General features: G+C 65.1%; 80 protein-coding genes, 3 tRNA genes and 1 riboswitch (1 of these 84 cut by a window edge). Of the genes, 46 read left to right on the top strand and 37 right to left on the bottom strand.

Annotated elements, in window-relative coordinates; genetic code table 11:
• Nucleotides 1-251: 251 nt before the first annotated feature.
• The 3 genes from QQM37_RS06330 (at nt 252) to QQM37_RS06320 (ending at nt 4,032) form a co-directional block, all read left to right on the top strand.
• Nucleotides 252-1,475 carry a S53 family peptidase gene (locus tag QQM37_RS06330; RefSeq protein WP_285725743.1) on the top strand — a complete coding sequence of 408 codons (1,224 nt, stop codon included), beginning with the start codon at nt 252-254 and terminating at the stop codon, nt 1,473-1,475.
• Between the two features lie 274 nt (nt 1,476-1,749).
• Nucleotides 1,750-2,973, top strand: a complete 1,224-nt coding sequence (locus tag QQM37_RS06325; protein WP_285725742.1) for a S53 family peptidase — start codon at nt 1,750-1,752, stop codon at nt 2,971-2,973.
• A 105-nt stretch (nt 2,974-3,078) separates the two neighbouring features.
• Nucleotides 3,079-4,032, top strand: a complete 954-nt coding sequence (locus tag QQM37_RS06320; RefSeq protein WP_285725741.1) for a hypothetical protein — start codon at nt 3,079-3,081, stop codon at nt 4,030-4,032.
• A gap of 29 nt (nt 4,033-4,061) precedes the next feature.
• On the opposite strand, the gene QQM37_RS06315 is transcribed toward QQM37_RS06320, so the two are convergent.
• Nucleotides 4,062-4,763 (bottom strand): phosphatase PAP2 family protein, encoded by a 702-nt coding sequence (locus tag QQM37_RS06315; protein WP_285725739.1) that lies wholly within the window; start codon nt 4,761-4,763, stop codon nt 4,062-4,064.
• Nucleotides 4,760-5,923, bottom strand: a complete 1,164-nt coding sequence (locus tag QQM37_RS06310) for a glycoside hydrolase family 76 protein (protein ID WP_285725738.1) — start codon at nt 5,921-5,923, stop codon at nt 4,760-4,762. Before QQM37_RS06310 ends, QQM37_RS06315 begins: the two co-directional genes overlap by 4 nt.
• A 164-nt stretch (nt 5,924-6,087) precedes the next feature.
• Between QQM37_RS06310 and QQM37_RS06305 the strand changes: the two genes are divergently transcribed.
• From QQM37_RS06305 to QQM37_RS06285, 5 genes are read left to right on the top strand one after another with little or no spacing between them, the layout of a single operon-like run.
• On the top strand, nt 6,088-6,879 hold the full coding sequence (locus QQM37_RS06305) for an SDR family NAD(P)-dependent oxidoreductase (protein ID WP_285725761.1): 792 nt from the start codon (nt 6,088-6,090) through the stop codon (nt 6,877-6,879).
• Complete coding sequence (locus QQM37_RS06300) at nt 6,876-8,042, top strand: acyl-CoA dehydrogenase family protein (protein ID WP_285725737.1); 1,167 nt, start codon at nt 6,876-6,878, stop codon at nt 8,040-8,042. The genes QQM37_RS06305 and QQM37_RS06300 overlap by 4 nt, the downstream gene beginning before the upstream one ends.
• A gap of 50 nt (nt 8,043-8,092) precedes the next feature.
• Nucleotides 8,093-8,674, top strand: a complete 582-nt coding sequence (locus QQM37_RS06295) for an SRPBCC domain-containing protein (protein ID WP_285725736.1) — start codon at nt 8,093-8,095, stop codon at nt 8,672-8,674.
• 33 nt (nt 8,675-8,707) lie between these two features.
• Entirely contained in the window at nt 8,708-9,676 is a 969-nt protein-coding gene (locus tag QQM37_RS06290; protein ID WP_285725735.1) for a bile acid:sodium symporter family protein, read from the top strand.
• A 47-nt stretch (nt 9,677-9,723) separates the two neighbouring features.
• A complete protein-coding gene (locus QQM37_RS06285; protein ID WP_285725734.1) occupies nt 9,724-10,032 on the top strand; it encodes a hypothetical protein in 309 nt (102 codons plus the stop codon).
• Here QQM37_RS06285 and QQM37_RS06280 read toward each other — a convergent pair.
• The 8 genes from QQM37_RS06280 to QQM37_RS06245 all read right to left on the bottom strand — a co-directional run bounded on the left by QQM37_RS06280 (nt 10,020) and on the right by QQM37_RS06245 (nt 22,404).
• Nucleotides 10,020-10,973 carry a pseudouridine synthase gene (locus QQM37_RS06280; RefSeq protein ID WP_285725760.1) on the bottom strand — a complete coding sequence of 318 codons (954 nt, stop codon included), beginning with the start codon at nt 10,971-10,973 and terminating at the stop codon, nt 10,020-10,022. The genes QQM37_RS06285 and QQM37_RS06280 overlap by 13 nt on opposite strands.
• Nucleotides 10,974-10,986: 13 nt before the next feature.
• Complete coding sequence (locus QQM37_RS06275) at nt 10,987-11,841, bottom strand: DNA-formamidopyrimidine glycosylase family protein (protein ID WP_285725732.1); 855 nt, start codon at nt 11,839-11,841, stop codon at nt 10,987-10,989.
• Nucleotides 11,834-16,648 carry an ATP-dependent helicase gene (locus QQM37_RS06270; protein WP_285725731.1) on the bottom strand — a complete coding sequence of 1,605 codons (4,815 nt, stop codon included), beginning with the start codon at nt 16,646-16,648 and terminating at the stop codon, nt 11,834-11,836. The genes QQM37_RS06275 and QQM37_RS06270 overlap by 8 nt, the downstream gene beginning before the upstream one ends.
• 76 nt (nt 16,649-16,724) lie before the next feature.
• Nucleotides 16,725-18,035 (bottom strand): ATP-binding protein, encoded by a 1,311-nt coding sequence (locus QQM37_RS06265; protein ID WP_285725730.1) that lies wholly within the window; start codon nt 18,033-18,035, stop codon nt 16,725-16,727.
• A 107-nt stretch (nt 18,036-18,142) separates the two neighbouring features.
• Nucleotides 18,143-19,063, bottom strand: coding sequence for a hypothetical protein (locus QQM37_RS06260; protein ID WP_285725729.1), 921 nt, complete (start codon nt 19,061-19,063; stop codon nt 18,143-18,145).
• Between the two features lie 3 nt (nt 19,064-19,066).
• A complete protein-coding gene (locus tag QQM37_RS06255) occupies nt 19,067-19,765 on the bottom strand; it encodes a DUF6318 family protein (protein ID WP_285725728.1) in 699 nt (232 codons plus the stop codon).
• A 318-nt stretch (nt 19,766-20,083) separates the two neighbouring features.
• Nucleotides 20,084-20,782, bottom strand: a complete 699-nt coding sequence (locus tag QQM37_RS06250; protein WP_285725727.1) for an L-ribulose-5-phosphate 4-epimerase — start codon at nt 20,780-20,782, stop codon at nt 20,084-20,086.
• Nucleotides 20,779-22,404, bottom strand: coding sequence for an FGGY-family carbohydrate kinase (locus tag QQM37_RS06245; protein ID WP_285725725.1), 1,626 nt, complete (start codon nt 22,402-22,404; stop codon nt 20,779-20,781). Before QQM37_RS06245 ends, QQM37_RS06250 begins: the two co-directional genes overlap by 4 nt.
• Nucleotides 22,405-22,602: 198 nt before the next feature.
• On the opposite strand from QQM37_RS06245, the gene QQM37_RS06240 reads away from it, so the two are divergent.
• From QQM37_RS06240 to QQM37_RS06215, 6 genes are all read left to right on the top strand, one after another.
• Nucleotides 22,603-24,027 carry an MFS transporter gene (locus QQM37_RS06240; RefSeq protein WP_285725724.1) on the top strand — a complete coding sequence of 475 codons (1,425 nt, stop codon included), beginning with the start codon at nt 22,603-22,605 and terminating at the stop codon, nt 24,025-24,027.
• Nucleotides 24,027-24,944: a sugar phosphate isomerase/epimerase family protein gene (locus QQM37_RS06235; protein WP_285725723.1), complete on the top strand. Its 918-nt coding sequence runs from the start codon at nt 24,027-24,029 to the stop codon at nt 24,942-24,944. Before QQM37_RS06240 ends, QQM37_RS06235 begins: the two co-directional genes overlap by 1 nt.
• Nucleotides 24,945-25,017: 73 nt before the next feature.
• On the top strand, nt 25,018-25,779 hold the full coding sequence (locus QQM37_RS06230) for a TIM barrel protein (RefSeq protein WP_285725722.1): 762 nt from the start codon (nt 25,018-25,020) through the stop codon (nt 25,777-25,779).
• Nucleotides 25,780-25,835: 56 nt separating this feature from the next.
• Complete coding sequence (locus QQM37_RS06225) at nt 25,836-26,882, top strand: zinc-dependent alcohol dehydrogenase (RefSeq protein WP_285725721.1); 1,047 nt, start codon at nt 25,836-25,838, stop codon at nt 26,880-26,882.
• A 93-nt stretch (nt 26,883-26,975) separates the two neighbouring features.
• Complete coding sequence (locus QQM37_RS06220) at nt 26,976-27,656, top strand: GntR family transcriptional regulator (protein ID WP_285725720.1); 681 nt, start codon at nt 26,976-26,978, stop codon at nt 27,654-27,656.
• 172 nt (nt 27,657-27,828) lie between these two features.
• On the top strand, nt 27,829-28,389 hold the full coding sequence (locus tag QQM37_RS06215; protein WP_285725719.1) for a hypothetical protein: 561 nt from the start codon (nt 27,829-27,831) through the stop codon (nt 28,387-28,389).
• On the opposite strand, the gene QQM37_RS06210 is transcribed toward QQM37_RS06215, so the two are convergent.
• A complete protein-coding gene (locus QQM37_RS06210) occupies nt 28,348-28,998 on the bottom strand; it encodes a DUF4232 domain-containing protein (RefSeq protein WP_285725718.1) in 651 nt (216 codons plus the stop codon). The genes QQM37_RS06215 and QQM37_RS06210 overlap by 42 nt on opposite strands.
• A 172-nt stretch (nt 28,999-29,170) precedes the next feature.
• Between QQM37_RS06210 and QQM37_RS06205 the strand changes: the two genes are divergently transcribed.
• The 5 genes from QQM37_RS06205 (at nt 29,171) to QQM37_RS06185 (ending at nt 37,347) form a co-directional block, all read left to right on the top strand.
• Nucleotides 29,171-30,298: a Fic family protein gene (locus QQM37_RS06205; protein ID WP_285725716.1), complete on the top strand. Its 1,128-nt coding sequence runs from the start codon at nt 29,171-29,173 to the stop codon at nt 30,296-30,298.
• A 140-nt stretch (nt 30,299-30,438) separates the two neighbouring features.
• The gene (lepB, locus tag QQM37_RS06200) at nt 30,439-31,242 is read left to right on the top strand and encodes a signal peptidase I (protein ID WP_285725715.1); all 804 of its coding nucleotides are present in this window, start codon (nt 30,439-30,441) and stop codon (nt 31,240-31,242) included.
• A gap of 115 nt (nt 31,243-31,357) precedes the next feature.
• Complete coding sequence (locus QQM37_RS06195) at nt 31,358-32,242, top strand: hypothetical protein (RefSeq protein ID WP_285725714.1); 885 nt, start codon at nt 31,358-31,360, stop codon at nt 32,240-32,242.
• Nucleotides 32,242-33,813 carry a DNA polymerase Y family protein gene (locus QQM37_RS06190; protein WP_285725713.1) on the top strand — a complete coding sequence of 524 codons (1,572 nt, stop codon included), beginning with the start codon at nt 32,242-32,244 and terminating at the stop codon, nt 33,811-33,813. Before QQM37_RS06195 ends, QQM37_RS06190 begins: the two co-directional genes overlap by 1 nt.
• Before the next feature lie 78 nt (nt 33,814-33,891).
• Nucleotides 33,892-37,347 (top strand): error-prone DNA polymerase, encoded by a 3,456-nt coding sequence (locus QQM37_RS06185; RefSeq protein WP_285725712.1) that lies wholly within the window; start codon nt 33,892-33,894, stop codon nt 37,345-37,347.
• Nucleotides 37,348-37,358: 11 nt separating this feature from the next.
• Here the strand turns inward: QQM37_RS06185 and QQM37_RS06180 are convergent, their stop codons facing one another.
• A complete protein-coding gene (locus QQM37_RS06180) occupies nt 37,359-38,219 on the bottom strand; it encodes a hypothetical protein (RefSeq protein WP_285725711.1) in 861 nt (286 codons plus the stop codon).
• Nucleotides 38,220-38,360: 141 nt separating this feature from the next.
• On the opposite strand from QQM37_RS06180, the gene QQM37_RS06175 reads away from it, so the two are divergent.
• From QQM37_RS06175 to QQM37_RS06160, 4 genes are all read left to right on the top strand, one after another.
• Entirely contained in the window at nt 38,361-40,031 is a 1,671-nt protein-coding gene (locus tag QQM37_RS06175) for a sigma-70 family RNA polymerase sigma factor (RefSeq protein ID WP_285725710.1), read from the top strand.
• Nucleotides 40,021-42,297 (top strand): DUF7507 domain-containing protein, encoded by a 2,277-nt coding sequence (locus tag QQM37_RS06170; protein WP_285725708.1) that lies wholly within the window; start codon nt 40,021-40,023, stop codon nt 42,295-42,297. Before QQM37_RS06175 ends, QQM37_RS06170 begins: the two co-directional genes overlap by 11 nt.
• A gap of 286 nt (nt 42,298-42,583) precedes the next feature.
• On the top strand, nt 42,584-42,823 hold the full coding sequence (locus QQM37_RS06165) for a hypothetical protein (RefSeq protein ID WP_285725707.1): 240 nt from the start codon (nt 42,584-42,586) through the stop codon (nt 42,821-42,823).
• Entirely contained in the window at nt 42,820-45,066 is a 2,247-nt protein-coding gene (locus tag QQM37_RS06160) for a glycoside hydrolase family 3 C-terminal domain-containing protein (RefSeq protein WP_285725706.1), read from the top strand. The genes QQM37_RS06165 and QQM37_RS06160 overlap by 4 nt, the downstream gene beginning before the upstream one ends.
• On the opposite strand, the gene QQM37_RS06155 is transcribed toward QQM37_RS06160, so the two are convergent.
• The 4 genes from QQM37_RS06155 to QQM37_RS06145 are packed head-to-tail and all read right to left on the bottom strand — an operon-like array spanning nt 45,041 to nt 46,840.
• Nucleotides 45,041-45,562, bottom strand: coding sequence for an AAA family ATPase (locus tag QQM37_RS06155; protein WP_285725705.1), 522 nt, complete (start codon nt 45,560-45,562; stop codon nt 45,041-45,043). The two genes, QQM37_RS06160 and QQM37_RS06155, sit on opposite strands and share 26 nt — an antisense overlap.
• 33 nt (nt 45,563-45,595) lie before the next feature.
• A complete protein-coding gene (locus QQM37_RS06150) occupies nt 45,596-46,024 on the bottom strand; it encodes a hypothetical protein (protein WP_285725704.1) in 429 nt (142 codons plus the stop codon).
• Nucleotides 45,949-46,332, bottom strand: coding sequence for an AFG1/ZapE family ATPase (gene zapE / locus QQM37_RS14505; protein ID WP_420030128.1), 384 nt, complete (start codon nt 46,330-46,332; stop codon nt 45,949-45,951). The genes QQM37_RS06150 and zapE overlap by 76 nt, the downstream gene beginning before the upstream one ends.
• Before the next feature lie 46 nt (nt 46,333-46,378).
• Nucleotides 46,379-46,840, bottom strand: a complete 462-nt coding sequence (locus QQM37_RS06145; RefSeq protein ID WP_285725703.1) for a DUF2306 domain-containing protein — start codon at nt 46,838-46,840, stop codon at nt 46,379-46,381.
• Nucleotides 46,841-47,329: 489 nt separating this feature from the next.
• Here QQM37_RS06145 and QQM37_RS06140 point away from each other — a divergent pair, with 489 nt between their 5' ends.
• From QQM37_RS06140 to QQM37_RS06130, 3 genes are all read left to right on the top strand, one after another.
• The gene (locus tag QQM37_RS06140; RefSeq protein ID WP_420030125.1) at nt 47,330-47,509 is read left to right on the top strand and encodes a helix-turn-helix transcriptional regulator; all 180 of its coding nucleotides are present in this window, start codon (nt 47,330-47,332) and stop codon (nt 47,507-47,509) included.
• A complete protein-coding gene (locus QQM37_RS06135) occupies nt 47,502-48,698 on the top strand; it encodes a type II toxin-antitoxin system HipA family toxin (protein ID WP_285725701.1) in 1,197 nt (398 codons plus the stop codon). Before QQM37_RS06140 ends, QQM37_RS06135 begins: the two co-directional genes overlap by 8 nt.
• Nucleotides 48,699-49,143: 445 nt before the next feature.
• Nucleotides 49,144-49,311: a hypothetical protein gene (locus QQM37_RS06130; RefSeq protein WP_285725699.1), complete on the top strand. Its 168-nt coding sequence runs from the start codon at nt 49,144-49,146 to the stop codon at nt 49,309-49,311.
• Here the strand turns inward: QQM37_RS06130 and QQM37_RS06125 are convergent.
• Nucleotides 49,296-51,092, bottom strand: a complete 1,797-nt coding sequence (locus tag QQM37_RS06125; RefSeq protein ID WP_285725698.1) for a DUF5635 domain-containing protein — start codon at nt 51,090-51,092, stop codon at nt 49,296-49,298. The genes QQM37_RS06130 and QQM37_RS06125 overlap by 16 nt on opposite strands.
• Nucleotides 51,093-51,416: 324 nt before the next feature.
• Here QQM37_RS06125 and QQM37_RS06120 point away from each other — a divergent pair, with 324 nt between their 5' ends.
• The 3 genes from QQM37_RS06120 (at nt 51,417) to QQM37_RS06110 (ending at nt 54,355) form a co-directional block, all read left to right on the top strand.
• Nucleotides 51,417-51,815 carry a hypothetical protein gene (locus QQM37_RS06120; protein WP_285725697.1) on the top strand — a complete coding sequence of 133 codons (399 nt, stop codon included), beginning with the start codon at nt 51,417-51,419 and terminating at the stop codon, nt 51,813-51,815.
• A 219-nt stretch (nt 51,816-52,034) separates the two neighbouring features.
• Nucleotides 52,035-53,120, top strand: a complete 1,086-nt coding sequence (locus tag QQM37_RS06115) for a hypothetical protein (RefSeq protein ID WP_285725696.1) — start codon at nt 52,035-52,037, stop codon at nt 53,118-53,120.
• A 149-nt stretch (nt 53,121-53,269) separates the two neighbouring features.
• Nucleotides 53,270-54,355, top strand: a complete 1,086-nt coding sequence (locus QQM37_RS06110) for a hypothetical protein (RefSeq protein ID WP_285725695.1) — start codon at nt 53,270-53,272, stop codon at nt 54,353-54,355.
• Between the two features lie 176 nt (nt 54,356-54,531).
• Here the strand turns inward: QQM37_RS06110 and QQM37_RS06105 are convergent.
• Nucleotides 54,532-54,621, bottom strand: a tRNA-Ser gene (locus QQM37_RS06105).
• A gap of 70 nt (nt 54,622-54,691) precedes the next feature.
• Between QQM37_RS06105 and QQM37_RS06100 the strand changes: the two genes are divergently transcribed.
• On the top strand, nt 54,692-55,864 hold the full coding sequence (locus QQM37_RS06100; RefSeq protein WP_285725694.1) for a DNA glycosylase AlkZ-like family protein: 1,173 nt from the start codon (nt 54,692-54,694) through the stop codon (nt 55,862-55,864).
• Here QQM37_RS06100 and tadA read toward each other — a convergent pair whose 3' ends face one another.
• Nucleotides 55,865-56,296, bottom strand: coding sequence for a tRNA adenosine(34) deaminase TadA (gene tadA / locus QQM37_RS06095; RefSeq protein WP_285725759.1), 432 nt, complete (start codon nt 56,294-56,296; stop codon nt 55,865-55,867).
• Nucleotides 56,297-56,402: 106 nt separating this feature from the next.
• Between tadA and upp the strand changes: the two genes are divergently transcribed.
• Nucleotides 56,403-57,038, top strand: a complete 636-nt coding sequence (upp, locus tag QQM37_RS06090) for a uracil phosphoribosyltransferase (protein WP_285725693.1) — start codon at nt 56,403-56,405, stop codon at nt 57,036-57,038.
• A gap of 84 nt (nt 57,039-57,122) precedes the next feature.
• Nucleotides 57,123-57,902 carry a hypothetical protein gene (locus QQM37_RS06085; RefSeq protein ID WP_285725691.1) on the top strand — a complete coding sequence of 260 codons (780 nt, stop codon included), beginning with the start codon at nt 57,123-57,125 and terminating at the stop codon, nt 57,900-57,902.
• Nucleotides 57,903-57,991: 89 nt separating this feature from the next.
• Here QQM37_RS06085 and QQM37_RS06080 read toward each other — a convergent pair whose 3' ends face one another.
• Complete coding sequence (locus tag QQM37_RS06080) at nt 57,992-58,765, bottom strand: aggregation-promoting factor C-terminal-like domain-containing protein (protein ID WP_285725690.1); 774 nt, start codon at nt 58,763-58,765, stop codon at nt 57,992-57,994.
• Nucleotides 58,766-58,769: 4 nt separating this feature from the next.
• Nucleotides 58,770-58,914, bottom strand: a riboswitch (cyclic di-AMP (ydaO/yuaA leader).
• A gap of 145 nt (nt 58,915-59,059) precedes the next feature.
• Here QQM37_RS06080 and QQM37_RS06075 point away from each other — a divergent pair.
• Nucleotides 59,060-59,515 carry a MarR family winged helix-turn-helix transcriptional regulator gene (locus QQM37_RS06075; protein WP_337250239.1) on the top strand — a complete coding sequence of 152 codons (456 nt, stop codon included), beginning with the start codon at nt 59,060-59,062 and terminating at the stop codon, nt 59,513-59,515.
• Nucleotides 59,516-59,523: 8 nt separating this feature from the next.
• Complete coding sequence (locus QQM37_RS06070) at nt 59,524-60,813, top strand: MFS transporter (RefSeq protein WP_285725689.1); 1,290 nt, start codon at nt 59,524-59,526, stop codon at nt 60,811-60,813.
• Here QQM37_RS06070 and QQM37_RS06065 read toward each other — a convergent pair.
• Entirely contained in the window at nt 60,766-62,262 is a 1,497-nt protein-coding gene (locus tag QQM37_RS06065; protein ID WP_337250240.1) for a sensor histidine kinase, read from the bottom strand. The genes QQM37_RS06070 and QQM37_RS06065 overlap by 48 nt on opposite strands.
• A gap of 37 nt (nt 62,263-62,299) precedes the next feature.
• A complete protein-coding gene (locus tag QQM37_RS06060; RefSeq protein ID WP_285725688.1) occupies nt 62,300-63,043 on the bottom strand; it encodes a response regulator transcription factor in 744 nt (247 codons plus the stop codon).
• A gap of 639 nt (nt 63,044-63,682) precedes the next feature.
• On the opposite strand from QQM37_RS06060, the gene QQM37_RS06055 reads away from it, so the two are divergent.
• A complete protein-coding gene (locus QQM37_RS06055; RefSeq protein WP_285725687.1) occupies nt 63,683-64,519 on the top strand; it encodes a winged helix-turn-helix domain-containing protein in 837 nt (278 codons plus the stop codon).
• Nucleotides 64,520-64,556: 37 nt separating this feature from the next.
• Nucleotides 64,557-65,087, top strand: a complete 531-nt coding sequence (locus QQM37_RS06050) for a SixA phosphatase family protein (protein ID WP_285725686.1) — start codon at nt 64,557-64,559, stop codon at nt 65,085-65,087.
• Here the strand turns inward: QQM37_RS06050 and QQM37_RS06045 are convergent.
• Both QQM37_RS06045 and QQM37_RS06040 read right to left on the bottom strand, forming a co-directional pair.
• A complete protein-coding gene (locus QQM37_RS06045; protein ID WP_285725685.1) occupies nt 65,084-66,046 on the bottom strand; it encodes a hypothetical protein in 963 nt (320 codons plus the stop codon). The two genes, QQM37_RS06050 and QQM37_RS06045, sit on opposite strands and share 4 nt — an antisense overlap.
• An 81-nt stretch (nt 66,047-66,127) precedes the next feature.
• Nucleotides 66,128-67,030 (bottom strand): LysR family transcriptional regulator, encoded by a 903-nt coding sequence (locus tag QQM37_RS06040; protein ID WP_285725684.1) that lies wholly within the window; start codon nt 67,028-67,030, stop codon nt 66,128-66,130.
• Between the two features lie 73 nt (nt 67,031-67,103).
• Here QQM37_RS06040 and QQM37_RS06035 point away from each other — a divergent pair, with 73 nt between their 5' ends.
• Nucleotides 67,104-68,051, top strand: coding sequence for an EamA family transporter (locus QQM37_RS06035; RefSeq protein ID WP_285725683.1), 948 nt, complete (start codon nt 67,104-67,106; stop codon nt 68,049-68,051).
• Here QQM37_RS06035 and QQM37_RS06030 read toward each other — a convergent pair.
• The 5 genes from QQM37_RS06030 to QQM37_RS06010 all read right to left on the bottom strand — a co-directional run bounded on the left by QQM37_RS06030 (nt 68,041) and on the right by QQM37_RS06010 (nt 74,093).
• Nucleotides 68,041-68,643, bottom strand: a complete 603-nt coding sequence (locus QQM37_RS06030; protein ID WP_285725682.1) for a TetR/AcrR family transcriptional regulator — start codon at nt 68,641-68,643, stop codon at nt 68,041-68,043. The two genes, QQM37_RS06035 and QQM37_RS06030, sit on opposite strands and share 11 nt — an antisense overlap.
• Nucleotides 68,640-70,676 (bottom strand): YhgE/Pip domain-containing protein, encoded by a 2,037-nt coding sequence (locus QQM37_RS06025; RefSeq protein ID WP_285725680.1) that lies wholly within the window; start codon nt 70,674-70,676, stop codon nt 68,640-68,642. The genes QQM37_RS06030 and QQM37_RS06025 overlap by 4 nt, the downstream gene beginning before the upstream one ends.
• Entirely contained in the window at nt 70,673-71,407 is a 735-nt protein-coding gene (locus tag QQM37_RS06020; RefSeq protein WP_285725679.1) for a P-loop NTPase family protein, read from the bottom strand. Before QQM37_RS06020 ends, QQM37_RS06025 begins: the two co-directional genes overlap by 4 nt.
• Before the next feature lie 271 nt (nt 71,408-71,678).
• On the bottom strand, nt 71,679-72,422 hold the full coding sequence (locus tag QQM37_RS06015) for a copper resistance CopC family protein (RefSeq protein ID WP_285725678.1): 744 nt from the start codon (nt 72,420-72,422) through the stop codon (nt 71,679-71,681).
• A gap of 174 nt (nt 72,423-72,596) precedes the next feature.
• Nucleotides 72,597-74,093: a dihydrolipoyl dehydrogenase family protein gene (locus QQM37_RS06010; protein WP_285725677.1), complete on the bottom strand. Its 1,497-nt coding sequence runs from the start codon at nt 74,091-74,093 to the stop codon at nt 72,597-72,599.
• Between the two features lie 127 nt (nt 74,094-74,220).
• Here QQM37_RS06010 and QQM37_RS06005 point away from each other — a divergent pair, with 127 nt between their 5' ends.
• Nucleotides 74,221-77,340 (top strand): glycoside hydrolase family 2 TIM barrel-domain containing protein, encoded by a 3,120-nt coding sequence (locus tag QQM37_RS06005; RefSeq protein WP_285725676.1) that lies wholly within the window; start codon nt 74,221-74,223, stop codon nt 77,338-77,340.
• Nucleotides 77,341-77,469: 129 nt separating this feature from the next.
• Nucleotides 77,470-79,041 (top strand): long-chain-fatty-acid--CoA ligase, encoded by a 1,572-nt coding sequence (locus QQM37_RS06000; RefSeq protein WP_285725675.1) that lies wholly within the window; start codon nt 77,470-77,472, stop codon nt 79,039-79,041.
• Nucleotides 79,042-79,044: 3 nt separating this feature from the next.
• On the opposite strand, the gene QQM37_RS05995 is transcribed toward QQM37_RS06000, so the two are convergent.
• Nucleotides 79,045-82,068: an NEW3 domain-containing protein gene (locus QQM37_RS05995; protein ID WP_285725674.1), complete on the bottom strand. Its 3,024-nt coding sequence runs from the start codon at nt 82,066-82,068 to the stop codon at nt 79,045-79,047.
• A 393-nt stretch (nt 82,069-82,461) separates the two neighbouring features.
• On the opposite strand from QQM37_RS05995, the gene QQM37_RS05990 reads away from it, so the two are divergent.
• Nucleotides 82,462-84,204: a hypothetical protein gene (locus tag QQM37_RS05990; protein WP_285725673.1), complete on the top strand. Its 1,743-nt coding sequence runs from the start codon at nt 82,462-82,464 to the stop codon at nt 84,202-84,204.
• 352 nt (nt 84,205-84,556) lie between these two features.
• Here QQM37_RS05990 and QQM37_RS05985 read toward each other — a convergent pair.
• Nucleotides 84,557-84,629 (bottom strand) — tRNA-Arg (locus QQM37_RS05985).
• Between the two features lie 311 nt (nt 84,630-84,940).
• On the opposite strand from QQM37_RS05985, the gene QQM37_RS05980 reads away from it, so the two are divergent.
• On the top strand, nt 84,941-86,791 hold the full coding sequence (locus QQM37_RS05980) for a phosphoenolpyruvate carboxykinase (GTP) (protein WP_285725755.1): 1,851 nt from the start codon (nt 84,941-84,943) through the stop codon (nt 86,789-86,791).
• On the opposite strand, the gene QQM37_RS05975 is transcribed toward QQM37_RS05980, so the two are convergent.
• Nucleotides 86,788-88,218, bottom strand: a complete 1,431-nt coding sequence (locus QQM37_RS05975) for a phosphomannomutase/phosphoglucomutase (RefSeq protein ID WP_285725754.1) — start codon at nt 88,216-88,218, stop codon at nt 86,788-86,790. The two genes, QQM37_RS05980 and QQM37_RS05975, sit on opposite strands and share 4 nt — an antisense overlap.
• 133 nt (nt 88,219-88,351) lie before the next feature.
• Between QQM37_RS05975 and QQM37_RS05970 the strand changes: the two genes are divergently transcribed.
• Nucleotides 88,352-90,544, top strand: coding sequence for a RecQ family ATP-dependent DNA helicase (locus QQM37_RS05970; protein ID WP_420030127.1), 2,193 nt, complete (start codon nt 88,352-88,354; stop codon nt 90,542-90,544).
• On the opposite strand, the gene QQM37_RS05965 is transcribed toward QQM37_RS05970, so the two are convergent.
• The 4 genes from QQM37_RS05965 to QQM37_RS05950 all read right to left on the bottom strand — a co-directional run bounded on the left by QQM37_RS05965 (nt 90,488) and on the right by QQM37_RS05950 (nt 93,565).
• Nucleotides 90,488-92,146 (bottom strand): sensor histidine kinase, encoded by a 1,659-nt coding sequence (locus QQM37_RS05965; protein WP_285725671.1) that lies wholly within the window; start codon nt 92,144-92,146, stop codon nt 90,488-90,490. The two genes, QQM37_RS05970 and QQM37_RS05965, sit on opposite strands and share 57 nt — an antisense overlap.
• Complete coding sequence (locus QQM37_RS05960) at nt 92,143-92,904, bottom strand: response regulator transcription factor (RefSeq protein WP_285725670.1); 762 nt, start codon at nt 92,902-92,904, stop codon at nt 92,143-92,145. Before QQM37_RS05960 ends, QQM37_RS05965 begins: the two co-directional genes overlap by 4 nt.
• 116 nt (nt 92,905-93,020) lie before the next feature.
• Nucleotides 93,021-93,224 (bottom strand): hypothetical protein, encoded by a 204-nt coding sequence (locus tag QQM37_RS05955; protein ID WP_285725669.1) that lies wholly within the window; start codon nt 93,222-93,224, stop codon nt 93,021-93,023.
• Nucleotides 93,225-93,477: 253 nt separating this feature from the next.
• A tRNA-Ser gene (locus QQM37_RS05950) sits at nt 93,478-93,565 on the bottom strand.
• 65 nt (nt 93,566-93,630) lie between these two features.
• Here QQM37_RS05950 and QQM37_RS05945 point away from each other — a divergent pair.
• From QQM37_RS05945 to QQM37_RS05930, 4 genes are all read left to right on the top strand, one after another.
• Nucleotides 93,631-94,626, top strand: coding sequence for an NAD(P)H-quinone oxidoreductase (locus QQM37_RS05945; RefSeq protein ID WP_285725668.1), 996 nt, complete (start codon nt 93,631-93,633; stop codon nt 94,624-94,626).
• 18 nt (nt 94,627-94,644) lie between these two features.
• A complete protein-coding gene (locus QQM37_RS05940; RefSeq protein ID WP_285725667.1) occupies nt 94,645-95,403 on the top strand; it encodes an SDR family NAD(P)-dependent oxidoreductase in 759 nt (252 codons plus the stop codon).
• Nucleotides 95,404-95,706, top strand: a complete 303-nt coding sequence (locus QQM37_RS05935) for a GNAT family N-acetyltransferase (RefSeq protein WP_285725666.1) — start codon at nt 95,404-95,406, stop codon at nt 95,704-95,706. It abuts the gene before it with no gap.
• Between the two features lie 157 nt (nt 95,707-95,863).
• A complete protein-coding gene (locus QQM37_RS05930; protein WP_285725665.1) occupies nt 95,864-96,052 on the top strand; it encodes a hypothetical protein in 189 nt (62 codons plus the stop codon).
• A gap of 101 nt (nt 96,053-96,153) precedes the next feature.
• Here the strand turns inward: QQM37_RS05930 and QQM37_RS05925 are convergent, their stop codons facing one another.
• A protein-coding gene (locus QQM37_RS05925; protein ID WP_285725664.1) for a glycoside hydrolase family 35 protein crosses the window boundary here: on the bottom strand, nt 96,154-96,391 show its 3' end. Its footprint extends 1,535 nt past the window's final position; the window shows 238 of its 1,773 coding nt (coding positions 1,536-1,773); its start codon lies beyond the right edge, outside the window; the stop codon is at nt 96,154-96,156.

Here is a 96,391-nt window from a genome sequence, read left to right as displayed (position 1 = left end):
CGCTGCTCCTGAAGGTCTCGGCGGCGGACCCTGCCCGGTAATACCGAGGTCAGCTGCAGCTCCTGCGGCGGGTTTCACCAGTAACTCAAAGTACTGGGGGAATATGTCATTTTATGACGTTGCCGCTCGGAGGCTGCTCTCTGTTGCAGGACTTCCTGCGGTTATGCTCCGTGGAGGGGAATGAGAGTTGGCTCACAGTGTCATGACGGAATGAAGTTCAACCGTTGGACTGAACCAAGGAGTCAATTTCCGTGAAACGATCATTTCTGGCCGCAACAGGATCGGCCCTTCTGGCCGGCGCCTTCCTGCTGGCCGCAGCAGCGCCCAGCACGGCAGCACCCGGCAACTCAGATCCCCACGGCCAGGCCAAAGGCCACGCTGTGCGGATCTGTAGTGAACCGAAAGCCGGCGAGGCCGCCTGTCAGTCCTACAAAGCCGCCGACGAGCAGGGGGTGCCGCTGGCGGGATCCACGCCTCCCGCCAGCGCCCTGACTCCGGCCGGCCTGCAGGGCGCCTACAAGCTGACCGGGCTGAAGTCCGGTGGCCGCACGGTCGCCATCGTGGATGCCTATGGCTACCCGAATCTGGAGCGGGATCTGAACGTTTTCCGCAACCAGTTTGGGCTCCCCGCCTGCACGTCAGCGAGCGGCTGCCTGACCGTGGTCAATCAGAATGGTGGCTCCTCGCTGCCGGCCTTCAACGCCAGTTGGGCCGGTGAGCAGGCGCTGGACGTCGACGCCGTCTCCGCCTCCTGCCCTGACTGCAGGATCGTGGTGGTCCAGGCCAACAGCACCTCGCTGGCTGACCTGGGAACGGGTGTTCAGACCGCCGCTCAGCTGCCCGGCGTCGTGGCCATTTCCAACAGCTATGGTGGCGGTGACGCCTCGGATTCCAGCTACGGCCAGTACTACAATGTCCCGGGCATCGCGGTGACTGCGAGCACCGGTGACAATGGCTACCGCGGGGCCTCCTACCCGGCATCGTCCAGCTACGTGACCGCCGTGGGTGGCACCTCCCTGATCAAGGCCTCCACGAGCCGCGGCTGGAGCGAATCCGCCTGGAGCGGTGCCGGCTCAGGCTGCTCCGGCTACAACGCGGCCCTGCCCGCTGCTGCTGGATTCAACACGGGGTGTGCCAAGCGTGCCATGAGTGATGTCTCTGCGGCGGCCGATCCCAATAATGGTGGCCTGGCGGTGTACTACCCGACCAGCAGCAGCGCTTCGGCCTGGGGGCAGATCGGTGGGACCAGCGAATCCGCGCCCATCATCGCATCGGTCTATGCACTCAGTGGGAACACCGGTTCCGCAGCCAACGGTACCTATGCCAACAGCCTGCCCTACCGGAACACCTCCGGCCTGTTCGATGTGACCTCCGGCAACAATGGCTCCTGCCCGACGCAGCAGTGGTGCACGGCGGGCACTGGCTGGGATGGGCCGACCGGCCTGGGCACACCGAACGGGGTGTCTTCTTTCTAGGACGTGCCCAGTTTTCTAAGACGCACTCAGTGCTGTCACCAGGTCCCGGTTCACCAGGGGCTCAAGCGGGATCTGCTCTCTGGTCCCGGTTCACGGGGGGATGAACCGGGACCTGGTGACGGCCTCCGGGGGACGATTGCCGGGCTGACTTCTGAGGCCGCGGTCTTCCGTGGCAGTCTCTGCTCCGTTATGCTCCGCTGTGGGGAGAGTTAGCTCGCACTTTCATGACCGCATGAATCGGAACCATCGAACTGACGCAAGGAGTTGACCTTCCATGAAGCGATCCATTCCGGCCGCCGCGGCATCCACCATTCTGCTGGGTGCCTTCCTGCTGGGCTCGGCGGCGCCGGGCAACGCAGCCCCCGGCAACTCAGATCCGCACGGCCTCGCCAAGGGCCACGCCGTGCGCGTGTGCAACGATCCACAGGCCGGTGATGCGTCCTGCCATTCCTACAAGGCCACCGACGATAAAGGTACGCCGTTGGCAGGCTCCACGCCTCCTGCCAGCGCCCTGACGCCGGCCGGCCTGCAGGGCGCCTACAAGCTGACCGGGCTGAAGTCCGGTGGCCGCACGGTCGCCATCGTGGATGCCTATGGCTACCCCAACCTGGAGCGGGATCTGAACGTCTTCCGCAGTCAGTTCGGAATCCCAGCCTGCACCAAGGCCAACGGCTGCCTCAAGGTGGTCAATCAGACCGGTGGCTCCTCACTGCCAGCCTTCAACCTGGGTTGGGCCGGCGAGCAGGCGCTGGATGTGGACACCGTCTCCGCAGCCTGCCCCGACTGCCGAATCGTGGTAGTTCAGACCAAGAGTGCTTCCTTCGTGGATCTGGGAACCGGCGTTCAGACCGCCGCCAAACTGCCCGGCGTTGTGGCCATCTCCAACAGCTATGGTGGCGGTGACGCCTCGGACTCCAGCTACGGCCAGTACTACAACTTCCCCGGCATCGCGGTGACTGCGAGCACCGGTGACAATGGCTACCGCGGGGCCTCCTACCCGGCATCGTCCAGCTACGTGACCGCCGTGGGTGGCACCTCCCTGATCAAGGCCTCCACGAGCCGCGGCTGGAGCGAATCCGCCTGGAGCGGTGCCGGCTCGGGTTGCTCCACGGTCAATGCCGCCCTGCCCGCTGCTGCCGGGTTCAACACGGGGTGTGCCAAGCGTGCCATGAGTGATGTCTCCGCCGCCGCAGACCCCAATAACGGTGGTCTGGCGGTGTACTACCCGACCAGCGCCACCGATTCCACCTGGGGGCAGATCGGTGGGACCAGTGAATCCGCGCCCATCATCGCATCGGTCTATGCACTCAGTGGGAACACCGGTTCCGCAGCCAACGGTACCTATGCCAACAGCCTGCCCTACCGGAACACCTCCGGCCTGTTCGATGTGACCTCCGGCAACAATGGCTCCTGCCCGACGCAGCAGTGGTGCACTGCCGGGGCTGGCTGGGATGGGCCGACCGGCCTGGGCACACCGAACGGAGTCTCCTCCTTCTGATCCTGCTGTCCTCCTCATTAACCTCTCTGTCATGTTGCGCCCTCGTCGCCGGAAGTACCGGCGACGAGGGCTCAACATGTGTGCAGACGTGATAGTCATGAGTCCATGACTGAACGTACGCACCCTCAACGCCGGGCGACCATCCCCGTGGAGCCCGGTGACGGGAGCAGGCCGCCGCTGGCGCTGCTGCTCGACGTCGACGGCCCCATCGCCAGCCCGGTGACCCGCTCCGTCCAGGACGGCGTCATCGCCGAGTTGCTCTGGCTCGCCACGAGGGGCGCGCCCGTGCTGTTCAACACCGGCCGCTCCGCCGCCTTCATCACGGAGCAGGTGGTGACCCCCATGCTGGAGGCCGGGATTCCCGAGGGGCTGGAGTTCCTGGCGATCTGCGAGAAGGGCGCCACCTGGTTCACCTTTGGCGCCGCAGGTTCGTCCCCCGTCCAGGTGGACGAACGCTTTGTGCCGCCGGCCAGCTATGCGGCCGCGATCCGGGAGCTCGTGGAACGCAAGTACGCTGCCTGGATGTTCTTCGATGAGACCAAGCAGGCCATGGTCTCCGTGGAACAGAACCTGGGGACTCCCAGCGAGGTCTACCTGGCCCAGCAGCCCCTGTTCGACGCGGACGCCCTCGCTCTTATGCCCGCACACGGCATGGACGGGCACATCCGCTCCGCTGCTCCCGAGCAGTCCAGCGGGATCAAGGACCCCCAGGCGAGCCACTTCCTGATCGATCCGACGATCATTTCCACCGACATCGAGCACGCCCGGCTGGGCAAGGACCTGGGTGCCTGGCGGGCTCTGAGCTGGCTCCAGGAGCGGGGACTGGAACCCGAGCAGTGGCGCACTGTGGGCGATTCCGGGACCGACTATGCCATGGCTGACTGGCTCGAATCCCAGGGCCATGCCGTGGCGCACGTGGACGTCCGGCCCGCCGAGGAGTTGCCCGAGAAGCCGTACCAGATCCTCACCTCGGTGCATGTGGGGCTGGGCAGCGATGTGATCAACGACGAGTCAGGCCTGGCCTTCCTGCGGGCCTGGCATGAACGCCTGGAGGGCTGAGGCCGGCCTGGCTTCAGCTGTGGCGTCCGTCAGGTGCGGGCACCGAAGCGCCTGCTCGCCAGGGTGTCCACCACCATGACCAGTCCCAGAATGACCCAGGCCAGGCAAACCGATGCCGTGACATCGGTCAGCCAGTGATAGCCCAGATAGAGCCGACTGGTGGCAACGGCCAGAATGCCCAGCACGATGCCGCCGAACCACAACAGCCGATGCCGACGACGGCGACTGAGCACCAGATAGCCCAGGACCATCAGGAAAACGGCCGTGCTGAGCGTATGGCCGGAGGGGAAGGCGAAGGAGTAGTCCGGGGCAAGGAGCATCTGGTCCACGGGAGGTCGCGACCGGCCCACCAGATGTTTGATGGTGCTGGAGGTACTGACCGCCACCAGCATGGCCCCGACCAGGAGTCCCGGACGCCAGAAACGGCGGGCCAGTAGCGCCCAGAGCGTCGCGACAGCGGCCACGATGATGATCATGGCCACCGGCGAGGACGCTGTGGTGATAATCCGGAAGACGACCGTGGCGACGGGGGTCCGGATCCCCTGGAACCACTGCAGCAACGGCTGGTCCAGCAATGCCGGGCCGGTTCCGTGCTGGATGGCATCATCCAGCCAGCTGAAACCTGCCACGCCGATCAGGGCGAGCACGATGGCGGGCAGCACCCCCGTCTGCCACCAGCCTCCGGGTTCGGAGGAGCCTGGCACAGCGTCCTGGATTCGGGGCCCGTTCACGCGGGTATCTCGGTCGTCGTTGCTCCGGGTGCTGGCTCCTCGGAGTGGGCCAGCTGATGGGCACTTTCGAAGGCCATCCAGGCCTGGAGTTGCGTGGAAAGCTGCACCGGCGTCCCTGCCGGATAGGCGATGGCGGCCGGCTGGCCAAGGTCCAGCGTGAACAGATCCTCGGCGGAGCGGCTGGCCCACAGGGCTTCCGCCGTACGGAACACCAGGTCCCGGGCAGCCTCCCGACCCGCCTCCGGCAGGCCGGAATGCCGGGCTGCCACCGAGAGATAGCGCAGCAGAATGCCGGTGAACAGTCCACGGTCGTCATCGCCGTGCAGTCGCAGAACGCCATCATGCGCCAGCTGGTGGGAAACGCCGTCGATCAGCCGGACTGCCTGGTTGATGGAGGGCGATTCCGGGCGCGAACCGGCCTCCGCCAGCAGTGCTGCCAGCACCGGCCCCTGGTTGTAACTCCACACGGTCTCTTCCCGCTCGGGGCGGGTGCCTGCCTGGCCGGGGATGCTGCGCAGATGGATGCCGTCCACATACACGCCGCGCTCAGCATCCCAGAGGTTCGCCTCAAGCCAGTCGAGCACGGCCTGCGCCCGGTCGTGATCGCCGGTCCGGGCAAAGTACAGCGCGGCCGGGCCATTGACCGCCGTGTTTTTGTAGTCGCGTTTCCTGGACCAGAACAAGCCGCCGCCCAATTCCGGGGTGAGTGCCGAGCGCAATTGGCGGACCAGCGTCCGCCCCGCCAGCCGGGCGCCGGCCCATGAGCGGCCCTGCTCCTGGTGGGAGAGTTGTTCGGCGCGGCCCACGGCCAGGGCAAGCCAGGCCATATCGTCGTAATAGCTGTTCACCAGAATCGAAAAATTTCGCAGTCTGATGCCGCGCAGCAGTGCCCGGGCCCGGTGCAGATCCACCGGCTCGGACCGCACTGCCCGGCGCCACTGGGCATCCACCAGACACTCCAGATAGTGTGCCTGCCACCAGTAATGCCATTCGCCGCGGGGCCCGGCCTTCTGGGCGCGCTCCTCGAGGGGACCGCTGATCACCGCAACCCGGCCCAGCCAGGTACCCGGCAGGCCCAGCACGCGGTGCCCGAAGCGCCGGTTCACCGCTTGTTCCGCGATGGCGGCCCTGCCCGCCCAGACCTCCGCTGCTGAATCCATCAATCCACCGTACCCGCTGGCGGGCCCCTGACGTCGGAGCGCATTTCAGTTAGGATTCATTAACAGAATGCTCTGAGCGCGTAGAGCGCGCGTAGGGCAGAGGACAGTGTTGTCCCAGGGCGCCTTGTCTCTGGATACCTTCAGGAGGAACAGTGGATCTGAAAATGCTTGGCAGCGGGCAGGCGGTCGCCCTGGTCACCGGGGGTGCCTCCGGTCTGGGCGCCGCCACGGCGCGCCGCCTGCATGGCCTGGAGGTCGGCATCGTTCTGGTGGACCTTCCCGGATCGCAGGGTGTGGCGGTGGCCGAGGAACTGAACGCGATCCGGCCCGGCAGTGCGGTGTTTGCCCCGGCCGATGTCTGTGATGAGGCACAGGTGCAGGCCGCCGTCGATGCTGCTGCCGGGCTGGGAACACTGCGGATCGTGGTCAACTGCGCCGGAGTGGGGACGCCCGGCAAGGTCCTGGGGCGCGATGGCGTGTTGCCACTAGAGGCGTTCAGCAGGGTGGTGCAGATCAATCTGGTCGGTACCTTCAACGTGATCCGGCTCAGTGCTGCGGCGATGGCGGCGAGCGAGCCGGTGGTGGGGGAGTACGAGACTGCTGAGCGTGGCGTCATCGTCAATACCGCCTCCGTGGCCGCCTTTGACGGGCAGATCGGCCAGCCCGCCTACTCGGCGTCGAAAGGCGGGGTGGCAGCGATGACACTGCCGATTGCCCGCGAGCTGGCGCGCTCGCTGATCCGGGTGGTAACCATTGCGCCGGGCATTTTTGAGACGCCCATGATGGCGGGGCTGCCGCAGGCCGCGCAGGATTCGCTGGCGCAGCAGGTGCCGCATCCGTCCAGACTGGGCAAGGCCGGGGAATACGCCGCACTGGTGGAGCATATTGTGGCCAACGCGATGCTCAATGGGGAGACCATCCGGCTGGACGGCGCCATCCGGATGCAACCCAAATGAGTTCTCTTGGCGCCTCGCTTCCGGACGCCGATTTTTACCAGTGTGAAGCCTCACTGAACCGTTTTGAACAGCAGAAGCTGGCCACCCTGAGGGAGTTTCTGGCGGCGGAGGTGGCGCCGTACTGCGTGCAGTGGTGGAACGATGGCGAGTTTCCGGCCCATATACTGCCGGCACTGGCGAAGCTGGGGCTCAGCACCGCCATCCAGCAGGGCTACAGTCCGCTGTTTGCCGGGCTGGTCATCGCAGAGATCACCCGGGTGGACACCTCCCTGGCCACGTTCTTTCTGGTCCACCACGACCTTTTTGTCGAATCCCTCTACCAGTTCGGCACCGAAGAGCAGCGCGAACGGTACCTGGCCGATGCGCTGGCTTTGCGCACCACGGGAGCCTTTGCCCTCACGGAACCGGATCACGGCTCCGATGTGGCTGGCGGCATGACGACGACGGCCCGGCGTGAGGGGGAGAGCTGGGTGATCAACGGTGCCAAGCGATGGATCGGTAATGGGACGTTCTGCGATCACATGGTGCTCTGGGCCCGTGACGCCGAGGAGCCGGGGAAGGTGCGCGGGTTCATTCTGGACGCCACATTGCCTGGCGTGAGCAGGAGCAAAATCGAGAATAAGATTGCGCTCCGCACCGTGCAGAACGCGCATATTCTCCTCAACGACGTCCGGGTTCCGGAAGCAGACCGTTTTGTTGGGGTGAATTCCTTCCAGGACACGAATGTGCTGCTCCAGAGATCCCGCGCCATGGTGGCCTGGCAGGCGGTGGGGGCCCAGCTGGGTGCCTATGACTGTGCACGGAATTATGCACTCAGCCGCCTGCAATTTGGCCGCCCGTTGGCCTCATTCCAGCTGATCCAGGCTCAGCTGGTGACCATGCTCGGCAACCTGACGGCATCGTTGGCCATGATGAAGCAACTCACCTCGCAGCCCGCCACGACGATGGATCAGGTGGCTCTGGCCAAGGCCTTCACCACCAGCCGGATGCGGGAGACCGTGGCGCTGGGCAGGTCCATCCTGGGCGGGAACGGCATCGTGACCGATTATGGGATGGCCAAATGTTTTGCTGACGCCGAGGCGATTTTCACCTATGAAGGAAGCCACGAGATCAATACGCTTATTGTGGGGCGGTCGATCACAGGGCTTTCAGCGATTGTCTGACGCCCGGCCGGTGGCACCCCGCTGGAGTACGACTCGCTGGAGGAGGAATCATGAGTGCGGACTACCTGGGCACGATGGAACTGCAGGGCGATGAGGGATTCACCCTGACCTACCGACGGACCTACCCGCAGGACGAAAGCGTGCTGTGGCGGGCCCTCACTGACCCGGAGTACACCAGAAAGTGGTGGGCGGAATCCCGCGGAGAGCTTCAGCCGGGGGACGCCTGGGATTTGCGCTGGTTGAACACTCCGCCCGGAGAGCCTCCGCTGGACTGGTGGGTTGGCACCGTGCTGGAAGTGGTCCCCGGGCGGGTCTTTGAAATCGACAACAGCGTGCACGGCGTCCTGCGCTGGGAATTGCGTAGCGGCGAGATTGGCCTGGCCGGTCCATCCGGGCCCGGGGAGTCCAGCACCGAACTGACCCTGAAGGTCGCTCATGGGCCGGCGGGGGGTCCGTCGGAGAGCCTGGAGGCGCGGCTCAATACCGCGGCGGGCTGGCATATCCACCTCGATCACCTGGACGCCGTGCTCCGCGGCGGGACCGTGGACTGGGACCGTTGGTACAAACTTCATTACCCCGCCTGGCAGCAGATCCGCGCCGAGTACGCCGCACAGGAGGCTGTCTCCGGGTGACGACCTCTCCCAACTGTGTGGCAGCATGGGTGGATGCCCACGGCAACAGCTCCTCTGGATAACCCTGCCCTCGCGGCCGAGGCGAAGTTCGCCCGGCTCGCCGTCACCGTCTTCCCTCTTCTGGTCCTCGCGGCCGGGGCGGCGGGTTTTCTGGCGCCCGATGTTTTCAAGCCGCTCTCGCTCAGCGTCCCGTATCTGCTGGGTGTCATCATGTTCTGCATGGGCCTGACCCTGACCCCACCGGATTTCGCCTCGGTGGTGCGTCGTCCCTGGGCAGTGCTGCTCGGCATTGTGGCTCACTACGTGATCATGCCGGGCGCGGGCTGGGCCATCGCCATGCTCCTGCACCTTCCGCCGGAGCTGGCCGTGGGTGTCATTCTGGTCGGTTGCGCCCCTTCGGGTACGGCATCCAATGTCATGGCGTTCCTGGCCAAGGGCGATGTCGCCCTGTCCGTCGCGGTGGCGTCGGTCTCCACACTGATTGCGCCCCTGGTGACCCCGGCGCTGACGCTCCTGCTGGCGGGTTCATTCCTCACCATCGATGCCGGTGGCATGGTGCTGGACATCGTCAAGACGGTGCTTCTGCCGGTGATCGCAGGGCTGGTGGTCCGGCTGTTCCTGAAGAGGGTTGTAGCGAAGATGCTGCCCATCCTGCCGTGGGCCTCGGCTCTGGTCATCTCCCTGATCGTCGCCATCGTGGTGGCAGGCAGTGCCAGCAAGCTGGTGGCCGCGGGCGGCATCGTGTTCCTCGCCGTGGTGCTACACAACGGCTTCGGCCTGGGTCTGGGATACCTGGCGGGCAAAGTGGGACGGTTGGACAGTCGGGCCCGACGCGCCCTGGCCTTTGAGGTGGGGATGCAGAATTCCGGTCTGGCGGCCACCCTGGCGAGCGCGCACTTCAGCCCGCTCGCCGCCCTGCCCTCCGCCGTATTCTCGGTCTGGCACAACATCTCCGGCGCCCTGGTGGCAGCCTGGCTGGCGCGCAGGCCGATCAAGGACTGAGCGCCATCGTCCGTCCCTCCCGCTAGGGTTTCACTTAGGCTGGAGGGGTGCCTTCCTTTCGTGCGGTTCTGCAAATCACGGGTCTGCGGGCGGGCAATCCGCCGGAAGCGGTGATGGATACCGCCGTCCTGACCATGGGATCGGTGCATCTGGTGGAGGCGAGTTCGCTTGACGTTGTCCGCGGGGTGCCCACCATCACGGTCCGGTTCCTGGTGGAGGCCACCTCGGAGCGGGAAGAGGATAACGAGGCGCTCACCGCCAGCGCCATGCTCCGCCAGGGCGTTGAGCAGGTCGCGACCACCGGCAGGCTGAGCACCCTGCGCCGTCGTGCGGGAAAGTGGATCTACCTGGGCTGAGGGTCCCCGGACGCTGGCCGCACTTCGCTCAGTTCCAGGGCGCTGCGATGCTCCACGGATCGCCCCGAGATCGGGTCGACGAATTCCAGGCTGCGGGCCAGCAGCTGCAGCGGTCTGGTGTAGTCGTCCGGTGCTTCGGGGTGCAACACCGGATAGAACGGATCATGGACGATGCCGATCCCCAGCGAAGCGAGATGCACACGCAGCTGGTGGGTCTTCCCGGTGTGCGGTGACAGACGGTACAGTCCGCGTTGCGTGTTGCCGCGCTGACCGGCATCGTGCTCCCAGCTGCGCAGCAGCTCAATCCGGGTTTCCGCATTCGCGGCCCCGGGCAGTTCCTGGGTGAGCAGGTAGCTGCGCGATTTGTGCAGACGGCTGCGCACGGTCCCTGGCAGTGCCAGATCGGTCCGTACCGCGGCCACTGCCTCATAAATTTTGCGTACCTGGCGACGTTCAAACAGCAGCTGGTATGCACCGCGAGTCTGCGGATTGGCCGCGAACAGCAGCACGCCGGCGGTCATCCGGTCCAGCCGGTGGATCGGCACTAAGTCTGGCAGGTCCAGCAGCAGACGCAGGCGGACCAGCGCCGACTCGGCCACATAACGGCCGCCGGGTGTGGTGGGGAGAAAGTGCGGTTTGTCCACTACTACCAGGTGCTCATCCTGGTGCAGCACCGCCAGCTCCACGGGGAGTCGATCTTCCACCGGCAGTTCCCGGTAGTACCAGAGGAAGGTGTGCTCGCCCAGCCGGGTGTGTTCGGTCAGCGGGACGCCACCTACGCCCTGGACCTCACCGCGACGGAACCGCTCGGCGATGCCCTCCGGGTCCACGTGGCCGAATCGATCCAGAACATACTCCAGAGCGGTGGCCCAGGGCCCCTCGGCAGGCAGCCGTAACCGCGTCGCATTGACGCCGTTACGTACCGGGAGCGGGGATTCCATCACCCCTGAGACTTTACCGGGCTGGCGTCTCCCGGGATTTCCGGCCCAGGAGGTCCAGCGCAGGCTGGCAACTCGGGCAGAAGTAGATCACCCGTCCTTCCCATTCACCGCTCTGAATCAGATGACCACAGCGCAGACAGGGCTCACGATGCCGACCATAGACCCAGCTGCCAGCCCGGCCGCCGCCGGTAGTATTGCGGTGGATCCGGGACTTGTTCGCCTCCAGCAGGCGGTGCGCCTGGTCGATCACGCGGGGCAGATCCGGCACCAGAGCGATCGGCGTTTCTGGATGGACCCGGGCCAGAAAACAGAGCTCATTGCGGTAAATGTTGCCGATGCCGGCCAGGTTCCGCTGGTCCAGCAGCGCCGATCCCAGTGCGCGGGCCGGGTCCGAGCACAGGCGTCGAAGGGCTTCGGCTGCATCCCAGTCCGGACCCAGCAGATCCGGACCCAGAAAAGCCAGCGCGCGGCGAGCTTCCTCAGGGCTGAGCAGCTCCAGGATGCCCAGAGAGAAGCCAACGGCCACCGCCTGTGCGCTCTTCAGGATCACCCGGGCCGTGTGCGCGGGCCGCCGCCATCGTTCGCCGGGACGGTACAGCTGCCAGCTGCCCTCCATTTTCAGGTGGGAATGGATGACCAGCGCAGTGTCCTTCCCAGAGTCATCCGTAGAGTCATCCGGGGAACCATCCGGGGCGCGGAGAGCGAGCAGCAGATGCTTGCCCCGCGAGGTGGACGATTCGACCCGGAAGCCGCGCAGGTCAACCGTGGCGAAGGCTGGCACCCTGATGTCGCTGCCCGTGAGCACCGAGCCGGTCAACGTAGCTCCGATTTGCTGCGCTTGCCGCCAGACGGTGTCCCCTTCAGGCACGAATCCGCACTCCGCGCGGCGTGGAATAGGCACCCGCCGCCAGCAGGGCTGCGGCCAGCGGCGTCTCCAGGATGCCCTCGCCATTGACTCTTTCCACTGCCAGTTTGTCCACGGCGGAGCGTTGTACCAGGTGCACCAGGGAACGTGCTGCGGCCTCCAGGCTCGGCAGATCCGCGGTGAAGCAGAGCAGCGTCTTCCCGCCACGCTCCACATAGAGCACCAGCTCGCCATCGACCAGAACGACCAAGGCCCCGGCCTTCCGCCCCGGCCGGTGACCGGCTTCCAGTGCGGGCCAGGCCAGGGCGGCCCCATAGGGGTTGGCCGGATCGGTGGCAGCGAGGGTCAGCGCCTCGCGAGGTTGTGCAGGCGCGCCCTGGGGTGCTGAGTCCGCAGCGTCATCCCGTGCCGAGAAATCCTTGGCAAAACTGCGTAGCCTGTCCACCGTGGCCGGAACGGCAAACTGCGCGGCGCCGAGCTTTTCAATGAAGTAGCCCCGACGGCACTTACCCTGCTCCTCCAGGCGGGAGAGCACCTTGTAGAACAGGGCGAAGCCACCGGGCTGGCCCTCGGCCACCACCGACCCCCGGGTCACCACGCCGTAGCGGTCCAACAACAGCTCCGCCATGGCATGAGCGCGCACCGTCGGGTCCAGCTCGGGTACGCTCAGCGCACTCCACCGCCCGGTCAGCATCGCGTTCGCGGGCGTGACCGGCGCCCGGGCAGCAGCCAGACCGGCATACCGTCCCCCGGGAAGGCCAACGGGAAGGGACGACCGTCGCGAAGGCCGTAGGCGCGGCGCCTGCGGCCGCTGTCGATGCGCGGTGTGCCCGCCACCGAGCATCGCGCGCACCGGGGCAAAGGTGTCGTTGCCCACTCGTCCTGCCCAGACCAGCTCCCAGAGCGCCTGGCTGAGCGTGGCCTCATCCGGCAGATCACCGGGTAGGCCGGACCCCTGCCGACCCTCTGACCCCTGTCGCCCCAGTGCTTCCCGCAGCTGATGGAAGAAATAGGCACCGCCGGCTTCCAGGACGGTCAACAGCACGATGCCGATTCTGCCCGGCTCAAAGTCGGGGTCCGGGCGGAGGGTGAGGGCTGCGGAGTCCGCCAGATGGAGCGAAACCCAGCCATCGTTGCCGGGCAGTGCCCCGGCGCCGGACCAGAGGATCTCGCCGGAGGACATGAGCTCGTCCAGAACCGCCGGTGTGTAGTCGCGGACGCGGCTGGCCAGCACCAGCTGTTCCAGTGCCGAGGCCGGGACCGGTACCCCGGCCAGCTGGTCCACCACCGTCAGCACACCTTCGGCACCGCGAAGGGTGGCGCCATTCGTGGAACCGTGCGCACCGGATCCGGGGAAGGAGACATGTTGCCAGCTTGGCAGGAAGCGCGCGTAGTCCGCCCGGTCCACCGGTTCCACCTCGGAGCGCAGTGCCGCCAGGGAGCGCTGCCGGATGCGGCGCAGCACCTGGGCATCGCACCATTCCAGGCCATCGGCGGCATCCGGCCGATACTCACCCTGCACCACCCGGCCATCCGCTGCCAGCCGTTCCAGCGCAGAGAGCACGACGGCGACGCCCAGCCCCAGCGCGCCGGCCACATCCGCAGGGACAAAGGGGCCGTGGGTCCGGGCAAACCGGGAGACCAGATCGCCCAGCGGATCCGCCACCGGTTCAATGAAGGCCAGCGGGAGCCCCATCGGCAGCGGCGTGCCGAGGGCATCGCGGAGCCGGGCGGCATCCTCCACTGCGGCGTAACACCGCACCCCGGCGATGTTCACAGCGAAGGCACGATGATCCCGGACCAGGGCCTCCAGCAGGGCCGCGGTGTCGCCATCGGCGGGCTGGTCAGTCTCCCCGGCGGCATCGAGCCGTTGACTCACGGCCGCCACCGTCAACGGACCCAGCTGACGCAGCAGGTCGGCAACCCCTTCGAGGCCCCTGGCCCGGCGATCCGGAGCAGTTCGCTGCAACTGTGCCTCGGTCTGAGCGATGACCTCCGGATCAAGCAGTTCACGCAGCTCCGCCCGGCCCAGGAGCTCATTGAGCAGAGTGGGGTCCAGCGAGAGGGCCGCTGCCCGGCGCTCGGCCAGCGGAGAATCCCCCTCATAGAGGAAGCTGGCCACATAGCCAAACAGAAGCGACCTGGCGAAAGGCGAGGGCTGTGTGGTGGTGATCTCGGTCATCCGCACCTCCCGCCGGGCCAACGAGGCGGCCAGGTCCTTGAGCGCGGGCAGGTCGTAGACGTCCTGCAGGCATTCGCGAACGGTCTCCAGAATGATCGGGAAACTCGGGTACTTTTTGGCGACATCCAGCAGCTGCGATGACCGCTGCCGTTGCTGCCACAAGGGGGAACGTTTCGCGGGGTTCTGCCGGGGCAAAAGCAGCGCCCGGGCTGCGCACTCCCGGAATCTCGCAGCAAACAGCGCCGAACCGCCCACCTGGGTGGTGACGATCTGCTCCAGCTCCTCGGCGTCAAAGAGGAACAAATCGGCGCCGGGAGGCTCATCGTCCATCATCGGCACCCGCAGCACGATGCCGTCATCGGCAGCCATGGCAGAGCCGTCCAGCCCGTACCGCTCTTGCAGTCGCGCCCCGACGGCCAGCGCCCAGGGTGCGTGCACCGGCATGCCGAAGGGGCTGTGCAGCACCACCCGCCAGTCGCCGAGTTCGTCCTGGAACCGTTCCACCAGAAGGGTGCGATCATCGGGCACGATGCCGGTCGCCTGCTGCTGTTCGCTCAGGTACCCCAGCAGGTTGCCCGCCGCGTAGTCGTCCAGGCCGGTGGCCGTGCACCGTGCCAGGGCGTCCTCCCGGGCGGCACTACTGACCTCCCGGACGAAGGCCCCCATTGCCCGGCCGAGTTCAACCGGCCTGCCGAGCGAGTCGCCTTTCCAGAAGGGGAGCTTGCCCGGTTGGCCGAAGGCGGGGGAGACCAGCACCCGGTCATGCGTGATGTCCTCGATGCGCCAGCTGGTGGCGCCCAGGGCAAAGACGTCCCCCACACGGGATTCGTAGACCATTTCCTCGTCGAGTTCACCGACCCGGCGAGAATTCTTCCCCTCCTCGGCGCCGACCAGGTAGACCCCGAAAAGCCCACGGTCCGGGATGGTGCCGCCGGAGGTGACCGCAAGGCGCTGTGCGCCGGGGCGGCCGGTCAGCGTCCCGGCGTTGCGATCCCAGATGATCCGGGGCCGCAGCTCGGCGAATTCATCGCTGGGGTACCGGCCAGCCAGCAGATCCAGCGTGGCGTCGTAGGCGGAGCGGGGGAGGGAGCTGAACGGGGCAGACCGGCGGAGCGTGCTGAACCAGTCCTCCACGCCGATGGTGCCCAGGGCGGCGGCCGCCACGGTCTGCTGGGCCAGGATGTCCAAAGGGTTGGCCGGGATGGACAGCGGCTCGATCTGTCCGGCCAGCATGCGCTCCACGGTGACTGTCGAATGCACCAGATCCGCACGGTGCTTGGGGAACAGGACGCCCTGGGATACCTCGCCCACCTGGTGCCCGGCCCGGCCGACGCGTTGCAGGCCGCTGGCCACCGAGGGCGGGGATTCCACCTGGATCACCAGATCCACCAGCCCCATATCGATGCCCAGTTCCAGACTGGAGGTGGCTACGACGCAGCGCAGCCGCCCTGATTTCAGATCGTCCTCAATGAGCGCCCGCTGCTCTTTGGACACCGAGCCGTGGTGCGCCTTGGCCAGCACCGGTTCCGCACCGGAGGTGGCACCGGCCTGCGCCATCATCTCGGCGGGAAGCCGGGTGGGAGCTCGGGTGTCCGGTGCGCTGGTCTTCGGCTCGGCATCAGGAGAACCGTCAGCCGCGGCATCGAGGCGCTCCAGATAGATCTCGTTGAGCCTGCCAGTGAGCCGCTCAGCCAGCCTGCGCGAATTGGCGAAGACGATGGTGGAGCGGTTCGCCACCACCAGATCGACAATCTTCTCCTCCACATGCGGCCAGATCGAGGCATTCGGCTGCAGTCCGGAGGCTGGTCCCAGATCGTGGGCAGCTGCGGCGGAGGCCAGATCTGACATGTCCTCTACCGGCACGGTGACCTGCAGGTCCCAGGTTTTCTTCGCGGGCGGCGCCACGATCCGGCAAGGCGCCTCCCCACAGAGAAAGCGGGCCACCGTTTCCAGGGGTTCCACGGTGGCGGACAGCCCAATGCGCTGCACTGGCGGGTTCCCGGCCTCCCGTACCAACTCATCGAGCCGCTCCAGGGAGACCGCCAGGTGCGCGCCGCGCTTGGTCCCGGCCACGGCATGCACCTCATCCACGATGACGGTGTGCACCGAGGCCAGGGTCCGGCGTGCCTGCGAGGTCAGCATCAGGAACAGGGATTCCGGGGTGGTGATCAGGATGTCCGGAGGATGGCTGAGCAGGCGACGCCGTTCCCCGGCCGGGGTGTCACCGCTGCGTACTCCGACGCTCACTAGCGGGGTAGGCAGGCCCAGGAGGTCGGCGCTGTGCTGCAAACCGATGAGTGGCGCCCGCAGGTTCCGCTCCACATCCACGCCCAGAGCCTTCAGCGGGGAGATATAGAGCACCCTGGTGCCGCGTTGAGGTTCCCCTGAAGGTATGGCGCCTTCGGCTGAGGCGGCATCGGCCGCGAATTTTCCAGAGATCAGAGCGTCGAGGGACCACAGGAAGGCGGCGAGGGTTTTGCCCGAGCCGGTGGGTGCGACCACCAGGGCATGAGCGTCGGAGGAGATGGCTTCCCAGGCTTCGGTCTGGACCGGGGTCGGAGTTGCGAAGGCACCCTCAAACCACGCCCGGGTGGGGGCGCTGAAGAGATCGAGGGCGTTCGGGGCCATGGCTCCATCATGACGCACCGCACCGACAGGAACTGCGCGGCGTGCTTCCAGCACACCCGCGAGTACCGACTTCCCTCTACACCCGGCCCAACACGTCGATGTCCTCGAGGAAGGCCTGGTGAACCTCATCGCTGACCGTGGTACGCGTTTCGGCGATCGCCTCCAGGTAGTCCTGGGTGAGTGGCCCCTTGCGCTCGCCTGTTCCCTCGCCGCTCTGGCTGCCTGAGGCATCGGCATCGTACACGGCTTTTTCCAGGGCGCGCTGGGAGGCGCTGCGGGCCGCGTACTCAATATCCGCGGGGGAGAAGCCCTCGGTGCGCTCCACGAGTAGCCCGACCTCCACCGAATCCAGCACGGAAGCAGGGATGAAGCGCTGCCACATGGCTTCGCGGGCATGGGCATCGGGCAGGCCGATCGGAATGACGTAGTCGAAACGTCCATGCCGCAGGAAAGCGGTGTCCAGGGCGCGGATGAAGTTGGTCGCGCAGACCAGCAGACGCCCGGGCTGTTCGCGGAAGGCCGGAATGATCTTCAGCAGCTCATTCGTGACGCCCTGCAACGGCGACGGCGGTTCGCCGGAGCGTTGCGAGGCGATCTCCTCCACCTCATCGATGAACACCACAGCGTGCTCTAGCTCCGCAATCTCCAGGAACGTCTCGCGCAGCGCCCCGGCAAGCCCCTGGGGATTCGCGGCCAGCCGGGAGGGGAAGACCTCCACGAAGGGCCATTCCAGACGGGAGGCGATGGCCTTGGCGAAGGTGGTTTTGCCGGTCCCGGGTGGCCCGAAGAGCACGACGGCGCGCGGCGGCACCACTCCGTATTCATCGGCAAGGTCGGCCTGGGCCAACGGCAGGACGAGCCTGCGTTCCAGAAGTTCCTTCTCACGCCGCATCCCGGCCACGTTTTCCCAGAGATTGCGGGGCAGGATCCGGCCGCCCAGCTCACTGAGCGGTTCCAGTTCCGCGCGTTGCACCGGAATGGTCCGTTCAAAGTAGCGCAGGTTCTTTTTGACCACGAAGCCACGGCTCAGAAAGGCCTCCACCCGGGTTTCAGATTCCGGCATGAGCGCCGAGAGCTTGTTGAGGCCGTGGGGCGCCATCCGCTTCTCCACGGCGGCCAGCAGCGAGGTGCCGATGCCGCGGCCGCGGAACTCGGGAAGGGTGGCCAGGAAGACAATCCAGCCTTGCTCATGGGCGGCACGTCCGACGGCGGCACCCACCACTTGCTCGCCCAGAACCGCCACGACGGCATGGTCCTTTTCGCAGGAGGCCAGCACCTCGGAAAGCGCATACACCGGCCCGATATTGTCCGCCTTGAGTGACTCCCAGAGATTCAGAATGCTGTCCATGTCCGAGGAATGGAAGTCTCTGATGCGCCAGCTGCTCATGTCCCGCTCCTTGCGTCCTGCACTGTCGTGGGTCAGATCGGTTACCTATTGTGAGCATAGGGGAACCGGCGGCGGCTGGGAATGGGGGCGGGGTTGAGGTGCCGGGGTTAGGTTCCGGGGCAGCCCCAGGATGTGGGGTTTTGGGTGCAGGTGTCCTGGACTTGTCGGATGACGGCTTTCCAGACCATGAGGGTTACCTGGTTTGTGGTGACTTTGCCTTGCCATGGGATGGTTAGGGTGGGTCCGCCGTTGACGGTGTAGGTTCCGGTGAACGTCGTGGACACACTGGCTGTGTAGTCGAGGGGGTCCTGATAACCATGACTGGGCGGCGTGGGGGTATGACCGATGTAGTCATCCTTCAACGCATATCCGGGGGTGGCCTGGGGCCCCGGGGGGGGTCCGTCGCCGGAGGGGAAGGTGTAGGCGACCGGGGGTGCATCAATGTGGACTTTCTGGCCCAGAAGGGTCAGGTCAAAGGACTGTTTTGTTGAGGTGACGGTGAAGTTGGTGTCCCAGCCTTTGATGGTGTGTGGGCCGGGTTGGGATGTGAGCACGCCGCCGTTGATGGGTTGTTTGGCGAACTCTGCCTGGATCTGGGCTGCGATCTGTTCCAGGATGTCGACGGGTTTCTGATCGTAGACGCAGGTCGGGGTACCGACCTTCTGCCAATCAGGAGGCGTGACCATGGCCAAAGTCCTCAACCACTGCACATAAGTGCCGTTGGTTCCTGCTGTGCAGTTTGATTTCAGTTGTGATTGGCAGAACGCATTCGTGTCACCGCTGTTCTGGGTGTCTGCCTGACAGAGAACTTCGAAGCGATAGCTGTGACCGGGCGATGGGGCGATCACGTCAGAACCGGTCCAGACATCTGAGCCGTCAACCGCGATCTTGAGATAAGTCTCAATACCGCCATTTCCGCTGTTCCACTGAGGGCCGTCACCCCCGTCGGCATGAGCGGGAAGGCCCAGAGCCAGAGTCAAAATAACGAGCGAAAAGAGGACTGCCAGCGATCGGCGCACGGAACCCATGAGTCACGCAATCTTTCCAACATTGGCGACTCTCCAGACGCCATTGTCGAACTTTGCCTCCAGGACGTCCCCGTTTGCGTTCTCTGCCTTAATCTGATCACCCGGGACCCCTCCCTGACGAACGTACTGACCACCTTCGACGTTGTACTGAATGACCACCTGATAGAGACCTTGTGGTGTCGGCTTGAACGTTGCCTGCATAGTCGTGACCACCATTCGGCCACCCATAATCCAGGTCCCTTTCGCCTGGTTATCGATGAGGGCAGCGAAGTAGACATTGCACCGGCTGCACGATTGATCTGTCACTGTTTGAACGATGGTTGGATCATTCGTTTCCTGCATGTAGTTGAAAATGTCGTACCAGTACCTGGCGAAGGCATCCAGGCCCTTCTCGGAGAACTCATCTGCCAGTGCAGGTTTCACGGGCTTCGGCACGTTCTGTGCTGGGCCGTTGAGATCGGCTGGCTTGTACGGTGCGGCGGCTGCCGTGGTGGTTGGTGTCGCGGAAGTTGAAACAGACGCAGATGAGGGCGTTGGTGCGGAAGAAGACCCTGCAGGATCCGAACCACCAGAACACCCGGCCAGCAACCCCAGGGCCAGCACCAAGGCCACACCGGCTCCCGCGCGCTGCCAGGACCCGGTCGTCATCGAACGCTGCTTCATCACACTGTGCTTCGCCATACGCTGCTGTATCCCTGCCATCGGGGCCACCTTCCGGGTTAGCCCATTGGATGGTCAACTGAGCTGAGTCCACCCTACGGTTCCATCAGGGCAAAATGACAGCCCTCGCACAGAAATGTGGATAAGTTTCCCCGACATCCCCGTGAAGCTGTCACCAGGTCCCGGTTCATTGACCCTCGAGGCGGGATCTGCTGTCTGGTCCCGGTTCACCAGGGCCCGAGGTGGGACCTGGTAACAGCCACCCGCACTCGACCCGCCATCGAGCGTCCAGTACCGCACAGTCGCCGCGCGAAACATGGTGCGGGAGCGCTCCCTGGGCGTCAGGGGCGTAGGGCGTGACTATCCGAGCGAGCCGGCCGGCGCCTGACCGTAGACATTCTGGTATCGGTCGAACAGGCTGTCGATGGACTCGTCGGCAATCGGCAGCGGCGTTCCGAGTTGCCTGGCGATGTGTACGGTTCGCGCGACGTCCTCGCACATGACCGCGGCTTTCACGGCATCCTGGGCATCCTTGCCGATGGTGAACACGCCATGGTTCTGCATGAGCACGGCGCGTGAGCGGTGTCCGGTGAGCGTCTGGACGATGCCGCGGCCGATCGATTCGTTGCCGATGATAGCGAACGGCCCCAGCGGAATCTCCCCGCCAAACTCATCCGCCATCGCGGTGATGACGCACGGAATGGCCTCGCCGCGCGCCGCCCACGCGGTTGCATAGGTCGAGTGAGTGTGGACGATGCCGTTCACCTCAGGCATCTGACGGTAGACGTAAGCGTGCGCCGCTGTGTCCGAGGAAGGCCCGTGCAGGTTGCCCCAGCCCTCTGCCGGGAGACCGTCGAGGGTGCAGACGACGTGATCCTGGGCCGTGAGGGCGTCGTAGGAGACTCCCGAGGGCTTGATGACGAACAGATCGGCGCCGGGCACGCGTTCAGAGACGTTCCCGCCAGTCCAGACGACGAGCCCATAACGGACCAGTTCGGTGTGGAGGCGGGTAACCCGCTCACGGGTGGCCTGGACGCTGGTGGTGAGGTCGATGGTCATGGGCGGAGCTCTTTCTTCTGCTGGATAGGGGGAACGGTTGCGGCGACCGACTGAAGGTTCAGCCCGCTTCGGTGCCGTGCAGCGAACCTCTGGAAGCCTGCGATCTCGTCGGCACTGGCTTCGACCGTGGTCAGCCCTCCGCCTCCGGTGGTGGCCCCCGTCAGGAACGTGGCGAGAGTCTCTCTGGCGCCCGATGCCGAGAATGCGGCCAGTGCTGCGATCCCCCAGGCGCCTCCTTCAGCGGCAGTCGCGGAGACCGCCACCGGGACGCCGAGCGCGGCGGCGAGGAGTCGCTGGGCAGGTCCGCTGGTGCGGAACAGTCCGCCGTGCGCGAGCATCCGGTCGATGCCAGCGCCCTCCTGGGCCAGTACGTTCATACCGGAGCCCAGGGCCGCAAAGGCTGCGAAAAGCTCGGCCCGCATGAGGTTTCCAAGGGTGAACCGGGTTGCTGCTCCCCGCACCAGGAGAGGGGTTCCAGTCTCAACGCCCACGATGGGCTCGGCGGCCAGGAAATTGTAGGCAAGCAGGCCACCCGCGTCCGGGTCGGCGCGGAGTGCTTCCTCGAGCAGCACCGCGTAGACCTCGTCGGGGCTCAGGGGATACCCGGACGATTCAGAGAATCTGCCGAAGATGCGCGCCCAGGTGGCGATTTCGCTGGCCCCGTTGTTGCAGTGCACCATAGCCACCGGATCGCCAGCGGGGGTGGTGACCAGATCGATCTCGGGATGCGCGCTGAGCAGCGGGCGCTCGAGTACCACCATGCCAAAGATGCTGGTGCCGACACTGACGTTTCCGGTGCGCGGCGCGACGGCACCGGTCGCCACCATTCCGGTGCCGGCATCGCCTTCTGGCGGGCAGAGCGGAATACCGCTTTCCAGCGTGCCACCCGGGTCAAGAAAACGTGCTCCGGCAGGGGTGAGCGATCCAGCGAGCGCGCCGGCCGGCAGAACCTCGGGGAGCAGGCGGTGCAGCTGCAGATGAGATCCTTGATCTTCAAGCAGGCGCTGTGTGGTGGCCATCCGATGACCGTCGTAGCTTCCTGTCGAGGAGTCGATCGGGAACATGCCGGAGGCGTCGCCGACGCCCAGCACGTTCCTGCCAGTGAGCTGCTGGTGCACCCATCCGGCGAGCGTGGTGATTGAGGCGATCCTGGAAACGTGCGGCTCCTCGTCGAGGACGGCCTGGTACAGGTGAGCGATCGACCACCGCAAAGGGACCATGAAGTCCAGGGCCGCGCTGAGGGCGCTCGCCGCTTCTGTTGTGGAGGTATTCCGCCAGGTGCGGAAGGGGACAAGCAGGGCACCTTCGGCATCGAGAGCAAGGTAGCCGTGCATCATGGCGGAGACTCCGATGGCGGCGAAGCGGCGCGGTGTCACACCGTAGCGCTGCGCCACGTCCCGGATGAGGGCGGCGTAGCTTGATTGCAGGCCCTCGCGGATCGCTTCGAGGGAATAGGTCCAGTGGCCGCCATCGAGGGTGCTTTCCCATTCATGGCTGCCGGCGGCGAGCGGGGTCAGATCCTGGCTGATCAGGCAGGTCTTGATGCGCGTGGATCCGAGCTCGATGCCGAGGATGGCCTGCCCAGATGAAATTTCCAGTTGTCGATGTTCCTCAGCGAACATGGGGGCGCCTTCCGTTGGGATGCCTCTGGTGATCCTAACTCTATAGGATCAATTCAAGCAAAAGATGCTCGATGGCGCTGAAGTGGTACTTAGCGTGAGATGTCTCTCAATTATTCGAGTTCTTGACAGTGAACTCTATAGGATTTACCGTAGGGGTATTCGAGTGTCTCACCCCAAAAAAATCAACGGAGATTTGTTATGCCAACATCCCATGAGACTGATCCCCCCAAGGCTCCACGCAGCGCAGTGCGTCGCGTCGTCATCGCAACTTCCATCGGCACCGTCATCGAGTACTTTGATTTCGCCCTCTACGGTGCAGCTACTGCCCTGGTCTTCGGCCCGCTGTTCTTTCCGAACGCGGATCCGGTCATCAGCACCATGGCATCCTTCGGTGTCTTCGCCGCAGCGTTCATCGTGCGCCCCATCGGCGGCATCATCGCCTCCAACATCGGGGACAGGATTGGCCGCAAACCGATTCTGATCGCCACCATCACCTTGATGGGGCTTGCCACCGTCCTCACCGGCCTTCTCCCCACCTATGAAACGATTGGTGCCTGGGCGCCGATTCTGTTGATTCTGACCCGGATCCTCCAGGGGCTCGGCGCCGGCGCAGAGTACGCCGGAGCCGCCACCGCGGTCAGTGAGTATGCACCGCGCAAGCATCTGGCCTTCCTGACCAGTTTCGGCCAGGCAGCTCAGGGCATCGCCCTGGCATCAGCCACCGGGCTCTTCGCGCTCCTCGCGCTCCTGCCCAAAGAGGTGCTCCATGCCTGGGCATGGCGCATCCCGTTCCTGGCCAGCGCCGTGATCTTCGTCATCGCGATCTACATCCGTCGGCATATCGAGGAGACACCCGAGTTCGAGCAGGGACGGAACATCGAGGCTGCCGCGGAGAAAGCCGACAAGAAAGTATCCCGGGTGCCGGTGCTGCTGGCCCTCCGCCAGGTTCCCGGGCGCGTGCTGGCCGGCCTTCTGTGCGGCTCAGGCATCAATGTGGCCGGTTATCTGATCAACACGTTCTCCATCAGCTATGTGGTCAATACGCTCAAGCTGTCCCCCGTGATCGGAACCGTGGCAGTGGTCTGCGGCACCGGCCTCGCGTTCTTCACCATTCCCTTGTTCGGCTTCGTCGCTGACCGCATCGGGGTAGCGAAGGTGTACGTCGGATCCGCCATTGCCATGGCCGCCTACGTCTTCGCACTCTTTGCGCTCCTCCAGACCAGGGAACCAGGGCTGGTCATCCTGGCCGTCACCCTCGGCTACGGCGTCGTCCAGGCCGGTGCGCTCGCCTGCCAGGCAGCGTTCATGACCGATCTGTTCCCGACTCACTACCGCTTCTCCGGCATCGCCATCGGCCGCGAGCTCAACGTGGCCATTCTGGGTGGCACCACCCCGCTCATCGCCACCGCCCTCGTTGCCAGCAGTGGTGGCTCGCCGGTGCTCGTCATCGCGTTCGTCATCGCCGTTCAGGTGCTGACCGTGATCGGTGTGATCTGGGGAACCGTGTTGCGTGGACGGAAGACGCATGAGGAGCTCACAGCAGAGACCTACAGCATCCCGGTGATCACCGTGGACCTGGCCAACCAGCACGCGGTTGGAAACTCGAAAGGAAGCAAGAACTAATGCCTGAAGCAAAGTCCTGGCCGATTGCGGCCAATCTTGGACAGATCGGCAATCGCGCCAAGGACGGCGGGCATGCCAAGGATGCGCCAGCTTCGGAGTGGGCCACGACGCTTAAGGCAGTCCGCAAGCTCGGGGTGGAAGAGATCGATCCGACCGATATGTGGGTTCCGCTTGCGGAGCTTTCGGAAGCGCGGTTGGCTGAATTCTCCCGGGTGCTCGACGACACGGGGGTGTCGATTCCCTCGATCTCCCTGACCCGGCATTCGATCATCAATCCCGGGCAGGGCGAGTTCAATCTGGCCAAGGCGCACCGCACCCTCGACCTCGCGCCCGAGCTCGGCGTGAGCGTAGTGAATCTCGGGTTTATGGAGGCGCTGGCAGCCAGGCAGCAGTCTGCGCTCTGGTTCTGGCTCGAGGACGGACACCACGACGACGAGGCGCTGCGTCCGCTCGCGCTCGAGCGGGTGCGTGAACTGGCCGACCATGCTCAGCAGAACGGTGTTCAGCTGAGCATGGAGATGTATGAGGACACCTTCCTCGGCACCGCCGATGACGCCGTCGCCTTCCTCCGGGATCTTGACCACGATGCCGTCGGCCTCAACCCCGACATTGGGAACTTCGTGCGCCTGCACCGCGAGATCGAGGACGTCACCACGATGTTTGAGAAGGTGCTGCCGCTCTCCAACTTCTGGCACATCAAGAACTACTCGCGGGATTTCGATCCGCGAACGGGTGCGTACTCGACGGTGCCCCTGCCCCTGAAGTACGGCTTCATCAATTACCGCGCGGTCATTGGACGTGCTCTGGAGCTGGGCTTCGACGGCCCCTTCTGCTGCGAGCACTACGGTGCCGATTCTCTCGGAGTTGTCGCGGAGAACGTGACGTATGTGCGCGAGGTTCTGGACTACTGGGCCTGAGCGGATGCTTCCGCTGCCACGCGGAGATCAACCCCCATCTGATGAGCACCTGAAGGACAACGAAGGAGGACCCATGACCTATGCCGCCAATCTGTCAACGATGTACGGCTACCTGCCGCTGACTGGGCGAGCCGCTGCCGCCAGTGCGGACGGCTACATGCGGGTGGAGTCCTGGTGGGACTTTGACAGTGCCACGCCGCCGCAGCAGGAACTGGACGGATTCGCCGAGTCGCTGGAGTGGGCCGGCGTCGAGCTGATTGCGCTCAACTCCCATGGCGGGGATCGTGCTGCCGGCGAGCGGGGACTTGCCTCACTGCCCGACCGGGAAGAGGAATTCGCGGCGAGCATTGCAGCGATTGCGGCGATGGCGCAGCGCGTGGGCGTGAAGAAATTCAACGTCGCTGCGGGCAACCTGGACCAGCGTTTCTCCCGCGAGGAGCAGCTGAGCGTGGCCGGGCGCAGGTACCGGTACGCTGCCGATCTGGTGGCAGGCTTCGGCGGAACGATCCTCATCGAACCACTCAGCGTGGCGGGAAATCCGGACTACCCGTTCCGGAACGGCTACGACATCGCCGAGTTCATCGATCGTGAAGCAGAGGGCCGCACGAATATCGGCCTCCTGTTCGACACCTTCCACCTCACCAATAACGGTGTTGACCTCAACGCCACCTGGCAAACCCTCCTGCCGTACACGAAGCACCTGCAGCTTGCGGATGCTCCCGGGCGGGGCGCGCCAGGAACGGGGAGCATCGACTTCCCGGGCTTCCTCGCGGCGGTCGAATCCTCCGACTACCAAGGCGAGATTAGCCTCGAATATCTTCCAGCCACCGATTGAGCAGCAGCTCTTCGACGTACCACTCTCTATACCCATATTTACCGACAGGAACACTCATGCGCGCAATCATCAAAACCGAACCGGCCGCGGGAGCCACCTACGTCACCGACTTCCCGGAGCCGACCGTCGGTGACAACGACATTCTGATGGAGGTCAAGGCGGCCTCAGTATGCGGCTCGGACCGTGAATTCTTCGAATGGGGAGAGACGGCTCAGGGATTCCCGATGGAATTCCCCCGCGTGCTCGGCCACGAGAGCGCCGGCGTCGTCATCGCCGTCGGCCCAGCAGTCACCCGGGTCAAGGTCGGCGACCGCATCGCACTGGACTCCCACGCAGCCTGTGGCACCTGCTACATGTGCAACACCGGACGTCCCAGCAACTGCATGGACATGAAGCTGCTGGCCAACGACATCGACGGCGTTTTCGCGGAGCGGGTTGCCGTTCCGGAGAGCCTGGCCTTCAAGATCCCGGATTCGATGTCCTTCGAAACCGCCACGCTCCTGGAGCCTTCCGGTGTGGCCTGGCACGCCATCCAGCGCAGTGGGAAGGACATCGCAGCCAACGCCGTGCTCGTCTCCGGTTGCGGTCCGATCGGCCTGCTCATCGTGAAATTTGCCCTGATGCTCGGCGCGACCGAGGTCATCGCCATCGAGCCCAATGAATACCGTCGGGGCCTGGCAGCGGACCTCGGCGCGACGACCTTCGCACCCGGTCCCGAGGTGCTGGAGTACATCGAAAAGAAGCACGCCCACCGTGGTGGAGTCGACGTCGCATTCGAAGTCTCCGGTGTCGCTGCGGCCTACCCGACGCTCTTCGACGCGGTGCGCCGCAACGGGCAGGTCGTCTCCGTCGGTCACGCCGGCAAGCCGATCTCGCTCAACATTTCGCAGTACATCAACAAGAAGGAGATCACTCTTCACGGCATCTACGGCCGGGCGCTGTGGGAGACCTGGGAGGAACTCTCCGCCCTGATCGAGGCCGGTCGGGTGGAGCTGGACTGGCTGATCACCCACCGGATGCCGCTCGGCGAACTGGGTCCGGTCATCGAGCTGCTCAGCGGCGAGGCGAACAAGGTGATTCTCTACCCCGGAAAGACTGCCTGAATGGTCACAGACTCATGACATGATGGGCTGGCGTCGTCATCGCGTCAGCCCATCATCATGCCTGGATGGGGACCCGGAAACCTTGAGGAGCAGATGTTGGGCAAGCGTGAGGTTCTCCGTGGCGAAGTGCAGTCGATGATCGTTGATCGGCTCACCGCGGGCTTGTGGGAGCCGGGGCAGCGTCTGAGCATTGAAGCGCTGGCTCGCGACCTTGATGTCTCGCCCACTCCGGTGCGTGAAGCCCTGGCGTCGATCGAACGCTTCGGCCCCATCGAATATCACGCGAACCGTGGGTACATCGTCGCGCCGCCCCTGACCTCCGAGCAGCTCGGAGAGATCATCGATGCCCGCCAGGTGATTGAGAGTGCTGCGCTCAGCCGGGCGTTTGTCCAGTGGCCCAGCTTCGTCGATGAACTGCGCGAACGCCATGCGGAGCATGCTGAGACTGTCGCGGCGCTGCGCAACGAGCAGAGCGTTGATTTTTCTCTCGTGCAGAAACACTTCGCGGCCGATGCCGAGTTCCACGGGACATTCTTCCGGTACGCAGGCAATCGGTATCTCGATGGCATGCGGAACATGCTTGGCTGGGACGTGCACCGGACGCGTCAGACCTGGGCGGAGGGGCCGGAGCACGTCGATTCGGAGGATGCGCTCCGGGAACACGCAAAAATCCTCGCCTGTGTGGAGGACCGCAACCACGATGGCGCCTTGCGCGCGCTGCACGACCATCTGGAGAGCGTCCGCCAGCGGGCCGGCGGTACGCACTGGGCGTAGGGTCTGCCCCGGCTGCCACCCCGCCCGCCATCGAGCGTCCAGTACCGCACAGTCGCCGCGCGAATCACTGTGCGCAAGTGCTCATTGAGTGCGAGGGGGCCTGGACCTACCGTGTAGGTCCCGCCCAGATCTCGCACGCTCGATCCGGGGCCCTGGACCTACACTTAGGCTCGTGGGTGAGTATGTGGGCCGGGAGGGCAATAACTGGGTGCCTGTGGCTGCGCTCGCCGCGCTCATCGCCGTCGGCGCCCCGGTGGCGGTCGTTGCGGCCGATGACGTTCAGTTCCGTGCGGTCTATTACTCGCTGGCGTCGGTGGGCCTGGGCCTGGTGTGCTGGTGGTGGTTTGCCCGGCATCGTCCGGTGGTCCGAGCCAGCGCTCCGTCCTACATCTCTCTGGCCTGTGTGGTGGAATTCGCAATTTTCCTGGGTGCCTCGGTCGCGGTCCTGCACGGGCTGGGTGCATGGGCGGTGCTGGGTGCGGCCCTGCTCAGCTACGGCGTGGTCGAGCGGGCCCGCCTGCTGATGACGCTCGGGGTGGCCACCGTTCTGTGCGCCGTCGCCGCCGTCGTGGTGGATTTGCTTGCCGTGACGGTGGCTCTGCAGTTGGTCAATGCCGTGTTCTGCGCCCTGGCCGCGCGCAGACTACGCTCCGCACTCAACCCGTCACGGCGCCCGAAGCAGCTGCAAGCTTCACGACGCGGCAAAAGCTCCGATTTCCAGCAGCACCATTGAACTTTCCGTGCATGCCGTAAGTGGCTGGGCGATGTACAGCGAATCCGTGGCACTGGGCGGGTAGACCCGCAGGCCGTCGGCCGGAGTCTGAGTGCAGTTCTGGTAGTTGCCGGCCTGGGTGTACCGCAGCACCGCATTGGCGCTTGCCCCCGGAACCATGGTGATCGGACCTGCCGAGGGACGGCTGGCATCGCGGTCCGCGGGTGCGCCCAACTGGGTGCCGTTGCCCTTGCCGACCAGGGAGACTCCGGGGTATCCGTCGAGCACACACATGGTCGATGACGTATTGGTCAGCGTCAGCGTGTAGTAGACGCTGCCAGCGGCACCACTGCCGTCATGGAGGGTGCCCTTGAGCGCTGCAGCGGTGCACGGTAGGCCCACTGCAGGGCCGCTGGGACCCGCAGCGGCCGATGTCGAAGGGCTGGCGGCCGCCGAAGAGGAGGTTCCGGGTGTGCTGCTGGCGGAAGCGGACGTTGTCTGGCCAGAACTCTGCGCGGGAGCCGGACTTGCCCCGCAGGAGGTCATGAGCAATGCCACACCACCCAGCGCTGCCACGACGGAGACGAGTGGAAGGGCGGATGGACGGTCTGTTGCACGACGGAATGCCATGGACCCAGCGTGGCGCGCCTGGGGCCGCACGTCAAACATGACCGCCGCGAGGCGGTGTTGCGTGGTGGCCACGATGGGGACAACCATGTACAAGGTTTTTCAACATCGGATCAATAGTTAAAGTTTTGGTCAAAATGTTTACATGATTGTCCACAGTCGATAGGGTCTTTCCATGTCTGAACTGTGGCGTCCTGAGGCTCCCTATAATGATCTGCCAGCGCTTCCGCCGATGAAATCGGTGGAGACCACGGCCGTCCTTAAGCTGACGATCGAGGCAAGGGCTTCTTTGGCGGCGATGAATCAGGCAGCTCAGTCCATGACGAATCCCACCGTCCTCATCAATGCCATCCCTCTGCTGGAAGCCCAGGCCAGCTCCGAGATTGAGAATATTGTGACCACTGCTGACGAGCTCTTCAGGTATGCGCACACCGAGGCGGCGTCGGCCACTCCTGCAGCCCGTGAGGCATTAAGGTACCGGACGGCCCTGAACGAGGGGTTCAGGCTGGTGAAGGAGCGCGGAAGCGTGACCACCAATATCGCCCGTGAAGTGTGCTCGATCATCAAGATGCACGGGATGGATCTTCGAACAGGATCAGGAGCCTATATTGGTGACCCCGTGACGAGGAGGGCGGTATATACGCCACCCGAAGGCCGGCAGATCATTGATCAGAAGCTGGTCGATTGGGAACTGTTCGTGAACTCGGCACAGGGCCTGGACCCTTTGGTGAAGATGGCGCTGGCTCACTATCAGTTTGAGGCAATCCACCCCTTCGCGGATGGTAATGGGCGCACCGGACGTGTTCTCAATGTCCTGGTGTTGGTCGCCGCAGGCCTTCTCAGCCTCCCTGTCCTCTACCTGTCCAAGTACATCATCGCCCATAAGAATGAGTACTATCAGGCACTCCGCGCGGTGACCTCCGACGAATCGTGGGTTGAGTGGACCGAGTACATGCTGGAGGGTGTCAGGCAAACGGCCAAGTCGACACTGCTGAAGATCGACAAAGCCAACCGATTGCAGGCTGCTGTCAAGGACAAGGTTGCCTCGTTGCCGGGAGGCGGACACGTGGGTCTCCCGGACGTTCTTTTCGAGCAACCCTATTGCCGCATCACCAACGTCATCGAGCAGCGCGGGGTTTCCCGGCCGACCGCCACCAAGTGGCTCAAGGGGCTTGAGGCGGCTGGAGTTCTCTCGGCGCATTCGGCTGGCCGTGAGCTGCTGTTCGTGAACGACAGGTTCATGGAACTGCTGGTGCAGGACGAAGACATCACCCAGGAAAGAGCGACGCCGGTGCTCTTTTAGCAGCCTGAACGCAGACTCGGTGCTTCACGGCTTAACGGCCGTCGACTGCTGTGAACTGTGCACAGAAGGACCGTTGTAATTGACATCCCGGCGCTGGCCCCGTTTGCTGTTCAGAGTGGTGTCCGGTGAAAGGGTGGTCCATGGACCAGAGTGTGTGGCGACGTTTGCGCGGTCGGAGCGACCGCCGGAACCCGACTGGAGGTTCTGCGTCAGACGGTTCCGCCTCTGGTGATTCTGCGTCCAGGAGTGGTGAACACGCTGCTCATGGGGAACACGCTGCCAGTAAGCCGCCGCAGAACGCGGCGTGGCGCTGGGCCAAGGAGATCGTCATCGTCGTGGTGATCGCCCTGGCGCTCTCTCTGGTGGTCAAAACGTTCTTCTTCCGGGCCTTCTTCATTCCCTCTTCCTCGATGGAGAACACGCTACTGATCAATGACCGGGTTTTCGTCAACCTGATTGGGCCGAGCTTCACGGGGTACCAGCGCGGCGACATCGTGGTCTTCAAGGACACTCAGGGCTGGCTCCCGGCGGAGCAGCAACATGCCTCGAACCCCGCGGAGAATGTCCTGGTGTTCCTGGGGCTCGCTCCGGATCCTTCTCAGGAGTATCTGGTCAAGCGGGTGATCGGCCTGCCGGGGGATCATGTGCAGTGCTGTGACCCGCAGGGTCGGGTGATCATCAATGGGCAGCCGGTGGATGAGCCGTACGCTTTGCCCGGCGGAGCGCTGCCCTTTGATGTGGTGGTCCCGGCCGATGAATTCTGGGTTATGGGGGACAACCGGCCGAACTCGGCGGATTCGCGACTGCACCCGAATGCCCCCTTGAAGGGCTTCATTGCCCGCAAGGATGTGGTGGGTGTGGCCTCGGTGATCGCCTGGCCGCTCGATCGGATTCGTGGGCTCAATAACGGCGTCCTGTCTCAGGTTCCCGGCCCCAAGCCCTGATTTTCCTCTCCTGCAGGCTCTGACCGGGCTGAGTCACGCATACTGTCGGGGATATATGTTCTAGTGGTCATACTCACCAGTTGACTTAATAGAACATATATTCGAGTATGGATCCATGGGCCGCATAGCACATGGAATCGAAGACATCGGCGCGACACGCCGTGATTCCAGTCGCTCCCTGAGGTCTTCTCTCAAGCATTCTCTGCAGTCGCCCCCTCAGTCTCTGAAGGAGGCTGCAGCAGACAGTTCGGCGCGAGGGAACGCTCAGGAACGACGGGCTGAGGTCCACCGGTTACGCAGCAGGATTCTCCTGGCGCAGGATGCCTCCCTGGGCTCCCGGGTTCTGGAGACCTTTCCTGGTCTGGGCAGACTGCTCCCGGGCGGTGGGGTCCAGCACGGTGGAAGCTATGCCGCGCTGAACTCCACTGCACTGGCCATGGCGTTAGCGGCAGGCCCATCAGCGGCGGGGCTCTGGTGCGCGGTGATCGGCGTTCCCGGCTTTGGCGTGGAAGCCGCTGCTCAGCGGGGCATCTCGCTGGACCGCCTGGTTCTGGTGCCCTCGCCGGGCGATCAGTGGCTGAGCGTCACCGCCGCATTGGTTGACGTGATGGGACTGGTGTTGGTGCATGCTCCGGAACGGGCCACCGAACAGCAGACCTCCCGTCTGATGGCCAGACTCCGGCAGCGCCATACCGTGCTGGTTTCCCTGGGTGCCTGGCCCGCTGTTGATGCGACGCTTCGTGTGACGGAAAACCGTTGGGAGGGGCTGGGTGCCGGGTACGGCCAGCTGAGCGGGCGCAGCATCCAGGTGGAGTCCCGATGGCGTAACGGCAGAAGTCTGCGCGGACAGCTCCGGCTGGACGGTTCACCCTCCCCGGGACGGACAACCCACATCCGCTCGGTGCCGGAGCTTTCAGCGCAGGATCTGCCAGCCCGGGATCTTTTTGACCAGAGCCCGATGGCCCAGGACCTGATGGAGCAGCAGGCGGTGGGCAGCTGATGACGACCGAGCGAGTCATGGTGTTGTGGTGTCCGGACTGGCCCATCGTTGCCGCTCAGACGGAGTATGACGTCCCCTCGGATCTTCCGGTGGCGCTGATCCACCGGGGGATGGTGTTCGCCTGTTCCGGCAAAGCCCGGGAGCACGGTGTCCGGCGGGGCCTGCGGCAGCGGGAGGCGCAGTCTCGCTGCCCCAGCCTGCAGATCTTTCCCTACGACCCAGCGGTGGACGAGCGGGGGTTTGAACCCGTGATCGCTGCGGTGGAGCAGGTCATCCCCGGAGTCCAGACGATTCGGCCCGGCACGTGTGTGGTGCGGGCGCAGGGGCCCGCAAGGTACTTTGGCGGCGAACGGGAAGCCGCCCATATGCTCCTGCACAGTGCCGAAGAGCTCAGCGGCTCCATCGCCCGAGTGGGGGTGGCCGACGGGATTTTTGCCGCAGAACAGGCTGCCCGGCTGGCCCAGGATATCCGGATCATCGCACCGGAGGCCTCGCCGGCGTTCCTGGCCAGTCTGAGGCTGGATGTTCTCCAGCAGCCCGAACTGACGCTGGTCCTGGAGCAATTGGGATTGAGAACTCTCGGAGATTTTGCCGCACTGGAGCAGATCAGTGTGCGGGAGCGGTTCGGGGCCGATGGCGCGCAGGCGCATCTGCTGGCTCGTGGACTGGACAGGCGCCCCGTGCTGCCGCGAGCCCCCGTCACACCTTTCGATGTGACGGTCGACTTCGAACCGTCAGTGGAGCGCGTGGATCAGCTGGCCTTTGCCGTCAAAACCTCTGCCGAGCGATTCATCGACCAGCTCTCCCGTGAAGGAAAAGTCTGCACAGCGCTACGGGTTCACCTGGCAGACGACTCGTATCAACACCAGGAAAAGGTGTGGAAGCATCCTCGCTTCTTCGATGCCGAGGATGTGCTTGATCGGATTCGCTGGCAGATCCAGGGGGCGGGAATATCGGAAGGTGAGGTGGAAGGAAGTCAGCAGCTGTGCGCCGGCATCGTACGGGTGCGGATCATCCCGGAAACGGTCGATGACGTAGCGCACCATGCCCGTGGGCTCTGGGGCAACGGGCCCCGGGAACATATCCACCATGGACTGGCCCGGGTGCAGAGCATGCTGGGCCATACAGCGGTGCTCACCGCGGCCCTGACCGGAGGGCGTCTGCTGGCTCGCCGCCGGGCGCTGATTCCCTGGGGCGACTCCGGCCCGGCCTCGGAGAGCGAGATGAAGAGGCTGCATGAGCGCCCCTGGCCAGGAGCGCTCAGCGGCCCCGCACCGGCGACCGTCTTCGCCGAGCCGGTGCCGGTCCAGCTCCTGGATCAGCACCGGCGTTCGGTGGAGGTCGATGACCGGATGGAACTCTCCGGGGTGCCGCAGATCTTCAACCCGGATTCCACGCCGGGAGGGCAGCGAACAGTGGAAAAGTGGGCTGGTCCCTGGCCAGTAGAGGAGCGCTGGTGGGAAAAGGGCAGCGGCCGGGTGCATCGCTTCCAGATTGTCGATGGATCCGGCGAAGCCTGGGTCCTGATGACCCGCAATGGCGCCTGGTACGCCGAGGCACACGATGACTAGGCCTCTCATGATGGCTGGATCCCACGAGCCACGATTCGAGGAATCCGGCCGAGCGACCGAGCATCTGGGAGGACACTAATGGGCTGGTACAACCCGCAGATGCCTTGGGGAGAGCTGGAACGCACGCTCTCCGGCAGGCCACCGCACAGGCCCAGCGTGGAGGCCTCAGAATCGCCGCGCAGCCGGAAACGACCCCGCAGCGAGCCCAAGCCGATCAGGCCTCCCGAGGGGCCTGTGGTGCCCTATGCGGAATTGCATGTGCATTCTCATTTCAGCTTCCTGGACGGGGCTTCTTCACCGGCTGAGCTGGTGGAGGAAGCCGTCACCCTGGGGCTGACCGGACTGGCACTCAGCGACCACGACGGGCTGTACGGGGCCGCCCAGTTTGCCGAGGTGGCAGAGAACTATCAGGACCATCTGCTGACCATCTATGGTGCGGAGCTGTCCCTGGGGCTGAGTAAACCCCAGGGGGGTGAAGCAGACCCGGAGGGAGATCATCTGCTCCTGTTGGCCCGGGGCGTCGAGGGGTACCACCGGCTCTCTGCTGCGATCACCGCGGGGCAGCTGGCGAAGGGCGCCGAGAAGGGGCGCCCGGTCTATGCGGTGGAGGACCTCGCGCAGCGCGCGGACGGCCATTGGGTGGTGTTGACCGGTTGCCGGAAGGGCCTGGTCCGCCGTGCGCTCGCAGAAGGCCTGGCAGCGGGCGATGCCGGTCGGGCGGCCCGGGTGCAGCTGTTCCGGCTGGTGGAGCTTTTTGGCGAGGGGAATGTCGTCGTGGAACTTTACGATCACGGCAATCCCCAGGACAGCACACATAATGACCACCTGGCCGCTGCGGCTGCGGAGCTGGGACTGCCGGTCATCGCGAGTAATAACGTTCACTACGCCTCACCGTCGAAGCACCGGCTGGCCGCCGCGATGGCCGCAGTCCGGGCGCGCCGCTCGGTGGCCGAGCTGGACGGTTGGCTGCCTGCAGGTCCCGGGGCTTTCCTGCGCAGTGGTGCGGAAATGGCCCGGCGCTTTGCCCGGTTCCCCGGTGCCGTCGAACGCACCGTGGAGCTGGCCCGGGAGCTGGCCTTCCCTCTGACCCGGGCTAAACCCCGGCTGCCCGTGCTGGAGTTGCCTGAAGGGCATACCCAGATGAGTCATCTCCGGGAGATGGTCTGGGCGGGAGCGGCAACGCGGTACCCGGACCTGCCGCAAGGGCATCGCGAGCGCCTTGAGGAGGAACTAGCAGTGATTGAGCAGAAGGACTTCCCGGGGTATTTCCTGATCGTTGAGCGGATTGTCGCCTTCGCCAAAGAGAACGGCATTCTGTGCCAGGGGCGGGGATCTGCGGCCGCCTCAGCGGTCTGTTATTGCCTGGGCATCACGGCAATCGACCCGATCTTCTACCAATTGCCCTTTGAGCGCTTCCTCAACACCACCCGGAACGAGGAGCCGGATATTGACATCGATTTCGATGCGCGGCGCCGTGAGGAGGTGATCCAGCATGTCTATGACACGTACGGCAGACTCAACGCCGCCCAGGTGTGCAATGTGATCAGCTACCGGCCCAAAGCCGCCATCCGGGACATGGCGAAGGCCCTGGGCTATTCACCAGGTCAGCAGGATGCCTGGTCTCAACAGCTGGAAAATCCCTACGGAAATGAGGAGACCCCGGAAAATGACATTCCGCAGGAGGTGTGGGCGCTGGCAGATCAGGTGCGCTCCTTCCCGCGGCACCTGGGTATCCATTCCGGAGGCATGGTGCTGACTGATCGGCCGGTCAGCGAGATCTGCCCCATCGAGAACGCGCGCCGGGAAAAACGCACCGTTCTGCAATGGGACAAGGACGACTGCGCGTATATGGGTCTGGTGAAGTTCGATCTGCTGGGCCTGGGCATGCTCTCTGCCCTGCAGCACTGCTTTGATCTGGTGGCGGAACACTGCGGTGAACGCTGGACTCTGGAGGGCATTCCCAAGGAAGAGAAAGCCGTGTATGACCAGCTGTGCCTTGCCGATACCATCGGGGTTTTCCAGGTGGAAAGCCGGGCCCAGATCAGTATGCTGCCACGACTGAAGCCCCGCGAGTTCTACGATCTGGTGATCGAGGTCGCCCTGGTTCGCCCCGGGCCGATCCAGGGTGGTGCAGTGCATCCCTATATGCGGAACCGGACCAATCCAGAGGACATCCGTTATCAGCATGAATTACTGCGACCGGTGCTGGAGAAGACCTGTGGAGTGCCGATCTTTCAGGAACAGCTGATGCAGATGGCTACGGCCGTGGGTGACTGTGGCCCGGAGGAAGCCGATCAGTTACGCCGGTCCATGGGGTCCAAGCGTGGTGTGGAGCGGATCGGGAAGATCAAGGACAAACTCTTTGCCGGCATGCGCAGAAACGGCCTGTCTGAGGAGGACATGGCAGTGATTTATGGGCAGATTGAGGCCTTCGCCAACTTTGGTTTTGCCGAAAGCCACGCCCTGAGTTTCGCCTTACTGGTCTACAAGAGTTCCTGGTTACGACTGCACTACCCGGGAGCCTTCCTGGCCTCGCTGCTGCGTGCGCAGCCGATGGGTTTCTACGCCCCGCGCACCCTGGTGGAGGATGCGCGGCGACACGGGGTGGTGGTCCGTGGCCCGGACCTGCACCGATCCGGTGTGCAGGCAGGGCTTGAACCTGTGGCGGAAGGGAACCCCTCCGTGGACGCACGAGTTCCCCGTGACGCACGAGTCCCCCAGGGCCGTCCGGAATGCCTGGACGCGGATCAGCCGGCGACGCAGGGGCCGGTGGGTCTGTTCGATCCGGCCGAGGACTTCGACCTTGCCGCGCATCGCCGGGATGGTGATTTCGCGGTACGCCTGGGCCTGGACAGTATCAAGTCCCTGGGTGATGCCCTGGCTCAGCGGATTGTCGAAGAGCGGGAACACGGTGGCCCGTTCCGCTCGATGGCGGACCTGGCCCGGCGGGTCGAGCCCAGCAGTGCTCAGCTGGAGGCGCTCGCCACCTCCGGAGCGCTGGATTCGCTCACCCCGGATCGCCGTGCCGCACTGTGGGAGGCAGCTCCCGCCGCGCAGATGAGGGCCAGCCAGCTGCCCGGCCTGGAGCTGACGATGGAGGCCCCGCAATTGCCGATCTTCACGGAGCTTGATCAGTTGCGGGCAGATTTGGAGTCGACCGGGATCTCCCCGGAGGACCACCCGCTGAAACATGTCAGGGCGGAGCTGCAGGAGCGAGGGGTGCTGACCGCCATCGAGCTGCGCAGCGCTGAGCCGGATCGACGGGTAACGGTGGCAGGCGTGGTGACTCATCGGCAGCGTCCACAAACCTCCAACAGCATCACCTTCCTGAATCTGGAGGACGAGACGGGGCTAGTGAACGTGGTGTGTACGCAGGGAGCGTGGGCGCGGTATCGGCGCATTGTGCGTGGAGCCGAAGGGCTACTGGTGCGCGGCATTCTGGAACGGTCCCCGGAGGGGGTGATAGCGCTCCTCGCGGATGGGTTTGAGGCTCTTCCGCTGCCGGTTTCGGTGAAGTCGAGGGACTTCCGCTAGTGGGACTGAATTCAGATCCCGGGGTGAAGTTGAGCCTGACCGGGGTGGCGGAGTTGGTAGATCAGCTGGGTGTAGCCGTCCTGCTCGGCAGGAATGGGCATAAAACTTACCGAGGAAGCCCCAGGAGTACCGGGGGAGAGGAGGTTGATCCGATCCAGGCAGCGCAGGATGGCGGCGGAATTGCGGTCAGAGCGGCGAAGTAGAACGTGGACATTCCCGCGATGAAACGCGGCACAGGCTTGTTCCGGAAGCTGTGTCTGGCAGATCTGGCCGATCCTGGCCAGCAAAGACCAGTCCAGCACCGCGCCTTGTGATAGCACCCCGCTATGCGCCAGATCCAGCCCGTGCGCCAGATCCAGACTCTGCGCCAGCCCTGCATCCCCGATCGACCCGCACGTTCTGACCAGCCAGGAAAAAGACATGGTGGCCAGAACGTATTCACTGCGCTCTGATTCGGTGGCCCGGGACATGTCGTAGATCAGTCGCTCCAGATGCGCCAGGGTTGCCAGGCCACTCTGTGGATCCGTGCAGGAGGAGGGCACGCCCTGCTCGTTCTCCTGTACCCAGCCAGTGACAAGTTCCATGGTGGCTTCATGGTCCGGGGCGATCTCTGCGGCAGAGAAGAAGGTGTTGAGGTCGGTCATCGTCTCCCGGATGCCCACCCCGTGGTAAGCGCGTGCAATGCCAAGGGACCGGGCTGCGGTATTCAGGGAATCGCCCGTGCAATGCGCGGTGACCAACTGCTCCGTCTCCGGAACCGGCCAGTCTCCGGGGAAGCGCCATCCAGTCTGCTGACTCTGTTCCTGCCAGCGAGCCAGAAGCAGCAGCGACTGCTGCAGTTCCGGCTCGGGGTGGGCAGAAATGGTCTTCATATCTACTCAGTGTGAGTTTTCACAGAATCGTGCCGCGGTTGGATCAAAAAGTTTGAGTGAAGTACCTGACAGACGTACCTAACACCTGCCAGCACAGGAGGCGTGTAACGAAACGCGGTTAATTTTATTTACCATAGATGGGTGGACCACAACGAAAACGCTGCGGGGGGCAGCGATCAGGCGGTCGGGAACCTGCCCCTAGAGCCAGACAGCGATGCATTTCTGATCCAGCAGGTGCGCGACGGTGTAGCCGGGGCCTTTGATGTCCTCTATACCCGTCACAGTGCAGCTGCGATGTATGCTGCCCGGCGCCATGTCGACAATGTCAGTGATGCAGATGACGTGGTCGCAGATGCTTTCGCCTCGATCTACCACACGCTTCAGTCCGGCAAGGGGCCGGATTCCTTTTTCCGTGCCTACCTGTTGACGATCGTCCGCCGCACCGCCTTCGAACGGAACCGGAAATCGTCAGCGCTGTTGCTGACCGGTGATGATGAGAACCTCGACTCGGCCAGGGCAGACGATGACGTCGTGCTCCAGGAGTTCGAATCCACCGCCGTGGCCCAGGCTTACCGTTCGCTGCCCGAACGCTGGCAGGCCGTGCTCTGGCATGTCGATATCGAAGGTCTCAAACCCGCCGCCGCAGCGCCTTTTGTCGGGCTGAGCCCGAACGGCGTTTCCTCCCTGCTGATCCGGGCCCGGGAAGGCCTCCGTCGCGCTTATCTGCAGAACCATCTCAGCACCACTGCGGTGGGCGAGACCTGCGCCGAGTATGCCGAGCAGCTGGGCACCTTTGCCCGTGGCGGGTTGAAGCAGAGCGTGCGGGAGAAGATCCAGGAACATCTGGACGGCTGCCTGCGGTGTACGGCGATGCTCGCGGATCTCAATGACGTTCAGGCGTCGATGCGTGCAGGCGTGTTCCCACTGATCGCCGGGATCGCCTTCACCCCCGCCATTCCGGCCATCTTTGCCGGGACCGCGACGGGTGCTGCAACTTCTGGCGCGATCATCGGCACGGTGGCAGGAAAAACCGTGGGGCTCGGTGCGTTGAAGGTGGCAGTGGCCGGTGTAGCCAAGGCGGCAGTGGCTTCGCCAGCGAGGATCACTGGCCTGGCAGCAACCGGAGCCGTGGCTGCAGCCGCCGTGGTGGGTCTGGCGATCTGGGTGGCCCAGGCACAGCCCGCCCCACCGATGGCGGCCGCAGGCCAGTCGCAGCAGGCGCCAGCGCCGAGCCAACCAGTCCAAAGCCAACCGGCGCAGAGCTCTGCCTCCACCGCGAGCCCGACAGCGCCGCCGTCGAGCGAATCTGCACCGACACCCAGCGCTCCAGCCCCCAGCAGTCCCGCAGCCAGTGTCCCGGCACCGAAGGCCCTCGCGCCGTCGGGCGTCACGGTGAGCGGATCCGGCACCGTGAACTCCGCGACGTCCCCCGCTCAGGCTCCTGCTGCACCGGCCCCTACTCAGACGGTCAGCGCCAGCTTTCAACGGGTGGCCAGCGCACAACCCACCAGTCTCACGCTGAACGTGACCTTTGCGCTGCAGGGGCCGGGGACGCCATCGGACGCTCAGGCTGTTTTCACCGTCCCCAGCAACACCCTGATTGATCCTGCCTCGCTGGGTACCCCCGCCAACTGGACCTGCACCGTGAGCCCGGACCAGCATCAGGCTCAGTGTGCCACGCCCCAGCTTGACCCTTCTGCGCTGGGCTTCGCCTTGCACGTGACCGTGGTGGATCCTGCTCAGGTGCACCAGCTCAGCTATTCCTTTGCCGGCACCGGCGTGACCAGAGCGGCGTTCGCCAATGCGTTCTGATCCTCTCCATACCGGGTCCGTGAAGAACGGACCAAAACGCCCCCACGCAGTGTGGTCCTTGCTGTTCACGCTGCTCGCTCTGCTCACCATCAGCACCGTGCTGAGTGCTCCGGCCGCGCAGGCAACCCCGGGAACTCCGGGTATTCCCCAGCCGCCAGTGGCGATCTATACCGAGGACTTTCAGCAGGGCTCCGGGATTACCCCGCTGACGGCCTACACGCCCAGCTCAGGGACGGGGTACACAGCGGATTCCTACTGGCTGAACCAGTACCGCTGCAATGGTTTTGTGGCGAGTTACCAGGATGCGTTCGTGCCCATGACCTCCTACTGCAATGGTTTCGCCACGACTATCGACAATATCCGGGCGGAGGCGGAGGCCCTGGGGATTCTGGCGGGGAAGGTCACTCCGCAGGCCAATCGGGTGGTCGCTGGCGGCACCGCCGGTGCCCTGGACGTCCCGCTGCCCTACGCTCCGGACGGCCCTGTGGCTCTGAACTCGCAGCAGTTTGCCACGCAGAGCCAACTGACGCTGCCCGCGGCGCACCGTTTCCTCACGCTCTCGGTGGATGCCGCAGCGACGGCCTGCAATCTGCCGGTGGCTGCACCCCTGCTCCGCCCCTACCTGAAAACCAGCAGCGGGGCGGAACTGCCCGTCTCAGCTGCCGCTATCAACCCGTGCACCGACCCCGCCAGCCAGAGCCTGACCGTGAACGATCCGAGCCTGAGCGTCAACGGCGCATTGGTGCGGTACGGTCGCTTCGTCGGCAGCGCATCCCAGCTCATGCCGGACAATTCGGTGGGTCTGGTGATCCGCAATGAGGGCCTGACCTCGGTGGGTAACGACGGCGCCTTCGGCAATCTCCGGGTGCTCGATGTGACGCCGCAACTGGACCTCGCGTTGAGCCCGGGTGTCGTCCCCGCCGGGGCAACGTCCACCCTGACGTTCACTGTCACCAACACCTCGGAACTCTCGCAGAAGGCGGGCTGGTCCTTCACCAACGTGCTGCCAGCCGGGCTGGTCGTGGCGAACTCGCCGACCGTCGGCGGGACGTGCCCGGCCACCGTCAACGCGACCGCAGGCAGCTCCACTGTGAGCGTCACCGGTGGAACGCTCGGCAGCGGCGTGGCCTCCTGCACGCTCACGGTGAAGGTGCGCTCCAACGTTTCCGCAGGTCTCGCTGCCAGCACACAGAACTACCAGAACTGCCCCGCCAATCTGACTCAGGCCGATGGCGTCAACCCGCCAGCCTGTGCGAGCGTCACCTTCGCGCCCACGGTCTCCGGGCTGGCGTTTTCGCAGTCGGTGGACACCACCGCGCTGACCACTCCGGCGCAGCCCGGTGAGACGCTGACCTATCAGCTGACGGCATCGAACACCGGCAACGTTCCGTTGTCCGGCGTGACCATGACGGACACACTCGGTGACCTGTCGACCACCCTGACGTATACTTGGCCGGGTGCTTCCGGGGTGTTGTTGCCCGGGCAGAGCGTGACGGCTTCGGGCCGCTACTCGCTGACCCAGGCGGACCTCGATGCCGGTCAGGTGGTCAACCCGGCGTCGGCCAGTGGCACTCTGCCGGGTGGCTCCGGTCTGCAGTCCGCGCAGGTGCAGCTGTCCACACCGCTGCCCGGCACTGCAGCGCTGTCGTTTTCACAATCGGTGGATGTCTCCACTCTGGGCTCTCCGGTGCAACCGGGCCGGGTCATGACCTATCGATTGACCGCAAAGAACACCGGCAATGTCTCGCTGTCCGGCGTGGCCTTCAAGGATGCCCTCAGCGGTCTGTCGCCGCTGACGTATTCCTGGCCGGGTGCGGCCGGGGTGTTGTTGCCGGGGCAGAGCGTGACGGCTTCGGGCCGGTATGCGCTGACTCAGACGGATCTCGATGCCGGTCAGGTGGTCAACCCTGCGACGGTGAGCGGCACGACTCCTGCCGGTGGCACACTCAGCCCGGCGCAGAGTAGCGTCGTGGTCGGTTTCTCCGCGGGTTCTTCGGGTAGTTCTTCGAGCGGCGGTCGGGGTCCAGGCCTCAGTTCAGGTAGCTGGTTTGGTGCAGACGGGACGCTCGGTGGCCTGGGTGGCGGAACAGGATCTGCCGCGGGTGGGCTGGGTTCCGGAGCGGCCAACGGACAAGGCGCCGGATCTGCGCTCGCAGCCACGGGTGTCGCCAGCCCGCAGTGGGCAACGATGGGCCTGCTGGTTCTGCTGCTTGGAGCTGCGCTGGTGAGCGCCGCCAGAACGGCGCGCTGGAAAGGTTTCCGATAGAGGGTAGTGAATGGGGCCAGTCGTTTACCGCCGACCGGCCCCACCCACACCTTGACAACCTGATACTCAGGCCTGCATTCCTTCCACGGTGTCACCCGCGGAGCCCGGAACGCCACAACTCACCTGCAAGGTGGAATACGCCTTGCAGAGTGCCCCCAACTTCTGCTGTAGCCATCGGACATTTGTTAAGTGGTCATGTCGGGAGAATCGTGTTGCGGATGATCAGAAATTTTTTTGGGCGCAGTGACAGGCTCTGAAATCCGCGCAACGGTGCGAGACTGAGCCCATGAATATCACAGCGTGGTGGCCCCGTCTCAGGCCGGAATCCCGGGAATGGCTGGTGGCCCACAACGGTGAAGCTCTGGACCCGGCGGTCGCGGCGGACCTTCTGGACATCACCGAAGGAACCACCGATCCATCCTGGTGGGCGGGGGAATCGACGGGGGACGTGTACCTCACGGATGAAGCCACGGACTGGATTGAGGCAGCCGCCAATGGCGAAAATGACGAAGGAGATCGCTCATGACCGCCTCATCTGACCACGAAGCAGCAGCTGCCCGGCGGATGGCCCGGCGAGTGGCGGATCTTACTCTTGAAGAGAAGGCCTCTCTGACCAGCGGCGCCGATTTCTGGACCACCACAGCTGTTGATCGCGTAGGCATTCCCTCCGTGATGATGACTGACGGCCCGCACGGATTGCGCAAGCAGGCGGGGGCAAGTGATCATGTCGGTCTGGCGCAGAGCGTGCCGGCCACCTGCTTCCCGCCCGCGGTCGGGCTCGGATCAGCGTTCGATGCCGGGCTGGCTGAGCGAGTGGGGGAGGCGCTGGGGGTGGAATCGGCCATTGAAGAGGTGGCGGTGATCCTGGGCCCGGGCATCAACATCAAGCGTTCGCCCCTGTGTGGCCGCAATTTCGAATACCTGTCCGAGGATCCGGTGGTCTCCGGCATTGTGGGTGCGGGTCTGGTCCGCGGCATCCAGTCTCAGGGCGTGGGGGCCTCGCTGAAGCACTTTGCGGCGAATAATCAGGAGACCGATCGGCTGCGGGTCTCCAGTGACGTGGACCCGCGCCCGCTCCGGGAGATCTATCTGCGCGGATTCCAACGGGTGGTGGAGGAGGCACAGCCGTGGACGGTGATGTGCTCCTACAACCGGATCAATGGCGTTTACGCCTCGGAAGACCCCTGGCTGTTGACGCAGGTGCTGCGCGAGGAGTGGGGTTTCGACGGGCTGGTCGTCTCCGACTGGGGTGCGGTCAGCGATCGGGTGAAGGCGCTGCAGGCAGGGTTGGACCTGGAGATGCCCTCCAGTGGTGGCCGCACCGACGCGGAGCTGGTCGCTGCGGTGCAGGACGGCGCTCTGGAGGAGGAAGTGCTGGACGTCGCGGCAGGGCGCATGGTGGATCTGGTGCGCAAGGCACAGGCCCGTCCCGCCGTGCCCGGGCCGCTGGATGTCGAGGCGCATCACGCACTGGCGCGGGAAGTCGCCGCTCGGTCCATCGTCCTGCTCAAAAACGACGGTCCGATTCTGCCGCTGGCCCGGGAGGCTGCGGTGGCCGTCATCGGCGTCTTCGCGGAGAAGCCCCGCTATCAGGGGGCTGGCTCCTCACAGATCAACCCGACCCGCCTGGACACTGCGCTCGAGGGGATTCGCGCGCTGTCCACGGGCGGCGTGCGGTACGCTCCGGGTTTCATGCTCGACGGATCGGGCGATGCCGCCGCGCTGCTCGCCGAGGCCGTGCAGGTTGCGGCGGGTGCGGAGCGGGTGGTGCTTTTCCTGGGCGTCCCGGCGCAGGAGGAATCCGAGGGCTTCGACCGCGAGCACATCGATCTTCCCCCTGCTCAGCTGGATCTGCTCGATGCTGTTCTCGCGGCGAACCCGAACACGATCGTCATGCTCTCCAACGGTGGCGTGGTGGCACTGCCCTTCGCCGACCGGGTGCCGGCGATCCTCGAATGCTGGTTGCTCGGGCAGGCCGGTGGCAGTGCGAGCGCTGAGGTGCTCTTCGGGCTGGTCAATCCCTCGGGGAAGCTGACCGAGACCATCCCGCTGCGGCTGGAGGACACCCCGGCCTTCGGGAATTTCCCCGGCGAGAACGGGCATGTCCGCTATGGCGAGGGTCTGCTGGTCGGCTACCGCTCCTACGATGCGCGCGGGCTGGAGGTGCGCTATCCCTTCGGCCACGGGCTCTCCTACACCAGCTTTGAGATCACGGATGCGCTCGCTTCGGTCCGCGATGGCGGAGATGTCGCCGTGACGGTGTCGCTGAGCAATACCGGGGCGATCGTCGGGCGCGAGGTCGTCCAGGTCTACACCTCACTTCCGGACTCGACGGTGCAGCGTCCGCCACGGGAACTGAAAGCCTTCCAGAGCGTCGAGCTGAAGCCCGGCGAGACGAAGCAGGTCGCGCTCACCCTGCGTCGCAGCGACCTTGCCTACTGGGACGTGCGCGTTGATCGCTGGATCGTCGAAGGCGGCAGGTACACCATCGACGTCGGCGCCTCCAGCCGCGACCTGCGGACCTCGACGACCGTGGAGATCGCTGGTGACGACATCGGGCTTCCGATCTCGCTGGCGTCCACTTTCGACGAGGTTCTGGCGCACCCGGTGGCCGGGCCGGCCTTGCGGGCGGCGCTGGAATCGGGCGCTGGTGGTCGGGACGAGGATCTGCTGAAGATGCTGGGGAACTTCCCGGTGGGACGGATGGACGGGTTCCCGTTGCCCCGGGCCGAGATGGTGGCGATCATCGAGGGTGCTCAGGAGGGCTGAGCCGGAGGATCTCATCGACAACGACCGTGATCGGCGCGGTGGCATCAATCCTCACCGCCTTGCGTGGCTGCTCGTCCCCAGTTCGATGCGTGCGCAGGATCAGCTCGCGTTCCGCCTGCCTGCCCTGCCCGCCCCATTCGTCCTCCGGCCGCTGGTCAAGCCGCCTGGTCAGGGTGGCGGCATCGATCTCCAGGACAAAGACCCCGTCGAACAGATCGATGAACTGTGCGACGTTCCGTGAGCCTCCGCAGAAAAACGTCACCGCCTCAGCCTGGTCGGCAACCAGGGCCTTCACCCTGTCCACCCTCCAGAGGTGGTGGTCATGCACGGCAAGACCGGTGATGCCCTCCACGGGTTCAGCGGTTGTCGGGTCGCCCTGATAGGCCAGTTCCCGGTCGCCGTGGATGGCATGGTAGCCGCGCCGTTGCAATTCCGCGCAGACCGAGGTCTTGCCGGTGCCGGAAATGCCTTCAATGAGGTAGTTGCTCCTGCCCATGCGCCAGACGGTAGCAGGGTGGTGGCCGGTTCGTCAGGCGAGGGCGGCCGGGCCGCCTTGTTGAGCGGCGATCTGCCCAGCCTCGATCTCCGCTCGCTCGCGGTTGCTGAGTATTTGGTCCCAGCGGACCTCCAGACGCGAAGGGTCACCACGATGAAAGGCAACCGGGAGCAAATGGCCCCGGGTGGGCCATTTCTCCAGAGGGGTGGAGGACTCCTTCACGGTCATGGGGTAGGGCAATCCGCCCGAGAGGAAGGCGACACCGACGATGACGCAGGGCGCGTAGATGCCCGATGGCGTCGGGACTGAGGCCCAGAGGGCGTCCTCCGCGGGGCCAACTCCGAAACGGGCGGTGAACTCGGTCCTGTTTTCTCCGGGGTAGTTCGTCAGAAATACGACGATGGCGCCACTGATGTCGGGTGGCTCATGAAACTTCCCTTGGTTCCTCGGCCGCCGCGGCATAGAACTGTGACCGCTTCACGCCGTGCTGAAGAACTGTCACGGAACGTCGCGAGGCTGTGTCCTGAGACGAAAGATACCGACACGTCTGCTTCTACTTCTACGAGAACGTCGATGAGGTTGATGAACCTCTGGTGCGCCTGCGCGTCTGCGGAATCAAACGTTGGAACCTCGGTGACCATCCAGCGGGGGTATATCCGAGACCATTGCAGGTATTCGATGGTCGATGTCGGTGATTCGCACAGCTGAGCAAAGGTGGCCCAAAGCTCTTCGGGTCGTGGGAGGGGAGCGGGAGGCCTCGTCGACCAGATGGCTGAGACTGCCCTGCGCCACGTTCTCAGCTACCCGGCGGACTGATTAAGGGCGTCGGAAGCGGACGATGCCGATGACGGTCGCCGCCGTTGCCAGCGCGAGAATCGCGAGGAAGAGCACCAGAAGAAGCGGTTCATGCACTGCGAGGGTTGGAATGCGCCGGGTCGGCACTGCCACGACGCCGATCAAGGCGCCGAGCAAACCGAAGTAGGAGCCGATCATGAACGCGCGATGTGAGGGGATTTTGGCGCGCCGGGCCTGAATGACTCCGATCGTGATGGTGCAGGCAGTGAACACGGAGAGGCCGTGCAGGATGCCGAATCCGCCGGTAATCGTCAGAATCCCGAACGATGTCAGGAGGGCGATTGCCATGAAGATCACCCAGATGCGTCCGAGGGTTCGGTGCGGGCGATCACCCTTGCGCCGGAAGAGCTGGACGGCGCCGATCATGAGCGCAACTGTCGCTGCAACCGCGTGGAGAATGATCAGCGGTGTCCACAGAGGCATCAGGCATCCATTCGTCATCGAGACTCGGGCAACCAGATTCTCCCACGCGACGCAACGGGGATGGTAGTTCAGGATCCCGCAGACACTGCAGGGAGAAGGGTGCACACCCACCCGAAAACCAAAAAGTCTCGGGACACAGTGGGAACTATGTCCCGAGACAACACCTGGCGGTGACGGTGGTGTCTGGTGTCAGGACATCGTTTCTCTATGATTCATACGGAACCGTGCGATCGTGGATCTGGATCTGGATCTACAGCGGTCGACAGCGGGTTCGCCGAGGGTCTGGCAGCCACTGACTCTGTGGGGATCTAGAAAACCGGAAGTATCTTGCCGATTTCTCACAGGGAGTGGCACATGGCCCGGCAAAGTCGTAATTCGGAAATATGTTGCCTATCTTGCGTATATCGGGCAGGATGGGAGTTGCAGGATGCCAAATCAGCAACATATTTCAGAAATGGCCTATTTATGGATGACGTCAAGGCTATCGGTGTGAGCATCAGGCGCGCCCGGATGGCTGCCGGTATCACCCAGAGCACTCTGGCCGATCTGATCGGCACATCCGCACGCACCGTCCACGCCATCGAGACTGGAAAAGGGAACCCGTCGCTCCTGACGGTGGTCGCGGCTGCCAATGCTGTTGGCCTGCGCCTGGGGACGATTGATGGCTGAGGATCTGGCGCAGCTGAAGTTCGTCCGGAGCGCGGATGTCTACAAGTCGGGGGTGCTGGCCGGCCGGCTGGAACGCACAGAGCGCGGCAACGTGGTCTTCAGCTATGCCCCGGACTACGCAGCCTCCGGCTCCAGTCCTGTTGCGAGTTCCCTGCCTTTCACGCAGGATCCGGTTGAATCCCCGAACGGCGGACTGCCAGCCTTTTTCGCGGGCCTCCTGCCGGAAGGCCACCGCCTGACCGTGCTCAAGGACGCCGTCAAGACGAGCCTGGCGGATGAGCTCAGCCTGCTGCTGGCCGTCGGTGCCGACGTCCCGGGCGATGTCCAGATCGTCCCCGCGGGGGAGCTGCCGTTTGAACCTGAGTCTCTTGCCGACATTTCCAGGCCCGAAGACCTCGACTTTGCTGCCCTGACCGGCGCCGTGGACCTGCACGGACTGCCGGGGGTCCAGAACAAGGCCAGCGCATCAATGCTGACCACCCCGCTCGCGCTGGCAGGCCGCCGGTACCTGCTCAAGCTGGACTCGCCCCTCCACCGGCATCTGGTGGTCAACGAGGCGGCACACCTGACAGGGGCAAGGGCCCTGAAGATCCCCGTCGCGGCCCACAGCGTGGTCCGGGACCGGCAGGGTCTGCCCGGACTGCTCGTGGAGCGGTTCGACCGCATCCAGGACGGCGGCGACGTCGTCCGCCGTGTGCCGCTGGAGGACGCCGCCCAGGTGATGAACCTCCCGCCGGCGTCCAAGTACGCGGTCAGCTCCGAGGACGTCGTTCTCGCTCTGGCCGAGTTGTGCAAGGCCAGGCCGGTGGCCGTGCGGAACCTCTACCTGCAGTTCGTGTTCGCCTGGCTTACCGGCAATGGCGACCTGCACGCCAAGAATGTCTCGGTTGCGACCGGCCGGCACGGAGGTTGGGTGGTGGCACCGATGTATGACATCCCGTGCACGTTGCTCTACGGCGATGACACCATGGCGCTCACTGTCGACGGAAAGGTCAAGGCGCTGAAGGCGAGACACTGGCAGGAGTTCGCCGCCGCCATCGGGCTGCCCCAGCGGGCGGCGACTGCCGCCAATCACGTCGCCCTTGCTGCAGCATCAGCCATCGATCTGGAGGAGCTGCCGTTCGCCGGCTCGCCGCTGAACGGGGCGCTGCGCGAGCTGCGGTTCCGTCGCGCCGAGCTCACGGCCTGACCCTGGTCGCCTGGCCTACTGTGCGCAAATGGACACTCGATGATGCCTCCGCACACGCGGTGACGGTGGGATTTGAAACCTTTTCAGCCCCAATATGGGCATGAAAAACCCCTAGAATTCAAGGATTTTGGTTACCTCAAATCACCCGCTTTTACATCGGATGTGCCCAAAATGTGCCCAGGGACGAGGGCTTTGATGGAGGCCCCAGCGGCGCTGAATCGCCCCGCTTCCAAACCGACGGATCACGTTCGAACGGGAAGGGCTTCGCCAATAGCTGCCGTTGCCGGGGAGCGCGGCCCGATAACTCGTGCGTGCCGTCCACGTGGGCTTTTGTAAGAGGCATCAAATGGGATGCGACCGATGGGCTCCAAAGCATCGACTCTGAGGACGGTCACTTCCGCTGACGTGAGATTCCTTCGCTTTCTCGTTGTCGAAAGCCTCAGGCATGGATCTCTATCTCGTCGGGGACAGGTACCTGCGATTCGACTTCGGCGCTGCGGCGAGTGCCGCTGTCGCCATCGTGCTGCCCGGCATCGACGTGCGAAGCTCAACGGAACGAACGAACACCGCCGCGCGGACGCAGCGTCTTGCGGACACCTACCGTCGCACATAGTGCGCATTGCGCCCCGTTGCGTCACCACGCGTCAGAAGATCGCCTACGAGCCGGTCCAGAGCGCCTCGCGCACCCTGAACTGTCATTCCCGACAGTACTGCGAAATCTCCCGACGTTATCCGGTCATGCGCATCGAACCAATCCAGCACGATGGCGCGCACTTGTTCGCTGTTAGGAGCGACGTACCAGAGAACTCCGCGCCGCTTCAGCCCGGCAGCCTCGACGCCCCCGCCGAGCACGGCATTGCGCGACGTCGCTGAAAGTACCCAGACATCCTTGTGAGCTTCGATGACTGCTCGGGCATCGAGCACACACTTCGCGGCAATCTCGAGGGCTTCGGCAGCGTCCTGAGGGGAACGCTGGAGCAGTTTCGCCGTCTCCGCAGCCGTGGTGAACGGACGATGGAGCAATGAATGGATGATGAGCGCGACCTGGACATCGCGCTGACGCGCGGTCGGTTGGAGCCGCATCGTCAAGCGCATGATCGGCACCACCGGTGCGCCCCCGACCAGCCTCGCGCGCACGCGGGGACCTGGCTCCTCAATGATCCGCGGAGGCTGGTGACCGAGCGTCACCATCTCGCGATACATCCGATCTACTCCGATCCCCTGCTTGTCCACGAGCCCCAGGGCAAGTGCTGCATCGGCCAGCGCCGGCGACCTGCTGAATCTCTGCGTGAGTAGATTGTCCGCGGTGACGCCACCGACGAACCCGCCCGGGGACACCACAGTGAGCGAGCAGTCCTCTTCCACCCAGGTGACACTCGTCGGTGCGTGCTGATTCCAGTCGCGGTGGACCATCCCGTTGAGAATCGCCTCTCGCGCCGCACGTGTCGGAATCAGTCTGACGACACGCTCCGCGAAGTCGCCGGCGATCGTGACTCGATCGTTCGCTGCATCCATGAGGGATTCGACTCGAACGATCTGTTCAAGCAAGCTGAGGCCTCGATACCTCTCCTCTCGAGCCAGAACATCTCCGCCTTCCACGTCGAGCCGCGTCCAGCTGAGCCACGGTCGGGCCGCCGCGCAGAACAGCAGCGCCCCGACCTCGGTTAGGCGCCCATCGATGCCGAGAAGCCCGAGTTGTCGGAGCAGATCTTCAGCGGGCGCGTCGGCGATGTCCATCGTGCCGGCATCCCGCAGGTCGCGTCGCCTGAGGTACTCCCGCGCTACCGCAATTGCGCCGGGCGTGACATCCTCTAGGTTCATCGAACTCGGTCGAGACATCGGGTCCCATCCGGCGCGCCCCTGCCGGTGCAGCCACCACTGCCCACGATCGATGGGCACCGAAGCAGCGCCTACCCGCCAGCGAATACGGTCGCTCGTGTCCTCGACCGGTTCTCGCGACTCGGGTACGAAGATCACGAGTAGCCGGATGCCCGCCTCGATCCGCTCGACGACGTCGGGAGCGAGATCGATCCGGCGATATATCTGATGCCGCAGCCACTCCAGGTCAAGTTCCGTGCCCAGCAGATCGCCGGTCTTGTCCTCGATCCCCACGATCAATGCGCCGCCGCCAGGAGTATTGGCCATGGCTGCGACTTCGTCGGCGAGTTGATCGGCCGCCTTGGTGTTCTCGCGGTTCCCGGGCAACAGTCTTCCGCCGGTGCCGCGTCTGCCCGCTTCCTCCTTGACGTCGACGCGTTGACGCTCTGCGTCATCGGGCAGCACCCCGCATCGAATACGCTCGAGGCACTCGTCGACCGCTGCTTCAGCACGCGCACGATCCGCAATCAGTTCCGTGCCCGGCTGAAAGGGAACAGGCTCGCTCGACTTCATCATGTCTTTCAGTTTAGGTACCTCGCTAAACAGAAAGCGTGAAGCTTTCGGGGCGCGCCACTTTCCGTTACCCCTCACTGCTGTGCGAACCGTAGCGAACACCTCTGCCGTCGTCGCTGCGGCGCCGCGGACACTCCATCCATTCGTGGGTGCGCGCTGGGGCCGTTTGTGTCTCTTCGCGTCCGTCCGCTAGGTCGCGGGTCTCGTGGAGACCTGGAAGCGTCACGGGATCCCGAAGTGGCCATTCTGGCGGCGGAACTACGCTGGTCAGGTAGCCAAAGCGCGCCTCGATGCTCTTTCAGACGGTCACAACGAGATGATGATGAGATGACGAAGAGTCCGCAGACGATTGAGGTGGCCAGGAATGGCACCGTGCATAGGGCCTCCGTGGCATGGCGATATGAGCGGGGTGGGTGGGCGGTGCGGATCGACTCCGGTGTGTTTGACCCGGTCGAGGCTCGTGCGGACGACGCGTTCGAGGCGCTTTGCGTCGTCCGAGACCTACTCGAACCCGAAGGGTGGCGGATCGGCGTCGCGGGTGCGCAGGCGGATGTCTGGCCGAGCGGCATGTCGCGGGATCAGGGCGGAGGTCTGGTCGCCTATCGAATGACCGAGAATGGCGTGGCGGGAGTCGCGGACACCTTCGAGGCCGTCGATCCTGCGACCGTGGTCACGCTGACCGAGCAGCGCGCTGAGATCGGACGGCTCATCGGCGAGGTTTCCTGACGAGGTGCTCGTAGGGCATGGATCTCTATCTCGTCGGGGACAGGTACCTGCGATTCGACGTCGGCGCTGCGGCGAGTGCCGCTGTCGCCATCGTGCTGCCCGGCATCGACGTACGATCCTGAAGGAGCATGATCTCCCCCACCACCGCAGGTTCATCTCGCCGCGGACGCGCACCCGCGTGCAGAGGGAGAGAAGGCGTGCAGAGAGGGAGAACTAGGCATGAGCGATACGCAGGCACTCACATTCGACATGACGGCGTTGACGGAGTCCGTCGACCCGGCCGCCGAGAGGGCGGAGGCGGCGCGGCTGCTGAATGCGGAGGTCGGTGATCGTACTGCGGGGCGTTTCGCCTTTGGGGTCTGGTTCCGGGGGGTCGGCACCGTCGTCGGCCTGGCGCTCGTTGGGGCGCTGGTCATTCTGATCCCAGTCATGGCGTTGAGGGCTTTCACCGGGCGGGTGCCTGCGCCGCCGGTGATCATCGCGGGGTGGCTGATCCTCATCGCACCAGACGCGTACACGCGGATCCGGCGGATCGCTCCTGGGCTGCGCGATGCGTCGGACCGCTGGTACCGGCTCGCCCGATTCGCCCCAGCAAACGCACTGTCGCACGAGCTGACGGTCGATGTCGGCGGCGGTCAGGAACCCCCGGCTGCAGCCTTCAGCGTGGGCTCGGGCACCAAGCTCAACGATCGCCTCGCGGGAGCGGCTCCGCGCCCCTTCGAGGTCGCGAACCTGAGCTATTACACCGGCGGAGGACGGACCCGCGTCGACACCTCGTTCGGGTATGTCCACTTTCGTCTGTCCGCGGTGGTGCCGGAGATGAGCCTGATTGCTGTGGATGGTCGAGGCGCGCCGGCGTGGCGGCCACCGTCCGGGCAGAAGCAGATCATGGTCGACGACGAGTTCGACCGGCAGTTCCGGGTGTTCTGTGCGCCTGAGGATGAGGCGGCAGCACGAGGATGGCTGGGCTCGTCGCTGAGGTCGGCGCTCGCCGATGCCGCGGGCGGCGTCGACGTGCAGCTGGTGGGCGATGATGCCTGCTTCTTCGTCCGTCATGATCTGCGGCTGCAGAACCCTACGGTCTGGGAGTGGATCGAGGATCTCTCCGGCATGCTCGATGCGCACCTGGACCCGCGCCCGAATGTGCCGACGCCAATGCCGACGCCAGTGCAGGACGAAGCGAGACGGGCCCGCCGGGTGCGGATGCTTCGTCGAGGCGAGCCAGGGTACCCGTTCCTGCTCGGCTGCCTGATTCCGGTGATCGTTTCGGTTTCCCTGCTCACGATCGGTGCGATCATGCGCTGACGCGGATCCACGTCCGGCCTCTCCGCGACCCAACCTCGGTTCGTCACGGCAACGAGTCCCACGAATCTAGTCACACCGAGCGGACCGCTCTATTTGTTCGGCTTGGTGACGGACGGGAAGGCCTCTGCGGTGGACGGGGAGAAGCTAGCATGAGCGGCATGATGACGTTCGACGCAACGGCGCTGATGGATCCGATCCCGCCCGGTGTGGTCAAGGCCGAGGCAAGCGAGCGCCTGCGCGATGAGGTGGGCCACAGTGCGGGCACCAGGATCACAGCAGGGGCGGTGATCCGGACGGTCGTGCTCGTGCTCGGATTCGGTGTGCTGGCCGCACTGGGTGTGCGGGCCGTGCAGCTGCTCTTCGGCGGTGATCAGTTCACCCCGTCGACGGTCGTCATCGCCGCGCTCATGGTGACGCCGCTTCTGGTGATGCAGGTGCGCGGCATCACCAGCTCGCGCCGCCAGCTGGAACAGTCGTGGTTCCGACTGGGACGCTTCGCGGCCGCGAACGGGCTCACCCACACGTTCCGTGTGGCCGATCCCTCCGCTCCGGCGGCACTGTTCGCGGCCGGATCCAACCGCATCTCCGTAGACGTGATGGGAGGGGCTGCCCCGTCCGTGTCCGGGGATCGCTCCTTCGAGGCGGGCAATCACGGATTCGAGACCTGGACCGCACGGGCACGCTTCCCGCACGAGTTCGACTACGTGATGCTGTCGTTGAGCACGCCGCCACCGGCTTTCACGCTCATCGACCTGTCGCATGCGAAGGCCTGGCCCGCGTGGGATCCCGCGGTGGGCCAGCAGCCGGTCGAGCTCGGTGACGGGTTCGACGAGCGTTTCGAAACCCGGTGCGCGCCCGAGGTGCAGGGCGCGGTGCGCGCGGCGTTGACGCCATCGTTACGTGCGGCACTGACCAGCCTCGTCGCCCGGGCTGAGGTCGGGGTGGATCTCGAGGTCGTGGACGGTCTCCTCTACGTCGTCGTGCGCCGTGACCTGTCGGTCGCCGACCCGGCGTACTGGGAGTGGGTGGAGGACCTCGCGCGGTTCGTCGACGAGCACCTGGATCCGCGCCCCGGCACCCTTGCGCCGCTGGACGCGGACGAGGACCCGCAGCGCGCCGCCCGCCGGGCCCGCCTGCTCAGCCGTGTGCGCGGCGGACGCCCGGCCGTGATGGGCTGCCTGCTGCCGCTCGTGTTCGGTGTGCTCGCCGCGGCGGCCAGCGTGCTGTGGCGGTGATGACACCGCGGCCCGACTACTCGCACAACCCATCGCCTGAGACGAATCCACTGTGGGCTACCTGGCCCGCGGGCTGCGCAACGGCACACAACGGGCACTCGATGTGGACGGGCGCAGACCACCCGAAAACCAAAAAGTCCCGGGACATCGAGTGAACGATGTCCCGGGACTTCACCTGGCGGTGACGGTGGGATTTGAACCCACGTTAGGCTCTCACCTAAACAACATTTCGAGTGTTGCACCTTCGGCCGCTCGGACACGTCACCAACGCGAATACTCTACGGTACGCACGCGCATGGCCCAAAAGTACGCACTGACGGTGAAAGAATTACAGCCATGATCACGGACAAACTCCGCGCCTGGTGGTGGCACTGTCAGGGCCTAGATGGCTCGATGCGTGGAAAGACTCCAGCGCAGGTGCTCGGCGCCACCGGCTGGTCCCGCTCGGTCGGCGGAGCGAATCCCTACCTCGGCCTCTTCGCCCGCATCGGTACCCGACGCGCCGAGGTCGATGCCGCCGTCGAACGTCTCGATATCCACGAGCTGCCCGTGGTCCGAGGCTGCACCTATGTTCTGGGTGCGGAGGACTTCGCCTGGGGACTCCAGCTGGGTGCGGGCGGAGCGCAGGCCCAGCTGAGGACGGTGGAGCGCCTCGGCGTACCCCGTGCTGAGCTGGACGATCTGGCGCAGCAGACCGCAGCCGTGCTGCGTGAGCGCGGACCCCTCACCCCGCAGCAGCTCAAGGAGGAGCTGGGCCAGGCCGTCCGCACCCTGGGCGAGGCGGGGAAGAAAAAGGGGGCCGCCACCACCCTGCCCGCGGCGCTCGGTGCCCTCCAGTCCAGCGGCGCCATCCGTAGAGCACCGCTCAACGGCCGCCTCGACCAGCAACGCTACGCCTACACCGCCTGGGACCTGCCGCCCAGCGGGCTCAGCGACGAGGAGGCCCGGGCCGCCGTCGTGCGCCGCTACCTCTCCTGGACCGGTGGGGCAACGCTCGGGCAGAGCCAGTGGTTCACCGCCTTCACGGTGGCACAGTCCCGGCTGGCCCTGAGTCAGGCGGGTGCGGTGGAGTACGACGGCGTCTGGCGGCTCCCCGCGGATCAGGAGACTTTTGAGGCCTTCCGCGCGCCGCAGGAGGAGCAGATCCAGCTGCTGGCCGGGACCGACGGCATCGCCTTGCTCAAACGCAATGCGGTGGAGCTGCTGGCCGACGAGGACGCCGGACGCTCCACGGCGGGGGACCGGTCACTGGCGCTGCAGGCGGACTTGGCCGACCATCCGATCCTGGATCGCGGCCGGATCATCGGCCTCTGGCAGTACGACCCGGGTCACCAGGAGATTGTCGCCTGGACGTTCCGCGCACCGAGCGCCGGAGTGGGGCAGCGCATCGCCGAGGTGGAGGCGTACATCCGGGAGGATCTGGGCGATTTCCGCTCCTTCAGCCTGGATTCGCCCGCCTTCCGTCAGAAACGGATCGACGCCCTGCGAGCCAGTGCCAGCACCGCATAATTACCGTTGCCGGGCGAAAAACTGCCGCAACAGCTCCGCACATGCGTCCTGGCGCACCCCACCGTGGACTTCCACCCAGTGATTGAGCCGCGGTTCACGGAGCACCTCGAAGACCGAGCCGGCGGCACCGGCCTTGGAGTCCCAGGCGCCGAGCACCAGCCGGGGAATTCGGGCCAGGACGGTGGCCCCGGCACACATCGCACAGGGTTCCAGGGTGACGATTAACGTGCAGTCGTCGAGTCGCCAGCGGCCCAGCGCGCCTGCCGCGGCCCGCAGCGCCAGAACCTCGGCGTGCGCCGTCGGGTCCTGATCCGCTTCGCGGCGGTTCCTCCCGGTACCGAGCACCTCGCCTTCCGGGCCTACCACGATGGCACCGATCGGCACATCACCGGTTTCCAGGGCCAGCCGTGCCTCCTGGAGCGCCAGGTCCATCCAGGAAGAGAAGCTCGCCGCCCCGGAAGGCACGCTCCCGGAAGGGAAATCCGGGGATTCTACGGGACGGTCCTGGCGGCTCATGCCTCAATGATAGTTTTGTGCCATGCGCGTACAGGTCGTCGACCATCCTCTGGTAGCCCACAAACTCACGGTTTTGCGGGACAAGTCCACCCCCTCGCCGATCTTCCGGCTGCTGACCGAGGAACTGGTCACCCTGCTGGCCTATGAGGCCACCCGCGCGGTGCGCGTGGAACCGGTGAACATCGAGACTCCCGTCACCTCCACCGTGGGTACCGGACTGGTCAAGCCCACTCCGCTCGTCGTGCCCATTCTTCGTGCCGGTCTCGGCATGCTGGAAGGCATGACGCGACTGCTCCCGACGGCGGAGGTCGGCTTCCTGGGCATGGCCCGCAATGAGGAGACGCTGGAGGCGATCACCTACGCCGAACGCCTTCCGGATGACCTGACGGGCCGCCAGGTCTACGTCCTGGACCCCATGCTGGCCACCGGTGGCACACTGCGCGAGGCGATCAAGTTCCTCTTTGCCCGCGGCGCCGCAGACGTGACCTGCATCTGCCTGCTGGCTGCTCCGGAGGGTATCGAAGCGCTCCGTCAGGAGCACGATGGCGCCAAAGTCACCCTGGTGGTGGCCTCGATCGATGAAGGACTGAACGAAAAGTCCTACATTGTGCCGGGCCTGGGCGATGCCGGCGACCGGTTGTACGGCGTCGTCGGCTGATCATCGTTCATCCTCAAGGCTGATTCCTGCACTGCCTTGGCCTTGGGGCATTTATTTGGCCGAATTCGCCACTAGGCTCATGCTATGAGCCAATATCCTCCTCCGCCGAGCGGCCGGCCCACGCCGCCTCAGAACCCTCAACCTCCGTACGGCCAGCCCGCATACGGTCAGCAGCCGCCAGCTGGTCAGCCGTCCTATGGCCAGCAAGCACCTGGCCAGTCAGGGTTCCCGCAGCCGAATAACCAGCCCGGCGCGCCGCCATCGTACGGCCAGGCTCCGCAGCCGCCGTCCTACCCCAGCGCACCCTACGGCCAGCAGCTGCCCAGCTACCCCGGAGCCCCCGGGTACGGTGCGCAGTCCAGCGCCCCTGCCGTGCTGCCGCAGATGCTCAAGATCGCGGTCATCCTGATGCTGGTGGGTGCGGCGCTCTCCGTCATCAGCGGGATCTTCTCCCTCCTGTCGATGGACCAGGCGGTGAATCTTGCGATGCAGAAGGCCAATACCGGGGGCAGCACGCTTAGCCCGGATCAGGTCAAAACCGTGAAGGACATCGCCACGACGACCGGGATGGTTGGTGGCATTGCCGGCATCATCGTTGGCACTGCGCTCTGGGTCTGGATGGCGTTTGCTAACCGGGCCGGGAAGAAATGGGCACGGATTCTCTCCACGGTCTTCGCCGGGATTTTCATCATTAGCAGTCTGTATTCGCTCATCAGCGGCTTCGCGAATCAGACGATTCTGTACTCGACCCTGATCCTGACCATCCTCAGCCTGCTCGTCTCGCTGGGCGCTCTGGTGCTGATCTGGCTCAAGCCTTCCAGTGAATACTACGCAGTGAAGAGTCAGAAGCCGCTCTACGGCTGATTTTCCACTGCACAGCGCCATTTATCACTGCTCCACGTATGACTGAGGGCCCCGGCACATACCGGGGCCCTCAGTCATACGTGTGCGGCTCAGTACCAGCCGGTGGCCTGAGAGTGTCCCCAGGCGCCACAGGGGCTGCCGTAACGGCCCTTGATGTAGCTGAAGCCCCAGTTGATCTGGGTCTTGTAGTTGGTGCGGTAATCCGCACCCGCGCTGGCCATCTTCTCTGCGGGCAGGGACTGGGCGATGCCGTAGGCCAGGCTGGAGGGGTTCTCCGCCGTGGTGCGCCAGCCGGATTCGCGGTTCCAGAGCGAGGTGAGGCAGCCCATCTGATCGGCACCCCAGCCGGCTGCGGCGAGCTGGCTGGCAGCGTAGGCCTGAGCTGCGGCGGGGTCGTTGATGGCCTGAATGTCCGAGGATGAGCTGGTCGTCGTCCCGGTGGTCTTGTCCGCTGAGGTGCTGCCCGCTGCGGGAGCCGGGGTGGAGGCCACCTGGGCGCCGGAGAAGCTGAGTGAGATGCCCTTCGGCACGCTCACCGGGAGGCTGACGGAGGACTGCACGCTGGAGGCAGGTTCCAGGACGGCGGCGGAGAGCGGTGCGACCTGGCCGGTGGACCCGATGGCCGTGGCCAGAACGCCGGCAACAGCCACTGCGGCGGCGCGCTGGGCGGGAACCTTGGGAGTGGCATCCCAGAGGTGGGCCAGGGTGGACTTCTGATTCAGTGCCCGACGACGTCCGGGCTTGGTTCCGAGGGCGGGCCGGTGGCTGCGCGCAGCGCCGTCAAGGCCGGGAACGGTTGCATGCCGTGCGGCACGGCGGCCCGTGGCGGGCGTGATCGACTCACTTGTCGCACTGTATGTCACAGTCAGGACCTCTCTGAGCACCTGCGAGGTTAGCTGTCGGATTCGGATGGAGAGCACCCGGCCCGCTGGCTCACGCCGCAGGCTTCACCCCAAGGCCGCATTGCTGCGACCGCTGATGGTTCCCCCGTCTCTGCCGGTGTTTCTGTACACAATCCTCCGGCGGCAGAGCTCGGTGTCCGAAAGTGTGGCTGCGCCAATGCGCAACATCTCTACTTTACCGGACCGTGGCCCGACTGTCACATTTTGATAACGGCGAAGTTACTTAGCATGGGTAATGAGCTAAGCTAAGTAATTGTGATTGTCTCGAAAACCCCTGTCCCCAAAGCCGTGACGGCTAAACCACCCGCCCTGGCGGTCCAGCTGCGGATGGCCGTGATGCGCACCTCGCGACGGCTGCGGGTCGAGGCGACCTCGGAGGCGGTGACGCCCGCCCAGTACACGGTTCTGGTGCACCTGGAAGGCGGAGCGCAGACGCTCAGCGCCCTGGCGACGCAGGAGCACGTGCAGGCACCGAGCATGACCCGCACCGTCAATGGCCTCGAGGCAGCCGGTCTGGTGCAGCGCATCGCCCATCCCAGTGACGGGCGCCAGGTGCTGGCGGAACTCACTCCCGCCGGCCGGGAGATCCTCACCGATACCCGGCAGCGCCGCACCGAATGGCTGGACCGTCGTCTGGCCCGGCTCAGCAGTGCAGAACGGCAGACCTTGCGTGAGGCGGCAGAGATTCTGTTGCGCCTGAGCGCACGCTGAGGGCGCGCATGAAAGACATGTTCCGCGCACTGTCCGTCTACAACTACCGTCTCTGGGTGGCCGGGGCACTGGTGTCCAATATCGGCACCTGGATGCAGCGAGTCGCCCAGGACTGGCTGGTGCTCACCGTGCTCACCGCCCAGTCGGGCACCGCGGTCGGCATCACGACCGGCCTGCAATTTCTGCCCATTCTGATTCTCGGTCCATGGGCTGGTGTGCTGGGGGATCGCTATTCCAAGCGCAAGATCCTCCTCATGACGCAGTCGTTCATGGGCCTCTGTGCGCTGGTGCTGGGCCTGCTGGTGGTCACGGACACTGTGCAGCTGTGGCACGTCTACCTGCTGGCCTTGCTGCTCGGCGTCGGCAGCGCCGTGGATGCCCCGGCCCGCCAGGCCTTTGTCTCCGAGGTGGTCACCGCGCCGGACGTGCCGAACGCCGTCGCGCTCAATGCCGCTTCCTTCAACCTGGGCCGCCTGGTCGGCCCGGGTGTTGCGGGGCTGTTGATCGCCTGGCTCGGCACTGGCCCGGCCTTCCTGATCAACGCAGCGAGCTTCGGTGGGGTGCTCTTCTCGCTGGCCACCATGAAAGTCGCCGAGCTACATCCAGCTCGCCGCTCTCCCCGGGCCAAGGGTCAGATGCGGGAGGGCCTGCGCTATGTGCGGAATCGACCGGATCTGATGCTGATCATGGCGCTGGTGGCATTGGTGGCGACACTGACGATGAATTTCCAGATCACGAATGCCCTGATGGCGACCGGAGTCTTCGGCAAAGGGCCTGGGGAGTACGGCCTGTTGGGGACGGTGATGGCTTCCGGAACTCTCGCCGCAGCGCTGCTCGCGGCCCGGCGGAAGAGCGTGCGGATGGCGTACATTGTGGGCGCGGCTCTGTCGACCGGCGTGTTCACCATTCTGGCCTCGATGGCTCCCAGCTATTGGTTGTTCGCCTTCGCACTCATCCCGATCGGGCTCAGCGCGCTGACCTTCCTGAACGCCTGCAACACCATGGTGCAACTGACCACCGATGAAGCCTTCCGTGGCCGCGTGCTGGCGCTCTACATGGTGGTGATGCAGGGCGGGACGCCGATCGGCGCGCCGCTGGTGGGCTGGTTGGGCACCGCGATCGGCCCTCGCTGGTCACTGGCCGTGGGCGGCATCGTGGCCCTGCTGGCCGGTGCCGTGGCGCTGGTGCTGCTGGTGCGGCGTCGCCCGCAGAGCTGGCGTGAGCAGCTGCGTTCCCTGCGCCCGATGGCGTCAGTGGCGGGGCAGGTCCACCCGGAAGACCGTGCGGCCAGGGGCTGAGTCCACGGAGACCGTCCCGCCGTGAGCCTGGACGATGGCCTGCACAATGGACAGCCCCAGGCCGGTGGTGCCGTCATGGCCGGATCGAGCGGCATCCGCGCGGGCGAAGCGATCGAAGATCTGCGCCCGGAATTTTTCCGGAATGCCAGGGCCATTGTCCGCCACGGACAGCTGCAGCATGCCTTCCTCTGTGGCACGCAGACTCGTGGTCACTGTGGTTCCCGGCTCGGTGTGCTTGCCCGCATTGGCCAGCAGATTCAGCAGTACCTGACGCACTCCGCCAGGGTCCGCCTTGATGATGAAGGGGTCGCTGGGAAGATCCAGCTGCCAGTGATGATCCGGAACGGCAACCTTCATATCGTTCACGGTCTCCACCACCACCTGGGTCATCTCGGTGTCCTTGAGCTCCAAGGGGCGGCCTTCATCCAGTCTCGCCAGGGTCAGTAGATCCTGCACCATGGAGGTCATGCGTTTGGACTGACTCTCCACCCGGCTCAGCGACTTTTCGCCCGTGGGACTCAACTGTTCCGTCATCCGGATCATCTCGGTATAGCCGCGGATGGCGGTCAACGGCGTCCGCAGCTCATGGGAGGCATCTGCCACGAACTGGCGCACTTTGGTCTCACTCCGCTGGCGTGACTGCAGAGCGGACGCCACATTGTCCAGCATTTTGTTCAGCGCCATGCCCACGGTGCCCACCTCGGTATGTGGGTTGGTGGCAGAATCCGGTGCGCGCTCGGCCAGTTTGACCTCGCCCTCATCGAGTGGCAGTCGGGACACCCGCATGGCCACAGCGGCCAGCTGATTCAGCGGCGACATAGCGCGCCGGATGATGACCGTGGCGAGCAGACCCACGGTCAGGATGCCGGAGGCGGAGACGAAGATGATGGTGGCCAGCAGCGCCGTGAGGATTTCATCGGCGTCGTGGGTGGGTACTCCGGTGATCACAAAGTCCCCATTGGCCTGCGGGGCGGCGATCAGGCGGTACTCACCAAAGGACAGGGTGCGATTGACGATCCGGTCCGAGGGCCGGATCGAGGCCAGCGCGTCGACGTCTTCTTTGGGCGTCGCCTGGGTGGAGGACCGGCTGTCCGACACCACGTTGATGATGCCCACCCTGCCGTTTTGCACCAGGGTGCTGAGCGTCCCCACGCCGAGGCCCAGGGTCTGGCTGCCGTCGAACGGTGGCCCACTCCGGTAGGTATTGGTGACCCTGTTGGAGGCGTCGATCAGCGAGCGATCCAGCTGGTTGTACAGCGAGATGCTCATCGAGGCGTAACAGACGGCCCCGACGACGAAGCAGATCACGGTGAGCAGACCCACTGTGGCCACCACCATCTTGGAGCGCAGACTCCAGCGCGAGAGGTGGAGAACGTTCCCCAGCATGGAGTCCTTGCCGGTCGGCTGATCCCTGCCACTCGATGGACGGCTGAGGGTGGGGGGTGGCATGGTCACAGGTCAGAGACTTTCGTGGTCCTGGGTGCGCTCACTGCTCTGCCGGTTTGAGGATGTAACCGGCACCGCGCACGGTATGGATCATCGGGGGGTGATCCGCCTCGATCTTTTTGCGCAGGTAAGAGATGTAGAGCTCCACGATGTTGACCTGGCCACCGAAGTCGTAGTTCCAGACCCGGTCCAGGATCTGGGTCTTGGAGATCACGCGCTTGGGGTTTTCCATCAGGTAGCGCAGCAGTTCGAATTCGGTGGCCGTGAGCGTGACCTCGTCCTTGCCACGCATCACCTGGCGGGTGTCGTAGTTGAGCACCAGGTCGCCCACCCGGACCTCAGCAGAGTCCTCGGCCGTGACGCCGGAGCGCTGGACGATGCGGTGCAGGCGCAGCAGCACTTCTTCCATGCTGAACGGCTTGGTGACGTAGTCATCGCCACCGGCGGTCAGTCCGGCGACCCGGTCCTGAACCGCGTCTTTGGCGGTGAGGAAGAGTGCCGGGATGTTCGGGTCGAAGGCGCGGATCTTGCCCAGAAGTTCGACGCCGTCGAAGCCGGGGAGCATGATGTCCAGCACCAGGACGTCGGGGCGGTAGTCGCGGGCGACCTTGACGGCGGACTCGCCATCGTGGGCCACCTCGACGTCCCAGCCAGCCATCTGCAGGCCCATGGACATGAGCTCGGCCAGGCTGGGTTCGTCATCGACCACCAGAGCGCGGATCGGTGAGCCGTCCGGATGGTTGAGTCGGGGGAGATTTTCGGTGAAGGATCGTGTAGTAGACATACCCATACTTTCTGGTGTTTCCATAGCCTCAGCCTGATGGTTTCCTGCATGTACGCTGTGGAATCTGTGAATCTCAAGGGTAGGGCTCCGGAGGGCTGGGATTCCGGGGAACCCGGCGAAACTCGCGCCTGCTTACAGGAAGATTTTTTAGAAGGACCCATTGACCCCATCTGGAGGCTGTTGAATGAGTCACAGTGATTCGCCAATATGACAGTTTTGTGAATTTCCGGCAAGAAAAACGGTGATCGAGCGAATCTTTCGCGCAACGTGGCCGATTTTTACCACTATAGACGGAACGATCTTCGATCCATGCAAATTGTGATTTACATCACAATGGACACTTTCGTCTCACAATGTGGAACGAATGACCCAATGTTACTTGCGAGTTTCGTTTATTACGATGCACACTTCCATGTGTGAACACCCACTCAAGCGCATCTGCAGCCGCAGCGATCCTCCCCGACACCCCCGTCGGCCGGTCCATGTGCTGTTGTCGAATGCAGGCCTGACTCACCATCCTGAGCATGCAGGCACTTCTTGACCGATCCGGTCCGCCCATGACGGGCAAATCTCCGCAGCACCATGGAGCGGAGCTAAGCATTCGAGCCGCATTGTCGGCATCATTCTGTGAGGTTTTTCATGTCTATCGCCCCCGGCTACGTCCACATCTCCGTTCGCAATGCCAGCAAGGTCACCCGCACCGGCCTGGGCCAGCCGAGCGGCCAGCCCGGCATCGTTCCGGCAGGATACGTTCCTGCCGGTAACCCGCGCAGTGCCGCCAGCCAGCTGCGGGCAGTCCCGAATCGCCCCCAGTCGCTGATGACCACGCCGACGCCCGTCGTTGCCGGAGGAGAGGGCCACAGCGTGCGCGCCCTGGGCGTGGACAACGTCGCTCACGGTTTTGTGCTCTACCTGGGTGTCGATGAAGAGACCGCTGCGGCCAACGGGACCTCGCTGGCGCGGCTGGCGCAGGATATCCGGGCCTACGCACAGAGCCTGGTGCCGCAGTCGCAGAGCTACGCAGCCGTGGCCATCGCTCCTGCCGACGCTCCCGGCTCGCCGCTGGACGTGGTCCGCTCCACCTTCGGCGACCCGACGGTTGCCCCGCGTCCCCGGGTGGAGGTGCGCCAGCCCGTCGTGCAGGAGAGCCGCCCGGCCGGCGTCCTGATCGACCTGGCGCGTCGTGAAGTCCACCTCGACGGTGAGACGCTGAACCTGACCTTCAAGGAATTTGAACTTCTCAATTACCTGGTGGAGAACGGCACCCGCACCGTGGGGCGCGATGAACTGCTGGATGGTCTCTGGCACAACGCCGAGGAGGTGCCGAACGAGCGCACCATCGACGTGCACATCCGCCGTCTGCGCTCCAAGCTGGGGCGCCTGGCCAACACCGTCCGCACCGTCCGCGGCGAGGGCTACCGTTTCTACGAGCACCCCGAAGTCATCGTCTGGGCTGCACCGGAATACTCCATCTGAGTCCAGTGCTGGCCGGCGGACCCGGTAGACTCCGGCCATGACCGAACGCCGTGCCGCAGACCGACGCCTCGTCATCATGCGTCATGCCAAGGCGGCCTACCCGCTCGGTGTGCCCGATCATGAGCGCCCGCTGGCTGCCCGTGGGCACGCTGAGGCACCGCTGGCCGGTGCCTGGCTGCTGGACCATCAGGTGATTCCGGATTTCATCCTGTGCTCCACCGCGCTGCGGACCCGCCAGACCTGCACCTGGGTCTGTGATGCGCTGGGTTCTCTGGCGCCGACGCCCAAGCTGGAGGATGACCTCTACGATGGCGGCCCGTCCAGAATGCTCTCGCTGATCAATCACGTGCCACACACGGTCACCTCGCTGTTGGTGATCTCCCACCTGCCCACGGTGCAGGATGTGGTGATGCACCTGGCCTCACGGGAGTCGGATCAGGCCGCGTATCTGGAGGCGGCCGAACGCTTCCCAACCAGCGCGATGGCGGTTTTCGATCTGGGGAACACGCCCTGGGCGGAGCTGGACGGACAGGATGCCCGGTTGAGCGACTTCGTAGTGCCGCGCTAGCCTTCCTGAGAAGTGCCCGGAGTTCTTGACAGGGTCTGCCGCAGTTCGCGGAGAGTTGGCGAGCTTTCTGGTGCGGCCTCAATCCAGCCGCTGAGCATATCGACGGTCTGCGCACGATGCCGCTCAAAGTGTTCGGCCAGATAGGCCGCGAAATCCAGGGGAGCCAGGCGCTGCCCCACCCGTAATGCCAGCCCTACCGACCAGGCCGGAATCGCGAAGGTCCCCGGGGCAGGCAGGATCGAATGGTGGTCAGGACGCGATGCGCGCCGGGCCTCCCGCATGGCCTTGCGGGCGTGCGGAAGATGCTTCAGAAAGGCGGCCCAGTCGCCCTCATGGGCGGTGAGTTCCGCGGCCCACGGAATCATCCAGGCGGCCCGTTCCAGCAGAGCCTTTTCCTCGCCGACCGGGAAGACTCCCGCGAAATCCTTGCGGGCCGCTGCGCGATCCTGGGCCCTGACGGCCACTCGGAACGGCGCGATGCCGGGCGGGCACCAGTAGCGGATGGGTGCGGCGGGCTGTCCGTCGGTGCTGGCCTGGCGCCAGGAGAGCAGCTCCGGGGCAAAAATGGCGGACCTGGTGTGGGTGAGCGCGATGCGATCGGCCAGCACTGCCAGATCTCCTTCGACCTGACTCACCGTGGCCAGCCAGGGCGAGTTGGAGGCCCGGAGGTCATCCCAGCGTGTCTCGTCCAGATCCTGTGGCCTCATGCTGAGCACGATGACGTCCCAGGGCTGATCCAGAGCTTCTTGCCAGGGGAGGACGGGCTGGCTGTGCACCGGGGAGGTGCCGGAGCGGCTCGCTTTCGCATAGCGGAGCACCCGGCCGGACGAGGAGTTATCCGAGGGGGAGTGTGGGCGTGAGTGTTCGGGCACAGAGGTCACGGCGACCTGATGCCGGGCGGAGAGCAGGCCCAGGGCTGCGGCGCTGACCGCACCGGCCCCGAGGAAAAGGAAACGCACCTGCTGAAGTATACGTGCGTGCCGTTTTTGAGTTGGAAAACGGTACACAACGCGGCACTCGATGGAGCTCGCGAGAGAAGATCAGCCCGGAAGCCGGGCTGCGGCCTGATGCAGCAACTCCACCACATGACGGATCGCCGGACTGGCCGCCATGGTCTTCCGGTACACCACCTGGACCTGGCGGTGGTGCGAGAGGTCCGGGATCTTCAGGGCCACCACATTCTCCGGCACTGGCGGCCTGCCGAGCCGCGGGACCAGCGCCACCGCCACGCCGAGCGAGACGAACTCCAGATGGGTCGAGAAGTCCGGGTCATGCATTCGAATCTTCGGTATCCGGCCCAGATCCGCGAAGATCTGCAGCAGTGCCTCATTGCAGATCGCCCCGTCCGGGGTGGAGATCCACGCCTCGTCCACCAGATCGCGACGCCGCGGTGCGGCCGCCTGCGCCAGCCGGTGATCCGTGTTCACCAGCACATCGGCCTCATCCAGACAAAGATTCTCCACCGCACAGTGCTCGGGAATCAGCAGCGGGACGGACTGCCAGTCATGGACCACGGCCAGATCGGCCTGCCCACTGGCCACCCGGTCCACGGCCTCCGGCGGATCTTCACCCAGAACGCTCAGCCGGACCTCGGAGGCATCCAGCACCGGCAGAATCGGCCCCACCAGCCCCCGGCAGGCGGTGGAGAACGCGGAGAGGCGCAGGGTTCCGCGCGGGGTCTGTGGATCGGCCAGCAGGGTGGATTCCAGCAGTTCCACATCGCCCAGGATCTGCCGCCCACGCTCGGCAATCGTCTTGCCCCGCTCGGTCAGCAGCACCCCTCGGCCGTAGCGTTCCAGTAGTGCCACCCCGGCCTGCTTTTCGAGTTTCTTGATCTGCTGGGAGATCGCAGAGGGGCTGTATCCCATGGATTCCGCGGCGGCGACCACCGAACCGCTTTGTTCCACTGCAACCAGAGCCCGGACTGCCACCACATCGATCATGAAGCAACTCTACATAATGATCTGCATAATTATTTGCTGGTGCTTCAACCACCGCTCTGCCACAGTAAAGCTCATGAAACCGAAGCATGCTCTCCTCGCCGTCCTGGTCGCCGTGATCTGGGGAGTGAACTTTCTGGCCATCGATGCCGGGCTGCAGAGCGTTCCGCCGCTGCTCTTCGTGGCGATCCGGTTCATCCTGGTCATCGTTCCGTGGATCTTCTTCATCAAGCCACCGGCGGTGAAGTGGTACATCGTGGTGGTCGTGGGCCTGACCATGAGTGCCGGGCAGTTCGGTCTGGTCTACCTCGCCATGCATTTGGGCTTGCCGACCGGACTGGCCCCACTGGTGCTCCAGGCCCAGGTGCTGTTCACCGCGCTGATCGCGCTCGCCGTCCTCCGCGAACGCCCCACCAGAGCCCAGTGGGTGGGCGTCGGGCTGGGCGCCATCGGGCTAGCCGTGGTCGGCATCGGACGCGCCCAGGTGGCCCCCGTGCTGCCCTTTCTTCTGGTGCTGGCGGGTGCGTTCTCCTGGGCTGTGGGCAATGTGATCGTCCGTCAGGTCAAGACCTCGTCCGGTCTGAGCATGGTGGTGTGGTCCGGGGCGGTGGTGCCGCTGCCGCTGTTCCTGCTGTCCTGGTTCGTGGAGGGGCCGGACCAGGTGCTTCACGCCCTGGGGAATCTGCAATGGCCCGCAATCCTGGGCTCCTTGTTCACCGCCTATGTCTCCACGATCGTGGGTTATGGCATCTGGAACAATCTGCTCAGCCGCTACCCGGCAGCTGCCGTGGGGCCTTACAGTCTGCTCATCCCGCCGGTCGGCATCGCGGCCGCTTGGCTGGCCCTGGGGCAGGCACCCAGCACCACTGAGATCATTGGTGGTGCGTTACTGCTCAGCGGGGTGGCGGCCGCCGTCCTGCGGCTGAAGCGGAGGTCGGCCGGTCCGCCGGCAGCACCCCTTGCGGCCCATGCCGTCATGGCCGCTCCCGTCACGGTGGATCAGCTGGAGAAGGTCAGTCCCTGAGGTAGCCGTGGATCGTGGTCATCAGGGTGTGCAGCGACTCTTCCCGGCTGCGCTCCGGGTTGAAGACCTGCCGGTCCAGCCCCATGACCAAGGCAGCACCCAGTACCAGCCCGACCATACCCTGCGGGCTGACGCCCTCCCGGACCGCGTGCTCCTGAGGAATCCGGTCCAGTGTGGCACCGGCCAGGGTGAACAGCCGCTCGCGCAACAGGGTCAGCGTGTCCCGCCAGGCACTCGGTGTGCGCCACATCTCGGAGACCAGCAGTTGGGTGAAGGAGGGGTACGCGTCAAAGAACTCCAGCGTCCCCCGGAGCATCTGCTCCACCGCAGCGAGGGAGGGCAGATCATCGCGCGGAGCCAGTCGGGCCTCCAGGAGTTCCACGCCGTATTCGAGCAATTGGGCGATCAGCTCGGCCTTGGAGCCGAAGTTGTAATACACCGTGCCTTTGGACACCCCTGCGGCCGCCGCGATCTCGTCGACGGTGACCTCCGCGGGGCCGCGTTCGCCGATCAACTGCATCGAGGCATCAAAGATCCGTTGCCGGGTGATCTCGGTCCGGGCCGGACGCCGGACGATCGGTGCCGCACTCATATCGAGATCTCCGGGTGCAGCGTCTTGAGCGTCCAGAATTTATGTTTGTGCACCGCCCAGAGACTGAGCGCCAGGCCGATCAGCGTGTAGCCGATCAGTCCGAAGGCAATCGGCAGCACGGGGGCCAGATCCGCGCCGTAGATCAGGTGCCGCATCCCCTCCACCACATGCCCCATCGGCAGGATGGCGTGCAGCGTGTGTAGCGGCTCCGGCGTGGTCTGCCAGGGGAAGGTGCCTCCGGAGGAGACCAGCTGGAGCACCAGCAGGATCAGCACTACAAACTTGCCCGGTGTGCCCAGCAGGGCCACGATTCCCTGAATCAGTGCCGTGAAGGCCATGGACGCCAGCAGCAGCAGGCCTAGCGTCAGGAAGGGATGGCTGGGGTTCAGTCCCAGCCCGAAGTAGACCACCAGGTAGAGCAGGATGGCCTGCGCAGTGGAGACTGCCAGGAAGGGCAGCCAGCCGCCGACGGCGATCTTCCAGGACGGCGCGTTGGAGGCCAGGGCGCGCTGAGCCAGCGGGCGCATGGCCTGGACCAGCATGAAGGCACCGATCCACAGGGCCAGGACCAGGAAGAACGGGGCGAGCCCGCTGCCGTAGTTGGGCGCTTTGGCTTGCGAGACCGTGTCCACGGCGATCGGATTGCCGATCACTTGGGAGGCCTTGGTCTTGGCGGCATCGTCCGGGTTGGGAATCTGCCCAGCACCGGCGGAGAGCTGATCGGAGAGCTGTTTGGCGCCATCCGCCAGTTGATGAGCGCCGGAATCCAGGGTGCCGGCACCATCGTCGAGGGTGCTGGCACCACTGGCCAGTTTCGCGGCGCCATCGGCTGCCTGTTGTTCGGAGAGCGCCAGGGTGGAGGCTCCGGCGGAGAGCGTGGCCGCACCCGCGGTGGCCTGATTGATGGCACCGCTGAGTGCCGGGGCGCTCGCCGCCAGCGTCGCTGCCCCGTTGGAGACCGCCTGGGAGCCGGTGGCCAGCTGCTGGACCTGGGCGGCATCGGTGTTGAGCTTGTTCTGCGCGTCCGTGATGCTCTGCTTGAGCGCCGAGTTCTGCAGGGCGCTCAGAACCTGGTCATGCTGGCTCTGGGTGATGGTCCCATTGGCGAGCAGCTGGTCGAGCTGGGTCCGGATCGTCTGGTCCACCGTGCTGGAGAGCTGGTTGATGCTGGTCACGGCGGACTGGACCTTGGTGTTCAGCGTCCCATTGCCAGCGGCCACCTGGGCCGCACCGTCAGCGAGTTGCTTGGTGGCAGCAGGCAGCGACGAGCTCTGCGTTGAGAGCAGGTTCAGCCCCCCGGAGAGCTGGTTGGCGCCAGCCGAGAGTTGATTGGCCCCGGCCTTGAGCTGGGTCATCCCGCTGGAGAGCTGGACGGCACCGTCCTTCAGATCCGTGCTGCCGGCGTGCAGTTTCCCGGCACCATCGGCCAGTTGTTGCGCTGCGGTGGAGAGCTTGAGAGCGCCATCGGCCGCTTTGACGATCTGCGCGTGGATGGTGCCGTAGCCGGAGAGCAGCTGGTTCGCCGTGGTCTCGCCCACTTGCTGCGCCACCGAATCATGAACCTGGCTGGTTACCTTGTCCACAATCGAGGAGAGCAGGTAGTTATTGGCGTCGTTAGTGGTGACGCTCAGGATCGCCTGCTTGGCGGAATCGAAGGTTGCCGGAGAGGCCAGATTGGCGGAGAAGTCCTTGGGAATGGTCAGGGCGAAGGAGTAGGTCCCCTTGGCCACGCCCTCCGCGGCCGCCTGCTCGGAGTCGACCACCACCCAGTCGAACTTCTTGCCGTCCACCAGATTCTGGGCCACCTGCTGGCCGACCTTGAGCTGGGTGCCGTTGCTGAGCGTGGTGCCCTGATCCTCCACGACGACGGCAGCCTTGAGCGAGCCCAGGTTGCTGTACGGATCCCAGTTCGCATACAGGTAGACGGCGCCGTAGAGCAGCGGGACCAGGGCCAGGGCGAAGATGGCCAGTCGGGGGAGCCGGCCGCTGGTCATGCGCTTGAGTTCAGAGAGCGCTAGGCGGAAGACGGTCATTTGGTGTCCTGCGATTCTTCGGGATCTTCGTCTGGTTCTTCTGTGACTTCTGGCTCGAGCTCCGGTCCTGATTCGAGGTCTGATTCCGGTTCCGCTTCGGACTGGAGTTCCAGCGGATGGGGAATCTGCAGCAGCGGCCCGGCCCAGCCCTCGGGGACGTGAGAGACGGTGGCGACGATGCACAGCGGCCGGCCGGCATCCTGCGCCAGGGCCTGAAGGTAGGGCAGCCAGTCGTCATCGTGTTGGCTGAAGCGATCCGGCGAGTCCAGGATGAGCACGTCCACCTCCGGGTTGGCCAGCGCCAGGGTGCAGAGGAGCTCCAGGCGGCGGGTGACCGGGACGGAATCGACAAAGTCGCGCGCGATGTCGCCGAGTGAGTTGACCTTGAGCCAGGCGGCGGGCTCGCGAATGCCGCGGTAGCGACGGGGGACCAGTGCCAGATCCTCTGCCACGAGATCCTTGACGCTGAGGTGAGGCTCGGGCTCATTGACGCCGGGGGAATCGATGAGGGCACTGTGCTTGCGCAGATGTTTCAACTGGGCACTCTGCCCCCAGCTGACCGTCCCTTCATCGGGACGCATCCGGGCACTGAGGGCCAGCGCAAGAGCCGTGCGTTGATCCTGGTCATCGCCAACGGCCAGGAGGAGCTCTCCGGTGGCAGCTTCCAGCGACAGGGGTGGCACGAGATCGTGATGGCGGCCTTTGAGGCGCACATTCTGGGCGACGAGCACAGGAAGCCTTCCGGAGAGGTGAACTACTTCCACTCTAACTGAACTGACCGGTCAGTTCAAATAGTTTTTTGGGATCCCTCCCCCGCTGAGTGTCCACTCCCGCACAGTCGCCGTCGCTGCGACTGTGCGGGAGTGGACAGTCAGCGGGGGAGGGATCCCAAACCACTATTGGAACTGACCGGTCAGTTCAAATAGTTTTTGGGGATCCCTCCCCCGCTGAGTGTCCACTCCCGAACAGGCGCCGTCGCTGCGACTGTGCGGGAGTGGACACTCACTGTTGTTTGCGCCGTGCATTCCCCACGGCCACCGAGCCCAGGTAGATGACCGCCAGCAGTCCGAGTGCGCCTATCGCCCACGGCAGCCAGTTCACCGCGCCACCGTTGCCGGCCGGAGCTGCGGCGGGTGTCGATACTGGGGCGGGGGAGCCGGCAACCTCCGGCGCCTGGCTTGAGGACGCCTGGCTTGAGGACGCCGGGCTGGAGGACGCCTGGCTTGAGGACGCCGGCGCGGTAGCTCCGGGCGCCGCAACGGTGGCCTGCGGCAAATCTGCGCTCGTGACGGCCTCGCCGATGGCGAAGCGGTAGCTGCCGCTGACCGGGTGCCCGTCATGGGAAACCACGCGGTAACGCACCTCGTATTGGCCCTGGGGGGCTCCGGGTGCCAGATTCTGACTGAGGGTCGGGCCGTCCAGGGTGGCCGGTGCGGCTGACCAGCTCCGGCCCTGAGCGTCGCTGACCACCACCTCGAAGCCCAGAGGTTGCAGAGATTCGGTGAAGGTCAGGCTCACGCTGCCCGGTGTCTGCTCGACGCGGGAATTCGGTGCCGGAGTGGCGGAGACCAGGCTGTCGTGCGCCGAGGCTTCTGCCGCCCCACCCAGCAAGGATGCCAGGAACAGCACTGCAGCCAGCATGACCCTTGCGGTTCTGATCAGTGGTCTGGCCAGTGGTCCGATCAGGGCTCTGGTCAGGTTCTGGCGGCGTGCTGCAGGAACTGAAAGAACTGGAGCGTGCGGCATAGGAGTTTCCTGGGGGCGTCGATGAATATGAGCACCAGACCCCGCATCGAGTGTCGAGATGATGTCGTTTAGACCACGTCTAAACGACATCATCTCGACACTCGGGGACCGGAATTCCAGTATGGACAGTTTTCTACAGGCTGTCGAATACCAGCAGTGGCTCAAGCGACTCGCTTACAGCCCCAGTTTTTCCAGTAGTCGCAGCCACACTTCGCTGATGGTGGGGTACGCCGGGACGGCATGCCAGAGCCGCTCCAGCGGCACCTCACCCACGATGGCGACCGTGGCCGAATGCAGCAGTTCCGCCACCTCGGGCCCGGCAAAGGTGGCGCCGAGCAGGACGCGCCGCTCGGCATCGTAGACCAGCTGCGCCCAGCCCTGGTAGGAATCCGAAGCCAGTGCGGACCCGGCCACGGCCAGCGGGAGCGAGACCTCGGCAGCGGGCAATCCGGCTGCCGCTGCCTGCTCCAGGCTCAGCCCCACCTGGGCGATCTCCGGATCGGTGAACACCACGCTCGGTACCGCCCACTCATCCGCCGTCTGGGTGGAGGCACTCCAGGGTTGCGGGTCCAGGGGTCCGTGACTGCGTGCCACAATGGCGTCCCCTGTGGCCCGGGCCTCATATTTGCCCTGATGCGTCAGCAGGACTTTCCCCGCGGCATCGCCGACGGCATACAGCCAATCATCTTGGCTCCCGGTGGGCGGTTCCCCACCGGACAGGCCGAGGACCAGTCCGGTGGAGTCGGTGCGCAGGGACTTCGGATCCAGTCCCAGCTGTTCCAGGCCCAGACCTTCCAGAGCCGGATGCCGCCCGGTGGCGACCAGAAGTTCAGCGGCGTGCAGTGTCTCCACACCGGCCGCACCTGCACCGGAGCCGCCCTGCGATGGATGTGACGATCCGGACGGCAGATCCACCTCCACCCCGGAGGCGTCCCTGCGGATCGCCAGGGGACTGACCCCCTGGCGAAGGTCAACGCCGTCGGCGCGCAGGGCACCGACCAGCAGATCCCGGGCGGGTGTTGGCAGCGAGCGCAGAAGTTCGCCGCGGACCAGCTGGATGACCCGGACGCCCAGCCGTGCATAGAGCTGGCTGAGTTCGGTTCCGGAGACCCCGCCGCCCAGGACTATCAGACTTTGCGGCAGTTCGTGGGCGCTGGTGGCCTCCCGGGTACCCCAGAACTCGATGTCCGCGAGTCCTGGAATCGGGGGAACGCTGGGCGCGGAGCCGGTGGCCAGGATGACCGCCTGCCGCGCTCGCAGAACAACGGTATCCGCAGAGGGAGCGCTGACTTCCACCAGGCCGGGCGCCAGAATTCGGGCGCGGCCCCGGCGTACGTCGATCCCTGCACCAGTGGCCCAGTCGACCTGGCCGTCATCGTGCCAGTGCGCGGCAAAGGAGTCGCGGCGCGCCAACAGTGCCGCCACGTCGATCTCCCCTGTGACCGCCTGGCTGGCTCCGGCCAGGTTTCGGGCCGCGTGGACGGCGGTGACCGGTCGGATCAGGGCCTTGGAGGGCATGCAGGCCCAGTAGGAACATTCGCCACCGAACAGCTCCGCCTCCACCAGAACGGCGCTCAGCCCACCCTTGACCACCCGCTCGGCAGCGACCTCGCCGGCAGGCCCTCCGCCGAGGACGACGACATCGTACGTTTCCCTGACAGCTTCGCTCATGCTCTGACCCTGTCACGGTGACCCCGCGGACACAATGGCCTGCCGAAGAAAGCCCGCGGCAGGTAGATACACGCACGATCTGGCATGCTACGTTCAACTCGTAATGAGGCCGGATGTGAGGAGCATCATGACTGAACCAGACCATACTGCGGGCATCAACTATCTCAGTGACCCAGGGCCGGGCAGTGGTTTCCGCACTCCACCCCGGGCACGGCTGATCAGCGATGCCCCGCAGCTGGATCTGAGTGGTCAGTGGGCCTTCCGGTTGCTCCCCGCGGCACCCGGCGGACTGCTGGGCAATCCCGGTATCCCTGATGGTGAGGGTGCCCTCGATTTCGTCCAGCCCGGCTATGACGATGCCGCCTGGGACCGGATCGCCGTTCCCTCGCACTGGGTTCTCCAAGGCCGGGATGAACGAGGTAACGGTCGCTACGGTGACCCGATCTACACCAATGTGCAGTACCCGTTCCCGATTGCGCCCCCGCTGGTTCCCGAGGAAAACCCCACCGGCGACTACCGGCGCGAATTCACCCTGGATGCAGGCTGGATCCCGCAGGTCACCACTGAGGACGGTGGTGTGCTCTCCGGGGTTCTGCTCCGTTTTGACGGGGTCGAATCAACCTACCGGGTCTGGCTCAACGGCCACGAGATCGGCGTGGGCAAGGGCAGTCGCCTGGTCCAGGAATTCGACGTCACCCACGCCCTGCGCGAAGGCAGTAATCTCCTGGCGGTGCGCGTGCACCAGTGGTCCGCAGCCAGCTATCTGGAGGATCAGGACCAGTGGTGGCTGCCCGGCATCTTCCGTGAGGTGACGCTATTGTCCCGGCCCGATGGCGGGCTGGACGACGTGTGGCTGCGCACCGACTATGACGATGGTCAGGGCTCGATCTACCCAGAAATCAACTCCCGCGGTCTGCCCCCGGCTTTCCCGGTCACCCTGGAGATCCCGGAGCTGGGATTCTCCCGGACCTGGCAGTCGGAAGCCGAGGTGACCGGCCAGGTGAAGGTCGGCTCCGTGGCTCCGTGGACCGCGGAGACCCCTCGGCTGTACGAGGCTGTCGTGTCCAACCGGGCGGAACGAGTGAGCCTACGGCTGGGATTCCGCCGGGTCGCCATTGTGGGTGATCAGTTTCAGGTCAATGGTCGGAAGGTGGTTTTCCACGGGGTCAACCGGCATGAGACGCACCCCGAATGGGGGCGGGTTTTCGATGAGGAGCACGCCCGGGCGGACCTGGCGCTGATGAAGCGGTTCAACATCAACGCCATCCGCACCAGCCACTACCCGCCGCATCCGCGGGTGCTGGATCTGGCCGATGAGCTCGGCTTCTGGGTGATCGACGAATGCGATCTGGAGACCCACGGCTTTGAAAAGGACGGCTGGAAGGACAACCCCAGCAACGACCCGCGATGGATTCATTCCTACCTGGACCGCATTGAGCGCACCATCGAACGGGATAAGAACCATCCCAGCATCGTCATGTGGTCGCTCGGTAACGAATCCGGTACCGGCACCAACCTGGCCGCGATGGCTGCCTCGGCCCGCCGCCGCGACCCCGGACGCCCCATCCACTATGAAGGCGACTACACCGGCGACTACACCGATGTGTACTCCAGGATGTACGCCACCCTTCCCGAGGTGGAATCGATCGGTGCGGTCAGCCCGGACGCCCAGGGCGAACCGTTGCTGCGGTGCACCGAGGCCCAGTCGGCCCGTCAGCGATCCAAACCGTTCCTGCTGTGCGAGTACGTTCACGCCATGGGCAACGGGCCCGGCGCCATCGACCAGTATGAAGAGCTGGTCCACACCTACCCGCGCCTGCACGGTGGCTTCGTCTGGGAGTGGCGGGACCACGGCCTGGCGACGCACACAGCGGACGGAACCCCCTTCTACGGCTACGGTGGCGATTTCGGCGAGGTGATCCACGACGGCAACTTCGTCATGGATGGCCTGCTGTTCAGCGACGGAACCCCCTCGCCGGGTCTGCACGAATACAAGGCCGTGGTGCAGCCTTACCGCTTCAAACTGCTGGGCTCCTCCTCAGATGCCCCGAGGGTCTCGGTGCAGAACCTGCAGCACACGGCGGACACTTCCGGGCTGCGTTTCCTCTGGAAAGCAGAGCACGATGGCGCCCTCCTGGCCTCAGGGGAGGCTCACCTTCCGCCGGTCGCGGCTGGCGCAACGGGCGAGTTCCCGGTGCCGTCCCTGGACGAGCTCACGGCGTCCCTCCGGGATGGCGCAGGTCAGCTGCCGGGCGGGGAAATCTGGTTGACCGTCTCCGCGGTGCTGGCCGGGCCGACCCTTTGGGCCGACGCCGACCATGAGGTGGCCTCCGCCCAGTTCGAGCTGGTGCCGGCACCGGTGCGGCTGGCGGCGTCCCGCTGGGGCAGTCCTAAACAGAACCTCGATACCCTCTCTCCCCACGCCACCTTCCGGCTCGGGCACGCCGTCATGGAACACAACCGGCTGGTGGAATTGGCGGGTCTGCCAGTGCGCGGACCCCGGCTGGAACTCTGGCGGGCACCGACAGACAACGACCATGGTCGCGGGCCGGACGGTCGCAGTTCGGCGCAGCAGTGGGAGGCTGCCGGCCTGGACCGGCTCACTCACCGGATGACGCTTGTGGAACGAGGCGTGGGCTGGTTGCGCACGGTGACCCGCAGCGCGGCGGCGAACTCCTCGCACCAGGTGATCAGCACCGAGTTCTGGCAGGAACTCAGCGACGGTTCGGTGTTGCTCTGCTATGACCTGGCCCCCTCTGCCGGATGGGCCGGAACCTGGGCGCGGGCCGGTATTCGCTTCGAGCTGCCCGCAGAGGTGGATCAGGTCAGCTGGTTCGGTCTGGGACCGCACGAATCGTATCCGGACAGCAGGCGGGCCGCTCTCCTGGGTCGGTATCAGGCTGGTATCGATGAGCTTTCGGCACCCTATGCGCGCCCGCAGGAGACCGGACACCGCTCCCAGGTGCGTAGCCTGCAGCTCTCCGCGGGTGGGCGAGCGGTGCTCGATCTTGGCTTGCTCAGCGAGGTGAGTGGGCGCAGGCCGGGTTTCACCCTCAGCCGCCACACGGCCCAGCAGATCGCTGCCGCCGCGCACCCGCATGAGCTGCCGGCATCGTCCGCGAGCTACCTGTATGTGGATGCCGCCCAGCATGGCCTGGGCTCAGCAGCCTGTGGACCGGATGTCTGGCCGAGCCACCAGCTGAGCCCAGGGGAATACAGCATCAGCATCGCCTTCCGCGCGCCCTGAGGGTTGGTTCGCGGCGTGCTCCCGGTTGCGAGATCGATTGACAGCCGGGAGAGCGGCACTGAGACTGAGATCACAGTGGTCCGGTGGTTCGCCGGTACCGTCAGCACCCGGTCAGGAAGCGGAAGTCCAATGTTGCACACGCCCACCAGTACCGATCCACGCGGTCACGCCTCACTGTCCGTCGCCGCCATTCTGGCGGAATCGGCACACCGGTACCGGGACCTGCCCGCGCTCGTCGTGGGCGAGGAGGTGACCAGCTATGCCGAGCTCTGGGAACAGACCAAGGCCTATGCGGGCGCCCTGAAGGCAAGGGGCGTGGGGCACGGTGACCGGGTGGCGATCCTGATGCCCAATGTCGCCGATTTTCCGCGGACGTACTATGCGATTCTGGCCCTCGGGGCGGTGGTGGTACCGATTCATGCTCTGCTGCGCGCGGAGGAGATCGAGTTTGTCCTCCGGGACAGTGCAGCCTCGCTGCTGATCGCGGCAGCACCCCTGCTGGGTCAGGGCGCTCCGGGAGCGGCACTGGCCGAAGTGCCGGTGCTCAGCGTGCTGGAACCGGCCGATGCCGCCACCCAGACCCGGTTGGAGGACCTGGCCGCCGCCGCGGAGCCAGTGCGCACCTATGAGGCCATGCTGCCCTGGGAGACCGCCACCATTCTGTACACCTCGGGGACCACGGGCCGGCCGAAGGGCGCCGAGTCGAGCCACTTCTCGCTCGTCGAGCAGGCGAACACCATGCTGGTGAGCACTTTCACCCTTGGCACCGGGGACACCATACTGGGCACCCTGCCGTTGTTCCACACCTTCGGTCAGACCTGTGTGCTCAATACCGGCCTGCGAATCGGCGCCAGAATCGTGCTCGTACCCCGGTTCACTGGCGCGGTGGGCCTGGAGATGCTGGTCAAACATCGGGTGGATGTGTTCTTCGGGGTGCCCACCATGTACATCGCGCTGCTCGAGGCAGCCAAGAGCAACCCGGAGCGTCCCGCGTTGCGCTACGCCATCTCCGGGGGCGCCTCGATTCCGGTGGCCGTCATCGAGAAGTTCAAAGAGGTCTTCGGCGCCGAAATCTACGAGGGGTACGGGCTCACCGAAACCTCACCCGTGGCCACCTTCAACCACGTCGGTGTCCCGCCCCGACCTGGCACCATCGGCACGCCGATCTGGGGCGTGGACGTGGAAATCGCGCGTCCCGAAGTGGAAGAACGGATCGAGCTGCTGCCCACCGGAGAGCTCGGGGAGCTGGTGGTGCGTGGCCACAACGTCACCAAGGGCTACCTCAATCAGCCGGAGGCGACCCGCGCGGCCATCGTGGACGGCTGGTTCCGTACCGGAGATCTGGGTATCAAGGACGAGGATGGCTACCTGCGCATCCTGGACCGGAAGAAGGACATGATCCTGCGCAACGGTTACAACGTCTATCCGCGGGAGGTGGAGGATGTGCTCGCCCGGCATCCCGACATCGTCACCCTGGCCGTCTATGGCATTCCGGATGACACCCACGGGCAGGAAATCGTGGCGGCTGTGGTGCTCGCGGCCGGGAGCACCACGACGGCGGAGGAACTGGTTGACTATGCCAAGGAGCATCTGGCGGCCTATAAGTACCCGCGGCTGATGGAGATCGTGACGGAGCTGCCGCTCGGTCCCAGTGGCAAGGTGCTCAAACGTGAACTTGCCGCCAGGTATCAGCGAGGCTGAGGCTCAGCAGTCCCGCCTGGGGTCGTGCAGCCGGGTCAGCGGGCGGCGTCGTGGCCGCCAGCCCAGGAGTCCAAGAAGCACGATGCCGCCCAGCAGGGCAAGGCTGGCAAGGGCCAGGGGCACGCCGGGGTCCCGACCAGTCACGGCAAGCTGTCCGGCATCGGCCGTCGTGGCGGAACCAGCCGTGGCGGGCGCCTCGGGGGAGGCCACAGGAGGTGCCTCGGGACTCGCAGGTGCCGCCACCACCTGGAAAGTTGCACTGAGCAGGCGCCCGGAATCGGCACCGGTCAGTTGCACCGTATGCTCGCCCAGCTCAAAGTTGGCGGGAACGGTCCAGCTCATCGACACCTGCCCCGCCTGTGCCACGCCACTTCCGAGGGCGACCGGCTGCGAGTGCACCACCCCGCTGACCTGTTCCGCATCGTAGAAACCACTGCCGCTGAAGGTCAGCGTATCCCCGGGGTGAACGGTCTGGGCAGACAGGATCACCGGGCCATCCGGAGTTGATGCCGGCGGCGCCGAGGGAGTGCCACCCAGACCCATCGCCAGGACCAGAAGCCCGGGCGTCTTGCCGTCCACCCTGGCAGCCAGCGCGGGGAGCGTCACCATCGAGACCGTCTTCGTCGGATCGATCGGCACGGTGCTCTCGAACAGCGTGACGGTGCGCACGTCTTTGCCCGCTGGCGTGTTCCGGTAGCCCATGGTGGTGAGTACGGTGTTCCCGGCGGCGGGTTTGTTGTAGAAGTAGTCACCGGCCGCCAGCGGGAAGGAACTGCTGGTTCCGTCAGAGTAGCTGATGATTGCCGTGCCGCTGGGGGATCCGTTGACGCCGATCACCGCGAAAGCCAGGTACTGTCCGGCACCGCTGAGCGCAATGCTCTGCCCCGTGGACCAGACGGCATTGAGCTTGCCCGCCACAAAGCCGGGCCAGGAATAGGTGATCTGGGCGCCCGTCACCGAAGCCCCTGGCGCGATGCCCTTGGCCGCTTTCAGCGCGTTCGCAGAAAGACTGCTATTGCTCAAGGCCAGATCGCCGGTATACGGGGTGGCGCCATCGGCCGTGATCGCTACGTCGTTGAAGGCCGAGGCCAGGGTGGGGTAGAGGACTCGCAGTGTGCTGGAGACGGTGGCGCTGCCGATCACCGCGCCACCGCGCAGGGCGCTGGCGGTCAACTGGACGGGCCCCGGCGCGGCATCGCTGGGTGGCGTGACCAGCCAGCTCAGAGTGACGCTCTGTCCCGTGGTCAGGGTGCTGGGGACGATGGCGTGCATAGCAGAGACCTGCCAGCCTGCCGGTGCAGACAGTTGACTGGTCACGCCAACCGGAGTGCCAGTGCCCGACCAGGTGAACTGCGCGGTCACGGTGGTTGCGTGGCCGGTGAGCAGGGTGGCGTTGTTCAGCTGCAGGCTCACCGGATGGGCGTCATCGACGATGCCGGGGCCCTGGTACGCGCCCATATTGGGAGCGGCGGTGGCACTCACCGGGTTGCCGTAGAAGTCACGCCCGCCGTTAGTGGCCACGAGCGCACCGGCGCCCAATGCCGGAGAGTCGGCACGGAGCTTGAGACCGTCGGCATTGTTGATGTCCGTCGGGACCGCGCTGGCGTCCACCAGCCCGGGATCAGTGCCGAGCCCACCGGGGTTGGTGCTGCCGTCCGGATTCGTCGGCAGGGGGCCTACGCCGATCAGCAGGTTGTGGTCAAAGTTCAGGACCGGTCCGTGGTTGGTCACCGTCATGGTGGCACCGCGGTTCACCACCACGTTGTTGCGCCAGCTGATCTGGCGCTGGGTGGAGTTGTCATCCTGCAGGAAGAAGCGAGGAGTCACCTGGGAGTTGACGACGGTGTTGTTGTAGATGGACGTCTGCTGGATGTCCCCGGGGCAGAGCTGGAACAGCCGCTCGCCATCGTCCACGCTGATGTTGTAGCGCATTACCGTGCCGTAGGTGAAGGCTCCGGAATAGGGGCAGAGCAGCAGCAGACCGCCGGCGTTGTGGTGGCTGTAGTTGTACTGGAAGATGGTGCGCTGCGCGCCGCCGTCCGCGTCGAAGGACATGCCGTCCTTGGAGTTGCCGCCGCCGGAGACCTCGTTGTACTGCACCACGGTGTCATCGGCGTTGAACGGCCAGATCCCGGCGTTCGCCACTGCGGAGCGCAACTGGAAGCCAGTGAGCGTGTTGTGCTCGATCACGGCTCCTTTCATCGAGTCGACCTTGATTCCGTCACCGGCTATCGAGCTCAGCTGATTTCCACTGATCACCACGCGCGTGCTGGGGGTCCACGGGCCAAGCCCGGAGGTGTCCTGGCTGCCGACCTCGGGACGCTTGTTCCAGGTCGATTTGGTGTAGATGCCCTCACGGTCCACGTCGTGGATGGTGTTGTTCCTGATCGTCAGGTCGTCGAACCAGGTGGGGGTGACGCTGCCAGTCACGGCGATCTGAATGCCAGCGGACCCGGCCAGGCCCTTGGTGTCCCCGCCGCGGACATCGTGGATGGTCAGCCGCTGCAGCAGGTAGCCGGTGCCTTTGCCGAAGTCGTTCAGGGTGAGCCGGAGCCCGTTGCGGACCGATCCCGGATGGGTGGCATTGACGAGCTCCAGATCCTGGACCACGAGGTGCTCCACATTGGACAGCAGCACCGCATCCTGGGCGCCGTTTCCGTCGACGATGGGAAGGGCGCCGGTGCCATAGGCGCCAATGGTCACTGCGGCCGATGCCGTTCCGGAACCCTTGGGCTGGAGCGTTCCCTGGCAGCTGGTGCCGCGGGCCAGCAGCAGCTGATCCCCGGGCTGGAGGGCCACAGCATTTGCCTGGGCCAGTGTGGTGAAGGGGGAGGCCACGCTGCCGTCACCGCTGGGTGCTCCGGGGGCGCAACTGAGGTGGTACTCCGTTCCGGGTCCTGCTGCCTGGGCGTCTGTTGCCTGGGCCGGGGCGAGGCCCAGAGTGGAGAGCAGAAGGCCTGCCACGGTGAGACCGGCCAGCCAGGTGCGCCCGGCGGGGAAGGATGCTCTGGTGCTGCGCTGGACCACTGATGCTCCTTGGATGTGACCTGAATAACAGCCTTCATTCTGTGCGGAGAGCGCCTTCTGAACAACGGAATGAACACATTCGCACAGGGCGCCGTGGCCCTTGGCGTCTCCGGTCCTCGAGGCAGCCGGGTCGCTCGGCGTCTGGCTGAGCACTCTGGGCGTTGGGCGTCATCAAACGCTATTGCTGGACCGTTATTGTTGGACATTGAGTGTGCAGTGTTGCAGGGTTATCGCGAAAAATACCCTGCAACACTGCACACTCAACCGCGTCCGGAGCCCCCGAAGACCTTGCGCCATGGGGAGGGCTGCCCATCGCGACCATCCGGCCAGCAGGGTATCGTCAGTTTGATTGAGTAATCGACGGGGGCACCTTGGCCCTGAAGGAGAGCAGCTGTGTCGGAAATGTTGGGTGCAAATCCGGACAATCTGCGCATGATCGCGCAGGCCATGGAGCAGAGCGCAGGGAAACTCGACTCTGCCCGCACGGATCTGAGCGCGACCTTCAGCAGGGTCCGGTGGCGGGGTCCGGATGCCGCCCACGCCATCCAGCGTTTCCAGCAGAGCCAGTCAGTGAGCTTGCACGATGCCGCAGCGATGCTCCGCGACTGCGCCAAGGGCCTGTACCGCAACGCTGACGAACAGGACAAGGCCAGTGCGGTCGATGGCGGATCGACGGGTGGCGGACACTTCCACCCCCTGCCCAAGAGGGTGGATCATGTTCCGCCGGGATTTGCCGCGAAGAACCCGCCGCTTCACGCGATGCCCAAATTGATGGACCACCTGAAGAAAAGCTCCAGCGACGATGTGTCGGTGGAGCATGGGCCTAACGGTGACAAGGTGACGGTCAGCCATAAGGCGACGGCGGAGGGCACTCAGCCTTTGTCGAAAATCCCCGGGCTGAAGGGGCTGGCCGAAGGGAAAGGCTCGGCAGGCATCTCGGTCACGGACACGCAGAGCGTGGAGACCAAACATACGGATACCAGCACCACCTACAAGATCACGTCCACGCTGGGGGTGGAAGGCAAGGCAGGCTTCGACCTCAAGCACTTCGGGATCAGTGGAACGCTGGCGAATGGGCAGAAGGTAGAGTACTCGATCACCGTCCCCAAGGGCACAGACCCCCTGAGTATCAACCCCAATGACCCGGGCAGCTGGCCTCCGGGGACATCAGTCCAGGTGAATGCCGCGGACACGGCCAGTGCCTCGGTGGGAGCCAAGTATGCGGCCATCGGCGTGGACGGCAAGGTGGTCGGCTCGGAGGGCACCAGCCAGGTGGTGAGCAAAGGGGCGGACGGTAGGATCACCGCCATGACCGGTCCCACCGAAGCAGTGAGCAACAGTGCCGAACTCTCGGTCGGATACAAGGATGTCAAGGCGTATTTCGGTGCGAACCATGACCTGACTGGCACTTCCTTCCGCTCAGCAACCTTTGATCCGTCCACGCCGGAGGGCAAAGCTGCCCTGAATCAGTACCTGAGCGGCGCAGGCCTTCCCCAGCACGATGGCGCCGGTGTCAGCGACAGTGTGACCATCAACAAAATGGACTACAGCAGTGGGCAGAAGATGGGGATCAAGGTGCCGGGGTTCGACTTTTCCGTCAAGGGGGACGACTACACCTCGAACATCGTGGCCACCACCCATGGTGATGGCACCACGGAGCAACAGTGGACGGTGCACAACCCCGGCGCCCCGGACATGAAGGCGACGGTCTCCTTCGACGCCCATCAGAATCCCATCCCTGGATCGACCAACTACTCATACACCATCCCGCACCTCTCTGACATCGAGGCCCAGATGCTCAATAACAAGGCGTTTTCCGGTTTCGACGGCAGTGGTTACAAAGCCGGGGACAGCGTGACGATCAGCCTGACCGGCGATCAGATGAAGGCCGCACAGGACATGGCGAAGGCTGCGCACGAAAATATCATCCAGAGCACGGGGGATACCTCGGTGCTGGGCCTGAGCAGCAGTGACGCCTCCACAGGTCAGTTCGCCCTGGCGATGCAGAATGCCGGTGCCAGCAACCAGGGGCTGGTGGACAGTCTGGCCCGGGTGAACCAGCAGGCTGCTGGATATACCGGGCAGGGTGGTCCGCAGGTCAAAGCCTTCCCCGGGACCCTGACCAAGAATCACTGAGGGCCCCTCGGTAGTGAAGGCCCGGCCCTGGTGGGCGAGGCCTTCACTACCGTTGGCGCTGAGCTGCTTAGCGCTACCGTACTTCTTGCGGGCGAAGAAAACGCCCACCACCGAGATCACGCAGATCACGATGTAGTAGATGCTGGGCGCTTGGAGCGATCCGGTGGAAGCGATCAGCGCGGTCAGCACGAACGGCGCGATGCCGCCCATCAGGTGACGGCGAAGTTATAGGCGATCGACAGCCCGGTACCGCGCACATCCGGTGACCACAGAGCGAAAGGCTGTCCGTAGGAGACTCGCTATTACGGAAATGGCAAACGGCCCCCTCACCAGAGTGAGAGGGCCGTTCATGTGCGGGCGAAGGGATTCGAACCCCCAACCTTCTGATCCGTAGTCAGATGCTCTATCCGTTGAGCTACGCCCGCAGTCGTACTGAAATTCAGTCGTACTGGCCAAATGGCCGAGGTCAACTGTAGCGCGGATTGGGTGTTGGCATCAAATCCGCTGCGAGTCAGCCGCATCCGGACGCTTCGTCCAACGGAAAAGCGACCGCCATCACCTAGACCGGTCTATGTGACCTTGATCACAGAATGAAAATGCTTTCCCCTCCTACTTCTCCGGGATACCGGGGGCTCCGCCTGGATATGCCGCAAGATGACCGGCTTTGGCTGAAAACGTGTCAAAACTTCCCGCTCCTACGCTGAGTCCCATCACCTGCCTCACTGAAGGGAACACCATGGGCCTCTCTGCCGCAGTACAGTCACCTACCACCCACCGCAGCCTCGCGGACTGGGTGGATGAGATCGTGGAGCTGACGGAGCCGGCATCGGTCTATTGGGTGGATGGTTCCCGCGAGGAGAACGATCGCCTCACGAGGGAACTGGTTCAGGCGGGCACTCTCACCGCACTCAATCCGGAGCTCTTTCCGAACTCCTTCGCCGCTTTTTCGGACCCCCGGGACGTGGCGCGCGTCGAGGAGCGGACCTTCATCTGTTCCGAGAAGGAACAGGATGCCGGATTCACCAACAACTGGATGCCGCCCGGGGACATGCGGGACAAGCTTCACGACCTGTTCGCGGGCTCAATGCGTGGACGCACGCTCTACGTCATCCCCTTCGTGATGGGTCATCTCGAGGCGGACAGCCCCAAGTTCGGCGTCGAGATCACTGACTCCGCCTACGTCGTGGTGTCCATGCGAATCATGGCCCGGATCGGGACTGACGTCCTGCGCCGAATGGAGGAGCTGGAGGCCTTCTTCGTTCCGGCACTGCACTCCCTCGGGGCGCCCCTCGCGCCGGAGCAGGTGGATGTGTCCTGGCCCTGCAACGACGAGAAATGGATTGTTCACTTCCCAGAGTCCCGAGAGATTTTCTCCTACGGCTCCGGCTACGGCGGTAACGCCTTGCTGGGCAAGAAGTGCTACGCCCTACGCATCGCCTCGGTCATGGCGCGCGACGAGGGCTGGTTGGCCGAGCATATGCTCATCCTCAAGCTGACCTCACCCGAGCAGAAAACCCACTACGTGGCAGCTGCTTTCCCTTCGGCCTGCGGTAAAACCAACCTGGCTCTGCTGGAACCCACCATTCCCGGCTGGAAGGTGGAGACGCTGGGGGACGACATCACCTGGATGACGTTCGATGCCGCCGGCCAGCTCCGCGCGATTAACCCGGAAGCGGGGCTCTTCGGAGTAGCTCCGGGGACGGGATGGGGGACCAATCCCAATGCGATGCGTGCCATTTCGCGGGGGAACTCGATCTTCACGAATGTGGCGCTGACCGACGAGGGTGGAGTCTGGTGGGAGGGCATGACCGAGCAGGTTCCGGAGCATCTGACCGACTGGCAGGGGCGTTCCTGGACGCCGGATTCAGGCACACCGGCCGCGCATCCGAACTCCCGCTTCTGTACGCCCATCGATCAGATCGATATGCTCGCTCCGGAATACTTCGACCCGCAGGGAGTGCCGATCTCCGCGATTTTCTTCGGAGGGCGCCGCAAGACGACCATCCCATTGGTGACCCAGGCGCGGGACTGGTCGCACGGCATCTTCATGGGCTCCACGCTCTCCTCGGAGACCACAGCGGCGGCCGCAGGTCAGGTCGGGGTGGTGCGGCGCGACCCCATGGCGATGCTGCCTTTCATCGGCTACGACGCGGGAGACTACCTCCGGCACTGGATTGATCTGAGCAGCAGCAAGGATGTAGCTCAGGCACAGCTGCCGGCGATCTTCCTGGTGAACTGGTTCCGCCGCACCCCCGCGGGCGGTTTCGCCTGGCCGGGATTCGGTGAGAATTCACGGGTGCTCCAATGGGCCATGCAGCGGCTCGAAGGGACGGCGGAGGCGCTGGAGACACCGATCGGCTTTGTCCCCGCTGAGGGCTCGCTGGATCTGGAGGGGCTGGAATTGCCTGCAGAAGATCTTGCCGCCGCTCTGCGCTTTGATGCCACGGAGTGGGCCGAGGAGGTGGAGAGTATCGCCAGCTGGTACGCCCGGTTCGGTGACTCCCTGCCGGAGGAGCTCCGGGCTGAGCTGCGGGCGCTCCGGGAACGGCTGACTGCCGGGGTGCAACCGGAGGTGCGGACTCTCTAAGCGCGGACGATGGCCAGGACCGCGTCACGCACTTCGGCCAGCGTGGCGGCATCCTGGGCCTCTCCGTTGAACCGGAGGTACGGCTCCGTGTTGGAGGGGCGCAGATTGAACCACCATTCACCGGAGTCTGCCGTGAAGGTGGTGCCATCCAGCTCATCGACGGTCACGCCGGGGCGGTCGTATTCCGCGCGGACCCGGGCAATGGCCCCGGCCTTGTCCTCCACCGTGGAGTTGATCTCCCCGGAGGCGACATAGGGTTCGTACTCGGCACCGAGCTCGGAGAGCGGCAACGGCTGCTCTCCGAGCGCTGCCAGCACGTGCATGGCGGCGAGCATGCCGGTGTCCGCGTTGAAGAAGTCGCGGAAGTAGTAGTGCGCGGAGTGTTCGCCGCCAAAGACGGCGCCTTCTTCCGCCATGACCGCTTTGATGAACGAATGCCCCACTCGCGTCCGGACCGGGCGTCCGCCATCGGCCGCAATCAGCTCGGGGACGGCGCGGGAGGTGATCAGATTATGGATCACGGTGGGCCGCTCCTCACCGGCAGCCTGCGCGCGGGCGATCTCCCGGCGGGCCACGAGCGCGGTGACAGCGGAGGGGGAGACCGGATCGCCCTTTTCATCGATCACAAAGCAGCGGTCGGCATCGCCGTCAAAGGCCAGGCCGATGTCCGCTCCGTGGGCCACCACGGCGGCCTGCAGATCCACCAGGTTGGCCGGTTCCAGTGGATTGGCCTCATGGTTCGGGAAGGTGCCGTCCAGCTCAAAATACATGGGCACGATGTCGAGCGGCAGCGCCGGGAGCAGCTGATCGCCCAGCACGGCGGGGGTGGTGAGCCCGGCCATGCCATTACCGGCATCGACCACTACTTTCAGCGGGCGTGAACCAGAGAGGTCCACCAGGGCGCGCAGGTATTCGGCGTAGTCCTTGAGCACGTCCTTGACGCCGACCTGCCCCAGCTCCTCCACCACCGGGATGCCTTCATCCAGGTAGCGACGGGTGAGGTCGCGGATCTCGTTGAGCCCCGACTCGGAGGAAAGCGGCACAGCTCCCGGGCGGGTCATTTTGATGCCGTTGTACGCGGCCGGGTTGTGACTTGCAGTGAACATGGCTCCAGCGGCGTTGAACCGGCCGGAGGCGAAGTAGAGCTCGTCGGTGGAGATGAGGTCCAGCAGTTTCACCGAGGCACCGCGCTTGGTGGCGCCGACGGCGAAGGCCTGGCAGAAATCGGGGGAGGAGGGCCGCATGTCTCCGCCCACCAGAATGGTCTCACCGCGCAGCCCCACTACCTCGACGAAGGCCGCGCCAATGGCTTCCACCATCGGCACCGTGATGCTCTCACCGACGATGCCGCGCACGTCGTAGGCCTTGAAGGAGGCCGTGAGATCCAGGAGGGAGTTGTCCACAGTAGATTCGCTCGTCACGCCCATGAGCTTACCGGAGCGGGCAGACATTCTCCGGGCAGGCTCTTCGAGTCCGGCCCCTGGGCATGCTGCTCGGTGACTTGTCGGTACCGGGTGACAAACTGGACCGGTGACTCTCCCGAACCGCACGGCCTTTGAAATAGACACCGAAACAGGCGCCGTCTTTGCCGTCGATACCGCTGCACAGCCGGCGTCGACGCTCCAGGAAGCGCAGAGGGTGCTGGCAGCATTGATCGGCAACCCGGAGGCGCGGTTTCACGACGGGCAGTTCGAGGCGATTGAGGCTCTGGTCGATCACCGTCGCAGAGCCCTGGTGGTTCAGCGCACCGGCTGGGGGAAATCGGCGGTGTACTTCATCTCCTCGTTGCTGCTGCGGGCGCGCGGTGCGGGGCCAACGGTGATCATTTCGCCGCTGCTGGCCCTGATGAGGGATCAGGTGGCGGCTGCCGCGCGGGCAGGGGTACGCGCGGCCACGATCAATTCGGCGAACCCCACAGAATGGGCGCAGGTGCAGGAGGCGTTGGCTGCTGATGAACTGGACGTCCTGCTGGTCTCCCCGGAGCGGCTGAACAATCCCCGTTTCCGTGAGGAGTCGCTGCCCGCGCTGATTCGCAGGACGGGCCTGCTGGTGATCGATGAGGCGCACTGCATCTCCGACTGGGGGCATGATTTCAGGGCGGATTATCGCCGGATTCGCTCCTTACTCGCAGAGCTGCCCGCCGGGGTTCCCGTGCTGGCGACGACGGCCACCGCCAATGCGCGAGTGGTGGCGGATATTGCGGAGCAGCTCGACGCACCCCCCGTCGGAGCCGGCCCTGGAAGCGACAGCCAGACGCTGGTGCTGCGCGGGCCGCTGGACCGGGAGAGCCTGGCACTTCATGTGGTGAAGCTGCCCAGCCCGGCCGAGCGTCTGGCATTCCTGGCGGATCAGCTGGCGAACCTCCCTGGCTCGGGCATCATTTACACGCTCACGGTGGCTGCGGCGGATGAGGTCGCGGCCTTCCTTCGGGAACGCGGCTTCGCTGTTGCCGCCTATTCTGGTCGCACCGAAGACGCGGAGCGCCGCGAGGCGGAGCAGGACCTGCTGGCCAACCGGATCAAGGCACTGGTGGCCACCTCGGCGCTCGGCATGGGCTTCGACAAGCCGGATCTGGGCTTCGTCATCCACCTTGGCGCCCCACCCTCACCGATCGCGTACTACCAGCAGGTGGGCCGCGCGGGTCGTGGTGTGGATCATGCCGAAGTCCTGCTGCTTCCCGGGGCGGAGGACCAGGCGATCTGGCAGTACTTCGCCTCGCTCGCCTTCCCGCCGGAAGAACAGGTCCGCCAGACGCTGGATGCGCTCGCCGAGGCGGGGAAGCCGCTCTCCACGGCAGCCCTGGAGGCCAGGGTTGACCTGCGGCGCACCCGCCTGGAGACCATGCTCAAGGTGCTCGACGTCGATGGTGCGGTTCGCAAGGTCCAGGGCGGCTGGGAGACGACCGGTCAGCCCTGGACCTACGATGCCGAACGCTACCGGCGGGTCGCCGCCGAGCGGATTGCGGAGCAACAGGCCATGCTGGAGTATCAGTCGACGAATGAATGCCGGATGACGTTCCTGCGCGAGCAACTCGATGATCCGCTGGTCCTGAACTCTCCGGAGCCGGTGCGCTGCGGGCGCTGTGACCGGTGTGCCGGGCCGAAGTATTCCGCCGTCAGCTCTGCGGAGGGAACCCAGGCGGCCCGCGCAGCCCTGGCGAAGGCTGGCGTCGAGATTGCGCCGCGGAAGCTCTGGCCCACCGGAATGCCCGCTCTGGGGGTCCCGCTCAGCGGAAAGATCACAGAGGCAGTCGCGACGGGGCGGGCGCTGGGCCGCCTGACCGATCTGGGCTGGGGTAACCGTCTGCGTGAACTACTGGCGGCCGATGCTCCGGACCAGCCTCTGCCCGCTGGCATGCTGGACGGCATCGTGGAGGTCCTCAAGGAGTGGGACTGGGCGCAGCGGCCGGTGGCCGTGGTTTCCATGGGATCCCGGAGCCGCCCCGGGCTGATCCAGGATCTGGCGCAGAGCATCGCCCGGATCGGCCGGCTGCCGTATCTGGGTGCGCTGGGGCCGGTTGACCAGGGAGCGAGACAATCGCCGCGCGGCAACAGCGCGCAGCGTCTTCTTCAGGTGCATGGCACGTTCCGGCTGCCGGAGGAGGTCCGGCAGGGCCTGGAACGCACGCCGGGCCCGGTGTTGTTGGTGGACGATCGGGTGGACAGCGGCTGGACGATGACCGTGGCGGCGCAGTTGCTACGCCGGGCCGGCGCTGCCGAGGTCCTCCCATTCGCTCTCGCTCTGGAGGGCTGAGTCCGGCATCGCGGGTGGCAGAGCGGGCCCGGTGAGCAGAGTGGGCAGTGCCGGGAGCGTGACAGTGAAGATGGTTCGTTCGGGGGTGCTGTTGACGCTCAGGGTGCCCTGGAGCAGCTTGATGTTCTCCGCGGCCAGGGACAGACCCAACCCGGTGCCACCCTTGCTGCGGGACTGATCGGAGACGAAGAATCGATCGAAGAGTTTCGCCTGATCCTCTGGCGCGATGCCCGGTCCGTGATTGATGACGTCGATCTGTACCCGGTCACCGGAGCGGCCGGCGACCAGCCACACGGGTGGCTTGCCGTGGTTGAGCGCGTTGCTGACCAGGTTTGCCAACACGGAGTCCAGTCGCCGGGGATCGGTGACCATGCGCAGGCCCGGTGCAGCGTCGATCGCGAATGCTGCGCCTGTGGACGTGCCCTTTTCGGGCGAGGTCCAGCCACGCTCTTCCGCCAGCAGGTGCAGTCGCTCACCCAGGTCGAAGTCGCGCTGGTCCACCGTCACCTGGCCGGCATCGAACCGGGAAATTTCCAGCAGATCCTCGGTGAGGGAGGCCAGCCTCCGGGCCGCAGCGATGGTCAGCCGGGTGGCCTGGGCCTGCTGATCGCTGAGTTCGGCCTGCATGGTGGAGGCCTGCGTTGCGGAGGCCGGGGCATTAGGCTGGCGAGTGCGCAAGGAACTCTCCAGGACATCGGCGGCGGCCACCATGGCGGCGGTGGGGGTGCGTAGTTCATGGGAGACGTCCGCCACAAAGCGGCGGGCGCGCTGCTCGGAAGCGCTCAGATCCTGGAGCGTGCCATGCAGCCGGTCCGTGGTCCGGTTGAAACTGCGAATCACGCCGCCCAGTTCGCTCATGCCGGTGGGTTTGAGCGTGATGGGCTCTCCCGTGTCACCGAACTCCTCCACGGCGGCCCGGAGCCGGTGCACCGGTTTGATCAACTGGCGGGAGAGGCCAATTCCCAGTAGCGCAGCGCTGAGACCAACGAGTAACGTCAGCCAGAGGGCGGTCTGGGTGAGCGCGTTGACCTGCTGCTCCTGGGCACCCAGATAGGCCAGGGAGTAGAACACCACGATGACGCCACCCTGCATACTGGCCGGACGCACGGACTCGGGAAGCGGAACCCCTTGGACCGCAATGTATTTGGCCTGAGCCATCGCGAAGCAGGGTGTGCCGTTGCACTGGGTGCGCAGATACTGCGGAACGGGACTCATCCCGGATTCCGCGCCGATCCGTGGAAAGTCCGCGGGCATCATCTGTTCCGGGAGATTGCCGCGCCAGTATCCGATGGCGGGCAGGTTGTATGAGCTGGTTCCCTTCAGCTTCGGTTGCAGGAAGGCGCCCACGTAGTCTGCCGCATGGTTCGCGGCAGCCGATGCCTGGGCGGGATACCCGTCGGGCGCAGAGATGACGTTGGGCATGGACTCCACCATGCCGCTGAAAACGCTCAGCACCCGGTTCTGCTCCGCCTCATAAATATTGGTCCGGGCGGAGGCGGCGACCACGGCCCCGGTGCCACCGGCGGCGATGGCGGCTACCAGTGCGAAGCCGACGGCCAGGCGGAAACCGAGGCTTCCGACGGCACTGCGCAGGAACGTCATGAACCGTCGGGGATCCGGTCAAAGCGGTAGCCGAAGCCGCGCACCGTGGAGATGTGCCGGGGATGCGCCAGATCGTCCTCGATCTTGGCCCGCAGGCGCTGGATCGAGGCGTCCACCATCCGTGACTCCAGCAGGTACTCGGTGCCCCAGACGGACCGCAGCAATTGTTCTCTGCTCTGTACCACGCCGATATTGCTGGAGAGTTCCAGCAGGAGCCTGATTTCCGTCGGAGAGAGAGCCACCGGCACGCCGTTTCTGCTGACGGTCAGAGCCTTGCGGTCAATCTGCAGGCTGCCGTTGACCAGCACGTCCGCGGGGGCGGCATCGGACGTTTCCGGGGGAGTCCCGCGCCGCAACACCGCGCGGATCCGTGCGTCCAGAATGGCAGGTTCCACCGGTTTCACCACATAGTCGTCGGCTCCGGCCTCCAGCCCGAGGACGACGTCGACGTCATCGCCGCGCGCCGTCATCATGATGATCGGCACGGTGCTGGTGGTGCGGATGCGGCGGCAGACCTCCAGGCCGTCGAGGTCCGGAAGCATGAGGTCCAGGACGATCAGCTCGGGCGGGTGCGGCCCGTTGACCTCGGTCACGGTTTCCCCGCCCAGATACCGTCCGTCCACCTGGTGACCGCGCTGGCTCAGGGCCAGTTGGAAGGCATGGTTGATCTCGGGATTGTCCTCAATGAGCAGCAACCTTGCCACGAGTTCCGGCCCTTCGCTGGCGGTGGATTGATCGCCCGGAGGAATCCCGGGCATGACCATACGCTAGCCGATCACACGTGGTGCAACTCCGCTCAGGTGCCGATCCGGGCAGTCTGTAGCAGAGCTGGTACAGAGGCCGAGGTTGGAAGGCCGAGCCTAGAAGTGGCGGCCTAGAAGTGGTGGGCCTTCCGTGCGCGGATGTTTTCCACCCGTTCAGCGCGCTCGCGGAGTAGCTGGCCGCGAGGGCCACCCGTCGTGCCGTCATCCGGCGGGCCGAAAACATTGAGCATCGTGTACTGGACGCGCCAGAAGAAGCGGTATCCGAGGCCGAGGCCTTCGGTCTGCCGGAGAAGGTCATGCGTTGCGTGGTTCATGCTGGACCCCCTGTGCCCGTGGATGGTCGGTGCCATGACGCGGCTGGCCACCCTCAACCCATTCCTCCATTTTACTCTCGCCTGCGTCGGAAAGCGGGGGGATGCCAGTTCGGCATCGTGAGGGTGAAAACACGCGTGGGAACGCCCACCAAACGCTGAACTACCATCCCGCTCCAGAGAATCGCGCCAAAAATACGGCTAGAAACACCAAGCCCCGGGACATCGAGTGAACGATGTCCCGGGGCTTCACACGCGGAAGGTATGGGATTTGAACCCATGAGACGGGGTTACCGCCTACTAGTTTTCAAGACTAGCTCCTTCGGCCGCTCGGACAACCTTCCAGGCTCCCAGTCTTTCACGGCGTGGCACCATGGAACAAAACACCGCGTCCACCCGAGGAGTAGCCATGCGCGCTGTCACGATTCCCCAGCCCGGAGGCCCGGAAGCCCTGGTCCTGGCCGAGGTTCCGGATCCAGTTCCCGGGCCGGGGGAGGTGCTGATCGACGTCGTGGCGGCGGGCCTGAACCGGGCTGACGTCCAGCAACGGCGCGGCTATTACCCTCCACCACCCGGTGCCCCCGGGTACCCCGGCCTGGAGGTGTCCGGCCGGATCAGCGCGGCGACTGCGCCGGAGGTTCTGCGGGCCCACGGGTTCACGGTGGGCCAGCCGGTCCTCGCGCTGCTGGCCGGTGGCGGGTATGCCGAGAAGGTCGCCGTTCCTGCCGGGCAGGTGGTACCGCTCCCTGAGGGCATTGACCTGGTGGAAGCAGCCGGACTGCCGGAAGTGGCTGCCACCGTTTATGCGAACCTGGTGATGGCGGCCCGGCTCCGCGCGGGGGAGACGCTGTTGGTGCACGGTGCCACGGGCGGCATCGGTTCCTTCGCCATCCAGTTCGGTAAAGCTATGGGCGCGACGGTGCTGGCTACGGCATCGGGTCCGGAGAAGTGCCGGGATGCTCTGGCGCTCGGTGCCAATGAGGCGATCGACTACCGCAGTGAGGACTTTGTGCTTGCCTCTCAGTTGCGCGGCGGGGCCAATGTGATCCTCGACGTCGTCGGCGGAGCCTACCTGGAGCGCAATCTGGAGGCGCTGGCACTCGGCGGCAGACTGGTCGTGATCGCCCTGCAGGGTGGCTCCACCGCGGAGCTGAATCTGGCCACGCTGATGGGTAAACGGGCCTCGATCATCGGCACCACGCTCCGCGCCCGGCCTGTGGAGGAGAAGTCGCAGATCATGGCGCGCCTGGTCTCAGAGGTCTGGCCGCTGGTCAGCAGCGGGGCGATCCGGCCAATGATCGACCGGACCTTTCCGCTCGACGAGGTGCAGGCCGCCCACGAATACTTCGATTCGGGCCAGCACCGCGGCAAGGTGATGCTCACCATGAGCGCTCGGCCGGACTAATCGTGACACCATGGTGCCATGACTGAACGTGCTCTGGTGACCGGGGCCACCGCGGGCCTCGGCGCTGAATTCGCCCAACAGCTGGCCAGTGCGCGGATTCCGCTGATCCTTGTGGCGCGTAACACGGATCGGCTCGACACGAAAGCCGCCCGGCTGCGGGAGGAGTTCGGCATCGACGTGGAGACGCTGAGTGCGGATCTGACCACGGACGATGGCGCCGCCCTGGTTGCCGCCCGATTGGCCAGTGAGCAGCACCCGGTTTCGCTGCTGGTCAACAACGCCGGATTCGGGCTCAAAAATGCTCTGGATGAGAACCCGGTGGAGATGGAGGTGGAGCACCTCCGGATTCACACCGAGACCCCGCTACGCCTGATGCATGCAGCACTTCCCGGGATGCTCCGCCGTGGGCATGGCCGGATCATCAATGTGGCCAGCGTGGCGGGTTTCATTCCGCGAGGTACCTACGGCGCAGCCAAAGCCTGGCTGATCAGCGTCAGCCGCTGGGCCAATGTCCACTACGGACCCCGTGGAGTGAGCGTCACTGCGGTCTGCCCCGGCTTTGTGCACACCGAATTCCATTCCCGGCTCGGTGCCTCCACCGAGGGTATCCCCGGATGGATGTGGCTCACCCCGGATCAGGTGGTGCGGGAGGCTTTGGCGGATGCCCGGGCAGGTAAGGCCGTGAGCATCCCCTCCAGGCGCTACAAGGCGCTGGTATTCATGTCCCGGTGGGTCCCTGACCGTCTCAGCAGTGCAGCCGGGAAGCGAGGACGCTGAGTGCCAGAGGTTGAGATGACCGAGGTGATCCGACGCAATGCGCAGGCCAGGCGCTACGAGTTGCTGCTGGATGGCGTGCTCGCCGTTATCGTCGCGTACCGGGAGCACGGAGACCGCCTGGAATTTATCCATACTGAGACCTTGGCCGGCTTCACCGGCCAGGGCCTCGCCGGTAAGTTAGCCGCCTACGCGGTGCAGGACGGCATCGACCGTGGGCTGCGCCTGGTGCCTTACTGCCCCTTCATCGCCGCCTGGCTGCAGAAGCACCCCGAGTTCAGTGATTCTGTTGACCTGCTAGGCTGAACGGCATGGAGACACTGTAATCCCCGGGCCTTCCCGGGTACATCGGCTGGCCTAAGCCACCTGTCCATCAGGCTCGTTCCAGAGTTTTCCATTCTGCGTTGAGACCCCTCCGGCTATCGGAGCGGCATTCGCGAGCCTCCCTTCTGAAGGAGCATCCATGACCGAAAAACCCAGCACAGAACAATCCGCTCATTCCGCGTCCAAGCTGTCCGCCGAGCTGCGCGAGTCGCTCGAACGCAAGAAAGCTCAGGCTGCCCAGCGCGGCGCGCCAGGCGTTGCCGCTGGGCCCAAGGCCGTGCAGGCCAGTGGCAAGCAAGGCAAGCGTGAAAAGAAGGTTCGCTGGTAACAGCTGCCAGTATCCGTACAGAAGCCGTGAGGCACGATGGCGAGCCACCCCTGAGCAGGTGGCTCGCCATCGTGCGTTATCAGCGGCGTTCGGTGACCCCGTCAGCCCAGATCGGCTGCAGCCAGGAGCTCCACCGACTCCCCGGCGTGCTCCAGCTCCAGGATCGTCACCGTAGTGGTTCCGGCAGTGAGCAAGCCGGAGGGCACGTACAGGCTGTGCTGCGGCCCGCGCTCCCAGGAGCAGCCCAACAGCACGCCGTTGAGCCAGACGTAGCTCTTGCCGAAGCCTGGCAGGGTCAGATGCGTATCCGCGGGGGTCTCCACCTGGAGCTCCGTGGAG

Origin of the sequence: Psychromicrobium xiongbiense (assembly GCF_030271165.1) — a bacterium.
In the GTDB taxonomy this organism is placed as follows: Bacteria; Actinomycetota; Actinomycetes; order Actinomycetales; family Micrococcaceae; genus Renibacterium; species Renibacterium xiongbiense.
Note: the sequence above shows the minus strand (reverse complement) of the source record. Positions and strands in the feature narration are given on the sequence as shown.

Coding starts and splice junctions, on each gene's coding strand:
- QQM37_RS06325 (WP_285725742.1), top strand. CDS start 1,750: ATGAAGCGATCCATTCCGGCCGCCGCGGCATCCACCATTCTGCTGGGT.
- QQM37_RS06320 (WP_285725741.1), top strand. CDS start 3,079: ATGACTGAACGTACGCACCCTCAACGCCGGGCGACCATCCCCGTGGAG.
- QQM37_RS06310 (WP_285725738.1), bottom strand. CDS start 5,923: ATGGATTCAGCAGCGGAGGTCTGGGCGGGCAGGGCCGCCATCGCGGAA.
- QQM37_RS06305 (WP_285725761.1), top strand. CDS start 6,088: ATGCTTGGCAGCGGGCAGGCGGTCGCCCTGGTCACCGGGGGTGCCTCC.
- QQM37_RS06300 (WP_285725737.1), top strand. CDS start 6,876: ATGAGTTCTCTTGGCGCCTCGCTTCCGGACGCCGATTTTTACCAGTGT.
- QQM37_RS06295 (WP_285725736.1), top strand. CDS start 8,093: ATGAGTGCGGACTACCTGGGCACGATGGAACTGCAGGGCGATGAGGGA.
- QQM37_RS06290 (WP_285725735.1), top strand. CDS start 8,708: ATGCCCACGGCAACAGCTCCTCTGGATAACCCTGCCCTCGCGGCCGAG.
- QQM37_RS06280 (WP_285725760.1), bottom strand. CDS start 10,973: ATGGAATCCCCGCTCCCGGTACGTAACGGCGTCAATGCGACGCGGTTA.
- QQM37_RS06270 (WP_285725731.1), bottom strand. CDS start 16,648: ATGGCCCCGAACGCCCTCGATCTCTTCAGCGCCCCCACCCGGGCGTGG.
- QQM37_RS06265 (WP_285725730.1), bottom strand. CDS start 18,035: ATGAGCAGCTGGCGCATCAGAGACTTCCATTCCTCGGACATGGACAGC.
- QQM37_RS06260 (WP_285725729.1), bottom strand. CDS start 19,063: ATGGGTTCCGTGCGCCGATCGCTGGCAGTCCTCTTTTCGCTCGTTATT.
- QQM37_RS06255 (WP_285725728.1), bottom strand. CDS start 19,765: ATGGCAGGGATACAGCAGCGTATGGCGAAGCACAGTGTGATGAAGCAG.
- QQM37_RS06250 (WP_285725727.1), bottom strand. CDS start 20,782: ATGACCATCGACCTCACCACCAGCGTCCAGGCCACCCGTGAGCGGGTT.
- QQM37_RS06245 (WP_285725725.1), bottom strand. CDS start 22,404: ATGTTCGCTGAGGAACATCGACAACTGGAAATTTCATCTGGGCAGGCC.
- QQM37_RS06240 (WP_285725724.1), top strand. CDS start 22,603: ATGCCAACATCCCATGAGACTGATCCCCCCAAGGCTCCACGCAGCGCA.
- QQM37_RS06235 (WP_285725723.1), top strand. CDS start 24,027: ATGCCTGAAGCAAAGTCCTGGCCGATTGCGGCCAATCTTGGACAGATC.
- QQM37_RS06230 (WP_285725722.1), top strand. CDS start 25,018: ATGACCTATGCCGCCAATCTGTCAACGATGTACGGCTACCTGCCGCTG.
- QQM37_RS06225 (WP_285725721.1), top strand. CDS start 25,836: ATGCGCGCAATCATCAAAACCGAACCGGCCGCGGGAGCCACCTACGTC.
- QQM37_RS06220 (WP_285725720.1), top strand. CDS start 26,976: ATGTTGGGCAAGCGTGAGGTTCTCCGTGGCGAAGTGCAGTCGATGATC.
- QQM37_RS06210 (WP_285725718.1), bottom strand. CDS start 28,998: ATGGCATTCCGTCGTGCAACAGACCGTCCATCCGCCCTTCCACTCGTC.
- QQM37_RS06205 (WP_285725716.1), top strand. CDS start 29,171: ATGTCTGAACTGTGGCGTCCTGAGGCTCCCTATAATGATCTGCCAGCG.
- lepB (WP_285725715.1), top strand. CDS start 30,439: ATGGACCAGAGTGTGTGGCGACGTTTGCGCGGTCGGAGCGACCGCCGG.
- QQM37_RS06195 (WP_285725714.1), top strand. CDS start 31,358: ATGGGCCGCATAGCACATGGAATCGAAGACATCGGCGCGACACGCCGT.
- QQM37_RS06190 (WP_285725713.1), top strand. CDS start 32,242: ATGACGACCGAGCGAGTCATGGTGTTGTGGTGTCCGGACTGGCCCATC.
- QQM37_RS06185 (WP_285725712.1), top strand. CDS start 33,892: ATGGGCTGGTACAACCCGCAGATGCCTTGGGGAGAGCTGGAACGCACG.
- QQM37_RS06180 (WP_285725711.1), bottom strand. CDS start 38,219: ATGAAGACCATTTCTGCCCACCCCGAGCCGGAACTGCAGCAGTCGCTG.
- QQM37_RS06170 (WP_285725708.1), top strand. CDS start 40,021: ATGCGTTCTGATCCTCTCCATACCGGGTCCGTGAAGAACGGACCAAAA.
- QQM37_RS06165 (WP_285725707.1), top strand. CDS start 42,584: ATGAATATCACAGCGTGGTGGCCCCGTCTCAGGCCGGAATCCCGGGAA.
- QQM37_RS06160 (WP_285725706.1), top strand. CDS start 42,820: ATGACCGCCTCATCTGACCACGAAGCAGCAGCTGCCCGGCGGATGGCC.
- QQM37_RS06155 (WP_285725705.1), bottom strand. CDS start 45,562: ATGGGCAGGAGCAACTACCTCATTGAAGGCATTTCCGGCACCGGCAAG.
- QQM37_RS06150 (WP_285725704.1), bottom strand. CDS start 46,024: ATGCCGCGGCGGCCGAGGAACCAAGGGAAGTTTCATGAGCCACCCGAC.
- QQM37_RS06145 (WP_285725703.1), bottom strand. CDS start 46,840: ATGCCTCTGTGGACACCGCTGATCATTCTCCACGCGGTTGCAGCGACA.
- QQM37_RS06135 (WP_285725701.1), top strand. CDS start 47,502: ATGGCTGAGGATCTGGCGCAGCTGAAGTTCGTCCGGAGCGCGGATGTC.
- QQM37_RS06130 (WP_285725699.1), top strand. CDS start 49,144: ATGGATCTCTATCTCGTCGGGGACAGGTACCTGCGATTCGACTTCGGC.
- QQM37_RS06125 (WP_285725698.1), bottom strand. CDS start 51,092: ATGATGAAGTCGAGCGAGCCTGTTCCCTTTCAGCCGGGCACGGAACTG.
- QQM37_RS06120 (WP_285725697.1), top strand. CDS start 51,417: ATGACGAAGAGTCCGCAGACGATTGAGGTGGCCAGGAATGGCACCGTG.
- QQM37_RS06115 (WP_285725696.1), top strand. CDS start 52,035: ATGAGCGATACGCAGGCACTCACATTCGACATGACGGCGTTGACGGAG.
- QQM37_RS06110 (WP_285725695.1), top strand. CDS start 53,270: ATGAGCGGCATGATGACGTTCGACGCAACGGCGCTGATGGATCCGATC.
- QQM37_RS06100 (WP_285725694.1), top strand. CDS start 54,692: ATGATCACGGACAAACTCCGCGCCTGGTGGTGGCACTGTCAGGGCCTA.
- tadA (WP_285725759.1), bottom strand. CDS start 56,296: ATGGACCTGGCGCTCCAGGAGGCACGGCTGGCCCTGGAAACCGGTGAT.
- upp (WP_285725693.1), top strand. CDS start 56,403: ATGCGCGTACAGGTCGTCGACCATCCTCTGGTAGCCCACAAACTCACG.
- QQM37_RS06085 (WP_285725691.1), top strand. CDS start 57,123: ATGAGCCAATATCCTCCTCCGCCGAGCGGCCGGCCCACGCCGCCTCAG.
- QQM37_RS06070 (WP_285725689.1), top strand. CDS start 59,524: ATGAAAGACATGTTCCGCGCACTGTCCGTCTACAACTACCGTCTCTGG.
- QQM37_RS06065 (WP_337250240.1), bottom strand. CDS start 62,262: ATGCCACCCCCCACCCTCAGCCGTCCATCGAGTGGCAGGGATCAGCCG.
- QQM37_RS06060 (WP_285725688.1), bottom strand. CDS start 63,043: ATGTCTACTACACGATCCTTCACCGAAAATCTCCCCCGACTCAACCAT.
- QQM37_RS06055 (WP_285725687.1), top strand. CDS start 63,683: ATGTCTATCGCCCCCGGCTACGTCCACATCTCCGTTCGCAATGCCAGC.
- QQM37_RS06050 (WP_285725686.1), top strand. CDS start 64,557: ATGACCGAACGCCGTGCCGCAGACCGACGCCTCGTCATCATGCGTCAT.
- QQM37_RS06040 (WP_285725684.1), bottom strand. CDS start 67,030: ATGATCGATGTGGTGGCAGTCCGGGCTCTGGTTGCAGTGGAACAAAGC.
- QQM37_RS06035 (WP_285725683.1), top strand. CDS start 67,104: ATGAAACCGAAGCATGCTCTCCTCGCCGTCCTGGTCGCCGTGATCTGG.
- QQM37_RS06030 (WP_285725682.1), bottom strand. CDS start 68,643: ATGAGTGCGGCACCGATCGTCCGGCGTCCGGCCCGGACCGAGATCACC.
- QQM37_RS06025 (WP_285725680.1), bottom strand. CDS start 70,676: ATGACCGTCTTCCGCCTAGCGCTCTCTGAACTCAAGCGCATGACCAGC.
- QQM37_RS06015 (WP_285725678.1), bottom strand. CDS start 72,422: ATGCCGCACGCTCCAGTTCTTTCAGTTCCTGCAGCACGCCGCCAGAAC.
- QQM37_RS06010 (WP_285725677.1), bottom strand. CDS start 74,093: ATGAGCGAAGCTGTCAGGGAAACGTACGATGTCGTCGTCCTCGGCGGA.
- QQM37_RS06005 (WP_285725676.1), top strand. CDS start 74,221: ATGACTGAACCAGACCATACTGCGGGCATCAACTATCTCAGTGACCCA.
- QQM37_RS06000 (WP_285725675.1), top strand. CDS start 77,470: ATGTTGCACACGCCCACCAGTACCGATCCACGCGGTCACGCCTCACTG.
- QQM37_RS05980 (WP_285725755.1), top strand. CDS start 84,941: ATGGGCCTCTCTGCCGCAGTACAGTCACCTACCACCCACCGCAGCCTC.
- QQM37_RS05975 (WP_285725754.1), bottom strand. CDS start 88,218: ATGGGCGTGACGAGCGAATCTACTGTGGACAACTCCCTCCTGGATCTC.
- QQM37_RS05965 (WP_285725671.1), bottom strand. CDS start 92,146: ATGACGTTCCTGCGCAGTGCCGTCGGAAGCCTCGGTTTCCGCCTGGCC.
- QQM37_RS05960 (WP_285725670.1), bottom strand. CDS start 92,904: ATGCCCGGGATTCCTCCGGGCGATCAATCCACCGCCAGCGAAGGGCCG.
- QQM37_RS05955 (WP_285725669.1), bottom strand. CDS start 93,224: ATGAACCACGCAACGCATGACCTTCTCCGGCAGACCGAAGGCCTCGGC.
- QQM37_RS05945 (WP_285725668.1), top strand. CDS start 93,631: ATGCGCGCTGTCACGATTCCCCAGCCCGGAGGCCCGGAAGCCCTGGTC.
- QQM37_RS05940 (WP_285725667.1), top strand. CDS start 94,645: ATGACTGAACGTGCTCTGGTGACCGGGGCCACCGCGGGCCTCGGCGCT.
- QQM37_RS05930 (WP_285725665.1), top strand. CDS start 95,864: ATGACCGAAAAACCCAGCACAGAACAATCCGCTCATTCCGCGTCCAAG.